An 83,520-nucleotide genomic window follows, 5' to 3' on the forward strand; every position below is an offset into this window, starting at 1 on the left:
CCACAACCTGCCACTCATTTCTACAGGCTTGCGGCTTGATTAACGATCATCAAACCAGTTGTTTCTGCCATCCCAATAATCTTTAACGCAAAAGTTTACAAATTAAGACTGACCCTCACGCATTTCCCCATAATTGAACGGCATAATAGTGCCGTTTTGGGGCTTTTCCCCGTGCGAATCTTTGAGGGACTTTGTATGAATAAGCGTATTTTGGCGCTGACCTTGTTATTAAGCGGCAGCGTCGCGCTGTCGGGCTGTACCACTAACCCTTATACCGGTGAATCTCAGGCTGGAAAATCGGGCATCGGCGCCGGTTTGGGTGCGATGCTGGGCGCAGGGGTTGGCGTGCTGTCGTCATCGAAGAAAGATCGCGGCAAAGGCGCGCTGATTGGCGCGGCATCCGGCGCAGCGCTGGGCGGCGGTGCAGGTTATTACATGGACGTGCAGGAAGCGAAGCTGCGCGACAAAATGCGCGGTACCGGCGTTAGCGTCACGCGTCAGGGCGATAACATCGTGCTCAACATGCCGAATAACGTCACCTTTGACTCTAACAGCAGCAATCTGAAACCGGCGGGAGCCAATACGCTGACCGGCGTGGCGATGGTACTGAAAGAGTATCCAAAAACCGCGGTGAACGTGGTCGGCTATACCGACAGCACTGGCACCCGTGCGTTAAATATGCGTCTGTCACAGCAGCGTGCTGACAGCGTTGCCAGCGGCCTGATTCTGCAAGGCGTGGCGCAGAACCGTCTGCGTACCCAGGGCTTAGGCCCGGACAATCCGGTTGCCAGCAACAGCACCGAAGACGGTAAAGCGCAAAACCGTCGCGTTGAGATCACCCTCAGCCCACTGAGCTAAGAGTAAAGAGCCGATCTGCTACAACAGATCGGCTTTTATCGCACTTTTACGCTACTTTTAGCGCCATCTTTGTCAGAAAAAGCTAAAAAATTCGCAACAGATAGAGCCGCCTTTTCCTTTATGCTAGCGTGATCAAAAATTGATCAACGGAACGCTATCATGTCACTGAAAGCCATCGCCGCTACCCTTGGCCTCTCTGTTACCACCGTGAGCCGGGCGCTAAATGGCTATGACGATGTCGCCGCCGCCACCCGCAAACGCATTGAAGAGGAAGCGCATTCGCGCGGTTATCGCCCCAACGATGCCGCTCGTCGCCTGAAAACCGGACGCGCCAATGCGGTCGGTTTGGTGTTTCCCATCAGCCATGCTTCGCTCAATGACAGTTACTACAGCCAAATGCTGCTGACGCTGGATCAACGCCTCGCTCAGCACGATATTGATTTGCTGCTGCTGCCCGCTAAATCGCCCGATCAACACCGTAAGCTGATGCGTATGATGCGCAGCGGCGCGATGGATGCACTGATTTTGACCCATACCCTGCCGCAGGATGCGCGCCTGCAACGCTTGCAGCAGAAGGGTTTTCGCTTTTTGACGCTGGGACGCAGCGAACTGCCACAGCCTTATGCGTGGATTGATTACGATAATCATGCCGGTACCTTTCTGGCGGCAGAACACTGCCTGCAACAAGGCTTGCCACGCCTCGCCTATCTCGGCAGTAATGAGTTCTCAACCTTCACCCTCGATCGCCGCCAGGGGTTTATCGATGCGCTGATCCAGCATCAGGCGCCGGTCGATCAATCATTGATGGCAGCTTTGCCCGCCACGCGCCGCTCCGGCTATCAGCAAACCAATGCCTGGCTGGCACAAGGTGATGCGCCGCAGGCGATCATTACCGATTGCAGTACGCTGGGTGAAGGTGCCGCAATTGCCCTGCAGCAAGCCGCCCGTTTGAAGGGCGCGCAGGCCATTCCGCTGTATGTCTATGATGGCCTACCGCCAGACTCAATTATCGATCAGCCAGTTAATGCCATTCTGCAGCTCTCACAGCAGCGCATCGGTGAGCGCATTGCGGAAATGGTGTTACAACTGCTGGATGATAAGCCACTTAACCAACTTCAGACGCTGTGGCAGCCGGTGCTGCGCCTCACTTCTGACGCGCAATGATTGCGCCAGGCCCGAGCTGTGTTAGTCTTCGCCTGTTTCTTTCCAGCAGGTGTAAGCAATGAAAACCAGGCCGCCACGAGCCACAATCAGTGACGTTGCCCGTACGGCAAAAACCGGTAAAACCAGCGTTTCCCGCTATCTGAATGGCGAAGTGAATCTGCTCTCGCCCGATCTCAAAGCCCGAATCGAACAAGCCATCGCCGAACTCAATTATCGCCCCAGCCAGATGGCGCGCGGTCTGAAACGTGGCCGCACGCGTTTGATTGGCCTGATTATTGCCGATATTACCAATCCCTACTCGGTTGACGTGCTGAGCGGCATTGAAGCGGCCTGCCGTGCGCAGGGCTTTACGCTGCTGATGTGTAACACCAACAATGAAGTCGATCTCGAACAGCACTATCTGCAATTGCTGAGCAGCTATCAGGTTGAAGGCATTGTGGTGAACGCCGTTGGCATGCATGAAGAGGTGCTGAATCGGCTACAACAGTCGATGCTGCCGATGGTGTTGATCGACCGTAAAATCCCCGATTTCGCCTGCGATGTGGTTGGCCTCAACAACCTTGAAGCCTCAAACATTGCCACCCAGCATCTGCTGGATAATGGCTATCAGGCGCTGCTGTTTGTCAGCGAGCCACTGGGCAGCGTCAACACGCGGCGCGAACGTCTGCGCGCCTTCTATGCCACGGTGCAAAACGCACCGCAGGTCGTGGCCGAGAATGCCGAAGTGGCGCTGCATCAACCCGCAGCGCTGGAACAGTTGCTGCACGATTTCCATCAACGCCACCCGGACAAACGCGCTGCGGTGATTGCCGCCAACGGCGCGCTGACGTTGCAGGTGGCGCGCGCCTTACAGCGCCTTGACCTGCGTTGGGGCGAATCCATCGGCCTGCTCGGTTTCGATGAGCTGGAGTGGGCCGCGCTGGCGGGCGTCGGCATCACCACCCTGAAGCAGCCCACCTGGCAGATTGGCTATGCCGCGCTGGAGCAGGTCATCGCGCGCATTGAAGGCAGCGAACAAATCATCAGCGAGCAGCTGTTCTCCGGCGAATTGATCGTGCGCGGCTCCACCCAGCCGCTGCGCTAACCCCCTTTCTTTGGCTCACTTCGTGAGCCTGATCATAATTCCGCGGTCTACACCTTTCCTTTGGAACCGGTTCCATTTAGCTTTTTTATTACGAATGGGATGTGGTCTTGCCCGGAGAAAAGTGATGAAACCAGAAATTATTGTTGTAACTGCCGCATACGGCGCGCAGAAAGTGGCGGAGCTGGGTGGCCAGGCCGCACTGCTGCCGCTGATTAAACAGGCGGGTGCGGATGGCGTGGAAATTCGCCGCGAGCTGTTCAGTGAAAATGAGCTCTGCCTGCTGCATGCGCTGGGCAATGCGATTTCTCAGCATCAGCTGAGCGCCAGCTATTCCGTGCCGGAAGCGCTGTGGTTGGATGATGGCGCACTGAACCCGCGTCTGGCGCAGTTCCTGCAGGAAGCTGAACACATCGGAGCCAAACGGCTGAAGCTGGCGCTGGGGCATTTTGTTGAACTGGATGCCAGCCCGCTGCTCGAGGTGTTGAACACGTCAAACGTCACGCTGGTGGTGGAAAACGATCAAACGCCGGACAGCAAACTGGCACCGATGCTGCGCTTCTTCCATCAAGCCTGCGATGCCGCGCTGCCGCTGGATATGACTTTCGATATGGGTAACTGGCAGTGGACCGGCGAAGACGGTTTACAGGCCGCCGCTCAGCTCAGCCGCTACGTCAGCTATATTCACGTTAAAACCGCAGTGCCGCACGGCAACACTTTCCGCGCTATCGCGCTGGATCAGGCCGACGAGAGCTGGCGTTCGCTGCTCAAGGCGCTGCCCGTCGATGCGCCACGCGGTATCGAATTCCCACTGGAAGGCGCCGATTTGCTGGCGGTCACTCGCCATTACGTTGACCTGCTGCGTGCAGCGTAAGGAGCCGAAAATGACGCAAAAAACGCTGGATGTGGTGACGATTGGTGAAGCGATGGCGATGTTTATCGCCCAGCAAACCGGCGATCTCGCCGCGGCTGAAGGTTTCGTCAAGCGCATTGCCGGTGCCGAGCTCAACGTGGCGATTGGCCTAGCGCGTCTCGGGTTGAATGTAGGTTGGGTCAGCCGCGTCGGTAACGACAGTTTTGGCCGCTTCACGCTACAACAGCTGGAAAAAGAGGGTGTCGATCACCGCTGTGTGACCACCGATGCCCAATATCGCACCGGCTTCCAGCTCAAATCACGCGTTGATGACGGCTCCGATCCAGAAGTGGAGTATTTCCGTAAAGGCTCAGCCGCCAGCCACTTGTCGCCGGCCGACTTTAACGACGATTACTTTGGCAACGCGCGCCACCTGCATCTGAGCGGCGTTGCTGCAGCGATCTCTGACAGCTCGCTGCAGCTGGCAAAGCACGCGGCGAAAGAGATGCGCGCGCGTGGCAAAACCATCTCCTTTGATCCCAATCTGCGCCCAGTGCTGTGGCGCAGCGAAGAGGAGATGCGTAAACAGCTGAATCATTTAGCGGAATATGCCGACTGGGTGCTGCCTGGTGAGAAAGAGGGTTTGATTCTCACCGGCTATCGTCAGCCAGAAGCGATTGCCGATTTCTACCTCGATAAGGGGGTGAAAGCGGTGGTGATTAAAACCGGCGGCGATGGCGCCTGGTACAAAACCGCCGACGGTGAGCAGGGCCAGGTGGCGCCGATTCATGTGGCAAACGTGGTCGATACCGTTGGTGCGGGCGATGGCTTTGCCGTTGGTCTTATCAGCGCCCTGCTGGAAGGAAAAACGCTGACGCAGGCGATTCTGCGCGGCAACAAAATCGGTTCGCTGGCGATTCAGGTTGCCGGCGACAGCGAAGGACTGCCTACGCGCGCGGCGCTGGGCGATTACTAAGCACGATTCCGTACTCAAAACCCTGGTCGCCATAAATGGCGACCCTACGAGGTCGGTGCGGTTTTGTAGGGTCGCCATTTATGGCGACCACCCGACGTCAGTGCGGTTTTGTAGGGTCGTCATTTATGGCGACCTCCTGACAAAGATTCAAAAATAGCTGTACCTACAACAACGATATTGCGAGGCGCATCCACAGAATGCGCCCACCTCAACCAGAGGAGTCACCCATGAAATCGCAGACAATCGCGCCAAAACGCTGGTGGTTTATCATGCCCATCGTGTTTATCACCTACAGTCTGGCGTATCTGGACCGGGCGAACTTCAGTTTCGCCTCTGCCGCAGGGATTAACGAAGATCTGGGTATCACCAAAGGCATGTCATCGCTGCTGGGCGCCCTGTTCTTCCTCGGCTACTTCTTCTTCCAGATCCCCGGCGCGCTGTATGCCGAGCGTCGTAGCGTTAAGAAGTTAATTTTCTGGTGCCTGATTTTATGGGGCGGCTGCGCCTCGCTGACCGGCGTGGTGAGTAACATCCCAATGCTGGCGGCGATTCGCTTTGTACTTGGCGTGGTGGAAGCGGCGGTGATGCCAGCGATGCTGATTTATATCAGTAACTGGTTTACCAAATCGGAGCGTTCGCGCGCCAATACTTTCCTAATCCTCGGTAATCCGGTCACGGTGCTGTGGATGTCGGTGGTTTCCGGCTATCTGATTGAATCCTTTGGCTGGCGCGAGATGTTTATCATTGAAGGCATCCCAGCAGTCATCTGGGCGGTGGCCTGGTGGTTCCTGGTGCAGGACAAACCTGCGCAGGCCAAATGGATGAGCGAAAGCGAGAAAGCGGCGCTGCAAGCGCAGCTGCAAAAAGAGCAGGAAGGCATCAAAGCGGTACGTAACTACGGTGAAGCGTTCCGTAATCGCAACGTCATCCTGCTGTGCCTGCAATATTTTGCCTGGAGCATCGGCGTGTACGGCTTTGTGCTGTGGTTGCCGTCCATTCTGCGCAACGGTTCGCAGATGGGCATGGTGGAAGCGGGCTGGCTGTCAGCGGTGCCGTATCTGGTGGCGACCATCGCAATGATCGTGGTGTCGTGGGCGTCCGATAAGACCCAGAACCGTAAACTGTTTGTCTGGCCGCTGCTGCTGATTGGCGCGCTGGCATTCCTCGGTTCGTATCTGGTCGGTTCCAGCAATTTCTGGCTGTCGTATACGCTGCTGGTGATTGCCGGTGGTGCGATGTATGCGCCGTACGGCCCGTTCTTCGCCATCATTCCTGAGATGTTGCCGCGCAACGTCGCCGGGGGTGCGATGGCACTGATTAACAGCATGGGCGCACTCGGATCCTTCATCGGATCGTGGATTGTAGGCTATCTTAATGGCGCGACCGGTTCGCCTGCCGCCTCCTACATTTTCATGGGTGCTGCGCTGCTGGCCTCGGTTTGGCTGACGTTGATTGTCAAACCGGCGCAGAACAAAACGCCGCCGCCCGTGCACGGGGCGAAGCACGCCTGAAAGCGTAAAAGATGAATTTTCGGGGCGACTGCGGTCGCCCACAACTCGTTCTACAGGGAGCAAAAGATGAAACCTGCTGTGATTCTGTATAAGAGCCTGCCAGATGACCTGCGCACCAAGCTGGATGCCCATTTTACCGTCACTGAAGTCAATGATATTTCTGCGGAAACTATCCAGCAGCACAAGACCCAATTCGAACAGGCGCAAGGTTTGCTTGGCTCAGGCGGCAAAGTGAATGGCGATCTGCTGGCAAAAATGCCCGCGCTGCGCGCCTGCTCCACCGTTTCGGTGGGTTACGATAACTTCGATGTCGAGGCACTGAATCAACGTAAGGTGTTGCTGATGCATACGCCAACCGTGCTGACCGAAACCGTTGCCGACACCATGATGGCGCTGGTGCTGAGTACCGCGCGGCGCGTAACCGAGCTGGATAAGTGGGTGAAAGCCGGCGAGTGGCAAGCGAGTATCGGCCCGGATCATTTCGGCATTGATGTGCACCACAAAACTCTCGGTATTCTCGGCATGGGCCGCATCGGTCTGGCGCTGGCGCAACGTGCGCATTTCGGCTTCGGCATGAACATTCTCTATAACGCACGTCGTCAGCATGAAGAGGCGGAAACCCGCTTCGGCGCGCGCGCCTGCGATCTCGAAACCCTGCTGAAAGAGAGTGATTTTGTCTGCATCAGCCTGCCGCTGACCGAACAGACGCACCATATGATTGGCGCAGCGCAGCTCAAGCTGATGAAGCCAAGCGCGATTCTGATTAACGCGGGCCGCGGTCCGGTTGTTGATGAGCAGGCGCTGACGGCCGCACTGAAAGACGGCACCATCCACGCCGCAGGGCTTGATGTATTCGAAGTTGAGCCGGTTCCCGCCGATGCCGAGATTTTGACGCTGCCAAACGTGGTGGCTCTGCCGCATATCGGTTCTGCCACGCATGAAACCCGTTATGGCATGGCGCGCGACGCGGTGGATAACCTGATCGCGGCGCTGAACGGCAACGTCGAGAAAAACTGCGTCAACCCGCAAATCCAGGGTTAAGCTTGCTGTTTTAGCCATTGCGCCTGCCAGCGGCGGGCGCTATGGTGGTTCCCCATTCGATTTCACAACGTTTTAACTTCCTATGTCCTTTTCTCAGTTCGGCGACAAATTTACTCAAAATTCCGGCATCTCACGTCTGATGGAAGACATGGGTGAAGGCCTGCGCACGCCTGGCACCATCATGCTGGGTGGCGGCAATCCGGCGCAAATCCCGGCAATGAACGACTATTTCCACCAGCTGCTGCTGCAGATGCATCAGGATGGAAAACTCAGCGAAGCGCTGTGCAATTACGACGGTCCGCGCGGCAAGGCGCTGCTGCTGGATGCACTGGCAAAGATGCTGCGTGAGGAACTTGGCTGGCCATTGACCGCACAAAACATCGCGCTGACTAACGGCAGCCAGAGCGCGTTTTTCTATCTGTTCAACCTGTTTGCTGGACGTCGCGCCGATGGCAGCAAAAAGCGCGTGCTGTTCCCGCTGGCGCCAGAATATCTTGGCTACGCGGATGCCGGACTGGAAGAAGATCTGTTTGTCTCCGCGAAGCCCAACATTGAGCTGCTGCCTGAAGGCCAGTTCAAATATCACGTCGATTTCGATCATCTGCCGCTGAATGATGATATCGGCCTGATCTGCGTGTCGCGCCCCACCAACCCGACCGGTAACGTGATCACCGATGACGAACTGCTGCAGCTCGATGCGCTGGCACAGCAGCACGGCGTACCTCTGCTGATCGATAACGCTTACGGTGTCCCTTTCCCGGGCATTATCTTTAGCGAAGCGCGACCGCTGTGGAACCCGAATACCATTCTGTGTATGAGCCTGTCGAAACTCGGTTTGCCTGGCGCACGTTGCGGCATTATCGTCGCCGATGAGAGCACAATTACGGCTATTGGCAACATGAATGGCATCATCAGCCTTGCGCCAGGCAGCATTGGCCCGGCGATGGCCAATGAGATGATCGGGCGCGGCGATTTATTGCGTTTGTCAGAAGAGGTGATTAAGCCGTTTTATCAGGCTAAAGTCAGCGAGACGATTGCGATTCTTCGCCGCTATTTATCGGAAGATCGCTGCCTGATTCACAAACCCGAAGGGGCGATTTTCCTCTGGCTGTGGTTCCGCGATCTGCCGATCAGCACCGAAACGCTTTATCAGCGCCTGAAAGCGCGCGGCGTGTTAATGGTGCCAGGCCACTTCTTCTTCCCCGGCCTGGAACATGAATGGCCGCACACCCATCAATGCATGCGCATGAACTACGTGCCGGATGCCGAAAAAATTGAGCGCGCGGTGCAGATTCTGGCAGAAGAACTGGAAGGCGCGTTTACGAATTAACCAGGGTGCCATGAATGGCACCCCTACGGTTGTTTAGTAGGGGCGCCATTTATGGCGACCGCTGCATTACGTCGCTGGCAGCGACAGCTGGCACCACTGCGCCAGCTGCTGAATCGCCTGATCCACTTCAGCATTCCAGCCAAAACCGGCATTCAGTCGGAAACAGTGATCGTAACGGTGATCGGTGGCGAAGATGTGTCCCGGCGCGATACCGATGCCGGCGTTGCGCGCTTTGAGAAACAGCGCGCGTACATTCAACGCGCCCAATGGCATTTCCACCCATAACACATATCCCCCTTCGGGATCGGACACGCGCGTGCCCGGCGGGAAGTAGCGCAGCACCGCCTGGCGCATATGCTGGATTTGATTCTTCAGCTCGCGCCGCAGCTTGCGCAAATGGGCGTCGTAGCCGCCGCTGCGCAGCAGTTCGGCTATTGCCGCCTGCGATAGCACGGACGTCCCCATGCTGGTGGTGTATTTCAGCGAGGCGATTTTGCGCATGTAGTTGCTGCTGTGCACCCAGCCGATACGTATGCCGGGCGCGACCGTTTTTGAGAAGCCGCTGCACAAAATGGCATTGGGGCTAAAGGCGCGCATCGGGAACGGGCGGCGCTCGCCAAACGCAGTATCGCCGAAGATATCATCCTCGATGATCACCACATCATTCTCATCGGCCTGGCGCGCGATATAGGCTTTCTGTTCGTTGGGAATGCTTTTGCCAAGCGGGTTGTTGATGTTGTTGATGGTCAGATAGGCCTGCACCGCTTTGCGCTGAAACAGCGCCGTCAGCTTCTCCACATTGACGTAGCCCGCCGGGCCCGCCTCCACTTCAATCACCCGCAGATTGAGGTTATGCAGCATCTGCAGCAGCACAAAATAGCAGGGTGATTCCACCGCCACGATGTCGCCGGGCCGCGTGGTCGCACGCAGCGCCAGCGAAATCGCCTCGATGCAGCCGTTGGTGATCAGGATGTCATCGGCATTGATATTGCAGCCATAATCCACCGCCCGGCGGGCAATTTCCGTTTTCAGCGGCATATAGCCGGTGCCTTTAACGGTGTTGCCCAGCAGCGCCGGTTTGCTATAGCCCATCTGGCGCATCAGCAAGCCGATCTTCTTCACCGGATAAAGCGAAATATCACCGTTGGCCAGATCGAGCCTGACGCGGCAATCCGAACCAAGCATCGCCAGATGCAGCTCAGTTTGCTCGTCGAGCGGCGCGACTTCGCGCGCTTGCTCAGCGATCGCCACGGGAAAAACGTTATCCGCCTTACGCGGCGCGACAAAAAAGCCGGACTTGGGGCGCGCCACCGCGTAGTGCTCATCCTCAAGCGTGCGTAATGTTTTGAGCGCGGTGGTCATGCTGACGCTGTACTGCGTCGCCAGCGTGCGCACCGAAGGTAGACGACTGTCGGGCGGCAGCGAACCGCTGTGAATGGCTTGTTTTATCTGCTCTGCGATTTGACGGTAACGACTGCCCTGTTCCGTTTCACCCGCCATCTGTTCCACCCTATTTCGTGCTGATCTGTGCGTTTTCACCAGATTACATTCAAAGTACTTTAGGCTGCATCAGTTAATTGTTAGCTCAGCGCAGGCGTTGCCGTTGCGCTTCCCAGTGAAAAATTCATTCCGTAGCACCTTCGTGGCCCATTTCCCGACTGTTACCGTCAGCACGGCAATAGCGATTTTATTAGCCAAAGGATGAAGTGAAAAATGAATAATCTTTCCACCATGATGAGAGACATTGAAGGATATCTCACCCCCACGATTATCGATTCAGCTCAGCACTGCGCACGCCGTTTACTTGCCGCCCTCCCCGATGCCGCACAGCCGGAAAATAACCGCGTGCTGCTGGCCTACGGCGGCGGCAAAGACAGCAGCTACATGGTGGCATATGTCCGCTACATTCAGGGACTGATCTGGCAACAGCACGGCAGCACCTTTCAACTGCGCATCAGCACTAACCGCCATGCGGCGATGAACGACAGCGTGATGGAGAATATCGATCGCGTGTATCGCGCATTGCATATCTTTGAAGATGATTTCACCGAATGTCTGGTGACCGATGGCCTGCAAATCCGCCACTTCGATCGCCATCTACCCATGCCGGACAGCGTGCGCCAGCAGAATCGCAACGATGTGCTGATGAATGGCCACCGCTTCCGCGCCGATGCCCGCTCCACCTTTTGTAATGCCTGTAACCTCAGCATGGTGAACTCGTTTGGCCTGGCGGCGCATTACGACGGCGGCGTTGATGTGATCATCACCGGCGATTCGCCGCAGGAACAAACCGCTTATCTCGCCTGGGCGCGCCATCTTTCGCGTCTGTTTGCCGCGCCGGTGGCGGATAAATCGCGCGGCTTTAGCGGCTTTTTGCAGACGCTGGATGGCGTGGCCGAGCGCTACTTCGCCGATATTTACGGCGCCGATCAGGTGACGCCCGCGCACCGCATTACCTGGCAACTGGCACGCGATCCACTGTTCTTCAACATCTATCAGGACACCGCCTATGAAGCCGGTGCGCACTGGGCGCTGCTGACTGAATTTATGCATTTCCGCTTTGATGAACTGATGTTCAGCTTTTCCGAATCGGACTGCGGTAACCCAACGTTAATGGCACATATTCGCGGTCTGCGTGCGGAGACGCTGCTGCAGCGTAACTACGCCGAAGGCATTCGCGAATATGTGCGCTTTGCGCTTGGGCTGATGGTGAAAAAGGATTTCCCGCCGCAGCTGATCGATGAGATGGCGGCACGTTATCAGGACGATGAGGCGATTAAGCGCGCCCGCCAGCGCGCGGCGCACTTCGCCGAGCAGGCATTTGGTCTGAATGAAACCCAGCTGATTTGCATGATCTATTCGCCGTTTATCGCCGAAGGACAGCAGCTGAAAAACTGGCTTCAGCAGTTGGTCGATGGGCCGGATGAAGCTGCGGTGCGCGCGCTGTTGCGCGGTGAAAGCGACGATCGGTTACTGGCACAGCAGCTTGAGCAACTTTCTGGTTTGACCGTCGCGCAGATGCGCCACTGCTGGCGCAGCGCACAGGTGAGTTCACTGCTGGACGATCGGCGCGGCGATGCACTCTCACGCGTGCTGCGTTTTGATCCGCACAAAGCAGTGATTCAGGTGAATAACGGCGTGATGCACGACGTCGTCACTGAAGTGATCTCCGGGCGTTAACCCGGTAAGGCAACGCGATGAGAAAGATTTTCCTGCAGATCGGCGCCACTCGCGACGGACAAAATCCGTACTGTGCGGTGGCCAAACGCGACGGCTATTTTACCGTGCTGGCGGAAATGGGCGATTTCGTCGATTACCAATCGCTAAGCATTGCGTTGCCGTTCGATCTGATTGTGCGGCTCGATCGCCCGGAAAATCCGTGGGATGTGCTGCAAGCCTGTTTGCATGCCGGGCTGATGGAACATCCTCATGTGGTGCTGGCGGGTTTTGAAGCTTACAACGCCAGCGCCGGTCGCGTGCGCGAGCTGCTGGCGGGACCCGATGCCGGGGCGAGCTTTATTCCACCGGATAAGTACGCACAGCGCATGGCGTTGCGCAAAGCCTGGCAACGCTTCCCACAGCCGGAGTTTCGTTTCTTCGCTTCGCCGCTCAGCATCCGCGACGCGCGTGATGCCTTGCTTTATCCCTGCGTGATCAAGCCGGTTGACGGCGGTGGCGGTCTGGGTATCTGGCTGGTCAAAGAAGCCCGCCAGCTGGATGCGGTGATTGGCAAGCTGGTCGATACCATGAACTACGGCGGGCGCGGCTTCAGCGGCTTTATCGTCGAGAGTTGGCTGGCCGGCGATGAGTATTCGCTGCAAGGCGTGGCGGCGGACGGCCATGCGCTGGCGCTGACCTGCTGCCAAAAGGTGATCGAACATCACACCGATGCCGACGGCTGCGTCAGTTTTTACGAGTCCGGCCATGTGGCGGTCGCGGCGCAGCAGCTGCCTGCCAGCTTCTCCAGCCTGATGAGTTTCTGCTGCGAAACCTTTGGCTATCGTCAGGGCGCATTTCACATCGACTTTATTGTAGTGAATGGCGAACCGCACTTTCTCGAAATGGGCTTCCGCCTTTCGGGCATGGGCGTGGTGAATCTGGTGCAGGAAGTGACCGGCATCAACTGGGCTGAAGTGGCGTTTCACATCGAAGCCGGTCACGGCATGCCGCCGCTGCATTTCCCGCCGCAGCCGCTCGCGGTGGGCCGGGTACGCCTGCGCCAGCGCCAGCAGTATGACGCGGCAGAACGCTGGATCGCGCAGCATCAGCGCGGTCAGCTGTTGCCGCCGCTCAATCTGCCCACGCTGGCCGTTTCACCGCGCTCTTCTCTCTATGCAGATTTAACCCGTCACGCCGGAATTCTGGCGACCTTACGCCTTGCGGCCGCGAACCGCGACGAGATTCTGGCGGTATTTCATCAGATTCTTGAGGTCTCATCGCTCACCACCAAGAGGGATTTACTATGTGCAGAATGATTGTGGCGCACGGCCAATTTGACGCCGCCGCAGTGCTGGATGCAGCCCGCGCCATGAGCTGTGGAGAAACCGCCACCCATGAAGGGCCGATCAAACAGCATCCCAACGGCTGGGGTTGTTTATGGCTGGAGCAAGGACACATTCGCACGCTGCACGGCACCGGCACCTTCGCCGATGCGCTGCCGACCATCGATGTTGACCGCCTGCGCGGTCGTTTTCTGGCGGTGCATGTGCGCCACGCTACGCTGAGCAAAAATCACGGTATCGAATTTTCCCACCCGCTGTGGCGCACCAGCGGCGCAACCCAGTGGTACATGATGCATAACGGGTTTTTGCCCACCGTCTACCAGCAGCTGGGCATGGCGGAGTCGCACTTTGATTCTGCCGAATACCTCGAATACATGGTAGATCGCGCCACGCCCGCGGATTTTACCCGCGATTATCTGCGCAACAAGATGGCGCAGGTGGCGCCGGGCGGCAGCTCTGCCAACGCGATTTTTGTCACCCGCGATAAAGCCTGGGCATGGCAATGGCATCCCGACGATACGCCCTATCCCACCTATTTCACGCTGCACCGTTTCCAGAATGACAACACGACGTTTATCTCTTCTGAACCCATTTCAACACTAGGCACGGCGTCTGAATGGCGTCGCATGAGCAACCATGAACTTCATGAATTTCCTTTAGGGGAGTGATCAACATGGCTATTTTCAATCAGATACGCATTATCAATCCTGACATGTTTGTGGAAAGCACCTGGCTGGATGACATCGTGACGGCGCGCGTGCCGCTGCTGGTTTTACGCAACTTTCTGACGCCACAGGTGCGGGAAGCCGTGGTCGACGATTTGCAGCAGTGCCGCGAACAGGTCCGCGTATCGCACTATCCAAACGGTGCGTTGACCACGCTCGGCCCCTATCTGGCAAAGCATACTGCCGCCCCCGAAAACTACTTCACCGAACTGCGCGATATTCAGTCGGCGCTGCCGCCGTCGCTGCACTGCCTGCGCGATCAAATCTATAACTGGGTGAAGCACGCGCTGCGCCTGGAGAGTCTGCAAACCGCCAGCGAACCCGATCTGGGCGATTACGCCGGTTCGATTGTGCGCTTCCACGCCAACGGGGTCGCCAATCCCCTGCATAACGACAACATCGTGCGCGATGCCGCCGGCAGCGGATTGACGGTGACTAACATCTTGCATCAGCTGAGCTGCGTAGTGTGTTTGCAGGAGTGCAATGCAGGTGGCGAGCTGCGCATCTTCAATAAGCAGTGGCAGCCGGTAGATGAACGTTTCAAAACGCCGGGCGAACTGGGTTATCAAAGCGGCGTCATCGCGCACAGCGAGGTGTGTGAGTTCTCACCGCGCAGTGGCGATATCTATCTGTTTAACCCGGCTTTTTATCACGAAATTGATCGCGTGGAAGGCGACACGCGCATCACCATGGGCTTCTTCTTTGGCCTGACCGACAAAAAAATGAAACACGCCATCGCCTGGAGCTAACGCCAGGTTTTTAGACGAGGAGACGAGCATGAATACCTACGAAAAAATTACTGCGCTGCTGGATCAGCATCAGGCGCGCTATCGCGTGGTGGAACATGAAGCTATCGGCCAAACCGACCTGATCAGCGAAATTCGCGGCAACGATCTCAATCAGGCGGCCAAGGCGATGGTGCTGGAAGTGACGATGCCGGATGGTGCCGATGCGCGTTACCTGCTGGCGATTGTGCCAGGCGACTGCAAGATCAACTTCAAAAGCGCCGCGCGCGCTATTGGCGGCAAGAAGTCGAGCTTTGCACCGCCCGAGAAAGCGCAGGAGTTAACGCAGTGCGTGATGGGGGCGGTGCCGCCGTTTAGTTTTGATGATCGGCTGGCGCTGCGTGTCGATACGCGGCTGCGCGATGTCGGCACGCTGTGGTTCAACGCCGGCGCCTTAGATCGCTCCGTTGCGTTGCAGGTGGATGATTTTTTTCAGGTTGTCGGTGATGAATGTTGTGCCGAGATCGCGACACCGGTGACGGCAACCGCCTGATCGCGGCAGTAAGGAATCTGTATGTCAGTCAAAGATATGTTGTTAGCCCTGCTGGTTGTGGTGGCGTGGGGCGTGAATTTCGTGGTGATCAAGCTGGGTTTGCAGGACATGCCGCCTTTCTTGCTGGCGGGGCTGCGTTTTAGCCTAGTGGCGTTTCCGGCGATCTTGTTTGTTAAACGTCCGGCAATTCCGCTGCGCTGGCTGGTGGTCTACGGCATGACCATCAGCTTCGGGCAGTTCGCCTTTCTGTTCCTTGCCATCAAACTCGGCATGCCGGCGGGACTGGCGTCGCTGGTGCTGCAGGCGCAGGCATTTTTCACCCTGCTGCTTGGCGCGCTGTTCCTGGCGGAGAAGCTGCGCTGGAATCACATCGTCGGCATTTTAGTGGCGACGCTCGGCATGTTTATGCTGGCGACCGCCGGCATGGAAGGGCAAACCACGGCGGGCATAACGCTGACCACCATGATGCTGACGCTGGCCGCGGCGCTGTCGTGGGGGCTTGGCAACATCACCAATAAAATCATTTTGCGTAACCGCAAGGTGCCGGTGATGTCGCTGGTAGTGTGGAGTGCGCTGGTGCCGGTAGTGCCGTTCTTTGCCTGCTCATGGCTATTTGATGGCGAAGCATCGATTATTACCAGCCTGCTGAACATCTCGCTGCAAACGGTGCTGGCGCTGATCTATCTCGCCTTTATCGCCACCATTGTGGGCTACGCGATCTGGGGCAATTTGCTCAGTCGCTACGAAACCTGGCGCGTGGCACCGCTGTCGCTGCTTGTACCGGTGGTGGGCATCCTCAGCGCAGCGTTGATTCTCGGCGAGACCTTGTCGATCCAGCAGATGATCGGTGTGGCGGTGATCATTCTGGGTCTGCTGGTGAATGTGTTTGGTGGCATGGTCAGTCAGCGCTTATTGGTGCGAACCTGACGTTTATCACACACATAAAAAAACGCCGCGTTATGCGGCGTTTTTCGTCAACTCAGCAGCCTGATTACAGGATTTCGATACGGCGCGGTTTCGCCTCTTCCGGGACGATGCGTACCAGATCGATGCTCAGCAGACCATTTTCCAGACGCGCATCGCGCACGGTGATGTGATCGGCCAGCTGGAATTTACGCTCAAAGTTGCGCTCGGCAATGCCCTGATACAGATACTTGCGCTCCGGCTGCTCTTCCGGGTGCGCACCACGTACCACCAGCACGTTATCGTGTGAGGTGATATCTAATTCGCTCTGGGCAAAGCCCGCGACGGCAATCGTGATGCGGTAGAAGTTCTCATCCACCAGCTCAACGTTATAGGGAGGATAGCCCCCATTAGCCTGGTTCTGATTGGTCTCAAGCAGGTTAATCAAGCGATCAAAACCGATGGCAGAACGATAAAGTGGAGAGAGATCAAAATTACGCATAATAAGACTCCTGATAATCAGCAAGTTTAGGCAACCTTCCACCATGGACAGGTTGTTCAGCCCGCTGCTGTCCCTTCCGGCAACAGCAGCGTGACCGTTCCTTAAAAGTGGGTGCAGCCTGGTCGCTTTCAAGGGCCAATGCGTATTTTTTACAGCAATTCTGACGATATGGCATACACTCAGGGAACCATTCTCCTGAGATCCAAGACAAGGTCATAGAGCTTTGCGAAACGTCAGGTGACACACTCCAGCCAGGGCCATGCCATGACTGAAGGGATGATGATAATGAAGATGATGAAACGCTTTCCACTCACAGCTGTGCTGATTTGCAGCGCCTTTGCTTCTTCGGGCTGCTCCAGCGTGATGTCTCATACGGGCGCCAGTCAGGGCTACTATCCCGGTACGCGCGCCAGTGCAGAGATGCTAACGGATGACAAAACCAGTTGGGCAATTAAGCCGCTGGCCCTGATCGATTTACCCTTTTCAGCGGTGATGGATACCGTGCTGCTGCCGTGGGACTATTTCCGTTCCGATGACGACAAGAGCAAGGATTCCATCCACGAGCGTGTGATGCAGAGCGAAAAATTGGCCGGCACCCAAGCCAGCCTGGCGACCGCAGCCTCTACTCCGGTAACATCGCACTGACGCAAAACAGCTGGCGCCAACCGTCAACCTCCCGCATATAAGCGATCTGCTCACCATCCGGCGACCACACCACCGCATCACTGGATGGCGCGCGATCGCTGCGTGGCGTCAAGCGCGTACAGTGTCCCGTCGTCACTTCACAACGCATCACACTGTTATCGCAAATAAATGCGATGGCGCTGCCATTCGGCTGCCAGCTAAAAGCAGACTGGATGCTGCTTGCCAGCTGGGTTATCTGACGCGGCTGACCGCCATTGGGTGAAACCGTCCACAACTGAACGATGCCGTGCTCATCCGCCAGCAAAAAGGCGATGGCGCTGCCATCCGCTGAGGCACGCAGCCAATGGCGCGGCTGCAGCGCCAGCCCTTTGGTGTGCGTGACGCGCCGCTGCTGCACGCCGGCTGGTGGCGCAGGTAGTTTATCGGGCGTGCCCTGCAATGGTGATGCACCCGCCTTCGCGTAATCTGCGAGCGCTGCTGGCAGATCCACGACAAACACCTCAGGTACTTTTTCGCCGTTCGCATCGCGCGTATCGCCAATAAAGGCAATAGCCCAGCGCTGCCAGCTGCCGTCGGCTCTCTGGTAGCCTTGATTACCTATCCAGCACTCTTCATAGGCGCGGTCGATCTGGTCACTGCCCGGCTGCGGATCGCGCTGCGTCTGGCTGACCAGCACGCAATAGTGGCTGCCCTCATATTCACGCGGATGCTGTTTGGGCGGACACACCGGATGCAGCGGCACCGCCACGCCGACATTGCGCAGGTCATCACGCGCATCCTTTTCATGCATTACGTGATCGTTATAGGTAAAACTCAGGCGCGAACCATCCGGACTGAAGACGTGCACATGCGATCCCCCGCGCAGCGCGCCGGGCGTATAAGGCGCGGTGATATCACAGGCGTCGAGATTTTCGGCAATGCCCTGCTGCACAATCACGCCGCGACGATGATGAAAATCGTAGCGCCAATGCGCGTCCGGATGTTCCGGCCCGTGAATGCAGACGTAACGCGACGGCAGATCCGGGCTAACGGTGACCACGCCAACGTGTGCGCCATCGCGCGCCTGATACAGCACTTCAACAGCGCCGCTTGTCACGTTAACGCGCTCAATGGTCAGGCTGGTAAAGGAGGCGCCGGATGGCCGCACATCAAACGCCAGCCATTGGCTATCGCCGGTCCAGACGTTGATATTGGTCAGCTGATGATGGCGCTGGGCAAAGGTGAGTTGTTTTTCTGACATGAGGCAACCTTACATCTGACAGTTGCCGGATAAATTACGTGATTTGCTAGTGGGATGCGAATAAACCCGGTCGTCATTATCGTGCGGTTATTAGCCAGGTCGCCATAAATGGCGACCCTACAGCAAGGTTTGTAGGGTGCGCATTCATGCGCACCTGGTTGGATTAACCCACGCGTTTTACATCACCGACCAGCAGGATATACGACAGCGCACCGATCAGCGCCACCGCCGAGATGTACACCAGCGCAGGGGCAAAGCCGTAATCCTGCGCCAGATAGCCGACGACCAGCGGCACGGTAATGCCGCCCAGGCCACCAACAAAGTTGAACATGCCGCCGGTCAAACCAATCAGACGCACCGGCGCCAGCGATGACACCAGCGACCAGGTGATCGAGGCGAAACCGTTGCCGAAGAAGGCGATGGCCATCAACGTCATGATCCAAATAGGGTCGTTCGTGTAGTTAGCGCCCATGATGCAGGTGGAGATCAGCAAACCACAGATGATCGGCGTTTTACGGGCAAAGCCAAGCGAACGGCCGCTGCGCACCAGACGATCGGCGACGATGCCCGACAGAATCACGCCCACAAACGCCGCGAGGAATGGCACGGTGGTCATAAAGCCGGCGGTCAGCGCCGCGATGTGTTTTTCCTGCGTCAGATAGTTCGGGAACCAGGTCAGGAAGAACCATAGCGTGGAGGTCACGGCGAACTGGCCGAGATAGACGCCGCACAGCTTGCGATGGAACACCAGTTTCCAGTCGGCGGCGGTGAGTTTGGTGCGGGTTTTCTTCTCGCTCGGCGCATCACCATCGACCATCGCACCGCCTTCGCGGATGTAATCCAACTCGGCTTTATTGATGCCTTTGCTCTGGCTCGGTGCCTGATAGAACTTAATCCAGATCAGCGACCAGATGATGCCGATACCGCCGGTGATGATGAAGACCCAGTGCCAGCTCAGCAGTTCCTGAATCCAGATCAGCAGCGGCGTCAGGAAAGCCAGGCCGACAAACTGGCCGGAGGTATAGAAACCAACCGCAGAAGCGCGTTCCTGCTCCGGGAACCAGCTGGTCACCAGGCGGTTGTTGGTGGGGAACGCGGGCGCTTCGAATATACCAGTAATGGCACGCAGGCCAATTAAGGATAATAAGCCCGTCGCGAAACCCTGAAATAGCGTTGCGACCGACCAGCCAAAGATGGCAATAAAATAGGTTACGCGAGAACCGACGCGATCAAGGAACCAGCCGCCGGGAATCTGACATAACGTATATAGCCAGGCAAAGGCAGAAAATACATAGCCCATTTGCGCTTTAGTAATACCGAACTCCTCCTGAATATGGGCAGAAGCGACGGCTAAATTTGCGCGGTCAACATAACAAATCACCACCGTAATAAATATCATCAGCAGCGTGATATAACGACGGCGCGTCGGTTTGGCTTGCACAGCAGAGAGATCCATGGTGTTTCTCCGTCATCGGGTTTGCCGTAAAGGCGCGACAAAGCACGCCCCGACAAACTCAGGGTAGTGGTAACAAAGGTAAATCCGCCGAGGCGGTAAATAAGCTGTGCCGGGAAAAAGGCTGAGTGAAGCCCTATGCCCTATTTCACCGGCATATAATCATTTAGATTTAATTAAATTTAACACCCTAAATAATTCGAGCTACAGAAAGGCGGCAAGCGAATGAATCCCCGGGAGCTTACACCATGACTGGGGTGAATAAACGCAGCCAACGCATCTGTAGCTTGAAGTATGACGGGTATTTACCATTCAGCAACGCTGCCATCTGGAAAACGCCACAGCGGATTGCGCCAGTCAGGTGCATTTTTACTACGCTCGATCACCAGCTCTTCATTTATTTCCACGCCGAGGCCCGGTTTATTTAACGGATAGAAATGACCGTCATCCATTTTGAAATCGTCTTTATTAATCACGTAATCGAGCAGTTCGGCGCCCTGATTGTAGTGAATGCCCATGCTCTGTTCCTGGAACACCGCGTTGCGTGACACGAAGTCAACGTGCAGGCAAGCCGCCAATGCGATCGGGCCGAGCGGACAGTGCGGTGCCAGCGCGACATCATAGGATTCAGCCATCGCCGCTATCTTGTAGCACTCGGTGATACCGCCGGCATGCGACAGATCCGGCTGCAGAATCGCTAAACCGCCCGCTTCCAGCACGCGTTTAAACTCAAAGCGCGAGAACATGCGTTCACCAGCGGCAATCGGAATGTGGGTTTGCGCGGCCAGGCGCGGATAATATTCCGCTTGCTCCGCCAGCACCGGCTCTTCAATAAACAGCGGGCGATACGGTTCCAGCTCTTTAATCAGCACTTTCGCCATTGGCGCGCTGACGCGGCCGTGGAAATCAAGGCCAAACTCAATCTCTTTACCGAAGGCTTCGCGAATCTGCGCCACGGTATTCACCGCATCGTCGACTTTACGGGCGTTATCAATAATGCCCATCTCTTCGCAGCCGTTGAGTTTAAAGGTATCAAAACCGATGGTGCGCAACTTCTTGATGCCATCAATGACGTCGGCCGGACGATCGCCGCCTACCCAGCTGTAAGCTTTAATGCTGTCGCGCACTAAACCACCCAGCAGTTGATAAACCGGTACGCCCAACGCTTTGCCTTTAATATCCCACAATGCTTGATCGATACCGGCGATAGCGCTCATCAGAATCGGGCCACCGCGATAGAAGCCACCGCGATACATCACCTGCCATAAGTCGTTGATGCGCGCCGGATCCTGACCAATCAGATATTCAGACAGCTCATGCACCGCCGCTTCCACGCTGCGGGCGCGGCCTTCAATCACCGGTTCGCCCCAGCCAACGATGCCTTCGTCGGTTTCGATTTTCAGGAACATCCAGCGCGGCGGCAGGCGGTAAGTGGTCAGTTTGGTAATTTTCATCGTACAGCATCCTTATAAGCAGCAATAAATGCGCGAGCCTGTTCCACAGTGCGCGACAGCGGTTGTCCGGCGCGATAGAGATCGCTGCCCAAACCGGCGCCAATGCAACCTGCGGCCATAAATTCGTGCAGGTTTTCCGGCGTCACGCCGCCCACAGCAAACACCGGCACCTCCGGCGGCAGCACCGCTTTCAATGCTTTGATGTAGCCCGGACCAAAGGCCGACGATGGGAAAATTTTCAGCGCCTGCGCGCCGGCCTGTAAGGCGGTGAACGCTTCGGTGGCGGTGGCGCAACCCGCGGCGACGATCATGCCTTTGGAAACCGCCTGGCGAATCACTGCAGCATCGGTGTTGGGCGTGACGACTAATTTGCTGTTCAGCGTCGCCAGCTCATCGACCTGCGCCGGATTGAGCACGGTGCCGGCGCCAATCAGTGCTTTATCGCCGAAGGTTTTCACCATCGCGCCAATACTTTTCGCCCATTCCGGCGAGTTAAGCGGGATCTCAATCGCATCGAAACCCGCGTCGATCAGTGCTCCAACGTGCGCTTCCGCTTCGTCCGGCGTGATACCGCGCAAAATGGCGATCAGCGGGATTTTAGTTTGCCAGGTCATTCGCAATACTCCTTATTCCGTGCTGGAAAGCGCTATCGCCTGCCAGCGTGACTGAATCAAGGCCGATAAAGTGCAGCGCCTGTTGATAACGTTGCGCCAGCGCGCTACCGGCAATAATGGTGATCGGTTGGCGTGTTACGTCAGCCCGTTGCGTCATCAGCGCCACTTCGTGACCAATCAATAAGCCTGAAAGGAAGTCGCTGATATGACGGCGATCGCGCGCGCCGAGCACGTGTGAAGCGCGTACTTCAAACAGGCGCGACAGAATCGAGGTATCGTTGCATCCCACCTGCAAACCGTCATGGAAAGCGGCGGTGTTCTCTTCCTGTTGAGGTAAACCGGCACCAATCAGCGATTGTTTGAGCAGCAGATGATGCAGTTCGCCGGTCATCACGGTGCGGAAATCCAGCACGCGATCCTGCTCTATCTGCACCCATTTGGCGTGCGTGCCGGGCATCACGTAGAGCGGTGCGGGTTGCAATGCCAGCGCACCAAGCAGCTGCGTCTCTTCACCGCGCATAACGTTGTAGTTGTCGTCACGTTCGACGCTCAATCCCGGCACAATCCACGCTTTATCCTCAACGCGCGTTAGGCGACCCGCCAGCTCGCCCAGCGCCACCGGACAGGAAAGATAGGGCACCGACAGCCAGCCCGCATTGCTGCCCACCATGCCCGCCATCACCACCGGCACCTCATTGACGGGCCAGCCGTCGGTGACGCTGGCAAACACCTCGGCTGGCGTGCGATCGCCAAGGCGCGTGACACCGGCTTCCGAACGGCGCTCATCTACGCAGGTAGCGCCCTGATAATGCCAGGCGCGCAGATTGGTTGAGCCCCAATCAATCGCAATATAGCTGGTCACATAATCTCCTTGAGTCGCGCCGTTGAGCTGGCAATCATCGCTTTGGCGGCCTGTTCAGCCGCATCGCCATCCTGATGACGAATGGCATCGAATAACGCTTTATGTTCGGCTAAGGTGCGCGGCATGTTGCCTTCATCGGCCATATAGGTTTGCGCGAACACCGCTTTTTGCAGCTGGCTGATCGCCACGTTGAGCTGTTGCAGCACCGGGTTATGCACCGAATCCAGTACCGCTTCGTGATAGCGGATATCCGCTTCGTTAAAGGCTTCACGATCGAGGTGATTGGCCACCATTTCGTTATAGGCCAACTCAATCGCCGCCAGATCGGTTGAAGTCGCGCGCTCAGCTGACCAGCGCGCAATCTGCGGCTCCACCAGCACACGCACTTCGTTCATCGCCGCAATCAGACGCGGGTCCTGATCGTGCGCCAGCGCCCACTGCAACACATCGCTATCCAAATAGTTCCACTGGTTACGTGGCGTGACGAAGGCACCGCGATAGCGCTTCATCTCCATCAAGCGTTTGGCCATCAGTGAGCGAAACACTTCACGGATAATGTTGCGTGAGGTGCCAAAGCGTTCGCACAGTTCAGCTTCGGCGGGCAGCGCCGCGCCTGGCACAAACTTGCCGGCCACAATCTCTTCACCCAGCGTCAGGATGATGCGCTCTGTTTTGCTTAATTGTTCTTGCGTCATGATGTTCCATTCAGTGAAAGGCGATAACGCATCAGATTACTGCTTTCGCTCAGTGAAGCCCAACGACCGCCTGAGTCCGTGCCGCAGATTGTAGTACCATTTAGTAAAGTTGTACTACAATCTGGATCACAAAATAGACAATCCATGCACCGAGGTGCGAGGGGGAGAATCAGGGGGAATAGCAGCGGACAGCAGAGCGCTGCCCGCAAAGGAGATTTACAGCACCAGCTCTTCAATAGCGTGCGCGACGCCATCTTCCATGTTGGTTTTGGTAATGAACTGCGCGATTTTCTTCACCGAATCAATGGCATTTCCCATTGCAACGCCGGTACCGGCGTACTCAATCATGGCTAAATCATTTTCCTGATCGCCAATCGCCATCACTTCTTCACGCGCCAGACCCAGCTTATCCGCCAGCATTTTTACCCCTTGTCCTTTATTCACGCGTGAATCGAGGATTTCGAGGTAATAAGGTGCGCTTTTGAGAATGGTGTAGTTGTCACGCGCCTGTTGCGGCAAGCGCTGAATGGCGGAATCCAGCAGATCCGGCTTATCGATCATCATCAGCTTAGGGAAGCGCGTGGCGCGATCCATCTCTTCCACAGAACGATAGCGCACCGGAATACCGGTCAGGCTCGCTTCATGGATGGTGAATTCACTGAGATCTTTATTCGGCGTGTAGAGGAAGGATTTATCGAAAGCCTGGAAGTGAACGCCAAGGTCGCGCGCCAGCTGTTCGATATAACGATAATCGTCGAAACCCAGGGTAATTTCGGCAACACATTCGCCATCGTTAGCACGATGTACCAGCGCACCGTTATAACTGATGCAGTATTGGCCTTCATCAACCAGATTCAGTTCCATCAGATAGCGCTGAATGCCGACGTACGGACGACCGGTGGTAAGTACCACCATTACGCCTTTTTTATGTGCGCGTTCAATCGCCGATTTAACGGCGGGCGTAATCTCGTGCTGCGGATTGAGCAGCGTGCCGTCCATATCGATTGCAACCAGTTTTATTGCCATAACATCCTCGTTGAGTCAGGGTTTTGATCAATGCTAGCGCGATTCAGCTCACATTGACCAGTTTCGCGCCCGACTTCAGATTTTTCCCCACGCAAATAAAAAAGGCCATCACTCCTGTGATGGCCTTGAATACAGGGCGTTAAAGGATGACCTTAGTGGCTCATCGCGTCCTTTTTCATGCCCATTTCCTCTTTCTTCATGGCATCTTTCTTCATGCCCATCGCATCTTTGTGCATGCCATCTTTCTTCATGCCCATTGCGTCTTTGTGCATGCCGTCTTTCTTCATGCCCATTGCATCTTTGTGCATGCTGTCTTTCTTCATACCCATTTCATCTTTTTTCATCGCATCTTTGCCCATGGTATCCGCAGCATAGGCGGTAGACAGAGTCATCATTGAAGCGATAAAGGTTGCTACGATTGCGTTTTTCATAGGGTGTTTCCTTATAGTTTTACGAGTATCAATGGTGTTGGCGCAATAAGGCACCGGATCAAGGGATCAGCTTCCGCCGAACCAGTTGTAGCCTTCGTCTTCCCAGTAACCACCGGAATAACGATTGGTTATTTCAATCACCTGAATATGCTTCGGATTTTTATATCCCAGCTTGGTGGGAATACGGATTTTCATCGGATAACCATATTTGGGCGGGAGTATTCGCCCATCCCAGCTCAATGCCATCAGGGTTTGTGGATGCAGCGCCGAGGCCATATCGATGCTGGTGTAGTAATCGTCCGCACATTTAAAGCTGACATATTTGGCCGACGTATCGGCACCAATCACCCTGAGAAAGTCGCCGAAACGCACGCCCCCCCAGCGGCCAATTTCACTCCAGCCTTCCACACAGATATGGCGCGTAATCTGATCAACCTGTTGCATGTTGTAGAGCTCAGCTAGCGACCAACTGCGTTTATCACTCACTAGCCCGGCAATCTCCAGACGCCACCGATCGCCGTTGACCTGGGGAATATCTTCTTCGCCGTAAAAGGCGTTAAACGGAAATGAGGGCGCGATGCGATCGGCGCTGTATTCCGGAGAAAGATGGGCAGGATTAAACAGCCAGCTCTGCACGCGATCGTTAAAGCGGGAGAATCTGTTCAGCACGCTATCGATGTCGGGTTTATCACTGAGATCGCAGCCCGTCAGCATTACTACGCCGCCGAGCGTTAACCCCTGGCGTAAAAATCGGCGGCGTGAGGCGGAATCCAGCTTTCGCGCCAGTAGCTGCTGCGCTTCTTTAACCAGGGCATCCGCATCACCGGGAGCAATATCGACCTTTAATTTTTTCATCTCGCTCTCCTTAGCGTCCACGCAACATGGCAAGCAGGGTTTTTGGCACCAGCGCGACCATCAGCAGATGCACCATGACAAAGCCCACCAGCGCGGCCATCGCGTAAAAGTGGATGTAACGTGCCGCATCATAGCCGCCGAGGAGATCGCGTAACACGCCAAACTGCACCGATTTCCACAACACCAGCCCTGACAGCACCAACAGCAGGCAGTCCAGCATCACAAACAGATAAGCCGCACGCTGGATGTGGTTGTAGTGACGCAGACCCGCATGCGCCAGCTTGCCTTTCAGCGCGCAGCTGGCATCGTGCAGCAATCCCCGCAGACTTAGCGGTAGAAATTTCTTCCTGAAGCGTCCAGTAACGACATTCATCGTGAGGTACAGCACGCCATTCCCGGCAAAAATCCACATCGCGGCGAAGTGCCATTGCAGGGCGCCACCTAGCCAGCCACCGAGGGTAATTTCACCCGGAAAATAAAAGCTAAAAAGTGGCGAGGCGTTATAAATGCGCCATCCGCTCAACGTCATGATCACTATGGCCACCGCATTCACCCAGTGACACAACCGCAACCATGCTGGATGAACCACAAGTGAGCGTTCAGGCTTTTCATCCCTCTGCATTTCCATCCGTTTCTGACCCTGCTGTTTAACGTCTGAATGCTATGGTGCCGAATTGTTGTTCACCGAAGCCTCACGAGGAGTTAAACAAAACGTGAACACTTTGAGGCGATTTAAGCGCTAACATTGATTGAAGTGGCGCAACAGGAAGGGATGATGATCGACGCAAAGAGAGTGCTTATTGTTGAAGATGACAGCGGAATAGCCGACGTTCTGCGCTTAAACTTTCAGGATGAAGGTTATGATGTAACCCATGCGGCTGATGGACACCTCGCCGTCCATTTATTGGGGACCCAGCAATGGGATGCTTTGATTCTTGATCTGATGTTGCCCGGCATTGATGGTTTAGAGATCTGTCGCCGCGCCCGCGCAATGAAACGCTATACGCCGATCATTATGATCAGTGCACGCTCCAGTGAAGTGCATCGCGTTTTGGGCCTTGAGTTGGGCGCAGATGATTATCTGCCCAAACCCTTTTCCGTGGTGGAACTCGTCGCCCGGCTTAAGGCACTGTTTCGCCGCCAGGAAGCGATGAATTTAAATTCGCGCCTGGAAGCGGGCACGCTGCATCACGATGCATTAATGATCGATCCGGTAGCCCGTGAAGTGTGGCTGGAGAATAAGCCGATAACCTTAACGCCGCGCGAGTTTGATCTGCTTTACCACTTCGCTAAACATCCTGGAAAAGTATTTTCCCGCCTCAATCTGCTCAATCAGGTTTGGGGCTATCAGCACGATGGTTATGAACACACGGTTAATACACATATCAACCGCTTACGGTTGAAAATTGAAGATAATCCCGCCGAACCGCACTACATCCTGACGGTGTGGGGCAAAGGCTATAAATTTTCGCTGCCGGCGAAGTAGGTTTAATGATGAAACGCCTGACACTCAGCCAGCGCCTGGCGCTGGTTTTTGCTTCCTTGCTGTTACTTTGCACACTGCTGTCAGGCTGGATGCAGATTCGCATTAACGCGCAGTACGGTAGCGCCGTGGTGCAACGTTTGTCCGACGGACTGGCGCGCAGTATCGCCAGCCTCAACCCCAATATGATTGGCGAGCAGGGCGTGAATCTGCCGCTGATGAAGGCGCTGTTCAGTGATTTGATGGTGCTCAATCCCAGTGTGGAAGTCTATTTGCTCGATTTACAGGGCTATATTCTGGCTGATGCAGCACCGCCTAATCATGTCAAACGCAGCCGCGTGAGCCTGGCTCCAATCCATGCGCAGCTTAATGGCACCGCTTCGCCAGTATACGGCGATGACCCACGTAATTTGCTGGAAAATAAAGTGTTTAGCGTTGCACCGCTTGCCCTGCATGGCCAAACGGTGGGTTATCTGTATGTGATTTTGCAGGGCGAGAACTATCACCAACTGGCGCAGGAAGCGCAGATCGATATTCTGATGCACACATCATTTTGGTCATCTTTGCTGGTGGTGTTATTTGGTCTGACGGCGGGCGCGGTGGCGTTCAGTTTAATCACGCGCCCTATGCGCCAGTTGACGCAACGCGTTCGTGAACTCAACCGGGAAGACATGACGGCAATCAAGCAGATGGCGGAATTAACGTTGCCACAGCCGCATGAGAAAGATGAGGTCAGTGTATTACAGGGCGCGTTTGTGGGTATGGCGCGACGCGTCGCCTTTCAGTGGGAGAAGCTGGCTTATCAGGACCAATTGCGGCGTGATTTCGTGGCCAATATTTCACACGATTTGCGCACGCCTCTGACGACGTTGCACGGTTATCTGGAAACTTTACTGTATAAATCGGACAGCCTGAAATCGACCGAAAGCCAGCGTTACCTGCACATTGCGCTCTCGCAAAGCCAAAAAGTCAGCATGCTGGCGCAGCAGCTATTTGAACTGGCGCAGCTGGAATATGGCGTAATAAAGCCCAATCGTGAAATGTTCAGCCTTTCAGAGCTGACTTACGACGTGGTGCAAAAATTTGAGTTAATGGCCAGCACGCGCAATATCCGCTTTGTGGTGGATATGCCCGAACAGCTGCCGCAGGTGAATGCCGATGTTTCGATGATCGATCGCGTGCTGACCAATCTCTTTGATAATGCCATCAAATACACGCCGGAGGCGGGAACCATTGAGGTCACGCTGCGAAGCGCCGAACGCGAGGTTGAAGTAAGTCTGAAAGATTCGGGACCCGGCATTCCTGATGCGTTACGTGCCACACTGTTTGAGCGTCCGTCTGCGTTAACGCACGCCAGCACGCGGAAAAACAGCGGTGGTCTGGGATTGATGGTGGTGCGCCGTATTCTGCAGCTGCATGAGCGTGATATTCGTCTGGATGAACAAACATCGGGCGCCTGCTTCCGCTTCTCCATCCCGCGCTAAAAACAAAAAACCCTTCCTAAGTGGAAGGGTTTTTTTGTTTTGCCCGCTCGATTAGATATCGATGTTGGCGGCTTTCAACGCGTTCTCTTCGATGAAGGCACGGCGCGGTTCAACCGCATCGCCCATCAAGGTAGTGAACAGCTGATCGGCAGCAATCGCATCCTTAATCGTCACGCGCAGCATGCGGCGACTATCTGGATCCATGGTGGTTTCCCACAGCTGCTCTGGGTTCATCTCACCCAAACCTTTATAACGCTGTACTGACAGACCACGACGCGACTCTTTCACCAGCCACTCAATCGCCTGCTCGAAGCTGGTTACAGGCTGGCGACGCTCGCCACGTTCAATGTAGGCATCTTCTTCAATCAGGCCGCGCAGCTGCTCGCCCAGCGCACAGATTTTGCGGTATTCCGGCCCATCGATGAACTCGCTATCCAGTGGATAATCGGTATCAACGCCGTGCGTGCGGACACGCAGCACCGGTTCGAACAGGTTCTGTTCGTTATCAGCACGAACCTGCGCCAGGTAGCTGCTGCCGTGCGCTTCACGCTCGGTCAGATACGCCACTAAGCCATCGATCCAGCCTTGTACGGCGGCTTCATTACTGAGGTCGCTTAAGGTTGGATGGTAGATCAGGCCACGCAGCAGAGCCGATGGGAAGCGGCGCTCCATACGTTTGATCATGCGCTGTGTGCTGTTGAAATCCGCCACCAGCGTTTCCAGCGGCTGACCGCCTAACGCAGGCGCGCTGGCGTTGGTGTGCAGCGTAGCGCCGTCGAGCGCGATGGAAATCTGATACTGATCCATCGCTTCGTCGTCTTTAATATACTGTTCTTGCTTGCCTTTCTTCACTTTGTACAGCGGCGGCTGAGCGATGTAGACGTGACCACGCTCAACAATTTCCGGCATCTGACGGTAGAAGAAGGTCAACAGCAGCGTACGAATGTGCGAACCATCGACGTCAGCATCGGTCATGATGATGATGCTGTGATAACGCAGTTTGTCCGGATTGTATTCGTCACGACCGATACCGCAACCTAACGCGGTGATCAGCGTCGCGACTTCCTGCGATGCCAGCATCTTGTCGAAACGCGCTTTCTCCACGTTCAGGATTTTACCTTTCAGCGGCAGAATCGCCTGGTTCTTACGGTTACGGCCCTGTTTGGCTGAACCGCCTGCGGAGTCACCCTCCACCAGGTAGATTTCAGACAGCGCCGGATCGCGCTCCTGACAGTCAGCCAGTTTGCCCGGCAGACCGGCTAAATCCAGCGCGCCTTTACGGCGGGTCATTTCACGTGCACGACGCGCCGCTTCACGCGCGCGCGCTGCATCGATAATTTTACCGACCACGATTTTGGCGTCAGACGGGTTTTCCAGCAGGTATTCCGCCAGCAGTTCATTCATCTGCTGCTCAACCGCCGATTTCACCTCTGAAGAGACCAGTTTGTCTTTGGTCTGAGAAGAGAATTTCGGATCCGGCACTTTCACGGAAACCACCGCAATCAGGCCTTCACGTGCATCATCACCGGTGGCGCTGACTTTGGCTTTTTTGCTGTAGCCTTCTTTATCCATGTAGGCGTTCAGGGTACGCGTCATTGCCGCACGGAAACCGGCCAGGTGCGTACCGCCGTCGCGCTGTGGAATGTTGTTGGTGAAGCAGTAGATGTTTTCCTGGAAACCATCGTTCCACTGCAGCGCCACTTCCACGCCAATGCCATCTTTCTCAGTCGAGAAATAGAACACCGTTGGATGGATTGGCGTTTTGTTCTTGTTGAGGTACTCAACAAACGCCTTGATGCCGCCTTCGTAGTGGAAGTGATCGTTCTTGCCGTCACGTTTATCTTCCAGACGAATCGAGACGCCAGAGTTAAGGAACGACAGCTCACGTAGGCGTTTCGCCAGGATCTCGTATTCAAACTCAATCACGTTGGTGAAGGTTTCATAGCTCGGCCAGAAACGCACGCGCGTACCGGTTGCATCGGTATCGCCTGATACCGCCAGCGGTGCCTGCGGTACGCCGTGCTGATAAATCTGATGATGCACTTTGCCTTCGCGACGAATAGTCAGCTCCAGCTTCTGTGACAAGGCGTTAACCACGGAAACGCCGACGCCGTGCAGACCGCCAGACACTTTGTAGGAGTTATCATCAAATTTACCGCCGGCGTGCAGGACGGTCATGATCACTTCAGCTGCAGAGACGCCCTCTTCCGGGTGAATGCCGGTCGGAATACCACGGCCATCATCTTGCACTGAGACCGAGTTATCGGCATGAATTGTAACGGTAATGTCACTACAGTGACCGGCGAGCGCTTCGTCGATAGCGTTATCCACGACTTCGAATACCATGTGATGCAGACCGGTGCCGTCATCCGTATCGCCGATGTACATACCCGGGCGTTTGCGTACCGCATCAAGCCCTTTCAGGACTTTGATACTTGAGGAGTCATAAGAATTCGACATCAACGTTTCTCGCTCATTTAATCTTCAGGTTGAACCACTATTTTACCCTGTTCCACGCGGAACATCTTGCCCTTTTCATCACTCATGTCGATTACATGCTCGACACCAATGGCGCTGACAAATACTTGAGCCTGCGTGGCTTTTAGGCGTTCAGCTAACAGCCGACGACGGGTGTCATCCAGCTCTGAGGCAAAGTCATCAATCAGATACAAACAGCGTCGTCCGCTGCTGCGCGTCAGATATTCGCCCTGCGCTAAGCGCAGCGCACACATCAGCAGCTTTAACTGACCGCGTGAGAGTAAATCTTCCACCGGCGTCCCTTCAGCACGAATACGAAAATCGGCTTTATGTGGGCCGCTGGCGGTGTAGGTGAGCGCGCGATCGCGCTCGAAATTGCGTTCCAGCAGTTCGGCGTAGTCGCTCTCTTTGTCCCAGCCACGCTGGAAAGAGAACGCTAACTCGAACTCCGGTAAAAATTGGCCACAGGTGCCGATGATCTCGCGGGAAATCGCCGCGCTGTATTCGGCGCGCCATGCGCTGATTTGCTCAGCCAGCGGCACCAGCTCCTGATCCCACGGACGAATCTGGCTATAGCGCGATACCTGACGCAGCGCCGCATTGCGCTGTTTCAGCAGACGACGCAGATTGCTCCAGGCATGGAAAAAGCCGGGCGCGGCGTGAAAACATCCCCAATCGATATAGGCGCGACGGTATTTGGGGCCGCCATTCAGCAGCGTAAAACCTTCCGGCGTAATCAACTGCATGGGTAACAGTTGCGCTAACTCGGCGACTTTGTGACCGTCGCTGCCATCGATGCGGACTTTGCTGTCACCGGCACGATTTTTGGTGAGACCCACCGACAGTTCGCGTTCACTGCCTTCAATACGGCCGTGCAGCACAAAGGCATCCTGATCGTGGCGAATAACGCGGCCAGCCTGCAAACTGCGAAACGCGCGACCGTGGCCCAGCGTATAGATCGCCTCCAGCACGCTGGTCTTGCCGCTGCCGTTAGCGCCAACTAAAAAATTGAAACCGGGTGCCAGCGCCAGATCGGCCTGCTCGATATTACGGAAATCTTTAATCAGGAGGCGGGTTAAAGCCATGAAGTGTTCCGGGATGAAGCTATTCGGGATCTTGTAGGGGAGCCATTAATGGCTCCCAGGATGGTGCGAACATTCGCCAGGTCGGCATAAATGCCGACCTTACAAGCGCATTGGCATAACGACATACGCTGCGGCTGGACTAGCAACATCTTCAATTTGTACGCTGGAAACAGAGTCAGTTAAAAGCAAACGCACATTTTCGCACTTCAGCGCATTCAATACATCCAGCACATAGCTGACGTTGAATCCGATCTCCAGATCGGTGCCATTGTAAGAGACATCCAGCATCTCTTCCGCCTCTTCCTGTTCAGGATTGTTAGCAGTAATTTTCAGCTGATTTTCGGTGATGTAGATGCGAACGCCGCGGAATTTCTCATTCGAGAGAATCGCCGCACGCGCAAATGCCTGCTTCAGAATATCGCAGCCAGCTTCTAATGCTTTATCCGGATTCTTCGGCAATACGCGGCGATAATCCGGGAAACGACCATCAACCAGCTTCGAAGTGAAGATAAAGTCACCGACGTGTGCGCGGATGTTGCTGCTGCCAATTTGCACCTGCAGCGGCGTTTCGCCCCCGTCGAGCAAACGCATCAGCTCAATCACACCTTTACGCGGCACGATCACCGAATGATTCGGCAGCGCCTGACCAATCGGCATTGAGCACACCGCAAGGCGGTGACCATCGGTAGCGACGGTACGCAACTCTTCACCTTCGGTTTCGAACAGCATGCCGTTAAGGTAATAGCGCACATCCTGATGCGCCATTGAGAACTGCGTGGCTTCAATCAGGCGTTTTAACGTCGCCTGCGGCAAGGTGAATTCCACCTCACTCTGCCAGTCATCCAGATTCGGGAAGTCGCTGGCCGGCAACGTAGATAGCGAGAAACGGCTGCGGCCTGAACGCACCAGCATTCTGTCGCCTTCCAGCGTCAGGCTGATTTCAGCGCCTTCCGGCAAACCGCGGCAAATATCGAGGAATTTACGCGCCGGTACCGTGGTAGCGCCCGGTTCGTGGGGCTGCGTCAGCGCCACACGCGCCACCATTTCCATTTCCAGATCGGTGCCGGTCAGCCGCAGCGAACCTTCACTGACCTGCAGCAGTAAATTTCCAAGAATCGGCAGCGTTGGGCGTCCGCCAAGCGGACCGCTGACCTGTTGCAGGGGCTTCAGTAACTGCTCACGTTCTACAATAAATTTCATATGCGTCAGGAAGATAGTGTTCGAATGAGGTTAGAGAAATCTTCTTTGATGTCGTGGCTCTCTTCACGCAGTTGCTCGATTTTACGGCAGGCGTGAAGCACGGTGGTATGGTCGCGGCCACCAAACGCATCGCCAATTTCCGGCAAACTGTGGTTGGTGAGCTCTTTCGCCATCGCCATCGCCATCTGGCGCGGACGCGCTACCGAACGCGAACGGCGTTTCGACAGCAAATCCGCCACTTTAATTTTGTAATACTCGGCCACCGTTTTCTGGATGTTATCAATGGTGACCAGTTTTTCCTGCAGCGCCAGCAGATCGCGCAGCGCTTCGCGCACGAAATCGATGGTGATGGCGCGACCGGTAAAGTTCGCATTGGCAATCACGCGGTTCAACGCGCCTTCCAGCTCTCGCACATTGGAACGCAGACGCTTAGCAATAAAGAACGCCACTTCGCCCGGCAGACGGATGTCGTTTTCATCGGCCTTCTTCATCAGGATCGCGACACGCGTTTCCAGTTCAGGCGGCTCGATCGCCACGGTTAATCCCCAGCCAAAACGCGATTTCAGGCGATCTTCTACGCCGTTGATCTCTTTTGGATAGCGATCCGAAGTCAGGATGATCTGTTGATTGCCTTCCAGCAGCGCATTAAAGGTGTGGAAAAACTCTTCCTGCGAGCGCTCTTTATTGGCAAAGAATTGGATGTCATCGATCAGCAGCGCATCAACCGAACGGTAATAACGCTTAAACTCTTCGATAGCGTTGTTCTGCAGGGCTTTGACCATGTCCTGTACAAAACGCTCGGAGTGCATGTACACCACTTTGGCATTCGGCTTACGCGCAATAATGCCATTTCCCACCGCGTGCAGTAGGTGAGTTTTACCCAAACCGGTGCCGCCATAAAGGAACAGCGGGTTATACGCGCCACCAGGATTATCCGCCACCTGACGTGCCGCCGCGCGCGCCAGCTGGTTCGATTTACCTTCAACGAAGTTGTCGAAGTTATGACGGTTATTCACGTTGGAACGGTAAGTGACATCGGCCGGCGCGGGCACCGAATCCCAGCTTGGACGCAGAATTTGCGTTGGCGCGGGACGATTTTCAATCGGTGCAGGCGCGCTGTAATTGGAAGTGGCCATCGCCGGTTGGCTGGTTGTCACCTGAGCGGTAGGACGAGTGCCGACTTCAAAACGCAGTAATGGCACATTCGCACCGCAGAACTCGTTCAGCAGCCCATTGATACTATTGAGATATTTATCTCTAACCCAGTCGAGTACAAACCGATTTGGTGCATACAAGGTCAGCGTATTGTCGTTCAATTCAGCCTGCAGCGGACGAATCCACATGCTGAATTCGGTGGCAGGAAGCTCATCCTGCAAACGGGCAAGACACTGTTGCCAAAGCGTAAGTGACACGGCGGACTCCACTCGTACAAAATCGATAAGAATTTTAGGCGCTAATAAATAGAAACGTAATTTTTAGACACAGGCGGTTGGAAAGCGCCTGCGACCGCTATTCGCGGTAGTCTTCCCCGGCGATCGCAGTAAGGATCGCCAGCGGAAGGGCGGATCATAACGTAAAGCCGCCGAGAGATCTTCCCTTTCTACACAGTTTTGATCCAATTTATCCACAGGCACCGGTAGCGAAAATGAGTTTACGCTTTCTGGCAAAAAAGCCAGCGTTAATCTGGCTGAAACCATTATTTTTTCTGGCTGGCTCGCATTTCCGCGCAACAAACCTGCAAATTGATCGCAAGAAGATCCTGCGCGATCCTTGCGCTTTAACCCACAGCCCGTATAATTCCCCACCCGGCATTATTGCGTGAAGCCTTGATGCCCGGAATCAGCGGGCTGTATCTGGGTTTCCAGGTGCCGCGACCAGCGAAGTAAATTGACTCTGGACTGTACAATTATTACAATCCCGCCTCTTTATTAAAGACACATTGAGGCGTTGGTCGATTTACTGGCCCGAAAACGCGTCACCCAGTGAAAATTTTCAAGTTTAGGTAGAAATCGCCATGAAACGCACTTTTCAACCGTCCGTACTGAAGCGCAACCGTTCACACGGTTTCCGTGCTCGTATGGCAACAAAAAATGGTCGTCAGGTTCTGGCACGTCGTCGTGCTAAAGGCCGTTCTCGTCTGACCGTTTCTAAGTAATAAAGCTAACCCTCGTGGTTAAGCTCGCATTTCCCAGGGAGTTACGTTTGTTAACTCCCACTCATTTCACTTTCGTCTTCCAGCAGCCACAAAGAGCCGGTACGCCGCAGATCACCATACTCGGCCGACTTAATTCGCTGGGGCATCCCCGCATCGGTCTCACCGTCGCAAAAAAACATGTCAAACGTGCCCATGAACGCAACCGGATCAAGCGATTGACCCGCGAAAGCTTTCGTCTGCGTCAACATGAGCTGCCTGCAATGGATTTTGTGATCGTGGCGAAAAAAGGGATTGCTGACCTGGATAACCGTGCGCTGACGGAAGCGTTGGAGAAATTATGGCGTCGTCACTGTCGCCTGGCTCGCGGCTCCTGATTGCCCTGATACGCGTTTATCAACGCGCCATCAGCCCACTGCTGGGACCTCATTGCCGGTTCCATCCCACTTGCTCGCAGTATGGGATTGAGGCCTTACGCCGTTTTGGTGTTGTAAAAGGCAGTTGGTTGACGATAAAACGCGTATTAAAATGCCACCCTTTGAACCCGGGTGGTGACGATCCTGTGCCGCCAAAAACCTTTGATACCAGAGAACATTAACGATGGATTCGCAACGCAATCTCTTTCTCATCGCTTTTCTGTTCGTGTCTTTTATGATCTGGCAAGCCTGGCAGACGGACCACGCTCCGCAGCCACAGCAAACTCAGACCACACAAAACACAAGCAGCGCAGCGGGTGATGCCGCCACTTCCGGCGTGCCGGCTAGCGGACAGGGCAAAACGATCACCGTTAAGACAGATGTCCTGTCACTCAACATCAACACGCGCGGTGGCGATATTGAGCAGGCTCAGCTGCTGACTTACCCGGACAAACTGGGTTCAGATGCACCGTTCCAGCTGCTTGAGACCACTCCAGCATTCGTTTATCAGGCGCAGAGCGGCTTAACGGGCCGTAACGGTCCGGATAACCCTAACAATGGCGCACGTCCGCTGTATACCACTTCACAAGATAGCTTCGTGATGGCCGATGGTCAGAGCGAGCTGCGCGTGCCGTTGACCTGGACCGGTGAAAACGGCGTGGTTTACACCAAGACCTTCGTCTTCAAGCGCGGTGAGTATGCGGTTAACGTTGACTACAACATTAACAACACTACCCAGCAGCCGCTGGAAGTGTCGATGTTTGGTCAGCTGAAGCAGACCATCGATGTGCCTAAGCACCGCGATACCGGCAGCAACAACTTTGCTTTGCACACCTTCCGTGGTGCAGCGTACTCAACCAGCGATGCGAAATACGAAAAATATAAATTCGACACCATCGCGGATAACGAGAACCTGAACACCACCACCAGCAATGGCTGGGTGGCGATGCTGCAACAGTACTTTGCTACCGCTTGGGTGCCACGCACACAGGGTAACAACACGCTGTACACCAGCAACCTCGGTAATGGCGTAGCGGCAATTGGCTACAAATCTGCACCGGTTACCGTTGGTGCAGGCGCACAGCAAGATCTTGGCGCAACGCTGTGGGTTGGCCCGGAAATTCAGGACCAGATGGCGGCTATCGCGCCTCACCTGGATCTGACCGTAGATTACGGCTGGTTGTGGTTCATCTCTCAGCCGCTGTTTAAGCTGCTGAAGTTCATCCACAGCTTTATCGGTAACTGGGGCTTCTCCATTATCGTTATCACCTTCATCGTTCGTGGCATTATGTACCCGCTGACCAAAGCGCAGTACACCTCGATGGCGAAGATGCGTATGCTGCAGCCGAAAATTCAGGCGATGCGTGAACGTTTGGGTGATGATAAGCAGAAGCAGAGCCAGGAGATGATGGCGCTGTATAAGGCGGAGAAAGTGAACCCGCTGGGCGGCTGCTTGCCTCTGGTTATCCAGATGCCGATCTTCCTTGCCTTGTACTACATGCTGTCAGGCTCGGTTGAACTGCGTCATGCTCCGTTTATTCTGTGGATTCATGATTTGTCCGCGCAGGACCCGTACTACATTCTGCCGATCATCATGGGTATCACCATGTTCTTCATTCAGAAGATGTCACCGACCACCGTGACCGATCCGATGCAGCAGAAGATCATGACCTACATGCCGGTTATCTTTACCGTGTTCTTCCTGTGGTTCCCTTCAGGTCTGGTGCTGTACTACATCGTCAGCAACCTGGTAACCATTCTCCAGCAGCAGCTGATTTATCGCGGCCTGGAAAAACGTGGCCTGCATAGCCGCGACAAGAAGAAAGCGTAACGTCTGACTGCCATCAGCAGCAGCGTATAATCAAAGGGCGACATTTATGTCGCCCTATTTTTATTTATTAATACCCTAAAAGTTTAAGGTGGAATCATGAGCCACAGCGACACCATTGTTGCCCAGGCGACGCCTCCCGGCCGTGGCGGCGTCGGCATTCTGCGTATTTCCGGTGCAAAAGCCGCTGACGTGGCGCAAGCCGTGTTAGGCAAGCTGCCGAAACCGCGCTACGCCGACTATCTGCCTTTTAGCGATGTCGATGGCAGCGTGCTCGATCAGGGCATTGCGCTGTGGTTTCCTGGCCCGAACTCCTTTACCGGCGAAGATGTATTGGAGCTGCAAGGCCACGGCGGTCCGGTAATTCTCGACCTGCTGCTCAAACGCATCGTGGCGCTGCCCGGCTTGCGTATTGCTCAGCCGGGCGAATTCTCGGAACGTGCCTTCCTCAACGACAAACTCGATTTGGCACAGGCCGAAGCGATTGCCGATCTGATCGATGCCAGCTCAGAGCAAGCAGCCCGTTCCGCAGTAAACTCGCTGCAGGGCGCATTTTCCCTGCGCATCAACGCGCTTGTGGAAGCACTTACTCACCTGCGCATCTATGTGGAAGCGGCCATCGACTTCCCGGATGAAGAGATCGATTTCCTTTCCGACGGCAAAATTGAAGCACAGCTCAATGTGGTGATCGGCGATCTCGACGGCGTGCGTGCCGAAGCGCGTCAGGGCAGCCTGCTGCGCGAAGGGATGAAAGTGGTCATTGCCGGTCGTCCGAATGCCGGTAAATCGAGCCTGCTGAATGCCTTAGCCGGGCGCGAAGCGGCGATTGTCACCGATATCGCTGGCACCACGCGCGACGTGCTGCGTGAACATATCCATATCGACGGCATGCCGCTGCACATCATCGATACCGCCGGTTTGCGCGAAGCCAGCGATGAAGTGGAGCGAATTGGTATCGAACGCGCCTGGCAGGAGATCGAGCAGGCCGACCGCGTGCTGTTTATGGTCGACGGCACCACAACGGATGCGACCGAAGCCGCCGCTATTTGGCCCGATTTTGTCGCGCGCTTGCCGGATGCGCTGCCAATTACCGTGGTACGCAACAAAGCGGATATGACTGGCGAAGTGCTGGGTCTCACTGAAGTGAATGGTCACTCACTGATTCGTCTCTCGGCGCGTACCGGTGAAGGCGTGGAAGCGCTGCGCGATCACCTGAAACAGAGCATGGGCTTTGCTGGCAACATGGAAGGCGGCTTCCTCGCCCGTCGCCGTCATCTGCAAGCGCTGGAGTTAGCCGCAACGCACTTAGAACAGGGTAAACATCAGCTGTTAGCCGCGTGGGCCGGCGAATTACTGGCGGAAGAGTTACGTTTAGCGCAACAGGCGCTAAGCGAAATCACCGGTGAATTCACCTCCGATGATCTGCTGGGACGAATCTTCTCCAGTTTCTGTATTGGTAAGTAAGACTTCCCTGGCTTTCAACAGGTAGCTCTCTGAGCTACCTGCAATTCTCCCGCCCAGAACCTTCCATGCGTCTTTGTTATTTGGCTCCCCTTGCGCTTTGCAGTATAACGATCACTGCCCGGCTAACCGGTCCTGCCGGGTACATTCACTATTCATGCTAAATATTGGGCGCACATTGCCGCCCGAACAGGAGAGAAACATGAGTACAACGCTCGACAGCGTGGCGCTGAACGCGCTGTTTAATGAAGCCCGCACCCACAGTTACTGGCAGGACAAACCGATTTCTCAGGAGGTGCTGAAGCAGCTCTATAACCTGACCGCGCTGGGGCCGACTTCTGCTAACTGCTCGCCGGGTCGTTTTGTATTTGTGACGTCGCAGGAAGGCAAAGAGAAGCTGAAACCGGCGCTCTCGTCTGGCAATGTCGACAAAACCATGGCGGCGCCGGTGACGGTGATTGTGGCGTGGGATCCGGAATTCTACGAAGCGTTGCCAAAGCTGTTTCCACATGGCGATGCACGCAGCTGGTTCACCAGCAGCCCAGACCTGGCGAAAGAGACAGCATTCCGTAACAGCAGCTTGCAGGCGGGATATTTGATTCTGGCAGCGCGTTCGCTGGGATTGGATGCGGGCCCGATGTCCGGTTTCGATCCGTCAAAAGTGAACGAAGCGTTCTTCAGCGAGAGCAAATGGCAGGTGAATTTACTGATTAATCTGGGCTACGGCGAAGCCAGCAAACTGCACGCGCGTCTGCCGCGTCTTGGCTTTGATGAAGCCAGCACCTTTGCCTGAGTGAGAAAAGGCGTCGGGCTTAACCCATGACGCCGATTCCTGCGCGGTTAGCCCAGTGAATGGAAACCGCTGTTGAAGTAGATCATCGGCTCTGCCGCTTCACCAGGCAGAGCGATGCCAACAATCCGTGCCAGCAGCACGCTGTGCGTATTCCACTCCACCACTTTCTCCAGCTGACAATCAAAGCTCACCAGCGCATCAGCCAGGATCGGCGAGCCGGTATTCAGCGTCTGCCAGGCGCCATTTTGAAAACGCTCGGACCGGCGAGAAGATTGGCTGAACTGGGCACACAGGTCATCATGCTGTTCACGCAGCACGTTAACGGCAAAATGGCCGGCTTCGATAAAGGCATCATGACTGGATGCACTGCTATTAACGCACACCAGCAGACTTGGCGGCTCAGCAGCCAACGAGCTGACTGAAGTAGCAATCAGCCCCAGCTTTTCGCCCTGAAATTCGGTGGTAACCAGAGAAACGCCCGCCGTTAAGCGACGCATGCCGTGACGAAACTCATCAAGAGAGATCGATTCCTGGCGAGTAATAGCGGTAACTGACATAGAAAACTCCGACGTGCATGCTTCTAAGATGCGCACGATTGGCAGATGAATAAATGGGTTAGCGCACTTCAATGTGCCTTTTTTACTGTCCAAATCCTACACCACATCAGACCGTTCGGCACCCGTTCAGCGATGAATCTGCAAAAGCGTTCTATGCAAAGTTGCCAAATGGGATTGTCGCTCGGCTTCGTCCTTATCTGAAATATCGTCGTATCCCTCTTAAGCCGGATGCAAACCCATGAGAAAATTCTTACAATAGCACTGATGATTATTCGACCATTTTCACGGAGCGACAGATGGCTAGTCATTTTGTTCGTTGGATAGGTAATCCGCCCTTCTCTTCAGAGAACATGCGGGTTCCACAGGATGTGATCAACAGTGCCGACCGCTTCGCTGATAAGCGGCGCGGACGCTTTTTAGCGGCGCGCGAACTGCTGGCGCAGTTAATGTTGCGCGTCTATGGCATTCATGAACTTCCGCAGCTGATCACCACCAGCAGCGGACGTCCCCGTTTTGCTGATCCCACGCTACCGGATTTCAGTATTTCCTACGCCGGCAATACCATTGGCGTGCTGCTGGCGGAAGAAGGCGGACGCGCTGGGCTGGATATGGAAATAGTGCGCGCCCACAGCCGTCAAACTCAGGAGATGCTGACGCAGGATCTCTCCTCCGGCGAAAAAGCCTGGATCAACGCGCAGCAGGATTTCATGGAAGCGCTGACGCAAATCTGGACGCTGCGCCAAAGCATTCTTAAGCTCACCGGCGAATCTGATAGCGGCATTGATTCCCTGCGTTTGCATCCCGCAGCTGGCCGACTGCGCTCTACCGTGTTTCCCGATATTCAGGCGGTATGTGATGCCGAACCTACACTGGTGTGGTCGTGTGCGCTTTCGCCAGGCACCGAACGCTTACGCCTGTGGGAGATTGATGGCGCGCAGCAATGGCAATCGCTGCGCGATGTCGAGATGAGCAAACCCAACATGGGGCCGCGCACCTTGCGCCTGACCAGCTTGGTCACACCGCATGAGATGGGGCATCCATAGTATTAAAGGCCGCAGTCGCGGCCTTTATTGGTTTAGTGGGCGTCGATAAAGACGATTTTCAGCACGAACAGCAGAGCAACCACCACCACGCATGGGCTGATTTCACGCCAGCGGCCGGTACCTACTTTCATCACGCAGTAAGAGATAAAGCCCAGCGCGATGCCTTCGGTGATCGAGAAGCTAAAAGGCATCATCGCGGCAGTGACAAACGCCGGAACCGCTTCGGTGAGGTCGTCCCACTGCACGCGAGATAGCGATGCCGTCATCAGCACGCCAACGTAAATCAGCGCACCCGCCGCCGCATAGGATGGCACCATCGCGGCCAGCGGTGACAGGAACATCACCAGCAGGAAAAGAATCCCGGTAATCACCGCCATCAAGCCAGTACGTCCGCCGATCGCCACGCCGGACGAACTTTCAATATAAGCGGTAACAGAAGAGGTGCCGATCAGTGAACCGGTGACGGAACTAATGCTATCGACATACAGCGCCTGCTTCATGCGCGGGAAAGTGCCTTTCTCATCGGTTAGTCCGGCTTTATCCGTCACGCCAATCAACGTGCCGGATGAGTCGAACAAGTTAACCAACATAAAGGAGAAGATCACACCAGCCATACCAATGTTGAACGCGCCTTTGATATCGACCTGGCCCACTACGGAGGTGATAGCAGGCGGCGGCGCAAACACGCCGCTGAATTTCACATCGCCAATTATCAGGCCTAGCGCGGTGGTCACCACAATCGACACCAGCACCGCCGCATGAATGTTACGCGAAGCCAGAATAGCGATGATAAAGAAGCCAAGCGCACCGAGCAGCACGCTGTGCGAGGTCAGATTGCCGACGGCAACGATAGTATCGGCGTTCGGCACGATGATGCCGGCATTTTTCAGCCCCATCATGGCGATAAACAGGCCAATACCGGCGGTGATGCCCACGCGCAGGCTCAGCGGAATATTCGCAATCATCCAGTAACGCACGCGCAGCAGCGTGAGGATCAGTAGACCCAGTGCGCCCCAGAAAATCGCGCCCATGCCAATCTGCCACGAGTAGCCCATTGCACCGACCACTACAAAGGCGAAGAAGGCATTGAGGCCCATCGCCGGCGCCAATGCCACCGGCAGATTCGCCACCAGCCCCATCAGGATGCTGCCGAACGCGGCAATTAAGCAGGTAGTCACAAAGACAGCCTGGGTATCCATGCCCGCCACACCAAGAATTTGCGGGTTAACAAAGACGATGTAGACCATCGTCAGGAAAGTGGTGCACCCGGCGATCACTTCTGTACGCACGGTGGTGCCGTGTTCCTGCAGTTTGAAGATGCGCTGCAAAAGACCCTGATTATTCATTTCACTGTTCCGATGAAAAAATTTATCGCCGCGTATCGTATAGAGTTTGGCGCGGCAAAACACTGATTATTCGCAACCGGTTGCTCAGGGTCGCTTTCTGCGCTCAGTACGCTAGAGTGTCAGCTTATTGTTTAACAAAAGGATGATGTGCGATGTCGGTTGAATGTATTTTTTTTGATTGCGACGGCACGCTGGTCGACAGCGAAGTAATCTGTACGCAATCTTACGTCAACACCTTTGCCCGCTACGGTATTGAACTCTCGCTGCAGCAGATGTTTGAGCAATATAAAGGGGTGAAGCTCTACGACATCATCCGCGACGTAGCGGCAGAACATCAGGTTGAGTTGCCGCTTGAAGAGGTGGAAACCGCCTATCGCGCCGAAGTGGCGCGACTGTTCGATCTCGATTTAAAGCCGATTGACGGTGCCAAAGCGCTGGTGGAGCGCGTAAAAGTGCCAATGTGCGTGGTTTCGAACGGCACGGTAAAGAAGATGCAACATTCGCTGGGATTAACCGGCATGCTGCCGTATCTGGAGGGGAAATTGTACAGCGGTTATGACATTAACCACTGGAAGCCCGATCCGGAGCTGATGTATCACGCGGCCGAGCAGATGCAGGTGCCGATTGAGCAATGCATTCTGGTAGATGATTCAGAGGCGGGCGCACGTGCGGGAATCGCCGCCGGGATTCCGGTGTTTTACTACTGCGCCGATGCGCACAATCCCGAGTTAGATCATCCGCTGGTGACGCGCTTTGATGATATGGCGCAGTTGCCGGATCTGTGGCGCGCACGTGGGTGGGATTTGGTGGGATAGGTGCTGGCTGTCCCCCATCCCGGCCTTCCCCCACGAGTGGGGGAAGGAGACGCTGCCACATGCAACTCCCCAACTACCCTATAGCAGCATCATCCTCCCCCACTCGTGGGGGAGGACTGAGGTGGGGGACAGCCAGCACAATCCAAATCAGCCAATCGCCCCCAGCGAATCCTCGTTGCTCTGCTTCTTCGGCAGCAGGAACAGCGTGGCAACGATATCCAGCAGATAAATCAGCGCCAGCAGCGTAATCGCGGCGGTGAAAGAGATGTTGGTGGCCAGCAAACCAATCACCAGCGGACCAAAACCACCCACGCCACGCCCAAGATTAAACAACACGTTCTGTGCTGTCGCACGTGCTTGCGGCGGGAAGGTATCTGAAATCAGCGCGCCGTAGCCGCCAATCATACCGTTCACAAACATCCCCATCAGCGCGCCAGTAAACAGCATCACCGTTGGATCGCGTAGCTGTGCGTACACCACCACCATCACCACCGCGCCGAACTGGTACAGCAGGAAGATTTTCCAGCGCGCGAAGCGATCGGCCAGTACGCCAAACAGCCAGATACCGAACGTCATGCCCACCACCGTCACCGCGGTCCACAAGCCAGATTTGGTCAGGCTGAAACCGAAGTTGGAGGAGAGATAGCTTGGCATCCAGATCATCAGCCCGTAATAACCAAAGTTTTGCACTGAGCAAAGGATGAATATCCCCAGACTGGCTTTGCTGGTCGCGCGATCGGCGAACAGCAATTTAATACGCGCAGCGAAAGAGAGCTGCGGCGTTTTCTCAACGTGGCGGGTAAAGCCTTCCGGCTCGCCCATGCTGCGACGAATCACAAACGAGACCAGCGCCGGCAGCAACCCGACGAGGAACATGCCGCGCCAGCCAATCACGCTCAGCAGCGGCGGCGTGATAAAGGCCGCCAGCAGCACACCAAGCTGCCAGCCAATGCCAACCCATGCCGAGGCGCGGTTGCGCTTCTCTTTCGGCCAGGCTTCGGCAATCAGCGCCATGCCGATGCCGAACTCGCCGCCCAACCCCACGCCTGCCAACGTACGGTACGCCAGCAAGTCCCAATAACCCTGCGCCACGGCGCACAGACCGGTGAATACCGAGAACATCAAAATGGTTATGGTGAGAATACGGATGCGGCCATAACGATCGCTCAGATGACCAAATACAATGCCGCCGATCACCGCACCGATCAGTGTCCAGGTCACCAGGGAACCCGCCTGAGAAGGATCGAGTGCCAGCGAGACGCTGATCGCCGGCAGCATAAAGCCGAGTATCAGCAGATCGAATCCGTCCATCGCATAGCCGCTGATGGCAGCCACCATGGCTTTCGCCGGCGTTATGGCTTGTTTTGTAGGAGTTGGGGAGGACATGCGGCAGCACCTTGCAGAAAAAAGTGCGCCAAGTATAAAGAGAGGGAATCATTGAGAACAGGCAGAATTTAAGCAGGCGGCCCGTTAGCCACAGTGGCAACGGGTCGCCAAAGCGATAATCAAGAGGGTTTATTGCTACCGTCGTCACCCGACAGCAGTTCATCCAGCTTGTCGCCGCCCACATGACGGAAATCCTGACCTTTGACGAAATAGAAAATAATTTCGCAGATGTTCTGGCAGCGATCACCGATACGCTCGATGGCGCGCGCGCAGAACAGCGCGGTCAGCACGCTGGGAATGGTACGCGGATCTTCCATCATATAGGTCATCAGCTGACGCACGATGCCTTCATACTCTTTATCTACCTTCTTGTCTTCACGGTAGATTTTGATGGCTTCGTTGAGATCCATGCGCGCAAACGCATCCAGCACGTCATGCAGCATCTGTACGGTGTGATGACCGAGCGCTTCGAGGCTTACCAGCAGCGGCAGATGCTGCTGGCTGAATTTCTCCAGCGCGGTGCGGCTGATTTTCTCCGCCACATCGCCAATGCGTTCCAGCTCTGAAATGGTTTTGATGATCGCCATCACCAGGCGCAAGTCGCTGGCGGTAGGCTGACGTTTGGCGATGATGCGCACGCAGGCTTCATCAATCTCCACTTCCATCATGTTGACCTTCTGGTCGCCGTCGATCACGTGACGCGCCAGCTCGCCATCCTGGTTATGCATCGCGGTGATGGCATCCATCAGCTGCTTCTCAACCATGCCGCCCATAATCATCACTTGCGTGCGAATGTGCTCCAGCTCCGCATTAAACTGACCGGAGATGTGTTTGTTCAGATTTAAATTATCCATGTGCGTCTCCTGAATCAGCCGTAACGACCGGTGATGTAATCTTCGGTCTGCTTCTGTGCGGGCTTAGTGAACAAAGTATCGGTATCGCTAAACTCAATCAGCTCGCCCAGATACATAAAAGCGGTGTGATCAGAACAACGCGCGGCCTGCTGCATGTTGTGGGTCACGATTACCACGGTGTAATCCTGCTTCAGCTCGGTGATCAGCTCTTCGATACGGCCGGTTGAGATGGGATCGAGCGCTGAACACGGCTCATCCAGTAACAGGACTTCCGGACGAATCGCGATACCGCGAGCGATACACAAACGCTGCTGCTGACCGCCGGAAAGACTGTAACCGCTCTGATGCAGCTTGTCTTTGGTTTCATTCCATAGCGCCGCTTTGGTCAGCGCCCACTGCACGCGCTCGTCCATATCGGCGCGCGACAGCTTTTCAAACAGACGTACGCCGAAGGCGATGTTGTCGTAAATCGACATCGGGAACGGCGTCGGCTTCTGGAATACCATGCCAACGCGCGCGCGCAGCAGGGCGATATCCTGATTAGATGCCAGAATGTTATCGCCATCCAGCAGGATGTCACCTTCTGCACGCTGCTCGGGATAGAGCGAGTACATTTTGTTGAAGGTGCGCAGCAGCGTGGATTTACCGCAGCCTGATGGGCCGATAAACGCGGTGACCTGGTTTTTAGTGATATCCAGGTTGATGTTTTTCAGCGCGTGAAACTTACCGTAATAGAAGTTCAGATTACGGACCTGAATTTTACCGGCTGATGAAGTCACGTTACTCATTCTCGTCTCTCATAAGCAGCGCCGCCGAAGCCGCGCCGGGAAATTAGTGTTTGCCCTTGGCGAAAATCACACGCGCCGCAATGTTCAGCAGCAGCACGCACACTGTAATAATCAGCACACCCGCCCACGCCAGGCTTTGCCATTCGGCAAACGGGCTCATGGCGAATTTAAAGATGGTGACCGGCAGGTTCGCGATCGGCTGCATCATGTCGGTGCTCCAGAACTGGTTCGACAGCGCAGTGAACAGCAGCGGAGCGGTTTCACCGGCGATACGCGCCACAGCCAACAGCACACCGGTGATGATGCCGGAAACCGAGGCTTTCAGCGTAATGGCTGAAATCATCTTCCACTTCGGCGTACCCAGCGCATAAGCCGCTTCACGCATGCTGTCTGGCACCAGACGCAGCATGTTCTCGGAGGTACGAATCACAATCGGTATCTGCAACAGCGCCAGCGCCACCACGCCGGCCCAGCCGGAAAAGTGCTGCATCTGCGCCACCACGATGGTGTAGACGAACAGACCCACCACAATCGAGGGTGCGGACAGCAAGATATCGTTGATGAAGCGAATCACTTCTGCCAGCCAGTGTTTACGGCCATATTCCGCCAGATAAATCCCGGCCATGATGCCGAGCGGCGTTCCGATGATCGTCGACCAGAAAATCAGTAAGCCACTGCCGACTAAGGCGTTGGCCAAACCACCACCGGCAGTATTGGGTGGCGGAGTCGATTCGGTAAACAGCGACCAGCTCAAACCATCGACACCGCGCGTTACGGTAGTGAACAGAATCCACACCAGCCAAAACAGGCCGAAAGCCATGGTCAGCAGCGATAGCGTCAGGGCAATTTTGTTTTTGGTACTGCGCCACGCCTGCATTTTGCGGCGCGATGCTTCCAGCTCAGCGCGAGCCTGCACTTCAATAACGGTCATGAACGGGCTCCTTCACTCTTCGCCAGTCGCAGGATCATCAGTTTGGAGATCGCCAGCACGATAAAGGTAATCACGAACAGAATCAGACCCAGCTCCATCAGTGCCGCTACGTGCACGCCGGATTCCGCTTCAGCAAATTCGTTGGCCAGCGCGGAGGTAATACTGTTGCCCGGCATAAACAGCGATGGGCTGTCGAGCTGGTAGGTGTTCCCGATGATGAAGGTTACCGCCATGGTTTCACCCAAAGCGCGCCCCAGGCCGAGCATAACGCCGCCGATCACACCGTTTTTGGTGAACGGCAGTACGATGCGCCAGATCACTTCCCACGTGGTGCAGCCGATACCGTAAGCCGACTCTTTCATCATTACCGGCGTCTGCTCAAACACGTCACGCATCACCGAGGCGATGTACGGAATGATCATGATGGCGAGAATCACGCCCGCCGCCAGGATACCGATACCAAAAGCCGGGCCAGAGAACAGCGTGCCGACAATCGGGATATTCGACATCACATTGCCAACCGGCGTCTGGAAATATTCGGCGAACAACGGGGCAAAAACAAACAGGCCCCACATGCCGTAAACAATGCTCGGGATCGCTGCCAGCAGCTCAATGGCGGTGCCCAGCGGGCGACGCAGCCAGCCCGGCGCCAGTTCCGTCAGAAACAGCGCAATGCCGAAGCTCACCGGCACGGCAATGATCAGGGCAATAATCGAGGTGACGAGGGTGCCGTAAATCGGTACCAGCGCACCAAATTGTTCGTTCGGCGCATCCCAGGTTTTATTCCACAGGAAGGAGAAACCAAATTTTTGGATGCTAGGCCAGGAGGAGAAAATCAGGGAGACGATAATGCCACCCATCAACAGCAACACGATAAGCGCGGACAGCTTAACCAGCGCGCCGAAAATCATGTCGCCTTGTTTACCGGGGGCTTTGAACGTCGGCTTAGTGGCAGCCATAGAATTCTCTGTTCTCAGGAGGATGTCAGGGCAGCACGCATGCCGCCCATTGGGGTTGGCCAACCGTCTCGGCTGGCCAGGTAAATCGGTTACTGGTACAGCGCTTTACCGGAGCTATCTTTAATGTTGGCTTTCCATGCTGCACGAATCTGGTTAGCGACGCTTTCTGGCAGCGCTGCGTAATCCAGGTCGGTTGCGGTTTTGCTGCCACCTTTGTAAGCCCAGTCGAAGAACTTCAGCACTTCGCTACCTTTCTCAGCGTTAGCCTGATCTTTATAAATCAGGATGAAGGTGGTTGAGGTGATTGGCCATGCATCGTTGCCTTTCTGGAAGGTGAGATCCTGAGCAAAGGTTTTGCTCCAGTCTGCGCCTTTCGCCGCGTTAGCAAAGCTCTCTTCGCTTGGTGCTACCGCTTTACCGTCGGCATCAACCAGTTTGGTGTAGGTCAGGTTGTTCTGCTTGGCGTAAGCGTACTCTACGTAGCCAATCGAACCCGGCAGACGCTGTACGAAAGCGGCTACGCCGTCGTTACCCTTGCCGCCCAGACCGGTTGGCCAGTTAACGGTGTTACCTTTACCAATTTTGCTGTTCCACTCTTCGTTCACTTTCGCCAGGTAGCTGGTGAAGACGAATGAAGTACCGGAACCGTCAGCGCGGCGGACCACGTTAATGTTGGAATCTGGCAGTTTCACGCCTGGGTTCAGTTTAGTGATCGCCGGGTCGTTCCACTTTTTAATGGTGCCGAGGTAGATATCACCCACGGTTTTACCGTCGAGAGTCAATTCACCTGATTTCACACCTGGGATGTTAACCGCCAGCACCACACCACCGATGACGGTAGGGAACTGGAACAGGCCATTTTTCTGCAGATCTTCTTCTTTCATTGGCGCATCTGACGCACCGAAATCGACGGTTTTCGCGATGATTTGCTTCACGCCGCCTGAAGAACCAATACCCTGATAGTTGATTTTGCTACCGGTGGCTTGCTGATACTCGGCTGCCCACTTGGCATAAACCGGTGCCGGGAATGTCCCGCCTGCGCCCGTCAGATCGGTTGCTGCAAAAGCAGAGACCGCGCTTACTGCGAAGGTGGCGGCGAGGATTCGGGCTACGGTGCTACGCATCAGTGTCATGTTCCCTCCAGGGGATTTAAAAAAATCAGGCTCAATGCCTTTTTAGTAGGAGTTAGTGATTGCTGCTGGAGGGAAAATAGGACAGTTTGATGACAGTGAAATGTACGAAATGTGACAGTTATATGACAGCATGCGGAAATGAAGCGGGCCCGTTGCGGGCCCACTCTGATGACTGATTACTCTACGGTAACCGATTTTGCCAGGTTACGCGGCTGGTCTACATCGGTGCCTTTAATTAGCGCTACGTGATAGGAAAGCAGCTGTAACGGCACGGTGTAGAAGATCGGTGCAATCACCTCTTCTACGTGTGGCAGTGAGATGATTTTCATGCCCTCGCTGTCGCTGAAACCGGCATCCTGATCGGCAAACACATACAGCAAACCGCCGCGCGCGCGTACCTCTTCAATGTTGGATTTCAGCTTTTCCAGCAGTTCGTTGTTTGGCGCCACCACGATTACCGGCATATCCGCATCAATCAACGCCAGCGGGCCATGCTTCAGCTCGCCTGCCGCATAGGCTTCGGCGTGGATATAGGAGATCTCTTTTAGCTTCAGCGCACCTTCCATGGCGATGGGATACTGATCGCCACGCCCAAGGAACAGCGCGTGATGTTTATCCGAGAAACCCTCCGCCAGACTTTCAATCACTTTATCCTGCGCCAGCATCTGCTCGATACGGCTTGGCAATGCCTGCAGCGCATGCACAATTTCGTGCTCGGTTTCGGCTTTCATGCCGTGCAGACGACCGAGTTTCGCCACCAGCATCAGCAACACCGCCAGCTGCGTGGTGAAGGCTTTGGTCGAAGCAACACCAATTTCGGTGCCGGCTTTGGTCATCAGCGCCAAATCTGACTCACGCACCAGCGATGAACCAGCCACGTTACAGATCGCCAGCGAACCGAGATAACCCAGCTCTTTCGACAGACGCAGCGCGGCCAGCGTATCGGCGGTTTCGCCCGATTGTGACAGCGTGATCAGCAGGCTATTTTTGCGTACCGCGGATTTGCGATAGCGGAATTCTGAGGCGATCTCCACATCACAAGGCAGGTTGGCCAGCGATTCAAACCAGTAGCGCGACACCATGCCAGAGTTGTATGAGGTGCCGCAGGCAATGATCTGAATGTGTTCGACCTGGCTCAGCAGCTTCTCGGCATCAGCGCCCAGCTCGCTGAGATCGACTTCACCGTGATTAAAACGTCCGGTTAAGGTGTTTTTAATCGCATTTGGCTGCTCGTAAATCTCTTTCTGCATGTAGTGACGATAGATGCCTTTATCACCGGCATCGTACTGTGCGGTCGATTCGATTTCAGCACGCTTAGCGGGCTTGCCTTCACGATCGATGATAGTGATTTCGCGGCGGGTGATCTCCGCGATATCGCCCTCTTCCAGATAAACGAAGCGGCGCGTCACCGGCAGTAAGGCCAGTTGATCGGAAGCGATAAAGTTTTCACCCACGCCACGGCCAATCACCAGCGGGCTACCGGAACGCGCCGCCACCAGCAGCGATGGATCGCGGCTGTCCATGATCACCATGCCATAAGCGCCACGCAGTTGCGGGATCACGCGCAATACCACTTCACGCAACGTGCCGCCCTGCTTCTGCTCCCAATGCACCAAATGTGCCACCACTTCAGTGTCAGTTTCTGAGGCAAAATGATAGCCGCGCTCAAGCAACTGGGCGCGCAGCGGCTCATGGTTCTCAATGATGCCGTTGTGCACGATGATGATGTGCTCAGAAACATGCGGATGCGCATTGGCCTCTGACGGCTCACCGTGGGTCGCCCAACGCGTGTGGGCGATGCCGGTGCCACCAATCAGCGGCTGTTGTTCTGCCGCTTCCGCCAGATTTTGCACTTTGCCCAGACGACGCAGGCGCGTCATGTGCCCCTGTCGATCAACCACTGCCAGACCGGCAGAGTCATAACCGCGATACTCAAGACGACGCAAACCTTCCAGCAGAATTTCTGCGATGTCACGCTGCGCTACTGCACCAACAATTCCACACATAGTAATTTCCTGACTTCATGGCTTTTGGCCATTGCGTTGTCATACGACCTGATTTCCGGCGTTGCCGGTTCCCCGAGCCTTGTAGAGAAGGGGATATAGTTATGGCACTGCTAATGGGCCGATCATTGTCGGCCCTTAAAATTTATTTTTTCTTTACCGGACGCTGCCAGCCAGACTTCTGATTCTGCTCTTTACGGTTATAGACCAGGTCAGCGGCTGTCACATCTTTCATTATGGTGGTGCCGGCGGCAATAGTCGCGCCGCTCGCCACGCTGACAGGTGCCACCAGCTGTGTATCTGAACCGATAAACACGTTGTCGCCGATGATGGTTTTGGATTTGTTGGCGCCATCGTAATTGCAGGTAATGGTGCCGGCGCCAATATTCACGCCCGCGCCAATTTCCGCATCGCCAAGGTAGGAGAGATGACCGGCTTTGGAGCCTTTACCCAGCATGGCTTTCTTCATCTCAACGAAGTTGCCGACGTGGGCTGCTTCAGCCAACTCGCTGCCCGGACGCAGACGCGCGAAAGGTCCAACCGTACAGGCAGCGGCTAAGGTGGCATCTTCGAGTACCGAATAGGGGCTGATTTCACAGTCGTCCGCAATCACGCTGTTTTTGATGATGCAGCCTGCGCCAATTTTGACGCGGTTGCCAAGCGTGACCTCGCCTTCGATGATCACGTTGGTATCGATCTCAACATCACGCCCATGCTGCAGCGAGCCGCGCAGATCGAAACGTGCCGGATCGCGCAGCATCACACCCGCCAGCAGCAGCCTTTCTGCCTGCTCGCTTTGATAAACGCGCTCAAGTGTTGCCAGCTGCAGGCGATTATTTACCCCATCGGTTTCACTGATACGCGCCGGGTGCACCGCATTGATCACCCGGCCTTCACGATGCGCCATGGCGATGATATCGGTGATATAGAATTCGCCCTGCGCATTGTTGTTGTTGAGCTGCGCCAGCCAGCGCTTGAGATCGCCGCCGTTGGCAATCAGGATGCCAGTGTTGATTTCCTGGATTTTTAGCTGTTCTGCCGATGCATCTTTCTGCTCGATAATGCCAGTCACCGTGCCGTTTTCACGCACGATGCGACCGTAACCGGTGGGGTTATCCAAAACGACGGTGAGTAAACCAATGCCACCAGCCGGTTTAGCGTCACGCAGACGTTGCAAGCTGGCCTGCGAGATCAGTGGCACATCGCCGTACAACATCAGGATATCTTCGTCATCAGCAAAGAAAGGGGCCGCCTGCTGCATCGCATGGCCGGTGCCGAGCTGTTCTGCCTGCAACACCCAATTAAGTGCGTTCTCCGCCAATGTTGATTGCAGTAAATCACCGCCATGGCCATAAACCAGATGGATCTGCTGTGCGCCCAAACCTGTTGCGGCATCAATCACGTGCTGGACCATCGGTTTTCCTGCAAGGGTGTGCAGAACTTTAGGCAGGTCGGAATACATTCGGGTGCCTTTGCCAGCGGCCAGGATCACCACACTCATCGCGTTCGTAGACATAACTATCCTGATTCTCTTCAACTTTCGAAAGTGTAAGGTTTAACCCTGAGATTACTACATTTTTCTCAGGTCGAAATTAGCGGGTGTCATCGCGCTGCAGCAAACGCCAGGCAAAAAAAATGCCAGCCCAAAGGGCTGGCATTTCGTGACGCATAAAGCCTGATTACATCGCTTTTTTGGTCAGCTCGATAACACGCAGTTTCGCGATGGCTTTCGCCAGCTCCGCAGAAGCCTGAGCATAGTCCACGTCGCCGTGGCTGCTGTTCATGTGCTCTTCCGCTTTACGTTTCGCTTCCTGCGCGCGCGCTTCGTCAAGGTCTTCACCGCGAATCGCGGTGTCAGCCAGAACGGTGGTGCTGCCAGGTTGTACTTCCAGCACGCCGCCAGAGAGGTAGATATACTCCTCTTCGCCGTGCTGTTTCACGATGTGAATCATACCAGGCTTGATGGCTGTCAGCAGCGGGGCGTGGCCAGGACGAATACCCAGCTCACCTTCGCTACCTGACACCTGGATGCGCTGAACCAGACCGGAGAACATTTGTTGCTCCGCGCTGACCACGTCCAGATGATAAGTCATAGCCATACCATTCCTCCTGGGAAACCGAAATTACAGTTTCTTCGCTTTTTCTACGGCTTCTTCGATAGCGCCGACCATGTAGAACGCCTGTTCTGGCAGGTGGTCGAATTCGCCTTCCATGATGCCTTTGAAGCCACGGATGGTGTCTTTCAGGGTAACGTATTTACCTGGAGAACCGGTGAAGACTTCAGCAACGAAGAACGGCTGAGACAGGAAGCGCTGAATCTTACGCGCACGTGCCACCAACAGTTTGTCTTCTTCAGACAGCTCGTCCATACCGAGGATGGCGATGATGTCTTTCAGTTCCTGGTAACGCTGCAGCAGAGACTGCACGCCACGCGCAACGTCATAGTGCTCCTGACCCACGATCAGTGGATCCAGCTGACGGCTGGTAGAATCCAGCGGGTCAACGGCTGGGTAGATACCCAGAGAGGCGATCTGACGGCTCAGCGTAACGGTTGAGTCTAAGTGAGCAAAGGTGGTTGCTGGTGACGGGTCAGTCAAGTCATCCGCAGGAACGTAAACGGCCTGTACAGAGGTGATTGAACCGGTCTTGGTGGAGGTAATACGCTCCTGCAACACACCCATCTCTTCTGCCAGCGTCGGCTGATAACCTACCGCAGATGGCATACGACCCAACAGTGCTGATACTTCAGTACCGGCCAGGGTGTAACGATAGATGTTGTCGATGAACAGCAGAACGTCACGGCCTTCATCACGGAATTTTTCCGCCATGGTCAAACCGGTCAGTGCTACGCGCAGACGGTTACCCGGCGGCTCGTTCATCTGGCCATACACCAGCGCTACTTTATCGATAACGTTGGAGTCAGTCATTTCGTGGTAGAAGTCGTTACCCTCACGAGTACGCTCACCCACACCAGCAAAGACCGAATAACCTGAGTGCTCAGCCGCGATGTTACGGATCAGCTCCATCATGTTTACGGTTTTACCTACACCCGCACCACCGAACAGACCGACTTTACCGCCCTTAGCGAACGGACACATCAGGTCGATAACCTTGATGCCGGTTTCCAGCAGTTCCTGCGAGTTAGACTGATCTTCATATGAAGGTGCTGCGCGGTGAATAGAGGAAACCTCTAATGCGCTGCCATCGTCATTCTGCAGGTCGCCTTTCATGTCGATTGGCTCACCCAATACGTTCATGATACGGCCGAGGGTTGCTTTACCAACCGGAACCTGGATAGGTTTTTTCAGGTCGGTAACTTCCAGACCGCGCTTCAGGCCGTCAGAAGTACCCATGGCAATGGTACGAACCACGCCACCACCCAGCTGCTGCTGAACTTCCAGCACCAGACGAGCATCACCATTTTTCACCTCGAGAGCGCTGTATACCTGCGGTACCGCGTCCTGAGGGAATTCGACGTCAACTACGGCGCCGATAATCTGGACAATCTTTCCAGCTGCCATCTTGAATCCTCTACCTAATACGAAAATACCCAGCCGCGCTCGCGCGACAGGATATATGCCTGGTTAAACCGCGGAGGCTCCCGAGACGATCTCGGTAAGTTCCTGGGTGATGCTGGCCTGACGAGCTTTGTTGTAAACCAACTGCAGCTCTTTGATCAGGTTTCCGCCGTTATCGGTTGCAGCTTTCATCGCAACCATACGTGCGGCCTGCTCACTGGCCAGGTTTTCCACCACACCCTGATAAACCTGCGATTCGACATAACGGCGCAGCAGGGTATCCAGCAGCGCTTTCGGATCGGGTTCGTACAGGTAATCCCAGGTCTTCGCCTTCATCTCTTCTTCACCTTCCGCTGGCGGTAACGGCAGCAGTTGGGTAATGGTCGGAGTCTGAGACATGGTGTTATTAAACTTGTTGGCAACGATATACAGCTTGTCGATGCGACCTTCATCATAGGCCTGCAACATCACTTTTACCGGGCCGATCAAATCAGACAGTGCAGGCTTATCGCCCATACCGGTGACTTGTGCCACGATGTTGCCACCTACAGAGCCGAAGAATGAATTGCCTTTAGAACCAATAACGGCCAGATCGCTCTGCACACCTTTATCAGCCCAGCCCTTCATATCTGCCAGCAATTTTTTGAACAGGTTAATGTTCAAACCACCACAAAGCCCGCGGTCAGTCGAAACGACCAGGTAGCCGACGCGCTTAACGTCACGCTCATCCAGGTAAGGGTGCTTGTATTCCAGATTACCCAGAGCAAGGTGACCAATCACTTTGCGCATGGTATCTGCATACGGACGGCTGGCCGCCATGCGTTCCTGCGTTTTACGCATTTTGGAGGCGGCGACCATTTCCATCGCTTTGGTGATCTTCTGCGTATTTTTTACGCTTCCGATCTTACTACGTATTTCTTTTGCGCCGGCCATTAGCTTCTCCTCAAAGCCTTGCGGCCTGCCTTTTCAGACAAGCCGCCAGACATTACCAGGACTGGGTTGCTTTAAACGTTTCGAGGAGGCCTTTCAGCTTCTCTTCGATTTCGTTATTGAAGTTACCCGCTTGGTTGATTTCAGCCATCAGCTCAGCGTGATCGCGATCCGCGAACGCCAGCAGAGCGGCTTCGAAGCTGCCGACTTTCGCCAGGTCAACATCGTTCAGATAGCCGCGCTCAGCAGCAAACAGCACCAGACCCTGCTGCGCGACTGACATCGGCGCATACTGTTTCTGTTTCAGCAGCTCGGTCACTTTCTGACCGTGGCTCAGCTGTTTACGTGTTGCATCGTCCAGATCGGAAGCGAACTGAGAGAACGCAGCCAGTTCACGATACTGTGCCAGCGCGGTACGGATACCACCGGACAGTTTCTTGATGATCTTGGTCTGTGCAGCACCACCAACACGGGATACAGAGATACCCGGGTTAACGGCTGGACGAATACCGGAGTTGAACAGGTTCGATTCCAGGAAGATCTGACCATCGGTAATCGAGATTACGTTGGTCGGAACGAACGCGGAAACGTCACCCGCCTGAGTTTCGATGATTGGCAGTGCGGTCAATGAACCGGTCTGGCCTTTCACTTCACCGTTGGTGAAGCGCTCAACGTAGTCAGCGCTAACGCGTGATGCACGCTCCAGCAGACGAGAGTGGAGATAGAACACGTCGCCAGGGAAAGCTTCACGACCTGGTGGACGGCGCAGCAGCAGAGAAATCTGACGGTAAGCAACAGCCTGCTTAGACAGGTCATCGTATACGATCAGTGCATCTTCACCGCGGTCACGGAAGTACTCACCCATCGCACAACCGGCGTACGGTGACAGGTACTGCAGTGCTGCAGATTCAGAAGCAGAAGCGACAACGACGATGGTGTTAGCCAGCGCGCCGTGCTCTTCCAGTTTGCGAACGACGTTAGAAATGGTTGACGCTTTCTGGCCAATCGCAACGTAGACACACTTGATGCCTGAATCACGCTGGTTAATGATGGCGTCGATTGCCATTGCGGTTTTACCGGTCTGACGGTCACCGATGATCAGCTCACGCTGGCCACGGCCGATTGGAATCATCGCATCGACAGATTTGTAACCGGTCTGAACAGGCTGGTCTACTGACTGACGGTCGATAACGCCCGGTGCAATCACTTCAACAGGCGAGAAGCCGTCGTTTTCGATTGCGCCTTTACCGTCGATCGGTGCACCCAGGGTGTTCACCACACGACCCAGCAGGCCGCGGCCAACTGGAACTTCTAAAATACGACCCGTACATTTAACTTTCATGCCTTCCGCGAGGTCAGCATACGGGCCCATCACTACTGCACCAACCGAGTCACGCTCGAGGTTCAGTGCGATAGCGTAACGGTTGCCCGGCAGGGCAATCATCTCACCCTGCATAACATCGGCCAGGCCGTGTACGCGGATGATACCGTCACTTACAGAAACAATAGTACCTTCGTTGTGAGCTTCACTCACGACATTGAACTGAGCAATGCGCTGCTTGATCAGTTCGCTGATTTCGGTGGAATTCAGTTGCATATGCTCCAGTCCCCTTAAGACTGCAAGACGTCTGCCAGACGATCAAGACGGCCGCGTACGCTGCCATCAATGACCAGGTCACCCGCACGGATAACCACACCTGCCATTACAGACTTATCAATTTTGCAATTCAGCTTAACTTTACGTGACAGACGTTTTTCCATCGCGGCGCTGATTTTAGTCAGCTGACTGTCACTCAGCGTGCTGGCAGAAATCACATCAACTTCCGCTGTCGCTTCATGAGCGTCACGCAGTTGAATGTACTGAGCCAGTACCGCTGGAAGCGCTGTCAAACGTCCGTTTTCGGCCATCACCTTAATCAGGTTCTGGGCGTTTTCATCAAGTTGATCGCCACAAACTGCAATGAAAGAAGCAGATAACGCTTCCGGTGCAAGCGCACCGGAAAGAAGATCTGCGATCTGTTCGTTGCGAGCCACTTCTGCGGCAAACGCCAGCATTGATTGCCAGCGATCGATGCTTTGATGCTCAACAGCAAAGTCAAAAGCTGCTTTGGCGTAGGGGCGAGCTACAGTAATAAGATCAGACATCAGCCCCTCCCTCCTTACAGTTCAGCGACCAGTTTATCAACGATGTCGCTGTTAGCAGCTTCATCCACGGAACGTTCGATGATTTTCTCGGCGCCAGCTAATGCCAGCAACGCGACTTGCTTACGCAGCTCTTCACGGGCACGCGAACGCTCGGCATCAATTTCTGCCTGCGCCTGTGCCACGATGCGGTTACGTTCAGTCTCAGCTTCAGTTTTGGCTTCGTCCAGAATCTGGGCACGGCGTTTGTTCGCCTGCTCGATAATGACCTGAGCGTCTTCTTTGGCTTTTTTCAGCTGGTCGGTCGCATTGGCCTGCGCGAGATCTAAATCTTTCTTCGCGCGCTCAGCAGAAGCAAGGCCTTCAGCAATTTCTTTCTGGCGCTTCTCGATGGCAGCCATAATCGGCGGCCATACGTACTTCATGCAGAACGCGACAAACAGAATGAACGCGATGGCCTGGCCGAGGATTGTTGCATTAATGTTCACAGCACAATGCCTCTTATTAAGTTAACTTGCTCTGCCGCGATCAGAGATAAACGGCAGAATCCGTCCCTCATCACACCAGGTGCCATGAGTGAACAAGGCTACCAGGTTTAAGCGACAGCAAACATCACGTAGAGACCCAGACCTACAGCGATCATCGGGATAGCATCCACCAGACCCATTACAACAAAGAACTGCGTACGCAGCAGAGGGATCAGATCCGGTTGACGCGCGGCGCCTTCCAGGAATTTACCTCCGAGGATGCCGATACCGATCGCAGCACCGATTGCCGCCAGGCCCATCATCACAGCGGCAGCCATGTACAGCAGATCCATATTCAGGTTTTCCATGACAGTCTCCAGTTTGTTTCAGTTAAAAGCTTAAGTGTTGAGATAAAAATCAATGTTCTTCAGATGCCATCGACAGATAGACGATCGTGAGGACCATGAAAATGAAAGCCTGCAGCGAAATGATCAGGATGTGGAAAATGGCCCAAGGCACATTCAACAACCACTGCGACCACCACGGCAGCAAGCCGGCAATCAGGATAAAGATCAGCTCACCCGCATACATGTTACCGAACAGTCGCAGACCCAGTGAAACAGGCTTGGACAGCAGGCTAACACCTTCAAGAATCAGGTTAATGGGGATGAAGATCGGGTGATTAAAAGGCTGCAGCGTCAACTCTTTGGTGAAGCCGCCAATGCCTTTCATTTTGATGCTGTAGAACAGAATCAAAATAAATACGCCCAGCGCCATAGACAGCGTGATGTTCACGTCTGCAGACGGCACGACGCGCAGCGCCGGCAGGCCTAAATAGTGCTCGCCGATAAACGGCAGCAAATCGATAGGCAGCAGATCCATGAAGTTCATCAGGAAGACCCAGACGAAAATCGTCAGAGCCAGCGGGGCGATAAGTTTGCTTTTACCGTGGTACATGTCGCGCACGTTGTTATCAACGAAGCCGACAACCAGTTCGATAGCCGCTTGTAATTTCCCTGGAACACCGCTGGTAGCGCTTTTGGCCACTTTGCGGAACAACACCAGGAAAATAAGTCCCAGCACCACAGAGAAAAACATGGAATCGATATTTAATACCCAGAACGTCGCAGGAGCGTCGTGCGGATTCACCAACTCGAAAGTACGCAGGTCCAACTGAAGATTATTCAGATGGTGACCTATGTATTCTTGCGGAGTAGAGATTTCTCCAGCAGCCATGATGCCTCTTACCCTTTGTTGTTAATTACAGCCGGAGCGACGATCTGCACCACCAGCACCGATAACCACGTGATTGCGAGTGGCCAGAAGACCGCTCCAAACACACCCAACGCCACCGCGAGAAAAATGACCGTTGTAAACACCTTGAACACTTCCCCCAGGGCGAAGCTCCAGGCAACACGGCCTTTCGCAGGCGTTTGATCCTGCAGGCGCCAGGCTAAAAACATAAACAACACGTTCGGCAGCCAGGCTGCCACTCCACCGGCGATGGCGGAGGCGCCCCAGGTGACCTCTTTCAGGGTAAAGAGCGCACCGATGATGACAAAGGTCACCAGCTGAATGATCAGCACGGCCCGGGCTAATTTCACACTGTAAAGAGACACTGACATGACGCTGAACTCTCCTGCCCCGAACGGGGTATGTCGCGTGTCGTATAAGACTGCCTTTACTCATTTGAGTCAAGCAGCAAAAGCCGTGCAAATTATACGGGCGCCACCTGCGATTTCAATCGGTAAGTAGCGAAAAGGTGAACAATTATTTAAATTTCTTTCTGAAGGACTCTTTTTCAAAACATCGACTTCCGACAATGCTTCGCTGAAAGTCTGAAATCGCCCATTCAACTTGCTTTTAAAGCGTGCTTTAGATCACATAATAAACAAGGAATAACTAAGAAAATTTGTTTATGACAAGAATCATTCGATTCAAAAACGGGTTAAAGCACTTACTTATCATTTGGTTAAAATTATTACTTACGTGTTGAATCAGGATTTCCGATAAAAACACTCTATTGACATCATGTGCTGCAATAAAAACGTAAAATTGATATTACGCACGCCAATTTATTGCAGAGTTATATTTTCAACAGTGATTATTCGGCCAGGTAAATACACGCAATAAAGTGATCTAAGTGATAATGAAATGTGAATTAATCGTTAAATGTAACAGAACTTTTCGGATAATTTCCGGCGAGGATGTTAACTCGCTCACCCTGCCCTGCTAAATAAAACCCATTATCTTAAAGTGTTCAATCGCTGCTTTTTCATTCAGCACATTCGCTAAGACAAACGGCATGAACGGGCTTATATCCATACCGTTTTAAAGGCTATTGCCGGGAAATCACCACCAGATGACGTTCACCATCTAATTCGGGTACCCGTAACGGCTGAATTTTTTCTACCACAAAGCCAGCAGGCAACGCGGAAATCTCATCATCCGGACGCACACCTTTTAAGGCATAAAAGCGGCCTTCGCGGCCCGGCAAATGATGACACCAGTTCAACATGTCTTCCAGCGAAGCAAATGCACGGCTGATAACGCCGTCAAACGGTGGTTCAGATGGGAACTCTTCAACGCGGCTCTGCACCGGCGTGACGTTAGTAAGTCCTAACTCATGCTGTACCTGGCGCAGAAAACGCACGCGTTTGCCAAGGCTATCCAGCAAGGTGAAATGCGACTGAGGACGCACGATGGCCAGCGGAATACCCGGCAGACCCGGCCCTGTGCCAACATCAATAAAGCGTTCGCCCTGCAGATGCGGCTCAACCACCACGCTATCGAGAATATGACGCACCAGCATCTGCTGTGGATCGCGCACCGAAGTCAGGTTGTAGGCTTTATTCCACTTATGCAGCAATTCAACATAGCCTACCAACTGCTGTTTTTGTTGATCGGTAAGGGAAATGTTTGCCGCTTTCAGCAGCGAGGAGAGTTTGTTGATCACAACGAGAATTCCATTAACGGGGGCGAGTTGCCTCGCCCCAAAGTCTATCAGGCGCTTTTACGCAGCAGGCCCTGTTTCTTCAGGTAAATCAGCAGAATTGAAATTGCCGCCGGTGTGATACCCGAAATACGTGAAGCCTGGCCGATGGAGGTGGGTTTGTGATCGTTAAGCTTAGCGATCACTTCATTCGACAGGCCATTCACCTGACGATAATCGAGCTCCACAGGCAACAAGGTATTTTCATTGCGCTGCTGGCGATCAATCTCTTCTTGCTGGCGCGCGATGTAACCTTCGTACTTCACCTGAATCTCCACCTGCTCAGCGGCTTGCTCATCAAGCAGTGCCGGACCGTAGCTGGCGAGCGACGTCAGCAGTGGGTAAGTCATCTCTGGACGACGCAGCAGATCTTCGCCGCTGGCTTCTTTGGTCAGCGGGGCGCTGATCACGGCGTTGACTTCAGCCACGTTATCCGATTTCGGATGCACCCACAGATCGCGCAGGCGCTGACGCTCTTGCTCAATCGCTTCCAGTTTCTGGTTGTAGCGCGCCCAGCGATCATCATCAACCAGGCCGAGTTCACGACCCGCTTCAGTCAGACGCAGATCGGCGTTATCTTCACGCAGCATCAAGCGGTATTCCGCGCGCGATGTGAACATGCGGTATGGCTCTTTGGTACCTAAGGTACAGAGATCGTCAACCAACACACCGAGATAGGCCTGATCGCGACGTGGTGCCCAGCCCTCTTTGTCTGCAGAGGAACGTGCTGCATTCAGCCCTGCCAGCAAACCTTGCGCCGCCGCTTCTTCGTAGCCGGTGGTGCCGTTGATCTGACCGGCAAAGAACAGGCCGTGGATAAATTTGCTTTCCAGCGTCGGCTTCAGATCGCGAGGATCGAAGAAATCATACTCAATAGCATAACCCGGACGGATGATCTTCGCGTTTTCCAATCCTTTCATGGAACGCACGATCTGCATCTGTACGTCAAACGGCAGGCTGGTGGAGATGCCATTCGGGTAGATCTCGTTGCTGGTAAGGCCTTCCGGCTCCAGGAAGATCTGATGCGCGTTACGATCGGCAAAGCGCATAACTTTGTCTTCAATCGAAGGACAGTAACGTGGACCAATCCCTTCGATGATCCCGGCGTACATCGGACTACGATCGAGGTTGTTACGGATCACGTCATGCGTCTGCTCGTTGGTGTAGGTGATCCAGCACGGCACCTGTTGCGGATGCTGTGAAGCCTTACCCATGAACGAGAACACCGGCATCGGAGTATCACCGTGCTGCGGAGTCAGTACTGAAAAATCAATCGAGCGAGCATCGATACGCGGTGGCGTACCGGTTTTCAAGCGATTTACACGCAACGGCAGTGCACGCAGACGCTTCGCCAATGGAATTGATGGCGGATCGCCCGCTCGACCACCGCTGTAGTTATCCAGGCCAATATGGATTTTTCCATCAAGGAACGTCCCGACGGTCAGTACCACGGTTTTGGCGCGGAATTTCAAGCCCATCTGCGTCACAGCACCGACGACGCGATCGTTTTCCACAATCAGATCGTCAACTGCCTGCTGGAAGATCATCAGGTTGGGCTGGTTCTCCAGCGCAGTGCGTACCGCCTGGCGATACAGCACGCGGTCAGCCTGAGCACGAGTAGCGCGAACGGCTGGGCCCTTGCTGGCGTTTAGTATCCTAAACTGGATACCCGCCTGGTCAATTGCCGTGGCCATCAAACCGCCTAAGGCATCCACTTCCTTCACCAGATGTCCTTTCCCGATGCCACCGATCGCCGGGTTACAGGACATTTGTCCAAGCGTATCAATGTTATGGGTGAGTAACAGGGTTTGCTGACCCATTCGGGCGGCGGCCATCGCGGCCTCTGTGCCCGCATGACCACCACCGATTACGATGACGTCAAAAGGATCTGGATAAAACATGAAGTGGTCCTCGTTAGTGTTCGGACAGGGATTGTTGCCCTGGGCGGTGGATTCTACTGAAATTATGTCGGCGGCGAAAGTCGCGGGATCCTGAGGTTTTAAATAAAGGATCTTTAGATCTTTTATATGATCTCTCTGTTAGATCTACTATTAGGATCGCACCAGGCTGTTGATAACCCCGAAAAGCAAAGATTAAACAAGTGATTAGAGAGGATCGTTTGCTGTGAATGATCGGTGATCCTGATCCGTATAAGCTGGGATCAAAATGGCGACTTATGCACAGGCTAAAAATGAATCAATGGTTGTTCTTTGGATAACTACTGGTTATACGCATGAAACAGGCCATGTTATCCACAAGTGATCGCACGATAAACGCGAAAAAACAGCGTAATAAACTGGGGATCGTCTCTTTTTCCCGATCCCCAGCCGGCTAAGATCGTTTTAAATCTGTGTTTTCCATGTGGCGACCCACACTTCAGCCGCGTCTTCCGGGATCTCATGCTCTAAAACGTCGATCTCAAGGCGATCGCCAATGCGTTTGGCACCCAACTGGTTCAACTGCTCTTCTAGCAGCTTAATCGCGCCGCAGAAAAGATCGTATTCATGGTTGCCGATGCCCACAGCGCCATAACGTAGGCCGGAAAGGTCAGGTTGCGTCTCCTGCAATGCTTCATATAAAGGAAGCAAGTTGTCAGGCAGTTCGCCAGCGCCGTGCGTAGAGGTAACGATCAGCCAGATACCCTGCTGTGGCAGCTCGTCCAGCTCAGGGCCATGCAGCACCTCGGTTGAGAAGCCCGCTTCCTGCAGTTTTTCTTCCAGATGTTCAGCAACATATTCGGCGCTGCCAAGGGTACTTCCACTGATTAACGTAATATCGGCCATGATGCTCTCCCGCACTAAAGGCGAGCATTGTACGCTGTGATCAAGCGGTGATCCACCTGTGGAAAACAGGGTTAATAGTAGAAAGCATCAGGCGGCAAGTCGCGCTAGACGCGCGATCTGCCCGGGATAAGGTTGTGCACAGAATAGGGAGGGATTACGGCTTGATGGTGCGCATGATCGGGTTTTGCAGTGAGATCAGGGTTTCGGTGGACTGAATTTCATCAATAGTCTGGATCTTGTTGATCAACACCTGTTGCAAGGCATCGATCGATCGGCACATCACTTTGATAAAGATGCTGTAATGACCGGTGGTATACCAGGCTTCTACCACTTCATCCAGCGCTTCCAGTTTGCTGAGTGCCGCAGGATAGTCACGCGCGCTTTTCAGGATAATGCCGATAAAACAGCACACATCGAAGCCGAGTTGACGGGGATCGATCTCCACGCGCGTGCCTAAAATAATGCCCGCCTGCCGCATCTTCTCCACGCGAACATGAATGGTGCCCGGGCTCACATTGAACTGTTTGGCGAGCTCGGCGTAGGCGGTGCGCGCATTTTGCAGCAGCGCATTCAGAATGCCGCGGTCCAGGTTATCCAGCTGAAGGTGTTCCGCCATTGTCCATCCTCGTTGAGTTCTTCTTCTATGAATAAAGGAGAATGTGCAGCAAATTAGCGGTGCAGGCAAGGTGCAGACAACGGACATCCCGTTGTCTGCATGCTTTTTAGTGCTTACGCCAGAAGGTCACTTGTGCCTGAGTATGCTGAAACTTGCGTGCCGTCTCGCGTATGACGAACGGCACATCCTGCGGCGGTGCCACTTCTTCAAATGCGCCACGCAGTTCGCGCTGCAGTGCCTGATAGGTGGTTAACGCTTCGCCATTTTCGCGAATACCGCCCAGCCAGTTCTCCTTCGGGGTGAAATCTTCCAGCCAGGTATAGGGCGATGACAGCACCAGCAGACCGCCGGAACGAATCATCGGCGTTATATCCTGCAGGAAACGCTTTGGCTGACGCAAACGGTCAATCAGGTTGGAAGCCAGTACCAGATCGTAACGTTCCGGCTGCGGCTTCAGGTTACAGGCATCGCCCTGAATAAATTGAATGCGCTGCGCCTGCTCGGCCTCAAGGCCAAACTCTTTCAGTCGCACCTGGCGATACTCCACCAGCTCGCCTTCTTCAGGTACCACATAGCGGAAATCTTCACCGGAGGTCAGCTGCAGCGCCACATCAATAAAGCGCGCCGAGTAATCCATGCCGGTGACCGCATCGAAATAGCGCGCCAGTTCAAAACTGGCGCGTCCGGTGGCACAGCCGATATCCAGCGCTTCACCGCGCGCACTGCAGTGCGGCAGCAATTTTTCCACCAGCGCAGCAGCGTAATTGGGTACATCGTAGTAGTTCGGTCCGTACTGGAAATCGAGATACTGCGACACCATGCTGTCCGTTTCATAGGGATTGAGCGCCATGGTTTCTTCATGAGATGAGATCACATAGCGGAAACCGGCATGCTGGAAGAAGTGACGGCGGAAAGCGTAGCGTGCGGATTTGAGTGCTTCATTGCCGGTGGAAATCCAGCTGCCGCCTTTGATCAGCGCATGTTTGCCATCAAAGGTCGGCGTGGAGAAATCGTCATACAGCGGGTGCACTTTAAAGCCTTCGAAACCGTTGGTCGGCGTGGTGGTCCACTGCCAGACATTACCGACGATGTCGTAAAACTCCCCCTGCGCAAAATGGTCAACCGGGCTGGATGAAGCCCAATATGCCAGATTGATATTGCCTGGCGCCTCCGTCCAATCCGGCTGATCGCCGCTTACCTGCTCACGCAGCTGCGCCCACTCAGCTTCGCACGGCAACTGAACGGATTTACCTGTCTCTTCAGCCAGCCAGCGGCAGAACGCGGCGGCTTCCAGCTGGTTCACCTCCGCAGGCCAATCCCACGGCATCGCGACTTCTTCAGCCAGCAAACGCAGTTTAAGCTGATCGGGCAGCTTTTCATTACCAACCCAAAACGTCGGCATCTGCGCGCCGGAAAATTCGCGCCAGCCCCAACCTTCATCATCCCACCAGCGCGGGTCGTTATAACCACCCGCCGCGATAAAGCGATAAAACTCGGCATTGCTCACCAGCATTTTGCTGGCCTTAAACGGCTTCAGTTCCGTCTGCTGGCTGCCATATTCGTTATCCCAACCATAAGTGTCGTCAGTTTTACCCTGCTGCACACGGCCACCGGGCATCGCGATTAGCGAATTGGCTGGCACAGATTGACGATCGTGACGCGCCTGCGGGCAAACTGGCCAGTGCGGCTGCGCTTTTACCCATTCAATTGGCAACTGGCGCATCAGTACGCTGGAGGTTTCCAGATGAATACGTTCGTGCTCGATCCCCATCAAAACCACCCACGCCGGGCTTTGCCAATCGATGGGCAGCTCCAGCGGCATGGTGCGAATGAACTCGCTGACCAGGCTTTTTACTTTGCCGCGATAGTCGCGTACTTCATTGATGGTCGGCCAGTCGTAATGGCTATCGTTGAGATCGTCCCAGCTCATCTCATCCACGCCGATCGCCATCATCGCTTCAATACGATCGTCAACGCGTTGGTCGAGATAGCGGCCGGCCATGAGTTTATTGATGTAGAAGGTGGCGGTATGGCCAAAGTAGAAGATCAGCGGATGGCGCAGCGAAATGGCTTTGTTAAACCAGGCGCGCTCGTCGGCGAGGCAATCAAACAGGCTTTCATACAATTCCCAGGTTTGGGTGAAGTACGTCAGCAGTTCGGCTCTTTTTTGTTCGCTATTTTGGCCGGAGAGTCGCAGCGTGCGGGTCGGTGCGGGAAGTTGGGCGGTGGTCACAAGGTGCTCCATTTGCTTAGTGTGCGAACTTATCACTATAGCAAATTAGCATTTCTGCCAGATGACTTAGCGCTGCCAGCGGCGCAACAGGCGACTTTTCAACCCGGTATCGAAGCGCCAGATGTGATCAAAGATGCGAAGAATGCCGGGCTTACCGTGCAGCGACATGGCTACCGCATGGAAGCGCTGTTGATATTGGCGCTGACGCTGCTTAATGGTGTTGACGATATCGTCGGGTAAACGCTGGGCTATAAAATCTGACACGATCACCGCATCCGCTTCCTGCCACGCACTGCCTTCCATCCGTTTTACGACTGCCGCAAGACAGGCCGCCAGATCGGTGCCACCGCGAAAACGCTGGCTGAGGAAACGTATCGCCTGCTCAATACCGTTATCAGAAGTGAGTTCATAGCCGATGACTTCATGGGCGAACAGCATGATGTAGCAGCGGCGCTTATCCGCCAGTGCCACTTTCAACAGCGCCAGGCAAAAGGCTTTGGCGCAGCGTTCATTGAAACCGCCCATCGAACCGGAGGTATCCACGCAGACGATAAATGGGCCGCGCGGCTGCTCTTCATGCTGCTGGTGGCTGACCGGACTCATGGTGACTTTTTCATGCCACGCATCGCCCTGCAAACGGTAGGTCAGCAAGCGTTTTTCCACTAAGCGCCGATAAAATTCCAGCTCTAACTCGCTGATGCTCAATGCCGCCAGCTCAGGTGGCAACAGCCGCAGCACATCATCGCTCTGATGAATGCCGCTGACCTCTTCCGGCACGTTATCCGGTTCACGCACCAGTTGGTGAAACGCCTCCAGCGGCGCATCCTGCGAAGGTACCGATTTGGCTTCGCGACTGCGCCCCAGCTGCTGTGCCAGCTTCATCAGCTCCGGCTGCTGAGCAAGGAAGTCGCCGTACTGCACAATCAGTTCGTAATCGCCGTGCTGCAGCGGCGCTTTGCTCAAATCCCACAGGCGTCCGGCGGCGGCTTCATCATCATCGGTGAGAATAGGTGCCAGTTGACCGCTGATCGCCATGCGCTGCTGCAACTCGGCCATTAAACGTTCGCGTTGTTCTTCCAGGATGGTTTCATTCAGCGTCAGCGTTTGCAGCGTCAGACTGAGACGCCAGCGTTGCAGAAACAACGTGTGTTGTGCGTTGCTGAGCTCGGCGCTTTCGGCGTTGAGCATCAGTTTGCTGGCTTCTTCGATGAACGGCGACGGCAGGCTTTTCAGCTGCGTCATGATGTGAGGTAACTGTTGGGTAAAATGTTGTGAGCTGAGCAGTTGCATCTGTTGAAACAGCTGAAACTCCTGCGCCAGCGCTTCTGGCACCGGTGTGACTTTGATCTGCTCAGCGATCTCTGAGCGCCAGCGCGGTAGATCGCGCATCATGGCTTGCTTCAAACGCGGGAATTTCTCAAAGAACAGTGCCAGTTGCGGCGAGGCGAGCAGCGCTAAAATCAGCTCTTCGATTAACTCGGTTTCGCCAATCGATAACAGCGTGCTCAGCGTCTCCAGTGAGATCATTTTCGCGCCTGTTTCAGCTGTTCCGCGACATCCTGCAGGCTGGTTTCAATGCGGGCTAGCCAATCGTCACTGATAAACAGGCAGCGCTGATGCTGGCTAAACAGCGTGCGCTGCGCACGCAGCTGTGTCTCGAGCGCTTCGTATTCATCCACGATCTCCTGCGGCATCTCGCTGCTGCTGCTGGCGCCCGGCAGCGTCAGTCGCGTGGATTGCAGGCTGACATCGCGCAGCGTCAGACAGTGATGTGTATCCACCAGCAGATCGAGCGTCTGACCAAAGCCAATACCGTTCAGCTTGCCGCGGATCTCGCCGCCTTTCAGCAGCCACTGCTCCAGCGCTTCGCGACCAATCAGGATATGCGTCACCTGCATATCGTGCAGCATTAGCGGCTGTTGCAGCATCAATGTCAGTTGCTCATCAGTAATGGCTGCGGGTAATTCATAATGCGGTTTGCGGCTGAACATGCCGCTGTGTTTCTCTAGCGTCAGCGCTTGCGCCACGCTTTGCTGCTGTTGCAGCGCCATGCGACGGCTTTTGATCTGTTGCAGCTTGTGTAGCAGCGCCTGCTGCTGCCATGCATGTTGCGACATTAGCGTATCGATTTCGCGATCCAGCAGCTTCATCGAAGCCACGTCATGCCACAGGCAATCTTTCAGCAGAATTAAGTCGATAGGGGCGATGGTCACGCGGCCGCTATAGAACGCGCTGGCCTGCAACAGATGAATGGCTTTCTTCCAGCGGCGATCGGAGATGTACGGCGCATCCGGCAGCGTTTCTAACTGCTGACGCAGCTGATAAATCAGTTCGAAAACGTGGTCGGGCAGGCTGACCTGACTGATGCCTTTCTGCCACTGCTCATACTCTTCATCGCTGATGCGCAACGCTTCTGCGACTGGGTTGTCGTTTTCGTCCTGCTGGTGGGTGAGCATGCTGCGGAAATTCTGCTTTTCATGCACGTTATCCAGCCACAGACGAATCAACATGCGATCGTACAGCGCTTCCAGTCCGCTATCGGCTTCCGGCAGTTCGTTGGAGGCGGTAACCAGCAGACGCATCGGGATTTTTTCTTCACTGTCGCCGTTACGGAAGCGGCGTTCGTTGATGGCGGTGAGCAAGGTATTCAGAATCGCCGGGCCGGCTTTCCAGATTTCGTCGAGGAAAACAATTTCGGCATCCGGCAGGTAGCCTTTGGTGAGACGTTGATAACGCCCTTCATCTTTCAGCGCCTGAATCGACAGCGGGCCAAACACCTCTTCGGGGGTGGAAAAACGGGTCATCAGGTATTCAAAAGCGCGGGCGTGTTGGAAGGCGTATTTCAGGCGGCGGGCTATCAGGCTCTTAGCGATGCCGGGCGGCCCGAGCAAAAACACGCTTTCGCCGCTCAGCGCAGCCAGCAGACAGAGGCGGATCGCGTGATGGCGTTCATACAGCCCTTTTTCCAGCGCGTTGCTCAGGCGAGAAATTCTTTCTGCCAAAAGATGGGGTTGAGCCATAATCACATCATTATCCTTTTGATCCTGGTGCCGTCATAGTCTGGCGAGCGCAATACTCTACTGATTATCATGCGCGATTGCGTTGATAGCCGTCAGCTTTTTTGTTTCAGAAGGTTGATGCGAGATAACTCGCCGCTTCCAACGCTTTTTTTACCCGATTTTCGGCGAAAAACCGCGTCACCGACGCGATGGTGACACTTTGTAAGAGTAGGTTTTTTTGGGAATATGTGCATACTGTGCGCTTTTTGATGGCTTGAGCGGTGGGCAAGTGCCTCATCGGCTCCAACAAAAGACAACTTATGAGCTCGGATAAGAAACAGTCCCTTGGGGCAGTCACACTGGCGGCCATTGGCGTGGTGTATGGCGATATCGGCACCAGCCCGCTCTATACATTGCGTGAATGTCTCTCTGGTCAGTTTGGTTTTGGCGTTGAGCGTGAAGCGGTTTTTGGCTTCCTGTCGCTGATCTTCTGGCTGCTGATTCTGGTGGTGTCGCTTAAATACATCAGCTACGTGATGCGCGCCGATAACGCGGGTGAAGGCGGGATTTTGACGCTGATGTCGCTGGCTGGCCGTCATACCGGCGCCAGAGCCACCGCGATACTGGTGATCATGGGCCTGATTGGCGGCAGCTTCTTCTATGGCGAAGTGGTGATTACCCCAGCAGTCTCGGTGCTTTCGGCGATTGAGGGGCTGGAAATTGCGGCCCCAAGTCTGGATGCCTATATCGTGCCATTGGCGATCGCCGTTTTGACCCTGCTGTTTGTTATCCAGAAGCACGGTACTGGCATTGTCGGAAAACTGTTCGCACCGGTGATGCTGCTGTGGTTTCTGGTTCTGGCGGTATTAGGCGCGCGCAGTATCATCAGTAATCCCGACGTGCTGCACGCGATGAATCCGTACTGGGCGCTGCACTTCTTTATCGAATATAAAACGGTCTCTTTCTTCGCGCTGGGCGCGGTGGTGCTGGCGATTACTGGCGTAGAAGCGCTGTATGCTGACATGGGCCACTTCGGCAAATTTCCGATTCGACTCGCCTGGTTCATCGTGGTGCTGCCATCGCTGGTGCTCAACTACTTCGGTCAGGGTGCGCTGCTGCTCAAACATCCGGAAGCGATTAAAAATCCGTTCTTCCTGCTCGCGCCGGACTGGATGCTGATCCCGATGTTAATTCTGGCGACCTTAGCCACGGTGATCGCCTCGCAGGCGGTGATTTCCGGTGTGTTCTCGTTAACGCGTCAGGCCGTGCGCCTTGGCTATTTGCCGCCGATGCGTATTGTGCACACCTCTGAGGAAGAGTCAGGGCAGATATATATCCCGGTGATCAACTGGCTGCTCTACTTCTCGGTGGTGATTGTGATTGTCGGCTTCGAGCACTCCAGCAATCTGGCCGCGGCTTACGGCATTGCGGTAACGGGCACCATGGTGCTGACCGCGATTCTTTGCTCTACGGTGGCGATTCAAAACTGGCACTGGAACCGCTATCTGGTGGTGCTGATTCTGATCGCCATGTTGTGTATCGATGTGTCGCTGTTCTCCGCCAACCTGATCAAAGTATTCTCTGGCGGTTGGCTGCCGCTAACGCTGGCACTGATGATGTTCATCATTATGACCACCTGGAAAAGCGAGCGTTTCCGCCTGCTGCGTCGTATGCATGAGCACGGTAACTCTCTGGAAGCGATGATTGCTTCGCTGGAGAAATCGCCGCCGGTGCGCGTGCCAGGCACCGCGGTATATATGTCGCGTGCGCTTAACGTGATTCCGTTTGCCATGTTGCATAACCTTAAACACAACAAAGTGTTGCATGAGCGCGTGGTGCTACTGACGCTGCGTACTGAAGATGCACCTTACGTGCACAACGTACGTCGTGTGACGATTGAGCAGCTGTCGCCGACGTTCTGGCGCGTGGTAGCGAGCTACGGCTGGCGTGAAACGCCGAACGTTGAGGAGATTTTTCATCGCTGCGGCCTTGAAGGGCTGAATTGCCGCATGATGGAGACGTCATTCTTCATGTCGCATGAATCGCTGATTATCGGCGATCGTCCGTGGTATCTGCGCCTGCGTGGCAAGTTGTTCCTGGCGCTGCAACGCAATGCGCTGCGCGCGCCTGATCAGTTTGAAATCCCACCCAATCGCGTGATCGAACTGGGAACCCAGGTCGAGATTTAACGCTGTGCGCGTCACCAGCTTAAGGTGACGCGCAATCCTCCCCTGGCGCGCTGGCTGAACTGCAATCGAATGCCGTGCAGCTGGGCAATATTCTTCACGATGGAAAGCCCCAATCCGCTCCCGGTTTGTGCCTGCCCTGGCGGTCGCCAAAAGCGTTCCCCCAGCCTTGCCAGTTGCTCTTCGCTGACGCCAGGTCCGTTATCATCAACGGTAATGGCGCGAGCATTGAGCTGCACATCAATGGTACTTCCCGCCGGTGAATAGCGCAGTGCGTTATCCAGCAGGTTGCGCACCATCAAACCCAGCAGCAGCGGATGACCGTTCATCACCGGTTCAGCATGGCTGGTAAATGCTAAATCGGTGTGCTGCTGTTCCGCCTGTGGGAAATGTTCCGCCAATAGATTTCGCAGCAGCGGCGCCAGTGCGACCGGTTGAAATTCGCTGCGCAGATCGTCTGCCTCCACGCGTGAAAGTGTCAGCAGCTGATCCACCAGCCGGGTGGCGCGCACAATACCGCTATCCAACTGCTGGATGGCGCGTTTGCGCATCGCTTCATCATCATCGGCCAGCTGAATCACTTCGCTCTGTACGCGCAGCGCCGCCAGCGGACTACGCAGTTCATGGGCGGCATCGGAGGTGAAGCGACGTTCGCGCTGCACCAGATGTGCCATGCGACTAAACAATCCGTTGAGCGCCACCACCAGCGGTTTCACCTCTTTAGGCAAGCGCGTTTCCGGCAATGGCGTGGCGTCATCCGGCGCACGTTGATGCAGTGAAACCGTCAGACGTTTCAACGGACGCAGTTCAAACCACACCAGCGCCAGCAAAAACAGCAGCATAAAGGGCATGGCAATCAGCCATGGCAACAAGCTACTGAGCGCCAGATCGCGCGTCATATCCTCGCGATACTCCCACTCCTGACCAACCACCACGCGATAACGTTTATCGGCAGAGGTGAGCCACACTAAGCGCCAGCTGTCTTTATCGCCGCGCAGGCGGCCATCGACAAAGCCATCGCGCTGATGATCAAACTGCAGATCGCGACCATTTTCACCATCGTTTAAGAGCGGTTGTCCCTCGGCGCTGAAAATGGCAAACGCCAGGGCATCATCATCCTGATCGCCACGATGATGGCGCAATATCGCTTTGGTTTTGGGCAGCGTAACATCCTGCAGCGAGGTGGGATCAAGCGCTATCAGGCGTTTAGCAAATAGCATCTGCTGGGTATCAAACAGCTCATTCACCGTATCGCGGGTTTGATGCCATGCGCTGAGGCCGGCAAGTCCGCCGCATAACAGAATCAGCAGCACAAAGCCGATGGCGAGGCGCAGAAACAGACTCATTCCGCCGCTCCCAGCGCATAGCCCACGCCATGCACGGTGCGAATAAACTGGCTACCGAGTTTTTTACGCAGATGATGAATGTGCACCTCCACCGCATTGCTGGAGACATCCTCATCCCAGCTATACAGTTTTTCTTCCAGCTGACTGCGCGTCAGCACACGGCCAGGGTTGCGCAGAAACAGCTCCAGCAGCGCCAGTTCACGGCTCTTCAGGCTGACGGCTTCGCCATCGCACATTACGCTGTGGCTGCCGGGCGCCATCACCACCTTGCCGTGTTTGAGTTCGGGCTGCAGTTGCCCGTGACGACGACGGATCAGCGCCTGCAAGCGCGCCGCCACTTCTGTCAGCGCAAACGGCTTGCACAGGTAATCATCGGCGCCGAGCTGCAATCCCTGCACGCGCTGATCGAGCGCATCACGCGCGGTGAGGATCAGAACTGGCACATCGTGTCCTTGCTGGCGCCATTGGCGCAGGATATCCAGACCGTCGCGCTCGGGCAGCGACAAATCCAGCACCACCGCATCCCAGGGGGCCGCTGTTAACGCCTGAAACCCGCTTTCGCCGGAGACAAACCAGTCCACGCTGAAGCCGAGTTTGGTAAGCCCGACTTTTAATCCGTCACCAATCAGCGTGTCATCTTCAATCAGTAAAATGCGCATTACGTCTCCTTCTGTTAAACGGAGTTATACGAAGCACAATCACTCTTGTACAGCGAAAATCGCGGCAAATAGACTATTTTTCATGAATGTACGCGCAATGCGTTTTCTTAAGATCCTGTTAAGAACCTTGTGGTGAAATAGCTCCCGTAATCCGACACATTGATGAAAAAGAGGTCATTTATGAAAAAGTCTGCAGCTCTATTAGCCGTTATCGCGCTGGCCGCTACGCCGGTACTTGCCGCCCAGCAAGGTGGCTTTGTTGATCCGAATGCACCAACGGCGCAGGTTAAGTCTGGTGGATTCAAAGCTGATAACACCAGTGTTGTTACGGTGAAACAGGCCGAAGAGATGAAAGACGATAGCTGGATTACCGTGCGCGGTACGCTAGAGAAGCAAATTGGTGATGAGGATTATCAGTTCCGTGATGCCACTGGCACCATGAAGGTCGAAATCGATCATAAACGCTGGAACGGTTTAACCATTTCGCCGAAGGATCAGGTAGAACTGACCGGTGAACTGGATAAAGATTTCAACTCCATCGAACTGGACGTGAAACAGGTGCGTAAACTGCCATAATTTCCTCCCCGGGGCCGTGTAAGCGGCTCCGCAACCCCACCAAACTCAAATTCTCTTTGGTACAAGCGAAACGTTTCGATGGTGATCACATTTCCGTGATGCCGTCATTGAGTTGCCGCGCGCATTTTATACACTCCCGATCAGCGAAACGTTTCGCTGTGGAGTGGAAGAAATGAAAAAAGGTCGCTTGTTAAACGCTGAAGTCTCTCATGTGATTGCCCGCCTGGGGCACACCGATACGCTGACGATTGCAGATGCAGGCTTGCCGATTCCGGCCGGTCCACAGCGCATCGATCTGGCGTTAACGCCGGGTACGCCCGAATTTTTACAGGTGGTCGACGTTATCACGCAGGAGATGCAGGTCGAAAGCGCTCTGATGGCGGAGGAGATTAAGCAGCATAATCCGCAGCTCCACAGCGCACTGCTCGCCGTGCTCGAAGCCTTGCAACGGCACCAGGGGAATGTCATCACCATCCGTTACACCAGCCATGAACAATTCAAACAACAAACGCAGCGTAGTCAGGCGGTCATTCGCAGCGGAGAGTGTTCTCCGTATGCGAATGTCATCCTGAGCGCTGGCGTGACCTTCTGAGGCCGTTATGCAACCGCTATTGCAACTCAAAGGGATTGTAAAGTCGTTTCCTGGCGTGAAAGCGCTGAATGGCGCCTCGCTTGCCGTCTATCCTGGCCGCGTCATGGCGCTGGTGGGTGAAAACGGTGCCGGTAAATCCACCATGATGAAAGTGCTGACCGGCATTTACAGCATGGACGCCGGTTCCATGCAGTGGCTAGGTAAGGATGTGGCGTTCTCTGGCCCAAAAGCGTCTCAGGAAGCGGGCATTGGCATCATCCATCAGGAACTGAACCTGATTCCACAACTGACTGTTGCTGAGAATATTTTCCTTGGCCGTGAATTTGTTAACCGCTTTGGCCGCATCGAATGGAAAAAGATGTACGCCGCGGCGGATGCGCTGTTAAAGCGCCTCAATCTGCGTTTCAGCAGCCACAAGCTGGTGGGCGATTTGTCGATTGGCGATCAGCAGATGGTCGAGATCGCCAAAGTGCTCAGCTTCGAGTCGAAAGTCATCATTATGGATGAACCGACCGATGCGCTAACCGATACCGAAACGCTGTCGTTGTTCCGCGTGATTAATGAACTGAAAGCGCAGGGCTGCGGCATCGTCTATATCTCGCACCGCATGAAAGAGATCTTCGAGATTTGCGATGACGTCACCGTGTTCCGCGATGGGCAGTTTATCGCCGAGCGTGCGGTCAGCGATCTGAGCGAAGAGAGCCTGATCGAGATGATGGTCGGCCGCAAGCTGGAAGATCAATATCCGCGCATCGATCAACAGCCGGGTGAGATCCGCTTAAAAGTAGAAAACCTGAGCGGGCCGGGCGTCGATGATGTCAGCTTTACGCTGCGCAAAGGGGAAATCCTTGGCGTGTCCGGCCTGATGGGTGCGGGCCGGACCGAATTGATGAAAGTGCTGTATGGCGCTCTGCCGCGCAGCAAAGGCAAAGTGACGCTGAATGGCCGCGAGATCATGACCCGCTCACCGCAGGATGGCTTAGCAAACGGCATCGTTTATATCTCTGAAGACCGCAAGCGCGATGGCCTGGTGCTCGGCATGTCGGTGAAAGAGAACATGTCGCTGACCGCGCTGCGCTATTTCAGCACCGGCGCGGGCAATCTCCGACACAGTGACGAGCAGCTGGCGGTGGGCGATTTTATCCGCCTGTTCAACGTTAAAACCCCCTCAATGGAGCAGCCGATTGGCCTGCTGTCCGGTGGTAATCAGCAAAAAGTTGCGATTGCGCGCGGTCTGATGACGCGCCCCGATGTGCTGATTCTTGATGAGCCGACACGCGGCGTCGATGTCGGGGCGAAAAAAGAGATCTATCAGTTAATTAACCAGTTTAAAGCCGAAGGGCTGAGCATCATTTTGGTGTCGTCAGAAATGCCGGAAGTGCTGGGCATGAGCGATCGCATCGTGGTGATGCATGAAGGCCATCTGAGTGGCGAATTTTCCCGTGAGCAGGCTACCCAGGAATCCCTGATGGCGGCGGCAGTCGGTAAGCAACACAGCGAGGAGTTAGTAGTATGAGCACCCAAACCTTACCCGCCAGCCGTCGTTGGTTCAGCAAAGCCTGGCTGCTGGAGCAGAAATCCCTGATTGCGCTGATTGTGCTGATCGCCGTGGTCGCCAGCCAGAGCCCGAATTTCTTCACGCTGCCAAACATGTTCAATATCCTGCAGCAGACATCGGTCAACGCCATTATGGCGGTGGGGATGACGCTGGTGATTCTGACCTCGGGCATTGATTTGTCGGTGGGATCGCTACTGGCGCTGACGGGTGCCGTCGCGGCGTCAATCGTCGGATTAGAAGTGAATGCGCTGGTAGCCGTTGCGGCTTCGCTGGCGCTGGGCGCGGCAATTGGCGCTATTACCGGCGTGATTGTCGCACGCGGCAAGGTGCAGGCTTTTATCGCTACGCTGGTAATGATGCTGCTACTGCGCGGTGTCACCATGGTTTATACCAACGGTAGCCCAATTAACACCGGTTTTAACGATAACGCCGATCTGTTCGGCTGGTTCGGCATCGGCCGTCCATTGGGCATTCCTACACCGGTATGGCTGATGGCGGTGGTGTTCGCACTGGCGTGGTACATGCTGCATCACACGCGCCTCGGACGTTACATCTATGCGCTGGGCGGTAACGAAGCGGCTACGCGTTTATCCGGTATCAGCGTTAACCGCGTCAAAATCATCGTCTATTCGCTGTGCGGCCTGCTGGCGGCATTGGCGGGCACCATCGAAGTGGCGCGCCTTTCTTCTGCACAACCCACGGCAGGTACCGGTTATGAACTGGATGCCATTGCTGCGGTGGTGCTGGGCGGTACCAGCCTGGCGGGCGGTAAAGGTCGCATTATGGGCACGCTGATTGGTGCGTTAATCCTCGGTTTCCTGAATAACGGCCTGAATCTGATGGGCGTATCGTCTTACTACCAAATGATTGTTAAAGCCGTCGTCATTCTGCTAGCGGTGCTGGTGGATAACAAAAGCAGTAAATAACTCTGACCTTCACACAGGATTTAAAAATGAAAAAGTTAACTGCATTGGCCGTCATTCTTGGCGCCACCCTCAGTGCTGGCGCGATGGCTAAGGACACCATTGCTCTGGTGGTTTCAACCCTGAATAATCCGTTCTTTGTGTCACTGAAAGATGGCGCACAGAAAGAAGCTGATCAACTGGGTTATAACCTTGTAGTGCTGGATTCGCAGAACAACCCGGCGAAAGAGCTGGCGAACGTGCAGGATCTGACGGTGCGCGGCACCAAGCTGCTGCTGATCAACCCAACCGATTCTGATGCAGTGGGCAACGCCGTTAAGATGGCGAACCAAGCGAACATTCCGGTGATCACCCTGGACCGTGTTGCTGCACAAGGTACCGTGGTGAGTCACGTTGCTTCTGACAACCGCTTCGGCGGCAAAATGGCCGGTGACTTCATCGCCAAAAAGCTGGGCGAAGGCGCGAAAATCATTGAACTGCAGGGTATTGCCGGTACTTCTGCAGCGCGCGAGCGTGGCGAAGGCTTCAAACAGGCGGCTGATGCGCACAAATTCAATATTCTGGCGAGCCAGCCTGCTGACTTTGACCGTACCAAAGGTTTGAACGTGATGCAGAACCTGCTGCAGGGACATCCGGATGTACAGGCTGTTTTTGCTCAGAACGACGAAATGGCGTTGGGCGCGCTGCGTGCGCTGCAAACTGCCGGGAAAACTGACGTGCTGGTGGTGGGCTTCGATGGCACCGCTGACGGTGTGAAGGCGGTAGAATCGGGTAAACTGACCGCTACTGTGGCACAGATGCCAGATAAGATTGGCGTGATTGGCGTGCAGACTGCCGATAAAGTATTGAAAGGTGAGAAGGTGCAGTCGGTGAACCCGGTTGACCTGAAGCTGGTGACCAAATAATAAGTAAAGAAAAGCAGGGCAACGCGCCACCGTCCTGGTGGCGCATCTTTCTGGATGAATCCCAATGACCACAAGCGCAAAACTGGCCGTTCTCGGCAGCATCAATGCCGATCACATCCTTAACCTCGCCCACTTTCCGCGTCCGGGCGAAACGGTGATCGGTAAACAGTATCAAATTGCCTTTGGCGGCAAAGGGGCCAATCAGGCAGTAGCCGCTGGCCGTGCAGGGGCTGACATTGCATTTATTGCCTGTGTCGGTGCCGATGACATTGGCGCACGCATTCGTCAGCAGCTGCAGCAAGACCGCATTGATACCGCGCCGGTCGAAATCGTCGCGGATGAAGCCACCGGGGTGGCGATGATCTTCGTTAATGGCGAAGGCGAAAATAATATCGGTATTTATTCCGGCGCCAATGCGGCCCTGACCCCTGCCCGCGTTGCGCATCATCAGCAGGTCATTGCCGATGCAGATGCGTTGCTGATGCAGCTGGAATCGCCACTGGAAAGCGTACTGGCAGCGGCGAAAATTGCCCGTGAGCAGCATACCCAGGTGATTCTCAATCCCGCGCCGGCCACACAACTCTCTGATGAGCTGCTCGGATTGATTGACATCATCACGCCAAATGAAACTGAGGCAGAAATTCTCACCGGTATCGCGGTAAAGAGCGATGAAGACGCAGCGCGTGCCGCGCAGGCATTGCATGCCAAAGGTATTGCTACCGTGTTAATCACGTTAGGCCGTCGCGGCGTGTGGCTGAGTGAACAAGGAAACGGCGTGCGTATTCCGGGCTTCAGCGTGCAGGCCATCGATACCATCGCTGCGGGCGATACCTTTAACGGTGCGTTTATCACCGCGCGTCTGGAAGGCGTAGCGATGCATGATGCCGTGCGTTTCGCCCATGCCGCCGCCGCGATTGCGGTGACGCGTCCGGGCGCTCAACCCTCAGTGCCGTGGCGCACTGAGATCGACGCCTTCCTGCAACAACAGGGCTAAGCGCTTGGCTACCATGAAAGATGTCGCTCGCCTGGCGGGCGTCTCTACCTCCACCGTTTCTCACGTCATCAATAACAATCGCTTTGTCAGCGAGCAGGTGCGGGAAAAGGTGGATCAGGCGATTCGCGAACTCAACTATGCGCCGTCCGCGCTGGCGCGCAGCCTGAAGCTCAAGCAAACGCGCACCATTGGCATGCTGCTGACCGCCAGCAGTAACCCGTTCTATTCTGAAGTGGTGCGTGGCGTGGAGAATAGCTGTTACGAACGCGGCTATAGCCTGATTCTGTGCAATACCGAAGGCGATGAAGAACGCATGAATCGCAGCCTCGAAACGTTGATGCAAAAGCGTGTCGATGGTTTGCTGATGATGTGTACCGAAACCCATCTGCCGTCGGCGGAGATCCTCAATCGTTATCCGTCGGTGCCAATGGTGATGATGGACTGGGCGCCGTTTGAAGGGCGCGGTGACATTATTCAGGATAACGCGCTGCTGGGCGGCGAGCTGGCCACTCAGCATCTGATCGATCGCGGCTACACGCGTATTGCCTGTATTGCGGGACCGCAGGATAAAACCCCGGCGCGTTTGCGTCTGGAAGGTTTCCATAAAGCGATGGCCAACAGCGGATTGTCGGTGCCGCCGGGCTACGTCGTCGATGGCGATTTCGAATTTCAGGGCGGTTTCAATGCGATGAACCAGCTGCTGGCGTTAGATGCGTTGCCTGAAGCGGTGTTTACCAGTAACGATGCTATGGCGGTTGGCGTCTATCACGCTTTGTTCCAGGCCGGTTTGCGTGTGCCGCAGGATATTGCGGTGATGGGCTATGACAACATCGAGCTGGCGCGTTACCTGACGCCGCCGCTTAGCACCATCCATCAACCGAAAGATGAGCTCGGCGAACTGGCGATTGATACCTTGATTCATCGTATGAGCGATCCCGACGCCAGTCAGCAAACGCTGGTACTGACGCCGGAGCTGGTGGAGCGCGGTTCGGTTTAAGCGGCTTTCTTCTTTTTCTCGCGGTTGGCGATGAGATTTCGGCCATCGCCCGGACGTAACATCATGAAGGTGAAAGCTGACAACACGGTGACGACGCCCATTGTCAGGAAGGTGGCGTGGAATTGCGCGACGGTTGTCGCCTCGACATCCTGATAGAAACGCAGTACCGCGGCGCTCACCGCCACACCAAAGCTGATCGACAGCTGCTGCTTTCCCGCCAGCACCCTGTTCCCGCCGCTGGCGTTCTCATCATTTAAATCCGCTAGCGTGATGGTATTCATCGCGGTGAACTGCGTCGACATCGCCATCCCCAGAATCAATAGTGCCGCCAGCAACATGACTACGCTGCCGCCCGGCGATTGCAGTGAGAAGGTGGCAATCAGCATGCCGATAATAATGGTGATACCAACCAGCGTATGGCGATAGCCGAAGCGGCGTAGCACTTGCGTCACCGTCGATTTTGCCAGCAGCGCGCCAATCGCCGTCGGTCCCATCATACAACCGGCAATCAGTGCGGGATAACCAAAGCCTACCTGTAACATCAGCGGCATCAGGAACGGAATACAGCCGGTTCCCAGACGCGAGGCAATGTTGCCAATGATGCCGACCGAAAAGGTACGGGTTTTAAACATCGGTAAATTGATCAGCGGTGCCGGATGGCGACGTGCATGCACTATATAAAGAAGAAGTAACGCGACGCCGCTAAACAGCACCAATAACGCTTGCCACGGCAGCACAACACGCTCGCCAAACAGTTCAATGCCGACAGAAATCAGCACCAGGCCTAAGCCAAACAGCAGGAAACCTAAAAAATCAAAGCGGCGTTTCGGCGTCGTGAAGTCCGGCATATATTTGCGCGCATAAAAGATGCCCGCGATGCCGATGGGAATGTTGATCAGGAATATCCAGTGCCAGCTGGCGTAAGTTACCAGCAAGCCGCCAAGCATCGGGCCAAGAATCGGTCCCACTAAACCTGGCATGGTGACGAAGTTTAAAACGGGCAGCAGTTCACTGCGGGGATATGCGCGCAGAAGTGCTAAACGCGCGACGGGCATCATCATCGCTCCGCCAATCCCCTGTACTACGCGAGATATCACCAACATGCTCAACGAGCCGGATAAGGCACAAGCCAGTGAACCCAGCGTAAACAGAGAGACGGCAATGATAAAAACTTTGCGTGTGCCGTAGCGATCGGCCAGCCAGCCACTTACCGGGATCAGCATCGCTACCGTAAGCGTGTAACTGATGACAGTCGATTGCATGGCAAGAGGAGATCGTTCGAGACTGACGGCAATAGCGGGAAGCGCGGTATTAAGGATGGTGGCATCGAGTGCTTGCATGAAAAACGCCATGGCGGCGATCCAGGGCAAGCCGGCCATACTGCGCGCGGAGCGAATCATTGAAAGTCCTTCTCGAATAATTGTCAGCCTGCAACAAAGTAAATTGCGTTTGGTTTAACAGAATAGCATTGGTGTTTGAGGTGATGGCGCTGATTTGTGTCGATGAAGCGGCGATTTTGACTGTTAATTCGGCGAGATATGTCTGTTTTTAACGCGTTCGTTTAAAAAAGAGGCGCTCAGTCATTTTTTTGCAATAAACCCTTGTCACCTCCGAATAACTCCCTATAATGCGCCACCACTGAGACGGCAAAGCGGCAACGCAGGCGGCTCAGCAGGGAGTGAAGAAATTCATCCCGCCGGATGAAAACGCTGAAAAAAGTGTTTGACTCTGAAGGAGGAAGGCGTAATATACGCCACCTCGCGACAGGCGGTTAACCCGCTGTTCGCAACGCTCTTTAACAATTTATCAGACAATCTGTGTGGGCACTCGCAGGATTGATATCAGCGTCTCCGGACGCAAAAAAATATCAAGTCTCACGAGTGAACACATAATGAAATTCATTATGACGT

The 83,520-nt window shown here is 54.9% G+C and carries 80 protein-coding genes (1 of these 80 cut by a window edge); 35 read left to right on the forward strand and 45 right to left on the reverse strand.

What is annotated here, in order from left to right:
* The 9 genes from AC790_RS15745 to AC790_RS15785 form a co-directional block, all read left to right on the forward strand.
* On the forward strand, nt 1-86 hold the final stretch of the coding sequence (locus tag AC790_RS15745; RefSeq protein ID WP_049852379.1) for a DNA-3-methyladenine glycosylase I. The gene continues 475 nt to the left of window position 1, outside the view; 86 of the gene's 561 nt are visible here — the last part of the coding sequence; its start codon lies beyond the left edge, outside the window; its stop codon occupies nt 84-86.
* 109 nt (nt 87-195) lie between these two features.
* On the forward strand, nt 196-858 hold the full coding sequence (locus tag AC790_RS15750) for an OmpA family lipoprotein (protein WP_049852380.1): 663 nt from the start codon (nt 196-198) through the stop codon (nt 856-858).
* 159 nt (nt 859-1,017) lie between these two features.
* Nucleotides 1,018-2,022 carry a LacI family DNA-binding transcriptional regulator gene (locus AC790_RS15755; RefSeq protein ID WP_007893483.1) on the forward strand — a complete coding sequence of 335 codons (1,005 nt, stop codon included), beginning with the start codon at nt 1,018-1,020 and terminating at the stop codon, nt 2,020-2,022.
* A 58-nt stretch (nt 2,023-2,080) separates the two neighbouring features.
* The gene (locus tag AC790_RS15760) at nt 2,081-3,106 is read left to right on the forward strand and encodes a LacI family DNA-binding transcriptional regulator (RefSeq protein ID WP_049852381.1); all 1,026 of its coding nucleotides are present in this window, start codon (nt 2,081-2,083) and stop codon (nt 3,104-3,106) included.
* Nucleotides 3,107-3,230: 124 nt separating this feature from the next.
* Complete coding sequence (locus AC790_RS15765) at nt 3,231-3,977, forward strand: sugar phosphate isomerase/epimerase (protein ID WP_049852382.1); 747 nt, start codon at nt 3,231-3,233, stop codon at nt 3,975-3,977.
* A 10-nt stretch (nt 3,978-3,987) separates the two neighbouring features.
* A complete protein-coding gene (locus tag AC790_RS15770) occupies nt 3,988-4,932 on the forward strand; it encodes a sugar kinase (protein ID WP_049852383.1) in 945 nt (314 codons plus the stop codon).
* 227 nt (nt 4,933-5,159) lie between these two features.
* Nucleotides 5,160-6,443: an MFS transporter gene (locus AC790_RS15775; RefSeq protein WP_049852384.1), complete on the forward strand. Its 1,284-nt coding sequence runs from the start codon at nt 5,160-5,162 to the stop codon at nt 6,441-6,443.
* Nucleotides 6,444-6,509: 66 nt separating this feature from the next.
* Nucleotides 6,510-7,484: a glyoxylate/hydroxypyruvate reductase GhrB gene (gene ghrB / locus AC790_RS15780; protein WP_049852385.1), complete on the forward strand. Its 975-nt coding sequence runs from the start codon at nt 6,510-6,512 to the stop codon at nt 7,482-7,484.
* A gap of 82 nt (nt 7,485-7,566) precedes the next feature.
* Nucleotides 7,567-8,814, forward strand: a complete 1,248-nt coding sequence (locus AC790_RS15785) for a valine--pyruvate transaminase (protein ID WP_049852386.1) — start codon at nt 7,567-7,569, stop codon at nt 8,812-8,814.
* A gap of 66 nt (nt 8,815-8,880) precedes the next feature.
* Here AC790_RS15785 and AC790_RS15790 read toward each other — a convergent pair whose 3' ends face one another.
* Nucleotides 8,881-10,314: a PLP-dependent aminotransferase family protein gene (locus AC790_RS15790; RefSeq protein WP_049852387.1), complete on the reverse strand. Its 1,434-nt coding sequence runs from the start codon at nt 10,312-10,314 to the stop codon at nt 8,881-8,883.
* Nucleotides 10,315-10,527: 213 nt separating this feature from the next.
* Here AC790_RS15790 and AC790_RS15795 point away from each other — a divergent pair, with 213 nt between their 5' ends.
* The 6 genes from AC790_RS15795 to AC790_RS15820 are packed head-to-tail and all read left to right on the forward strand — an operon-like array spanning nt 10,528 to nt 16,246.
* Nucleotides 10,528-11,994: a hypothetical protein gene (locus tag AC790_RS15795; protein ID WP_049852388.1), complete on the forward strand. Its 1,467-nt coding sequence runs from the start codon at nt 10,528-10,530 to the stop codon at nt 11,992-11,994.
* A 17-nt stretch (nt 11,995-12,011) separates the two neighbouring features.
* On the forward strand, nt 12,012-13,289 hold the full coding sequence (locus tag AC790_RS15800) for an acetyl-CoA carboxylase biotin carboxylase subunit family protein (RefSeq protein WP_049852389.1): 1,278 nt from the start codon (nt 12,012-12,014) through the stop codon (nt 13,287-13,289).
* Nucleotides 13,277-13,984 (forward strand): class II glutamine amidotransferase, encoded by a 708-nt coding sequence (locus AC790_RS15805; RefSeq protein WP_049852390.1) that lies wholly within the window; start codon nt 13,277-13,279, stop codon nt 13,982-13,984. Before AC790_RS15800 ends, AC790_RS15805 begins: the two co-directional genes overlap by 13 nt.
* A 5-nt stretch (nt 13,985-13,989) precedes the next feature.
* Nucleotides 13,990-14,790, forward strand: a complete 801-nt coding sequence (locus tag AC790_RS15810; RefSeq protein ID WP_049852422.1) for a 2OG-Fe(II) oxygenase — start codon at nt 13,990-13,992, stop codon at nt 14,788-14,790.
* Nucleotides 14,791-14,818: 28 nt separating this feature from the next.
* Nucleotides 14,819-15,319: a YbaK/EbsC family protein gene (locus AC790_RS15815; protein WP_049852391.1), complete on the forward strand. Its 501-nt coding sequence runs from the start codon at nt 14,819-14,821 to the stop codon at nt 15,317-15,319.
* A 21-nt stretch (nt 15,320-15,340) separates the two neighbouring features.
* The gene (locus AC790_RS15820) at nt 15,341-16,246 is read left to right on the forward strand and encodes an EamA family transporter (protein ID WP_049852392.1); all 906 of its coding nucleotides are present in this window, start codon (nt 15,341-15,343) and stop codon (nt 16,244-16,246) included.
* Between the two features lie 64 nt (nt 16,247-16,310).
* On the opposite strand, the gene ibpA is transcribed toward AC790_RS15820, so the two are convergent.
* A complete protein-coding gene (gene ibpA / locus AC790_RS15825) occupies nt 16,311-16,724 on the reverse strand; it encodes a small heat shock chaperone IbpA (RefSeq protein ID WP_049852393.1) in 414 nt (137 codons plus the stop codon).
* A 285-nt stretch (nt 16,725-17,009) separates the two neighbouring features.
* On the opposite strand from ibpA, the gene AC790_RS15830 reads away from it, so the two are divergent.
* Nucleotides 17,010-17,369, forward strand: coding sequence for a YceK/YidQ family lipoprotein (locus AC790_RS15830; RefSeq protein ID WP_036622144.1), 360 nt, complete (start codon nt 17,010-17,012; stop codon nt 17,367-17,369).
* Here the strand turns inward: AC790_RS15830 and AC790_RS15835 are convergent.
* From AC790_RS15835 to AC790_RS15880, 10 genes are all read right to left on the reverse strand, one after another.
* Entirely contained in the window at nt 17,347-18,609 is a 1,263-nt protein-coding gene (locus AC790_RS15835; RefSeq protein ID WP_049852394.1) for a DUF3748 domain-containing protein, read from the reverse strand. The genes AC790_RS15830 and AC790_RS15835 overlap by 23 nt on opposite strands.
* 163 nt (nt 18,610-18,772) lie before the next feature.
* Nucleotides 18,773-20,065, reverse strand: coding sequence for an MFS transporter (locus AC790_RS15840; protein WP_007893525.1), 1,293 nt, complete (start codon nt 20,063-20,065; stop codon nt 18,773-18,775).
* A 302-nt stretch (nt 20,066-20,367) separates the two neighbouring features.
* Nucleotides 20,368-21,516, reverse strand: a complete 1,149-nt coding sequence (dgoD, locus tag AC790_RS15845; protein ID WP_007893527.1) for a galactonate dehydratase — start codon at nt 21,514-21,516, stop codon at nt 20,368-20,370.
* Complete coding sequence (locus tag AC790_RS15850; protein ID WP_049852395.1) at nt 21,513-22,130, reverse strand: 2-dehydro-3-deoxy-6-phosphogalactonate aldolase; 618 nt, start codon at nt 22,128-22,130, stop codon at nt 21,513-21,515. Before AC790_RS15850 ends, dgoD begins: the two co-directional genes overlap by 4 nt.
* Nucleotides 22,114-22,992: a 2-dehydro-3-deoxygalactonokinase gene (locus tag AC790_RS15855; RefSeq protein WP_049852396.1), complete on the reverse strand. Its 879-nt coding sequence runs from the start codon at nt 22,990-22,992 to the stop codon at nt 22,114-22,116. Before AC790_RS15855 ends, AC790_RS15850 begins: the two co-directional genes overlap by 17 nt.
* Nucleotides 22,989-23,687 (reverse strand): FadR/GntR family transcriptional regulator, encoded by a 699-nt coding sequence (locus AC790_RS15860; RefSeq protein WP_007893539.1) that lies wholly within the window; start codon nt 23,685-23,687, stop codon nt 22,989-22,991. Before AC790_RS15860 ends, AC790_RS15855 begins: the two co-directional genes overlap by 4 nt.
* A gap of 216 nt (nt 23,688-23,903) precedes the next feature.
* Nucleotides 23,904-24,713: a sugar-phosphatase gene (gene yidA, locus AC790_RS15865; protein WP_049852397.1), complete on the reverse strand. Its 810-nt coding sequence runs from the start codon at nt 24,711-24,713 to the stop codon at nt 23,904-23,906.
* A 152-nt stretch (nt 24,714-24,865) separates the two neighbouring features.
* Nucleotides 24,866-25,144, reverse strand: coding sequence for a pentapeptide MXKDX repeat protein (locus AC790_RS15870; RefSeq protein WP_049852398.1), 279 nt, complete (start codon nt 25,142-25,144; stop codon nt 24,866-24,868).
* A 66-nt stretch (nt 25,145-25,210) separates the two neighbouring features.
* A complete protein-coding gene (locus AC790_RS15875; protein ID WP_049852399.1) occupies nt 25,211-25,999 on the reverse strand; it encodes a molybdopterin-dependent oxidoreductase in 789 nt (262 codons plus the stop codon).
* 10 nt (nt 26,000-26,009) lie between these two features.
* Nucleotides 26,010-26,621 (reverse strand): cytochrome b/b6 domain-containing protein, encoded by a 612-nt coding sequence (locus AC790_RS15880; RefSeq protein WP_049852423.1) that lies wholly within the window; start codon nt 26,619-26,621, stop codon nt 26,010-26,012.
* A gap of 153 nt (nt 26,622-26,774) precedes the next feature.
* On the opposite strand from AC790_RS15880, the gene AC790_RS15885 reads away from it, so the two are divergent.
* Nucleotides 26,775-27,485 (forward strand): response regulator transcription factor, encoded by a 711-nt coding sequence (locus tag AC790_RS15885; protein WP_007893548.1) that lies wholly within the window; start codon nt 26,775-26,777, stop codon nt 27,483-27,485.
* Between the two features lie 8 nt (nt 27,486-27,493).
* The gene (locus tag AC790_RS15890; RefSeq protein ID WP_049852424.1) at nt 27,494-28,966 is read left to right on the forward strand and encodes a HAMP domain-containing sensor histidine kinase; all 1,473 of its coding nucleotides are present in this window, start codon (nt 27,494-27,496) and stop codon (nt 28,964-28,966) included.
* Nucleotides 28,967-29,017: 51 nt separating this feature from the next.
* Here AC790_RS15890 and gyrB read toward each other — a convergent pair whose 3' ends face one another.
* The 4 genes from gyrB to dnaA all read right to left on the reverse strand — a co-directional run bounded on the left by gyrB (nt 29,018) and on the right by dnaA (nt 35,141).
* Complete coding sequence (gene gyrB, locus AC790_RS15895) at nt 29,018-31,426, reverse strand: DNA topoisomerase (ATP-hydrolyzing) subunit B (RefSeq protein WP_007893552.1); 2,409 nt, start codon at nt 31,424-31,426, stop codon at nt 29,018-29,020.
* Nucleotides 31,427-31,443: 17 nt separating this feature from the next.
* The gene (recF, locus tag AC790_RS15900) at nt 31,444-32,529 is read right to left on the reverse strand and encodes a DNA replication/repair protein RecF (RefSeq protein ID WP_049852400.1); all 1,086 of its coding nucleotides are present in this window, start codon (nt 32,527-32,529) and stop codon (nt 31,444-31,446) included.
* Between the two features lie 99 nt (nt 32,530-32,628).
* On the reverse strand, nt 32,629-33,729 hold the full coding sequence (gene dnaN / locus AC790_RS15905) for a DNA polymerase III subunit beta (RefSeq protein WP_049852401.1): 1,101 nt from the start codon (nt 33,727-33,729) through the stop codon (nt 32,629-32,631).
* A 5-nt stretch (nt 33,730-33,734) separates the two neighbouring features.
* The gene (gene dnaA, locus AC790_RS15910) at nt 33,735-35,141 is read right to left on the reverse strand and encodes a chromosomal replication initiator protein DnaA (protein WP_007893559.1); all 1,407 of its coding nucleotides are present in this window, start codon (nt 35,139-35,141) and stop codon (nt 33,735-33,737) included.
* Nucleotides 35,142-35,374: 233 nt separating this feature from the next.
* Here dnaA and AC790_RS24940 point away from each other — a divergent pair, with 233 nt between their 5' ends.
* The 7 genes from AC790_RS24940 (at nt 35,375) to AC790_RS15930 (ending at nt 40,379) form a co-directional block, all read left to right on the forward strand.
* A complete protein-coding gene (locus AC790_RS24940; protein WP_162531771.1) occupies nt 35,375-35,551 on the forward strand; it encodes a hypothetical protein in 177 nt (58 codons plus the stop codon).
* A gap of 192 nt (nt 35,552-35,743) precedes the next feature.
* Entirely contained in the window at nt 35,744-35,884 is a 141-nt protein-coding gene (rpmH, locus tag AC790_RS24310; RefSeq protein ID WP_003849659.1) for a 50S ribosomal protein L34, read from the forward strand.
* A 14-nt stretch (nt 35,885-35,898) separates the two neighbouring features.
* Nucleotides 35,899-36,258: a ribonuclease P protein component gene (gene rnpA / locus AC790_RS15915; RefSeq protein ID WP_034830013.1), complete on the forward strand. Its 360-nt coding sequence runs from the start codon at nt 35,899-35,901 to the stop codon at nt 36,256-36,258.
* Nucleotides 36,222-36,479: a membrane protein insertion efficiency factor YidD gene (gene yidD, locus AC790_RS24315; RefSeq protein WP_007893564.1), complete on the forward strand. Its 258-nt coding sequence runs from the start codon at nt 36,222-36,224 to the stop codon at nt 36,477-36,479. The genes rnpA and yidD overlap by 37 nt, the downstream gene beginning before the upstream one ends.
* 2 nt (nt 36,480-36,481) lie before the next feature.
* Entirely contained in the window at nt 36,482-38,128 is a 1,647-nt protein-coding gene (yidC, locus tag AC790_RS15920; RefSeq protein ID WP_007893566.1) for a membrane protein insertase YidC, read from the forward strand.
* A 96-nt stretch (nt 38,129-38,224) separates the two neighbouring features.
* On the forward strand, nt 38,225-39,589 hold the full coding sequence (gene mnmE, locus AC790_RS15925; RefSeq protein WP_049852402.1) for a tRNA uridine-5-carboxymethylaminomethyl(34) synthesis GTPase MnmE: 1,365 nt from the start codon (nt 38,225-38,227) through the stop codon (nt 39,587-39,589).
* 199 nt (nt 39,590-39,788) lie between these two features.
* Nucleotides 39,789-40,379 (forward strand): malonic semialdehyde reductase, encoded by a 591-nt coding sequence (locus AC790_RS15930; RefSeq protein ID WP_007893569.1) that lies wholly within the window; start codon nt 39,789-39,791, stop codon nt 40,377-40,379.
* 47 nt (nt 40,380-40,426) lie between these two features.
* On the opposite strand, the gene AC790_RS15935 is transcribed toward AC790_RS15930, so the two are convergent.
* On the reverse strand, nt 40,427-40,936 hold the full coding sequence (locus tag AC790_RS15935) for a flavin reductase family protein (protein ID WP_049852403.1): 510 nt from the start codon (nt 40,934-40,936) through the stop codon (nt 40,427-40,429).
* Nucleotides 40,937-41,232: 296 nt separating this feature from the next.
* On the opposite strand from AC790_RS15935, the gene AC790_RS15940 reads away from it, so the two are divergent.
* A complete protein-coding gene (locus AC790_RS15940; protein ID WP_049852404.1) occupies nt 41,233-41,979 on the forward strand; it encodes a 4'-phosphopantetheinyl transferase superfamily protein in 747 nt (248 codons plus the stop codon).
* A gap of 32 nt (nt 41,980-42,011) precedes the next feature.
* Here the strand turns inward: AC790_RS15940 and AC790_RS15945 are convergent, their stop codons facing one another.
* Entirely contained in the window at nt 42,012-43,325 is a 1,314-nt protein-coding gene (locus AC790_RS15945) for an NCS2 family permease (protein WP_049852405.1), read from the reverse strand.
* A 152-nt stretch (nt 43,326-43,477) separates the two neighbouring features.
* Here AC790_RS15945 and yieH point away from each other — a divergent pair, with 152 nt between their 5' ends.
* The gene (gene yieH / locus AC790_RS15950) at nt 43,478-44,140 is read left to right on the forward strand and encodes a 6-phosphogluconate phosphatase (RefSeq protein ID WP_049852406.1); all 663 of its coding nucleotides are present in this window, start codon (nt 43,478-43,480) and stop codon (nt 44,138-44,140) included.
* Between the two features lie 147 nt (nt 44,141-44,287).
* Here the strand turns inward: yieH and AC790_RS15955 are convergent, their stop codons facing one another.
* The 24 genes from AC790_RS15955 to ravA all read right to left on the reverse strand — a co-directional run bounded on the left by AC790_RS15955 (nt 44,288) and on the right by ravA (nt 70,895).
* Complete coding sequence (locus AC790_RS15955; protein ID WP_007893577.1) at nt 44,288-45,526, reverse strand: MFS transporter; 1,239 nt, start codon at nt 45,524-45,526, stop codon at nt 44,288-44,290.
* 119 nt (nt 45,527-45,645) lie between these two features.
* Nucleotides 45,646-46,380, reverse strand: a complete 735-nt coding sequence (gene phoU / locus AC790_RS15960) for a phosphate signaling complex protein PhoU (protein WP_007893583.1) — start codon at nt 46,378-46,380, stop codon at nt 45,646-45,648.
* Nucleotides 46,381-46,394: 14 nt separating this feature from the next.
* On the reverse strand, nt 46,395-47,168 hold the full coding sequence (pstB, locus tag AC790_RS15965; protein ID WP_007893584.1) for a phosphate ABC transporter ATP-binding protein PstB: 774 nt from the start codon (nt 47,166-47,168) through the stop codon (nt 46,395-46,397).
* Between the two features lie 43 nt (nt 47,169-47,211).
* Complete coding sequence (gene pstA, locus AC790_RS15970; RefSeq protein ID WP_049852407.1) at nt 47,212-48,099, reverse strand: phosphate ABC transporter permease PstA; 888 nt, start codon at nt 48,097-48,099, stop codon at nt 47,212-47,214.
* Nucleotides 48,096-49,058 carry a phosphate ABC transporter permease PstC gene (gene pstC / locus AC790_RS15975; RefSeq protein ID WP_049852408.1) on the reverse strand — a complete coding sequence of 321 codons (963 nt, stop codon included), beginning with the start codon at nt 49,056-49,058 and terminating at the stop codon, nt 48,096-48,098. The genes pstA and pstC overlap by 4 nt, the downstream gene beginning before the upstream one ends.
* An 89-nt stretch (nt 49,059-49,147) precedes the next feature.
* Nucleotides 49,148-50,191 carry a phosphate ABC transporter substrate-binding protein PstS gene (gene pstS, locus AC790_RS15980; protein WP_049852409.1) on the reverse strand — a complete coding sequence of 348 codons (1,044 nt, stop codon included), beginning with the start codon at nt 50,189-50,191 and terminating at the stop codon, nt 49,148-49,150.
* Nucleotides 50,192-50,367: 176 nt separating this feature from the next.
* A complete protein-coding gene (gene glmS, locus AC790_RS15985; protein ID WP_007893588.1) occupies nt 50,368-52,197 on the reverse strand; it encodes a glutamine--fructose-6-phosphate transaminase (isomerizing) in 1,830 nt (609 codons plus the stop codon).
* 142 nt (nt 52,198-52,339) lie between these two features.
* Nucleotides 52,340-53,710, reverse strand: a complete 1,371-nt coding sequence (gene glmU / locus AC790_RS15990; RefSeq protein WP_049852410.1) for a bifunctional UDP-N-acetylglucosamine diphosphorylase/glucosamine-1-phosphate N-acetyltransferase GlmU — start codon at nt 53,708-53,710, stop codon at nt 52,340-52,342.
* A 163-nt stretch (nt 53,711-53,873) separates the two neighbouring features.
* The gene (locus AC790_RS15995; RefSeq protein WP_007893591.1) at nt 53,874-54,293 is read right to left on the reverse strand and encodes a F0F1 ATP synthase subunit epsilon; all 420 of its coding nucleotides are present in this window, start codon (nt 54,291-54,293) and stop codon (nt 53,874-53,876) included.
* Nucleotides 54,294-54,317: 24 nt separating this feature from the next.
* Nucleotides 54,318-55,715, reverse strand: a complete 1,398-nt coding sequence (gene atpD / locus AC790_RS16000; protein WP_007893594.1) for a F0F1 ATP synthase subunit beta — start codon at nt 55,713-55,715, stop codon at nt 54,318-54,320.
* 63 nt (nt 55,716-55,778) lie between these two features.
* Nucleotides 55,779-56,645, reverse strand: a complete 867-nt coding sequence (atpG, locus tag AC790_RS16005; RefSeq protein ID WP_007893596.1) for a F0F1 ATP synthase subunit gamma — start codon at nt 56,643-56,645, stop codon at nt 55,779-55,781.
* A gap of 52 nt (nt 56,646-56,697) precedes the next feature.
* Nucleotides 56,698-58,239, reverse strand: a complete 1,542-nt coding sequence (gene atpA / locus AC790_RS16010; protein ID WP_007893598.1) for a F0F1 ATP synthase subunit alpha — start codon at nt 58,237-58,239, stop codon at nt 56,698-56,700.
* 14 nt (nt 58,240-58,253) lie between these two features.
* Entirely contained in the window at nt 58,254-58,787 is a 534-nt protein-coding gene (atpH, locus tag AC790_RS16015) for a F0F1 ATP synthase subunit delta (protein ID WP_007893600.1), read from the reverse strand.
* Nucleotides 58,788-58,801: 14 nt separating this feature from the next.
* Nucleotides 58,802-59,272 (reverse strand): F0F1 ATP synthase subunit B, encoded by a 471-nt coding sequence (gene atpF / locus AC790_RS16020; protein ID WP_007893603.1) that lies wholly within the window; start codon nt 59,270-59,272, stop codon nt 58,802-58,804.
* A gap of 107 nt (nt 59,273-59,379) precedes the next feature.
* Complete coding sequence (atpE, locus tag AC790_RS16025; protein ID WP_003849523.1) at nt 59,380-59,619, reverse strand: F0F1 ATP synthase subunit C; 240 nt, start codon at nt 59,617-59,619, stop codon at nt 59,380-59,382.
* A 49-nt stretch (nt 59,620-59,668) separates the two neighbouring features.
* Entirely contained in the window at nt 59,669-60,487 is an 819-nt protein-coding gene (atpB, locus tag AC790_RS16030; RefSeq protein WP_007893608.1) for a F0F1 ATP synthase subunit A, read from the reverse strand.
* An 8-nt stretch (nt 60,488-60,495) separates the two neighbouring features.
* The gene (gene atpI, locus AC790_RS16035) at nt 60,496-60,876 is read right to left on the reverse strand and encodes a F0F1 ATP synthase subunit I (RefSeq protein WP_007893609.1); all 381 of its coding nucleotides are present in this window, start codon (nt 60,874-60,876) and stop codon (nt 60,496-60,498) included.
* A gap of 713 nt (nt 60,877-61,589) precedes the next feature.
* Nucleotides 61,590-62,207 (reverse strand): 16S rRNA (guanine(527)-N(7))-methyltransferase RsmG, encoded by a 618-nt coding sequence (gene rsmG / locus AC790_RS16040; RefSeq protein ID WP_007893610.1) that lies wholly within the window; start codon nt 62,205-62,207, stop codon nt 61,590-61,592.
* Between the two features lie 47 nt (nt 62,208-62,254).
* Entirely contained in the window at nt 62,255-64,144 is a 1,890-nt protein-coding gene (mnmG, locus tag AC790_RS16045) for a tRNA uridine-5-carboxymethylaminomethyl(34) synthesis enzyme MnmG (protein WP_049852411.1), read from the reverse strand.
* Nucleotides 64,145-64,585: 441 nt separating this feature from the next.
* Nucleotides 64,586-65,026, reverse strand: coding sequence for an FMN-binding protein MioC (gene mioC, locus AC790_RS16050; protein WP_007893612.1), 441 nt, complete (start codon nt 65,024-65,026; stop codon nt 64,586-64,588).
* Between the two features lie 154 nt (nt 65,027-65,180).
* Nucleotides 65,181-65,642, reverse strand: a complete 462-nt coding sequence (gene asnC / locus AC790_RS16055; RefSeq protein WP_007893613.1) for a transcriptional regulator AsnC — start codon at nt 65,640-65,642, stop codon at nt 65,181-65,183.
* Between the two features lie 106 nt (nt 65,643-65,748).
* Nucleotides 65,749-67,875, reverse strand: a complete 2,127-nt coding sequence (gene ovoA / locus AC790_RS16060) for a 5-histidylcysteine sulfoxide synthase (RefSeq protein WP_049852412.1) — start codon at nt 67,873-67,875, stop codon at nt 65,749-65,751.
* Nucleotides 67,876-67,941: 66 nt separating this feature from the next.
* The gene (gene viaA / locus AC790_RS16065; protein ID WP_049852413.1) at nt 67,942-69,402 is read right to left on the reverse strand and encodes an ATPase RavA stimulator ViaA; all 1,461 of its coding nucleotides are present in this window, start codon (nt 69,400-69,402) and stop codon (nt 67,942-67,944) included.
* Nucleotides 69,399-70,895 (reverse strand): ATPase RavA, encoded by a 1,497-nt coding sequence (gene ravA, locus AC790_RS16070; protein ID WP_036622171.1) that lies wholly within the window; start codon nt 70,893-70,895, stop codon nt 69,399-69,401. The genes viaA and ravA overlap by 4 nt, the downstream gene beginning before the upstream one ends.
* A 299-nt stretch (nt 70,896-71,194) precedes the next feature.
* Here ravA and kup point away from each other — a divergent pair, with 299 nt between their 5' ends.
* Nucleotides 71,195-73,063, forward strand: coding sequence for a low affinity potassium transporter Kup (gene kup, locus AC790_RS16075; protein WP_049852414.1), 1,869 nt, complete (start codon nt 71,195-71,197; stop codon nt 73,061-73,063).
* Between the two features lie 11 nt (nt 73,064-73,074).
* Here kup and qseC read toward each other — a convergent pair whose 3' ends face one another.
* Together qseC and qseB are read right to left on the reverse strand one after the other, a co-directional pair.
* Entirely contained in the window at nt 73,075-74,406 is a 1,332-nt protein-coding gene (gene qseC, locus AC790_RS16080; protein WP_049852415.1) for a quorum sensing histidine kinase QseC, read from the reverse strand.
* Nucleotides 74,403-75,065 (reverse strand): quorum sensing response regulator transcription factor QseB, encoded by a 663-nt coding sequence (gene qseB / locus AC790_RS16085; RefSeq protein WP_049852416.1) that lies wholly within the window; start codon nt 75,063-75,065, stop codon nt 74,403-74,405. The genes qseC and qseB overlap by 4 nt, the downstream gene beginning before the upstream one ends.
* Nucleotides 75,066-75,245: 180 nt before the next feature.
* On the opposite strand from qseB, the gene AC790_RS16090 reads away from it, so the two are divergent.
* The 7 genes from AC790_RS16090 to rbsR all read left to right on the forward strand — a co-directional run bounded on the left by AC790_RS16090 (nt 75,246) and on the right by rbsR (nt 81,610).
* Nucleotides 75,246-75,641 carry a YgiW/YdeI family stress tolerance OB fold protein gene (locus AC790_RS16090; protein WP_007893632.1) on the forward strand — a complete coding sequence of 132 codons (396 nt, stop codon included), beginning with the start codon at nt 75,246-75,248 and terminating at the stop codon, nt 75,639-75,641.
* A 172-nt stretch (nt 75,642-75,813) separates the two neighbouring features.
* Nucleotides 75,814-76,233, forward strand: a complete 420-nt coding sequence (rbsD, locus tag AC790_RS16095) for a D-ribose pyranase (RefSeq protein ID WP_007893635.1) — start codon at nt 75,814-75,816, stop codon at nt 76,231-76,233.
* A gap of 7 nt (nt 76,234-76,240) precedes the next feature.
* Nucleotides 76,241-77,749 (forward strand): ribose ABC transporter ATP-binding protein RbsA, encoded by a 1,509-nt coding sequence (gene rbsA, locus AC790_RS16100; protein ID WP_049852417.1) that lies wholly within the window; start codon nt 76,241-76,243, stop codon nt 77,747-77,749.
* Entirely contained in the window at nt 77,746-78,717 is a 972-nt protein-coding gene (rbsC, locus tag AC790_RS16105) for a ribose ABC transporter permease (RefSeq protein ID WP_007893642.1), read from the forward strand. The genes rbsA and rbsC overlap by 4 nt, the downstream gene beginning before the upstream one ends.
* A gap of 26 nt (nt 78,718-78,743) precedes the next feature.
* A complete protein-coding gene (gene rbsB / locus AC790_RS16110; protein ID WP_007893644.1) occupies nt 78,744-79,619 on the forward strand; it encodes a ribose ABC transporter substrate-binding protein RbsB in 876 nt (291 codons plus the stop codon).
* A gap of 64 nt (nt 79,620-79,683) precedes the next feature.
* A complete protein-coding gene (rbsK, locus tag AC790_RS16115; RefSeq protein ID WP_007893647.1) occupies nt 79,684-80,613 on the forward strand; it encodes a ribokinase in 930 nt (309 codons plus the stop codon).
* A 13-nt stretch (nt 80,614-80,626) separates the two neighbouring features.
* Nucleotides 80,627-81,610 (forward strand): ribose operon transcriptional repressor RbsR, encoded by a 984-nt coding sequence (gene rbsR, locus AC790_RS16120; RefSeq protein ID WP_049852418.1) that lies wholly within the window; start codon nt 80,627-80,629, stop codon nt 81,608-81,610.
* Here the strand turns inward: rbsR and mdtD are convergent.
* Nucleotides 81,607-83,010 (reverse strand): multidrug transporter subunit MdtD, encoded by a 1,404-nt coding sequence (gene mdtD / locus AC790_RS16125; protein ID WP_049852419.1) that lies wholly within the window; start codon nt 83,008-83,010, stop codon nt 81,607-81,609. The genes rbsR and mdtD overlap by 4 nt on opposite strands.
* Nucleotides 83,011-83,520 lie beyond the last annotated feature (510 nt).

Source organism: Pantoea sp. RIT-PI-b, from assembly GCF_001187905.1.
GTDB classification, from domain to species: domain Bacteria; phylum Pseudomonadota; class Gammaproteobacteria; order Enterobacterales; family Enterobacteriaceae; genus Pantoea; species Pantoea nemavictus.

Excerpts from the sequence above, each read along its gene's own strand:
- viaA (WP_049852413.1), bottom strand. The coding sequence starts at position 69,402 with ATGATCTCACTGGAGACGCTGAGCACGCTGTTATCGATTGGCGAAACC.
- ibpA (WP_049852393.1), bottom strand. The coding sequence starts at position 16,724 with ATGCGTAATTTTGATCTCTCTCCACTTTATCGTTCTGCCATCGGTTTT.
- AC790_RS15820 (WP_049852392.1), top strand. The coding sequence starts at position 15,341 with ATGTCAGTCAAAGATATGTTGTTAGCCCTGCTGGTTGTGGTGGCGTGG.
- atpB (WP_007893608.1), bottom strand. The coding sequence starts at position 60,487 with ATGGCTGCTGGAGAAATCTCTACTCCGCAAGAATACATAGGTCACCAT.
- AC790_RS15750 (WP_049852380.1), top strand. The coding sequence starts at position 196 with ATGAATAAGCGTATTTTGGCGCTGACCTTGTTATTAAGCGGCAGCGTC.
- atpG (WP_007893596.1), bottom strand. The coding sequence starts at position 56,645 with ATGGCCGGCGCAAAAGAAATACGTAGTAAGATCGGAAGCGTAAAAAAT.
- atpH (WP_007893600.1), bottom strand. The coding sequence starts at position 58,787 with ATGTCTGATCTTATTACTGTAGCTCGCCCCTACGCCAAAGCAGCTTTT.
- AC790_RS15765 (WP_049852382.1), top strand. The coding sequence starts at position 3,231 with ATGAAACCAGAAATTATTGTTGTAACTGCCGCATACGGCGCGCAGAAA.
- atpE (WP_003849523.1), bottom strand. The coding sequence starts at position 59,619 with ATGGAAAACCTGAATATGGATCTGCTGTACATGGCTGCCGCTGTGATG.
- AC790_RS15940 (WP_049852404.1), top strand. The coding sequence starts at position 41,233 with ATGGCTAGTCATTTTGTTCGTTGGATAGGTAATCCGCCCTTCTCTTCA.
- rbsK (WP_007893647.1), top strand. The coding sequence starts at position 79,684 with ATGACCACAAGCGCAAAACTGGCCGTTCTCGGCAGCATCAATGCCGAT.
- AC790_RS24940 (WP_162531771.1), top strand. The coding sequence starts at position 35,375 with ATGAGTTTACGCTTTCTGGCAAAAAAGCCAGCGTTAATCTGGCTGAAA.
- AC790_RS15850 (WP_049852395.1), bottom strand. The coding sequence starts at position 22,130 with ATGACCTGGCAAACTAAAATCCCGCTGATCGCCATTTTGCGCGGTATC.
- AC790_RS15860 (WP_007893539.1), bottom strand. The coding sequence starts at position 23,687 with ATGACGCAAGAACAATTAAGCAAAACAGAGCGCATCATCCTGACGCTG.
- AC790_RS15760 (WP_049852381.1), top strand. The coding sequence starts at position 2,081 with ATGAAAACCAGGCCGCCACGAGCCACAATCAGTGACGTTGCCCGTACG.
- yidD (WP_007893564.1), top strand. The coding sequence starts at position 36,222 with ATGGCGTCGTCACTGTCGCCTGGCTCGCGGCTCCTGATTGCCCTGATA.
- AC790_RS15870 (WP_049852398.1), bottom strand. The coding sequence starts at position 25,144 with ATGAAAAACGCAATCGTAGCAACCTTTATCGCTTCAATGATGACTCTG.
- pstC (WP_049852408.1), bottom strand. The coding sequence starts at position 49,058 with ATGGCTGCCACTAAGCCGACGTTCAAAGCCCCCGGTAAACAAGGCGAC.
- dgoD (WP_007893527.1), bottom strand. The coding sequence starts at position 21,516 with ATGAAAATTACCAAACTGACCACTTACCGCCTGCCGCCGCGCTGGATG.
- ravA (WP_036622171.1), bottom strand. The coding sequence starts at position 70,895 with ATGGCTCAACCCCATCTTTTGGCAGAAAGAATTTCTCGCCTGAGCAAC.
- AC790_RS15945 (WP_049852405.1), bottom strand. The coding sequence starts at position 43,325 with ATGAATAATCAGGGTCTTTTGCAGCGCATCTTCAAACTGCAGGAACAC.
- asnC (WP_007893613.1), bottom strand. The coding sequence starts at position 65,642 with ATGGCGGAACACCTTCAGCTGGATAACCTGGACCGCGGCATTCTGAAT.
- yidC (WP_007893566.1), top strand. The coding sequence starts at position 36,482 with ATGGATTCGCAACGCAATCTCTTTCTCATCGCTTTTCTGTTCGTGTCT.
- gyrB (WP_007893552.1), bottom strand. The coding sequence starts at position 31,426 with ATGTCGAATTCTTATGACTCCTCAAGTATCAAAGTCCTGAAAGGGCTT.
- dnaN (WP_049852401.1), bottom strand. The coding sequence starts at position 33,729 with ATGAAATTTATTGTAGAACGTGAGCAGTTACTGAAGCCCCTGCAACAG.
- glmS (WP_007893588.1), bottom strand. The coding sequence starts at position 52,197 with ATGTGTGGAATTGTTGGTGCAGTAGCGCAGCGTGACATCGCAGAAATT.
- pstA (WP_049852407.1), bottom strand. The coding sequence starts at position 48,099 with ATGACCGTTATTGAAGTGCAGGCTCGCGCTGAGCTGGAAGCATCGCGC.
- glmU (WP_049852410.1), bottom strand. The coding sequence starts at position 53,710 with ATGTCTACGAACGCGATGAGTGTGGTGATCCTGGCCGCTGGCAAAGGC.
- atpI (WP_007893609.1), bottom strand. The coding sequence starts at position 60,876 with ATGTCAGTGTCTCTTTACAGTGTGAAATTAGCCCGGGCCGTGCTGATC.
- AC790_RS15935 (WP_049852403.1), bottom strand. The coding sequence starts at position 40,936 with ATGTCAGTTACCGCTATTACTCGCCAGGAATCGATCTCTCTTGATGAG.
- rbsD (WP_007893635.1), top strand. The coding sequence starts at position 75,814 with ATGAAAAAAGGTCGCTTGTTAAACGCTGAAGTCTCTCATGTGATTGCC.
- kup (WP_049852414.1), top strand. The coding sequence starts at position 71,195 with ATGAGCTCGGATAAGAAACAGTCCCTTGGGGCAGTCACACTGGCGGCC.
- AC790_RS15770 (WP_049852383.1), top strand. The coding sequence starts at position 3,988 with ATGACGCAAAAAACGCTGGATGTGGTGACGATTGGTGAAGCGATGGCG.
- AC790_RS15955 (WP_007893577.1), bottom strand. The coding sequence starts at position 45,526 with ATGTCCTCCCCAACTCCTACAAAACAAGCCATAACGCCGGCGAAAGCC.
- AC790_RS15840 (WP_007893525.1), bottom strand. The coding sequence starts at position 20,065 with ATGGATCTCTCTGCTGTGCAAGCCAAACCGACGCGCCGTCGTTATATC.
- atpD (WP_007893594.1), bottom strand. The coding sequence starts at position 55,715 with ATGGCAGCTGGAAAGATTGTCCAGATTATCGGCGCCGTAGTTGACGTC.
- mdtD (WP_049852419.1), bottom strand. The coding sequence starts at position 83,010 with ATGATTCGCTCCGCGCGCAGTATGGCCGGCTTGCCCTGGATCGCCGCC.
- AC790_RS15785 (WP_049852386.1), top strand. The coding sequence starts at position 7,567 with ATGTCCTTTTCTCAGTTCGGCGACAAATTTACTCAAAATTCCGGCATC.
- AC790_RS15800 (WP_049852389.1), top strand. The coding sequence starts at position 12,012 with ATGAGAAAGATTTTCCTGCAGATCGGCGCCACTCGCGACGGACAAAAT.
- AC790_RS15810 (WP_049852422.1), top strand. The coding sequence starts at position 13,990 with ATGGCTATTTTCAATCAGATACGCATTATCAATCCTGACATGTTTGTG.
- yidA (WP_049852397.1), bottom strand. The coding sequence starts at position 24,713 with ATGGCAATAAAACTGGTTGCAATCGATATGGACGGCACGCTGCTCAAT.
- rbsR (WP_049852418.1), top strand. The coding sequence starts at position 80,627 with ATGAAAGATGTCGCTCGCCTGGCGGGCGTCTCTACCTCCACCGTTTCT.
- AC790_RS15930 (WP_007893569.1), top strand. The coding sequence starts at position 39,789 with ATGAGTACAACGCTCGACAGCGTGGCGCTGAACGCGCTGTTTAATGAA.
- qseB (WP_049852416.1), bottom strand. The coding sequence starts at position 75,065 with ATGCGCATTTTACTGATTGAAGATGACACGCTGATTGGTGACGGATTA.
- yieH (WP_049852406.1), top strand. The coding sequence starts at position 43,478 with ATGTCGGTTGAATGTATTTTTTTTGATTGCGACGGCACGCTGGTCGAC.
- AC790_RS15835 (WP_049852394.1), bottom strand. The coding sequence starts at position 18,609 with ATGTCAGAAAAACAACTCACCTTTGCCCAGCGCCATCATCAGCTGACC.
- AC790_RS16090 (WP_007893632.1), top strand. The coding sequence starts at position 75,246 with ATGAAAAAGTCTGCAGCTCTATTAGCCGTTATCGCGCTGGCCGCTACG.
- mnmG (WP_049852411.1), bottom strand. The coding sequence starts at position 64,144 with ATGTTTTATCCAGATCCTTTTGACGTCATCGTAATCGGTGGTGGTCAT.
- pstB (WP_007893584.1), bottom strand. The coding sequence starts at position 47,168 with ATGAGTAACGTGACTTCATCAGCCGGTAAAATTCAGGTCCGTAATCTG.
- AC790_RS15890 (WP_049852424.1), top strand. The coding sequence starts at position 27,494 with ATGAAACGCCTGACACTCAGCCAGCGCCTGGCGCTGGTTTTTGCTTCC.
- AC790_RS15775 (WP_049852384.1), top strand. The coding sequence starts at position 5,160 with ATGAAATCGCAGACAATCGCGCCAAAACGCTGGTGGTTTATCATGCCC.
- rpmH (WP_003849659.1), top strand. The coding sequence starts at position 35,744 with ATGAAACGCACTTTTCAACCGTCCGTACTGAAGCGCAACCGTTCACAC.
- AC790_RS15875 (WP_049852399.1), bottom strand. The coding sequence starts at position 25,999 with ATGAAAAAATTAAAGGTCGATATTGCTCCCGGTGATGCGGATGCCCTG.
- AC790_RS15805 (WP_049852390.1), top strand. The coding sequence starts at position 13,277 with ATGTGCAGAATGATTGTGGCGCACGGCCAATTTGACGCCGCCGCAGTG.
- pstS (WP_049852409.1), bottom strand. The coding sequence starts at position 50,191 with ATGACACTGATGCGTAGCACCGTAGCCCGAATCCTCGCCGCCACCTTC.
- rbsB (WP_007893644.1), top strand. The coding sequence starts at position 78,744 with ATGAAAAAGTTAACTGCATTGGCCGTCATTCTTGGCGCCACCCTCAGT.
- ghrB (WP_049852385.1), top strand. The coding sequence starts at position 6,510 with ATGAAACCTGCTGTGATTCTGTATAAGAGCCTGCCAGATGACCTGCGC.
- AC790_RS15995 (WP_007893591.1), bottom strand. The coding sequence starts at position 54,293 with ATGGCTATGACTTATCATCTGGACGTGGTCAGCGCGGAGCAACAAATG.
- AC790_RS15830 (WP_036622144.1), top strand. The coding sequence starts at position 17,010 with ATGAAGATGATGAAACGCTTTCCACTCACAGCTGTGCTGATTTGCAGC.
- rbsC (WP_007893642.1), top strand. The coding sequence starts at position 77,746 with ATGAGCACCCAAACCTTACCCGCCAGCCGTCGTTGGTTCAGCAAAGCC.
- AC790_RS15885 (WP_007893548.1), top strand. The coding sequence starts at position 26,775 with ATGATCGACGCAAAGAGAGTGCTTATTGTTGAAGATGACAGCGGAATA.
- AC790_RS15755 (WP_007893483.1), top strand. The coding sequence starts at position 1,018 with ATGTCACTGAAAGCCATCGCCGCTACCCTTGGCCTCTCTGTTACCACC.
- AC790_RS15880 (WP_049852423.1), bottom strand. The coding sequence starts at position 26,621 with ATGCAGAGGGATGAAAAGCCTGAACGCTCACTTGTGGTTCATCCAGCA.
- AC790_RS15815 (WP_049852391.1), top strand. The coding sequence starts at position 14,819 with ATGAATACCTACGAAAAAATTACTGCGCTGCTGGATCAGCATCAGGCG.
- AC790_RS15795 (WP_049852388.1), top strand. The coding sequence starts at position 10,528 with ATGAATAATCTTTCCACCATGATGAGAGACATTGAAGGATATCTCACC.
- atpA (WP_007893598.1), bottom strand. The coding sequence starts at position 58,239 with ATGCAACTGAATTCCACCGAAATCAGCGAACTGATCAAGCAGCGCATT.
- phoU (WP_007893583.1), bottom strand. The coding sequence starts at position 46,380 with ATGGATAATTTAAATCTGAACAAACACATCTCCGGTCAGTTTAATGCG.
- mioC (WP_007893612.1), bottom strand. The coding sequence starts at position 65,026 with ATGGCCGATATTACGTTAATCAGTGGAAGTACCCTTGGCAGCGCCGAA.
- AC790_RS15790 (WP_049852387.1), bottom strand. The coding sequence starts at position 10,314 with ATGGCGGGTGAAACGGAACAGGGCAGTCGTTACCGTCAAATCGCAGAG.
- mnmE (WP_049852402.1), top strand. The coding sequence starts at position 38,225 with ATGAGCCACAGCGACACCATTGTTGCCCAGGCGACGCCTCCCGGCCGT.
- recF (WP_049852400.1), bottom strand. The coding sequence starts at position 32,529 with ATGGCTTTAACCCGCCTCCTGATTAAAGATTTCCGTAATATCGAGCAG.
- qseC (WP_049852415.1), bottom strand. The coding sequence starts at position 74,406 with ATGAGTCTGTTTCTGCGCCTCGCCATCGGCTTTGTGCTGCTGATTCTG.
- rbsA (WP_049852417.1), top strand. The coding sequence starts at position 76,241 with ATGCAACCGCTATTGCAACTCAAAGGGATTGTAAAGTCGTTTCCTGGC.